This window comes from Granulicatella sp. HMSC30F09, assembly GCF_001806915.1.
GTDB lineage: Bacteria > Bacillota > Bacilli > Lactobacillales > Aerococcaceae > Granulicatella > Granulicatella adiacens.
The window spans coordinates 1-80,794 of the sequence record NZ_KV786415.1 but is presented as its reverse complement, the minus strand read 5'-3'; the positions used below and the strand labels follow the sequence as shown (position 1 = coordinate 80,794).

70 protein-coding genes, 1 riboswitch and 1 other annotated feature are annotated in these 80,794 nt (G+C 36.2%); of the genes, 10 read left to right on the top strand and 60 right to left on the bottom strand.

All coding sequences use genetic code 11. The features are described 5' to 3' along the window. Nucleotides 1-112 precede the first annotated feature (112 nt). The 11 genes from HMPREF3103_RS02885 to HMPREF3103_RS02830 form a co-directional block, all read right to left on the bottom strand. Nucleotides 113-1,267, bottom strand: a complete 1,155-nt coding sequence (locus HMPREF3103_RS02885) for a DUF819 family protein (protein ID WP_049555493.1) — start codon at nucleotides 1,265-1,267, stop codon at nucleotides 113-115. Between the two features lie 113 nt (nucleotides 1,268-1,380). Next, entirely contained in the window at nucleotides 1,381-1,740 is a 360-nt protein-coding gene (gene rbfA, locus HMPREF3103_RS02880) for a 30S ribosome-binding factor RbfA (RefSeq protein WP_005605552.1), read from the bottom strand. A gap of 470 nt (nucleotides 1,741-2,210) precedes the next feature. Beyond that, nucleotides 2,211-4,664, bottom strand: a complete 2,454-nt coding sequence (infB, locus tag HMPREF3103_RS02870) for a translation initiation factor IF-2 (protein WP_070437147.1) — start codon at nucleotides 4,662-4,664, stop codon at nucleotides 2,211-2,213. 12 nt (nucleotides 4,665-4,676) lie between these two features. Next, a complete protein-coding gene (locus HMPREF3103_RS02865) occupies nucleotides 4,677-5,003 on the bottom strand; it encodes a L7Ae/L30e/S12e/Gadd45 family ribosomal protein (protein ID WP_005605555.1) in 327 nt (108 codons plus the stop codon). Then, nucleotides 4,987-5,292, bottom strand: a complete 306-nt coding sequence (rnpM, locus tag HMPREF3103_RS02860) for an RNase P modulator RnpM (protein WP_005605557.1) — start codon at nucleotides 5,290-5,292, stop codon at nucleotides 4,987-4,989. The genes HMPREF3103_RS02865 and rnpM overlap by 17 nt, the downstream gene beginning before the upstream one ends. A 17-nt stretch (nucleotides 5,293-5,309) precedes the next feature. Next, complete coding sequence (gene nusA / locus HMPREF3103_RS02855) at nucleotides 5,310-6,410, bottom strand: transcription termination factor NusA (RefSeq protein WP_005605559.1); 1,101 nt, start codon at nucleotides 6,408-6,410, stop codon at nucleotides 5,310-5,312. A gap of 19 nt (nucleotides 6,411-6,429) precedes the next feature. Continuing rightward, nucleotides 6,430-6,903 (bottom strand): ribosome maturation factor RimP, encoded by a 474-nt coding sequence (gene rimP / locus HMPREF3103_RS02850; RefSeq protein WP_039848786.1) that lies wholly within the window; start codon nucleotides 6,901-6,903, stop codon nucleotides 6,430-6,432. A gap of 131 nt (nucleotides 6,904-7,034) precedes the next feature. Next, nucleotides 7,035-11,369 (bottom strand): PolC-type DNA polymerase III, encoded by a 4,335-nt coding sequence (locus tag HMPREF3103_RS02845; RefSeq protein ID WP_070437146.1) that lies wholly within the window; start codon nucleotides 11,367-11,369, stop codon nucleotides 7,035-7,037. Nucleotides 11,370-11,429: 60 nt separating this feature from the next. Further along, nucleotides 11,430-12,695 (bottom strand): RIP metalloprotease RseP, encoded by a 1,266-nt coding sequence (gene rseP, locus HMPREF3103_RS02840; protein ID WP_070437145.1) that lies wholly within the window; start codon nucleotides 12,693-12,695, stop codon nucleotides 11,430-11,432. Nucleotides 12,696-12,709: 14 nt separating this feature from the next. Continuing rightward, nucleotides 12,710-13,510, bottom strand: a complete 801-nt coding sequence (locus HMPREF3103_RS02835; protein ID WP_070437144.1) for a phosphatidate cytidylyltransferase — start codon at nucleotides 13,508-13,510, stop codon at nucleotides 12,710-12,712. Continuing rightward, complete coding sequence (locus tag HMPREF3103_RS02830) at nucleotides 13,511-14,293, bottom strand: isoprenyl transferase (RefSeq protein WP_070437143.1); 783 nt, start codon at nucleotides 14,291-14,293, stop codon at nucleotides 13,511-13,513. It lies immediately after the preceding gene. 164 nt (nucleotides 14,294-14,457) lie between these two features. On the opposite strand from HMPREF3103_RS02830, the gene def reads away from it, so the two are divergent. The 4 genes from def (at nucleotide 14,458) to rnjA (ending at nucleotide 17,703) form a co-directional block, all read left to right on the top strand. Beyond that, nucleotides 14,458-15,018, top strand: coding sequence for a peptide deformylase (gene def / locus HMPREF3103_RS02825; RefSeq protein WP_070437142.1), 561 nt, complete (start codon nucleotides 14,458-14,460; stop codon nucleotides 15,016-15,018). Further along, complete coding sequence (locus tag HMPREF3103_RS02820) at nucleotides 15,008-15,715, top strand: HAD family hydrolase (protein ID WP_070437141.1); 708 nt, start codon at nucleotides 15,008-15,010, stop codon at nucleotides 15,713-15,715. Before def ends, HMPREF3103_RS02820 begins: the two co-directional genes overlap by 11 nt. A gap of 73 nt (nucleotides 15,716-15,788) precedes the next feature. Further along, nucleotides 15,789-16,004: a DNA-directed RNA polymerase subunit epsilon gene (locus tag HMPREF3103_RS02815; RefSeq protein ID WP_005605573.1), complete on the top strand. Its 216-nt coding sequence runs from the start codon at nucleotides 15,789-15,791 to the stop codon at nucleotides 16,002-16,004. A gap of 1 nt (nucleotide 16,005) precedes the next feature. Next, the gene (gene rnjA / locus HMPREF3103_RS02810) at nucleotides 16,006-17,703 is read left to right on the top strand and encodes a ribonuclease J1 (RefSeq protein WP_070437140.1); all 1,698 of its coding nucleotides are present in this window, start codon (nucleotides 16,006-16,008) and stop codon (nucleotides 17,701-17,703) included. Nucleotides 17,704-17,781: 78 nt separating this feature from the next. On the opposite strand, the gene HMPREF3103_RS02805 is transcribed toward rnjA, so the two are convergent. From HMPREF3103_RS02805 to tig, 10 genes are all read right to left on the bottom strand, one after another. After that, on the bottom strand, nucleotides 17,782-18,747 hold the full coding sequence (locus HMPREF3103_RS02805; protein ID WP_070437139.1) for a siderophore ABC transporter substrate-binding protein: 966 nt from the start codon (nucleotides 18,745-18,747) through the stop codon (nucleotides 17,782-17,784). Then, the gene (locus HMPREF3103_RS02800; RefSeq protein WP_070437138.1) at nucleotides 18,744-19,511 is read right to left on the bottom strand and encodes an ATP-binding cassette domain-containing protein; all 768 of its coding nucleotides are present in this window, start codon (nucleotides 19,509-19,511) and stop codon (nucleotides 18,744-18,746) included. The genes HMPREF3103_RS02805 and HMPREF3103_RS02800 overlap by 4 nt, the downstream gene beginning before the upstream one ends. Next, nucleotides 19,498-20,475, bottom strand: a complete 978-nt coding sequence (locus tag HMPREF3103_RS02795; protein ID WP_070437137.1) for an iron chelate uptake ABC transporter family permease subunit — start codon at nucleotides 20,473-20,475, stop codon at nucleotides 19,498-19,500. The genes HMPREF3103_RS02800 and HMPREF3103_RS02795 overlap by 14 nt, the downstream gene beginning before the upstream one ends. Next, nucleotides 20,472-21,434 (bottom strand): ABC transporter permease, encoded by a 963-nt coding sequence (locus HMPREF3103_RS02790; RefSeq protein WP_070437136.1) that lies wholly within the window; start codon nucleotides 21,432-21,434, stop codon nucleotides 20,472-20,474. The genes HMPREF3103_RS02795 and HMPREF3103_RS02790 overlap by 4 nt, the downstream gene beginning before the upstream one ends. Nucleotides 21,435-21,597: 163 nt before the next feature. Beyond that, the gene (gene rpoD, locus HMPREF3103_RS02785) at nucleotides 21,598-22,671 is read right to left on the bottom strand and encodes an RNA polymerase sigma factor RpoD (protein ID WP_049555508.1); all 1,074 of its coding nucleotides are present in this window, start codon (nucleotides 22,669-22,671) and stop codon (nucleotides 21,598-21,600) included. A 31-nt stretch (nucleotides 22,672-22,702) separates the two neighbouring features. Next, nucleotides 22,703-24,568, bottom strand: a complete 1,866-nt coding sequence (gene dnaG, locus HMPREF3103_RS02780; RefSeq protein ID WP_070437135.1) for a DNA primase — start codon at nucleotides 24,566-24,568, stop codon at nucleotides 22,703-22,705. A 187-nt stretch (nucleotides 24,569-24,755) separates the two neighbouring features. Beyond that, nucleotides 24,756-25,355, bottom strand: coding sequence for a ribosome biogenesis GTP-binding protein YihA/YsxC (gene yihA, locus HMPREF3103_RS02775; protein ID WP_005605589.1), 600 nt, complete (start codon nucleotides 25,353-25,355; stop codon nucleotides 24,756-24,758). Next, nucleotides 25,345-26,622, bottom strand: coding sequence for an MFS transporter (locus tag HMPREF3103_RS02770; RefSeq protein ID WP_005605590.1), 1,278 nt, complete (start codon nucleotides 26,620-26,622; stop codon nucleotides 25,345-25,347). The genes yihA and HMPREF3103_RS02770 overlap by 11 nt, the downstream gene beginning before the upstream one ends. A gap of 100 nt (nucleotides 26,623-26,722) precedes the next feature. Continuing rightward, on the bottom strand, nucleotides 26,723-27,964 hold the full coding sequence (clpX, locus tag HMPREF3103_RS02765; protein WP_070437134.1) for an ATP-dependent Clp protease ATP-binding subunit ClpX: 1,242 nt from the start codon (nucleotides 27,962-27,964) through the stop codon (nucleotides 26,723-26,725). 130 nt (nucleotides 27,965-28,094) lie between these two features. Then, on the bottom strand, nucleotides 28,095-29,375 hold the full coding sequence (gene tig / locus HMPREF3103_RS02760) for a trigger factor (RefSeq protein ID WP_070437133.1): 1,281 nt from the start codon (nucleotides 29,373-29,375) through the stop codon (nucleotides 28,095-28,097). Between the two features lie 219 nt (nucleotides 29,376-29,594). Here tig and recU point away from each other — a divergent pair, with 219 nt between their 5' ends. Both recU and HMPREF3103_RS02750 read left to right on the top strand, forming a co-directional pair. Beyond that, nucleotides 29,595-30,179, top strand: a complete 585-nt coding sequence (recU, locus tag HMPREF3103_RS02755) for a Holliday junction resolvase RecU (RefSeq protein WP_070437132.1) — start codon at nucleotides 29,595-29,597, stop codon at nucleotides 30,177-30,179. 12 nt (nucleotides 30,180-30,191) lie between these two features. After that, complete coding sequence (locus tag HMPREF3103_RS02750) at nucleotides 30,192-32,675, top strand: transglycosylase domain-containing protein (protein WP_070437131.1); 2,484 nt, start codon at nucleotides 30,192-30,194, stop codon at nucleotides 32,673-32,675. Between the two features lie 125 nt (nucleotides 32,676-32,800). Here the strand turns inward: HMPREF3103_RS02750 and rny are convergent, their stop codons facing one another. From rny to HMPREF3103_RS02680, 14 genes are all read right to left on the bottom strand, one after another. Beyond that, the gene (gene rny / locus HMPREF3103_RS02745; protein ID WP_005605598.1) at nucleotides 32,801-34,363 is read right to left on the bottom strand and encodes a ribonuclease Y; all 1,563 of its coding nucleotides are present in this window, start codon (nucleotides 34,361-34,363) and stop codon (nucleotides 32,801-32,803) included. 186 nt (nucleotides 34,364-34,549) lie between these two features. Continuing rightward, a complete protein-coding gene (locus HMPREF3103_RS02740) occupies nucleotides 34,550-35,512 on the bottom strand; it encodes a DHH family phosphoesterase (RefSeq protein WP_070437130.1) in 963 nt (320 codons plus the stop codon). 84 nt (nucleotides 35,513-35,596) lie between these two features. Next, nucleotides 35,597-36,562 carry a DHH family phosphoesterase gene (locus tag HMPREF3103_RS02735; protein WP_083278706.1) on the bottom strand — a complete coding sequence of 322 codons (966 nt, stop codon included), beginning with the start codon at nucleotides 36,560-36,562 and terminating at the stop codon, nucleotides 35,597-35,599. After that, on the bottom strand, nucleotides 36,562-37,878 hold the full coding sequence (locus HMPREF3103_RS02730; protein WP_070437129.1) for a DRTGG domain-containing protein: 1,317 nt from the start codon (nucleotides 37,876-37,878) through the stop codon (nucleotides 36,562-36,564). Before HMPREF3103_RS02730 ends, HMPREF3103_RS02735 begins: the two co-directional genes overlap by 1 nt. A gap of 128 nt (nucleotides 37,879-38,006) precedes the next feature. Beyond that, the gene (locus HMPREF3103_RS02725) at nucleotides 38,007-38,411 is read right to left on the bottom strand and encodes a metal-dependent transcriptional regulator (RefSeq protein ID WP_005605605.1); all 405 of its coding nucleotides are present in this window, start codon (nucleotides 38,409-38,411) and stop codon (nucleotides 38,007-38,009) included. Between the two features lie 108 nt (nucleotides 38,412-38,519). After that, nucleotides 38,520-41,150: a bifunctional acetaldehyde-CoA/alcohol dehydrogenase gene (adhE, locus tag HMPREF3103_RS02720; RefSeq protein ID WP_070437128.1), complete on the bottom strand. Its 2,631-nt coding sequence runs from the start codon at nucleotides 41,148-41,150 to the stop codon at nucleotides 38,520-38,522. Nucleotides 41,151-41,413: 263 nt separating this feature from the next. Then, nucleotides 41,414-41,689 (bottom strand): post-transcriptional regulator, encoded by a 276-nt coding sequence (locus HMPREF3103_RS02715; protein WP_070437127.1) that lies wholly within the window; start codon nucleotides 41,687-41,689, stop codon nucleotides 41,414-41,416. Between the two features lie 3 nt (nucleotides 41,690-41,692). Beyond that, complete coding sequence (gene yajC, locus HMPREF3103_RS02710) at nucleotides 41,693-42,010, bottom strand: preprotein translocase subunit YajC (RefSeq protein WP_005605610.1); 318 nt, start codon at nucleotides 42,008-42,010, stop codon at nucleotides 41,693-41,695. 68 nt (nucleotides 42,011-42,078) lie between these two features. Further along, entirely contained in the window at nucleotides 42,079-43,224 is a 1,146-nt protein-coding gene (gene tgt, locus HMPREF3103_RS02705) for a tRNA guanosine(34) transglycosylase Tgt (RefSeq protein WP_070437126.1), read from the bottom strand. Nucleotides 43,225-43,335: 111 nt separating this feature from the next. After that, complete coding sequence (locus HMPREF3103_RS02700; RefSeq protein WP_070437125.1) at nucleotides 43,336-43,635, bottom strand: HesB/YadR/YfhF family protein; 300 nt, start codon at nucleotides 43,633-43,635, stop codon at nucleotides 43,336-43,338. Between the two features lie 70 nt (nucleotides 43,636-43,705). Continuing rightward, nucleotides 43,706-44,122 carry a GNAT family N-acetyltransferase gene (locus HMPREF3103_RS02695; protein WP_070437124.1) on the bottom strand — a complete coding sequence of 139 codons (417 nt, stop codon included), beginning with the start codon at nucleotides 44,120-44,122 and terminating at the stop codon, nucleotides 43,706-43,708. Between the two features lie 111 nt (nucleotides 44,123-44,233). Beyond that, complete coding sequence (rpsD, locus tag HMPREF3103_RS02690; protein ID WP_005605618.1) at nucleotides 44,234-44,845, bottom strand: 30S ribosomal protein S4; 612 nt, start codon at nucleotides 44,843-44,845, stop codon at nucleotides 44,234-44,236. 206 nt (nucleotides 44,846-45,051) lie between these two features. After that, nucleotides 45,052-45,795: an acyl-[acyl-carrier-protein] thioesterase gene (locus HMPREF3103_RS02685; protein ID WP_246826945.1), complete on the bottom strand. Its 744-nt coding sequence runs from the start codon at nucleotides 45,793-45,795 to the stop codon at nucleotides 45,052-45,054. Nucleotides 45,796-45,816: 21 nt separating this feature from the next. Next, complete coding sequence (locus HMPREF3103_RS02680; protein ID WP_246826944.1) at nucleotides 45,817-46,407, bottom strand: immunity protein Imm33 domain-containing protein; 591 nt, start codon at nucleotides 46,405-46,407, stop codon at nucleotides 45,817-45,819. Between the two features lie 116 nt (nucleotides 46,408-46,523). Here HMPREF3103_RS02680 and HMPREF3103_RS02675 point away from each other — a divergent pair, with 116 nt between their 5' ends. Then, nucleotides 46,524-47,804 carry a hydroxymethylglutaryl-CoA reductase, degradative gene (locus tag HMPREF3103_RS02675; protein ID WP_005605624.1) on the top strand — a complete coding sequence of 427 codons (1,281 nt, stop codon included), beginning with the start codon at nucleotides 46,524-46,526 and terminating at the stop codon, nucleotides 47,802-47,804. Nucleotides 47,805-47,852: 48 nt separating this feature from the next. On the opposite strand, the gene HMPREF3103_RS02670 is transcribed toward HMPREF3103_RS02675, so the two are convergent. The 19 genes from HMPREF3103_RS02670 to HMPREF3103_RS02580 all read right to left on the bottom strand — a co-directional run bounded on the left by HMPREF3103_RS02670 (nucleotide 47,853) and on the right by HMPREF3103_RS02580 (nucleotide 67,350). Further along, a complete protein-coding gene (locus HMPREF3103_RS02670) occupies nucleotides 47,853-48,380 on the bottom strand; it encodes an adenine phosphoribosyltransferase (RefSeq protein ID WP_049555465.1) in 528 nt (175 codons plus the stop codon). 24 nt (nucleotides 48,381-48,404) lie between these two features. Further along, nucleotides 48,405-50,720: a single-stranded-DNA-specific exonuclease RecJ gene (gene recJ / locus HMPREF3103_RS02665; protein ID WP_070437122.1), complete on the bottom strand. Its 2,316-nt coding sequence runs from the start codon at nucleotides 50,718-50,720 to the stop codon at nucleotides 48,405-48,407. Between the two features lie 12 nt (nucleotides 50,721-50,732). After that, entirely contained in the window at nucleotides 50,733-51,530 is a 798-nt protein-coding gene (locus HMPREF3103_RS02660) for an SDR family NAD(P)-dependent oxidoreductase (RefSeq protein WP_070437121.1), read from the bottom strand. Then, nucleotides 51,517-52,461 (bottom strand): ribonuclease Z, encoded by a 945-nt coding sequence (gene rnz / locus HMPREF3103_RS02655; RefSeq protein ID WP_070437120.1) that lies wholly within the window; start codon nucleotides 52,459-52,461, stop codon nucleotides 51,517-51,519. Before rnz ends, HMPREF3103_RS02660 begins: the two co-directional genes overlap by 14 nt. A gap of 1 nt (nucleotide 52,462) precedes the next feature. Continuing rightward, the gene (locus HMPREF3103_RS02650; RefSeq protein ID WP_070437119.1) at nucleotides 52,463-54,286 is read right to left on the bottom strand and encodes an acyltransferase family protein; all 1,824 of its coding nucleotides are present in this window, start codon (nucleotides 54,284-54,286) and stop codon (nucleotides 52,463-52,465) included. Nucleotides 54,287-54,298: 12 nt separating this feature from the next. After that, entirely contained in the window at nucleotides 54,299-55,606 is a 1,308-nt protein-coding gene (gene obgE / locus HMPREF3103_RS02645; protein ID WP_039848793.1) for a GTPase ObgE, read from the bottom strand. 31 nt (nucleotides 55,607-55,637) lie between these two features. After that, nucleotides 55,638-57,707 (bottom strand): glycine--tRNA ligase subunit beta, encoded by a 2,070-nt coding sequence (glyS, locus tag HMPREF3103_RS02640; RefSeq protein WP_070437118.1) that lies wholly within the window; start codon nucleotides 57,705-57,707, stop codon nucleotides 55,638-55,640. 20 nt (nucleotides 57,708-57,727) lie between these two features. Then, a complete protein-coding gene (gene glyQ / locus HMPREF3103_RS02635; protein ID WP_070437117.1) occupies nucleotides 57,728-58,612 on the bottom strand; it encodes a glycine--tRNA ligase subunit alpha in 885 nt (294 codons plus the stop codon). Nucleotides 58,613-58,626: 14 nt separating this feature from the next. Then, complete coding sequence (locus HMPREF3103_RS02630; RefSeq protein ID WP_070437116.1) at nucleotides 58,627-58,869, bottom strand: hypothetical protein; 243 nt, start codon at nucleotides 58,867-58,869, stop codon at nucleotides 58,627-58,629. A gap of 285 nt (nucleotides 58,870-59,154) precedes the next feature. Continuing rightward, nucleotides 59,155-59,937, bottom strand: coding sequence for a DNA repair protein RecO (gene recO / locus HMPREF3103_RS02625; RefSeq protein ID WP_070437115.1), 783 nt, complete (start codon nucleotides 59,935-59,937; stop codon nucleotides 59,155-59,157). Between the two features lie 11 nt (nucleotides 59,938-59,948). Next, a complete protein-coding gene (gene era / locus HMPREF3103_RS02620; protein ID WP_070437114.1) occupies nucleotides 59,949-60,857 on the bottom strand; it encodes a GTPase Era in 909 nt (302 codons plus the stop codon). Nucleotides 60,858-60,866: 9 nt separating this feature from the next. Next, nucleotides 60,867-61,247, bottom strand: a complete 381-nt coding sequence (locus HMPREF3103_RS02615; RefSeq protein ID WP_070437113.1) for a diacylglycerol kinase family protein — start codon at nucleotides 61,245-61,247, stop codon at nucleotides 60,867-60,869. After that, nucleotides 61,237-61,725 carry an rRNA maturation RNase YbeY gene (gene ybeY / locus HMPREF3103_RS02610; protein ID WP_039848795.1) on the bottom strand — a complete coding sequence of 163 codons (489 nt, stop codon included), beginning with the start codon at nucleotides 61,723-61,725 and terminating at the stop codon, nucleotides 61,237-61,239. The genes HMPREF3103_RS02615 and ybeY overlap by 11 nt, the downstream gene beginning before the upstream one ends. A gap of 151 nt (nucleotides 61,726-61,876) precedes the next feature. Then, a complete protein-coding gene (locus tag HMPREF3103_RS02605) occupies nucleotides 61,877-64,069 on the bottom strand; it encodes an HD family phosphohydrolase (protein ID WP_239652321.1) in 2,193 nt (730 codons plus the stop codon). Next, nucleotides 64,050-65,057, bottom strand: a complete 1,008-nt coding sequence (locus HMPREF3103_RS02600; RefSeq protein WP_070437112.1) for a PhoH family protein — start codon at nucleotides 65,055-65,057, stop codon at nucleotides 64,050-64,052. Before HMPREF3103_RS02600 ends, HMPREF3103_RS02605 begins: the two co-directional genes overlap by 20 nt. A 22-nt stretch (nucleotides 65,058-65,079) precedes the next feature. Then, on the bottom strand, nucleotides 65,080-65,526 hold the full coding sequence (locus tag HMPREF3103_RS02595) for a GatB/YqeY domain-containing protein (RefSeq protein WP_070437111.1): 447 nt from the start codon (nucleotides 65,524-65,526) through the stop codon (nucleotides 65,080-65,082). A gap of 95 nt (nucleotides 65,527-65,621) precedes the next feature. Next, nucleotides 65,622-65,795 (bottom strand): 30S ribosomal protein S21, encoded by a 174-nt coding sequence (rpsU, locus tag HMPREF3103_RS02590; protein WP_005605651.1) that lies wholly within the window; start codon nucleotides 65,793-65,795, stop codon nucleotides 65,622-65,624. Between the two features lie 156 nt (nucleotides 65,796-65,951). Beyond that, the gene (locus HMPREF3103_RS02585; RefSeq protein ID WP_070437152.1) at nucleotides 65,952-66,365 is read right to left on the bottom strand and encodes a Fur family transcriptional regulator; all 414 of its coding nucleotides are present in this window, start codon (nucleotides 66,363-66,365) and stop codon (nucleotides 65,952-65,954) included. A gap of 82 nt (nucleotides 66,366-66,447) precedes the next feature. After that, entirely contained in the window at nucleotides 66,448-67,350 is a 903-nt protein-coding gene (locus tag HMPREF3103_RS02580) for a deoxyribonuclease IV (protein WP_070437110.1), read from the bottom strand. Nucleotides 67,351-67,492: 142 nt separating this feature from the next. Here HMPREF3103_RS02580 and HMPREF3103_RS02575 point away from each other — a divergent pair, with 142 nt between their 5' ends. Beyond that, nucleotides 67,493-68,911 (top strand): N-acetylmuramoyl-L-alanine amidase, encoded by a 1,419-nt coding sequence (locus HMPREF3103_RS02575; protein ID WP_049555450.1) that lies wholly within the window; start codon nucleotides 67,493-67,495, stop codon nucleotides 68,909-68,911. A gap of 51 nt (nucleotides 68,912-68,962) precedes the next feature. Here HMPREF3103_RS02575 and thiI read toward each other — a convergent pair whose 3' ends face one another. The 4 genes from thiI to HMPREF3103_RS02555 form a co-directional block, all read right to left on the bottom strand. Beyond that, nucleotides 68,963-70,180: a tRNA uracil 4-sulfurtransferase ThiI gene (thiI, locus tag HMPREF3103_RS02570; protein WP_070437109.1), complete on the bottom strand. Its 1,218-nt coding sequence runs from the start codon at nucleotides 70,178-70,180 to the stop codon at nucleotides 68,963-68,965. 13 nt (nucleotides 70,181-70,193) lie between these two features. Beyond that, nucleotides 70,194-71,318 carry a cysteine desulfurase family protein gene (locus HMPREF3103_RS02565; RefSeq protein ID WP_070437108.1) on the bottom strand — a complete coding sequence of 375 codons (1,125 nt, stop codon included), beginning with the start codon at nucleotides 71,316-71,318 and terminating at the stop codon, nucleotides 70,194-70,196. A gap of 22 nt (nucleotides 71,319-71,340) precedes the next feature. Then, nucleotides 71,341-73,755, bottom strand: a complete 2,415-nt coding sequence (gene leuS / locus HMPREF3103_RS02560; RefSeq protein WP_070437151.1) for a leucine--tRNA ligase — start codon at nucleotides 73,753-73,755, stop codon at nucleotides 71,341-71,343. Nucleotides 73,756-73,801: 46 nt separating this feature from the next. Continuing rightward, nucleotides 73,802-73,997 (bottom strand) — a binding site (T-box leader). 18 nt (nucleotides 73,998-74,015) lie between these two features. Further along, complete coding sequence (locus HMPREF3103_RS02555; protein WP_246826943.1) at nucleotides 74,016-75,872, bottom strand: LysM peptidoglycan-binding domain-containing protein; 1,857 nt, start codon at nucleotides 75,870-75,872, stop codon at nucleotides 74,016-74,018. Nucleotides 75,873-76,023: 151 nt separating this feature from the next. Between HMPREF3103_RS02555 and HMPREF3103_RS02550 the strand changes: the two genes are divergently transcribed. Continuing rightward, a complete protein-coding gene (locus tag HMPREF3103_RS02550; RefSeq protein WP_083278705.1) occupies nucleotides 76,024-76,593 on the top strand; it encodes a tRNA 5-(aminomethyl)-2-thiouridylate-methyltransferase MnmM in 570 nt (189 codons plus the stop codon). Between the two features lie 76 nt (nucleotides 76,594-76,669). On the opposite strand, the gene metK is transcribed toward HMPREF3103_RS02550, so the two are convergent. Together metK and HMPREF3103_RS02540 are read right to left on the bottom strand one after the other, a co-directional pair. After that, entirely contained in the window at nucleotides 76,670-77,842 is a 1,173-nt protein-coding gene (metK, locus tag HMPREF3103_RS02545; RefSeq protein WP_070437149.1) for a methionine adenosyltransferase, read from the bottom strand. Then, a riboswitch (SMK box riboswitch) is annotated at nucleotides 77,840-77,921 on the bottom strand. (Overlaps the previous gene by 3 nt.) A gap of 146 nt (nucleotides 77,922-78,067) precedes the next feature. Further along, complete coding sequence (locus HMPREF3103_RS02540) at nucleotides 78,068-79,639, bottom strand: LPXTG cell wall anchor domain-containing protein (RefSeq protein ID WP_070437106.1); 1,572 nt, start codon at nucleotides 79,637-79,639, stop codon at nucleotides 78,068-78,070. A 285-nt stretch (nucleotides 79,640-79,924) separates the two neighbouring features. Here HMPREF3103_RS02540 and HMPREF3103_RS02535 point away from each other — a divergent pair, with 285 nt between their 5' ends. Then, complete coding sequence (locus HMPREF3103_RS02535; protein ID WP_005605672.1) at nucleotides 79,925-80,746, top strand: hypothetical protein; 822 nt, start codon at nucleotides 79,925-79,927, stop codon at nucleotides 80,744-80,746. Nucleotides 80,747-80,794 lie beyond the last annotated feature (48 nt).

The following is an 80,794-nucleotide window of genomic DNA, read 5'->3' as shown; positions in this document are numbered from 1 at the left end:
AGCAACAATTAGTTGCTTAATCCCTTCCTAAATTTCTTCATCAACACTATTTGACAAAGAGCCTAAAAAATAAAGCAACTAACTCTGGCTTTCAGAATTAGTTGCTTTTTTGTTAGTTCAATAATTGTCCGATAAAGATACCTACATAAGTACCGATGATGTAACCTAATGTTCCTACAAGCATTGTAGGGGCTACGAATCGATGCCATCCTTTAGAAATAGCCATCGCTGCAGCTGTTGTTGGTCCACCAATATTCGCATTTGAAGCAAGAATCGCTTCTTCTACTGTGAAACCGAAGATTTTTGCACCAGCAAAAGTCACTGCCATGTTCACAAAAACCATGATTGCACAGAACACAAGTAATAATGGAGATTTTTCAATGATTGCTCCGATTGAAGCTGGAATTCCGATGACTACAAAGAATAAGTAAATCAAGAATGTTCCAATTTCGTTTGCCCCACTAATCTTCTTGAAGTATTTTGCAAAAATCGTTGAGCAAGCTACTGTTAATGTTGTTAGAATTAAATATTTATTCGAAACTAATTGAATAAGACTGTTATCACCTAGACCTGAAATAATTTCAGATAATGTAAAGCTAATAGTTACGATAATAACAGAAATTGCAAAAACAAAAGCTACATCTTGAACCGTAATCACAGTATCTTTTCCATAAGCTTTTTCTTCTTCCTCTTTCACACCTTCAGTATACGCAAATTTGAAATGTTTCTTGAAGAATCCAATAGAAGGAATCATCAGTAAAATTAAGAAGTAGAATACCATTAACAAGTTATCCGCCACTGTTGCAGCTGAAATGAGTTCTTTTGGAATTTCAAAAGCGGATGAAACAGCTACAAAGTTAACTCCTCCACCAATATAACTTCCGACCATCATTCCAGCGATATGGTTTAGTACAGGGATAGCTTTAGACAAGGCTAAATAACCTAATACTGCCCCAAGTACAGTCCCAACAGAACTGATTAAGAAGATAGCTAATAATCTTCCGCTTTCTTTCCAAATCTGTTTTAAATCACATTGGAATAAAAGCATCGGAATTGCTAATGGAACAACGACTCCCCAAACTTGATCATATACAGGTGAATCTGTAGGAATAACGCCTAAATTACTTAATGTTGCTGCCATTAATAGACCGATAATCGCTCCGCTGATTTTTGCAGCCCATTTATATCGATTTTCTAAAAAGATACTAATAGTCGCAATCCCAACGATAATAGACCACAATACCCATGTATTATTTGCATCAATCATAAAACACCTCTTCTGGCTTTTTTAATACACACGAAAATTACCATATATGGTAATTTTTTACTAAAAAGGCAAAAGAGTTGTTTCTGTTTAATGTTCTTTTGCCTTCAAAAATATTATCTTTGTTCGTCTTGTTCTTGAATAGATTTTAAAAGCTCATCAATATGATTTCCGTAATCAACTGATTCATCGCGTTTAAAAATTAATTCTGGAGTTTTGTACAATGATAGACGTTTACCTAATTCACGACGGATTAGGCCTTTTGATTTTTCTAAGCCACGTTCTGTCGCTTGACGCTCACTTGCTAATTTATGAAGTGTTGTGTAGTAAATGGTAGCAATTTGAAGGTCACCAGTTACTTCAACTTCAGTAATTGTAATTTCTTGTACACGTGGATCACGAACCTTTTTAGATAAGATATCATTTACTTCACGTAAAATTTCTTGTGACACACGTCCAACTCTAAAGTTTGCCATTTTGTCTCCTTTCCAACGAAAGAGGCACTGCAATCAGTCCCTCTTCGTTCTACTTAAATCATAATATTAATTTAGTATTTGCAGTCAATTCATATCGAATTTTCTCGCACTATTTTTTATAACGGCTTGACCTCCTAGCTTTGTCGTCCACTTCGTTAAGCTTCGTAAAATATTCTCGATTTTCCTCTCCTTAACTCCAGTGTTCCAAAGCTGAGCAGTCGGTCTCGCACTATTTGAATAACGGCTTGACCTCCTAGCTTTGGCGTCCACTTCGGTAAGCTTCGTAAAATCTTCTCGATTTTCCTCTCCTTAACTCCAGTGTTCCAAAGCTGAGCAGTCGGTCTCGCACTATTTGAATAACGGCTTGAAAATTCTGAATCGACGTGCGTTTCCCGAAACATCCGCTCGACTATCCTAGTCGCTTACGGTGTTCCGGTCCAACGGTTCGATTCATAACGAATTTTCTCGCACTATTTTCTTTTAATCTCGACCATTTCGTACGCTTCAATGATATCATCTACCTTGATGTCGTTGTAGCCGTCAATCATGATACCGCACTCGAATCCAAGTTTAACTTCTTTAGCGTCATCTTTGAATCGTTTTAAGCTTGCTAATTCTCCTTCGTAAATAACAATGTTATCACGGATTAAACGAACTGAGCTTGAGCGTTTAACAACACCTTCTAATACATATGAACCAGCAATTGTTCCAAGTTTTGAAACAGTGTATGTTTCACGAACGATTGCTTGACCAGTAATTTTTTCTTCAAACTCTGGATCTAACATACCTTTCATCGCTGTTTCAATTTCATCTATTACATTATAAATGATGCGGTGTAAGCGAATATCTACTTGATCAGATTCCGCTTGTATTTTCGCTTGTGGCGTAGGTCTCACGTTAAATCCGATGATAATCGCGTTACTTGCTGTTGCAAGAGTAATATCGCTCTCGTTAATTGCCCCTACAGCAGTATGGATAATCTTCACACGAACGCCTTCAACTTCAATCTTTTGTAAGCTTGACGCTAATGCTTCAACTGAACCTTGTACGTCAGCTTTGATAATAACGTTAACTTCTTTCAATTCTCCTTCTTTTAATGTGGAGAATAAGTTGTCTAAAGTAATACGGCTTGAAGCGTTACGTTGCTCGATTAAGGCACGTTTAGCACGTTCTTCGCCGGCTGCACGAGCAGTCTTTTCATCTTCAAATACAACGAAGCGATCACCAGCTTGAGGTGAAGCGTTAAGACCAGTAATCTCAACTGGAGTCGCAGGCAAAGCAGTTTTCACACGACGGCCTTGGTCATTCACCATTACACGGACACGTCCGAATGTGTTCCCTACAACGATTGGATCTCCAACTTTAAGAGTTCCTTCTTGAACTAATAATGTTGCGATAGGTCCTTTTGTTTTATCTAAACGAGCTTCGATAACTGTACCTAATGCTAAACGGTTAGGATTTGCTTTCAATTCTTGAACTTCAGCAACTAATAGAATCATTTCTAGTAATTCTTCGATGTTTTGGTTGAATTTCGCTGAAATTTCAACGAAAATTGTGTCCCCACCCCATGCTTCAGGAACAAGTCCTAAATCTGAAAGTTCTTGCATGACGCGTCCAGGGTTTGCAGCAGGTTTATCGATTTTATTCACTGCCACGATGATTGGAACATCAGCAGCTTTTGCATGGTTAATTGCTTCGATTGTTTGTGGCATTACACCGTCATCGGCTGCTACTACGATAACTGTAATATCCGTGATGTCCGCACCACGCGCACGCATTGTTGTGAAAGCCGCGTGACCTGGAGTATCTAAGAACGTAATCGGTTTTCCATCAATTTTGATTTGGTACGCACCGATATGTTGCGTGATACCACCTGCTTCACCTTCAACAACTGAAGAGTTACGTAGTTGGTCAAGCAATGTTGTTTTACCGTGGTCAACGTGTCCCATGATTGTTACAACAGGAGGACGTACTGTGCTTTCTGCGTTCTCCGCAGCTGCTTCTTCAAAGTATACATCTAAATCAGAAATATCTTTTTCGATTTTTTCTTCAGCATCCATACCGTAGTCTGCCGCTAATAATTCAATCGCGTCTTTAGAAAGACCTTGGTTTAATGTTGCCATTACGCCTAATAAGAATAACTTTTTGATAATTTCTGCTGGTTCACGTTTGATTTTCTTCGCTAATTCAGCAACTGTCATACCGTCTGTATACACTAACACATCTGGTAATTCATGGAATTTACGTGCTGGAACAGCTGGTTTAGCTTTTTGTTCTTCACGACGGTTTCCTTTTTTACCTTTTTGGTTACGGTTTTTCTTACTGAAACCATCATTGTTAAAATCGTTATAACGTTGTTGGTTTCTTCTATCGTTATTACGATTGTTTCTTGGTGATTCAAAACGATCGTTGTTATTGTTTTGTTTTTGGTTGTTACGTGGACGTTCTACTTGTCCTTGTTGGTTTGAACGAGCTTCAGTACGTGCTGGTTCTTTCTTAAATGAAGGACGGTTTCCATTCGCATTTTGTTGCTTTTGATTTGGACGTTCCTGATTTCTCTTATCATTTTGGTCATGACGTCTTTGGTTATGAGAATGGTTTCGTTCTTGATTTTGTTTGTGATGTCCTTGTTTTGGAGCGCGATCTTCTCTCTTCGTGAATTCTTGCTTAGGAGCTTCTTTTTTAGGCTCAGCTTTTTTCACTTCTTGTTTTGGAGCAGAATTTACTTCTTGCTTTGGAGCCTTTGCTGCTGGTTTAGTAGCCGGCTTAGAATTCCAAGCTCCTTTAATTTTTGAGATTTCAGATTCTTCCATTGTAGACATATGGCTATTATATGAAATACCTACTTCTTTTGCTTTTTCAATAATTTCTTTACTAGCCACATTCAATTCTTTCGCTAATTCATATACGCGAGTTTTCGACATAGTCTCACCTTCCTATTCGTTCATATCGTTAAATCCCTTCATCTTCAGTAGACTCTTTGTAAACCCTCGATCATCAATTAAAACGATAGAACGTCTTTTGCCAATCGCTAGAGACAATTCATCCGTTTCAAATTGCTGAACAAAAGGAATTTCATAATATTCACATTTGTTTTTGATTTTTTTAACCGTGTTTGCACTACAATCTTTGGTACAAATCACTAAATTACCTTTTTGTCTTTGAATACTTTGGATGACTTGCTCTTCACCACTAATGAGTTTACGAGCAGCTGTTGCCATTCCAAGTAAATTCAAAGCTCTTTGTTTAACGAGCTCTTCCATCACTAAACAACTCTTTTCTTGCTTTTTGATGTTCTACATAAGCGAGAAGTTCTTCATAAAAAGCATCTGGAATTTCAATTTCTAATTGTTTTTCAAATAGACGGTTTTTCCAAGCTTTCTCTACTAATGTAGGTTCAAGAGTAATATAAGCGCCACGGCCGTTTACTTTACCAGTTGGGTCGATTTGTGCAACAGCTTCAGCGTTACGAACAATACGTACCAACTCTTTCTTCGGCATCATTTCACCAGAAGCGATACAACGGCGCATCGGAATCTTTTTCTTTTTCATCGTGCACCTCCTGTATTTTATTCTTCTTCAGAAGAAGCTTCTTCTGTTTCTTCAACGACTGGATTTGCTAAGTTTTCTAAATACTCTTCATAAGCAGTTTCAGATTTAATATCAATACGGTATCCTGTTAATTTTGCTGCTAGGCGCGCATTTTGCCCGCGTTTTCCGATTGCTAAAGAAAGTTGGTGGTCTGGAACCACGACGATACAACCGTTATTATCCGAATTAAATTCAACTTTCAGCACTTGAGCTGGATTTAAAGCATTTTTAATATAGATTGCTGGATCTTCATTCCATTCAACAATATCCATATTTTCACCATTTAATTCTTCAACAATGTTATGAACTCGTTGCCCACGTGGCCCTACGCATGTGCCGACTGGATCTAAGTTAGCATCGTTAGTACGGACTGCAACTTTAGCACGATCTCCTGCTTCACGTGCAATAGATACAATTTCTACTACACCATCATAAATTTCAGGAACTTCTTGTTCAAATAGACGTTTTAATAAATCTGGATGCGTACGACTTACAAAAATTTGTGGCCCTTTAGTAGTGTTATCTACCTTAGAAACTAATACTTTGATTCGTTGATCTGGTAAGTACTCTTCTGTTGGGATTTGGTCTTGTTTGGCCATTCCAGCAACGATACGTCCAAGGTTTACATAGACATAACGGAAATCTTGACGATCTACAACACCCGTCATGATTTCATTTTCGTATTGAATAAATTCATTGTAAATGTTTGTACGTTCAGCATCACGAAGACGTTGCATAATGACTTGCTTCGCTGTTTGAGCAGCAATACGTCCGAAGTCTTTTGGAGTTACTTCAAAACGAATCTTATCTCCAACTTCATAGGCTTTATGCTTTTCGTGCGCTTCCTCAAGACTAACTTCTAGTGTTGAATCGAATACATATTCAACTACTTCTTTTACAGCATAAACGTGCATATTTCCTTTCTTTTGATCAAACTCAACTTCTACATTTTGTGCTTGTCCATAATTTTTCTTGTATGCAGATACTAATGCTGCTTCTAAAGCTGTAATCACGACATCTTTAGAAATTCCTTTTTCTTCTTCGAGAACTGTTAATGCTCTAAGCATTTCTTTACTCATTTGTTTACTCCTTTACTTCTTAGAATTTGATTGCAAGACGAGCTTTCGCAATGTTTTTTCGTTCAATGGTAAATTCTTTTGTTCTTGTTTTGATTTGTACGTTCAATGTAACGGTTTCTTCGTCAACGGAAAGAAGTGTTCCTTCAAGGAATTTCTCACCTTCAATATTTTGATAAAACGATAAATGTACGTATGAACCAATGGCTGCTTTTAATTCTTCCTCGTTTCTTAATGGGCGTTCTGCACCAGGTGAAGAAACTTCTAGGAAGTACGCCTGTGGAATTGGATCTGGATTTTGAGCGTCAAGAATCTCACTAAATTTTTCACTCATAAATGCACAATCGTCTAAATCGATTCCACCTGGTTTATCCAAGTAAAAACGTAGAAACCAATTTTTTCCTTCTTTAACAAATTCTAAGTCGAATAACTCAAAGCCTTCTTTTTGGATCACATCTCTAGTAAGCTCTGTTACCGTCTCAGTTACTTTACTCATAGCCTCAACCTCCTTATTAATCGAGTCCATGTCGATAAAAAGAGTGAGCGTTTCCGCTCACTCTCCTCTCAACTACTATTCTACTGTTTCAGTATATCATATTATTTGCGAATGTCGCAACTATTCTGATATTAGAACAAATCATCAAATAAGGATAATTGGTTTTCATCCGGCAGATGGTCTAAGACTTTATTTTCTGTCATATAATCAATTAAAGTCTTAGAAACTTTACCTCGAGTAGCTAAATCTTTCTTAGATAAGAAAGGTTGTTCTTGTCTAGCCTCAACGATTTTATTCGCAACGTTCAGTCCTAATCCTTGAATTGCTCTAAATGGAGCAATCAAAGAGTCGCCTTCTATCACAAAATTACTTGCCTCAGACTTATCAACATCCACCATCTTAAAGTGGAATCCACGTTCTACCATCTCGTTAGCAAGTTCAAGAACCGTTAACAAGTTTTGTTCCTTCGCACTAGCTTCCATTCCTTTTTCCCTAATTTCTTTAATTCGTTTCTTAATCATCTCTTTTCCTTGAGACATTGCAACGATATCAAAATCTTGTGCACGCACTGAGAAATAAGCGCAATAGTATAACAATGGTTTATGAACCTTAAACCAAGCTACACGTAATGCCATTAAAACGTAGGCCGCGGCATGGGCTTTCGGGAACATATACTTAATTTTTAAACAAGATTGAATATACCATTCAGGTACATTATTTTCTCTCATGATAGCCTGGAAGTCATCAGGAATCCCTTTTCCTTTACGAACACCTTCCATAATTTTGAAAGCTACACCTTCTTCAACGCCTTTATGGATTAAGTACACCATAATATCGTCACGACATCCAATAACTTCAGAAAGTGGAATATTATGAAGTCGAATTAATTCTTCGGCATTTCCAAGATACACGTCCGTACCATGGGATAGACCAGAGATTTGAAGGAGCTCCGTAAAAGTGTTTGGTTTTGTCTGTTCAAGCATCCCTCGAACGAATTTTGTACCAAATTCTGGAATCCCAAGAGTTCCTGTATTCGAGTCAATTTGTTCGGGTGTAACACCTAAAACTTCAGTACCACCGAAAATTTTCATTACTTCTGGATCATCTGGTGGAATTGATTTTGGATCCATTCCTGATAAGTCTTGCAACATACGAATCACGGTTGGATCATCGTGTCCAAGAATATCTAGTTTTAATACATTATCGTGAATCGAGTGGAAGTCAAAGTGTGTTGTTCTCCATTCAGCACTTAAATCATCAGCTGGATATTGAATTGGTGTAAAGTCGTACACATCCATGTAATCCGGAATAACAATAATCCCTCCAGGATGTTGGCCTGTACTTCTTTTCACGCCAGTACAACCATTAGCAAGTCTTTCAATTTCAGCTTGTCTGAACTCTAATCCTAAATCTCTTTCGTATCCTTTCACATACCCAAATGCGGTCTTATCAGCAACGGTACTAATAGTTCCTGCACGATATACGTAATCTTCCCCGAATAATACTTTTGTATAGTTATGGGCTTGTGGCTGATATTCCCCACTAAAGTTTAAATCAATATCGGGAACTTTATCTCCGTAGAATCCTAGGAAGGTTTCAAACGGAATGTCGTGTCCATCTTTCACCATCCTCGTATTACATCTTGGACAGTTTTTTTCAGGTAAGTCAAAACCAGACCCAACTGATCCATCATCAAAGAATTCTGATAATTGGCACTGTGGACATCTATAGTGAGGTGCTAACGGATTCACTTCGGTAATTCCAGTTAAAGTAGCTACTAAGGATGAACCTACCGATCCACGTGAACCGACTAAATAACCGTCTTGATTACTCTTTAATACAAGTTTTTGAGCAATTAAATAAATTACCGAAAAACCATTTCCAATAATACTCTTTAGCTCTTTTTTAATACGATCATCCACAATTTTAGGAAGAGGGTTTCCATACCATTCATGGGCTTTATCATAACTTAGTTTAGTTATCTCATCCTCTGCTCCTTCAATTTTTGGAGTATATAAATCATCCTTTACAGGTGTAATTTCCTCTAATTGTTCGCTAACCCAATTAGAATTTGTAACGACTACCTCATAAGCTTTTTCTTCTCCAAGAAATGCGAATTCTTTCAACATTTCATCTGTTGTTCTTAAATGAGCATCAGGATACTCTTGTGGAACTCCATTGTTGACTGAAGTTAACAGTATTTCTCTATAAATCTTATCTTCAGGATTTAAATAATGAACATTCCCAGTTGCCACAACTGGTTTTCCAAGTTCATCCCCTAATCTCACTAAGTTTTGGATAATTTCTTCTAAGTGGTGTTCATTTCGAATTAATTCTTTTTTTATAAGAGGACGATAAATAGCTTTTGGCATAATCTCGATGTAATCATAAAACTTCGCTTTTTCTTTCGCTTCGTTATACCCTTTTTGCATCATCGCTTCAAAAACTTCACCTTCAGCACATCCCGAACCTAGCAAAAATGAATCTCTTCGACTAGAAAGCATGCTTCTTAAAATACGAGGAACTCGGTAATAATACTGAATATTGGATTGAGAAACTACCTTGAATAATTCTTTTAATCCAGCTTGATCTTTTGCAAAAATTGTTGCATGGAAAGGACGGCCATTCTTAAATACTTCTTCTGGATGAATATTTGTATTTAATTCATCATGATATAAAAGTTGATGGTCGTTTGCTGCCTCTTTCAGGAAAATATGACATAAATAACCCGTTGTTTCAGAATCATATACGGCACGGTGGTGTTGTTCCAATGCAACATTATAGCGTTTTGCAAGTGTATTTAAACGGTGCGATTTCAATTGTGGATGAAGCATACGAGATAATTCTAAAGTATCGATAACTGGTTGTTCAGTTCGCTCAATTCCAACATTCTCATAGCCTGTATTTAAAAATCCCATATCAAAGCTAGCATTATGCGCAACTAAGATACAATCTTTAGAAAATTCATGGAATTCTTTTAACACTTGTTCAACTGATTTAGAACCTCTGACCATATCATCGGTAATCCCCGTTAGTTGAATCGTCGTTGCGGATAGTGGATGACCAGGATCAATAAATTCTTCGAACTTATCAATCACTACTCCATTCTTCATTTTGACGGCTGCTAATTCGATAATACTATCATAAATTGCAGAAAGTCCCGTTGTTTCAACGTCAAAGACTACATAAGTCGCATCTTCTAATAAAATATGCTGAGGATTGTATGCTACATTCACACGGTCATCAACAATATTTCCTTCTAAACCATAAAGAATCTTAATTCCGTTCTTCTTTCCAGCACCGTGAGCTTCAGGATAAGCTTGTAAATTCGCATGATCCGTAATCGCAATCGCCTTATGCCCCCATTTAGCAGCTTGGGTTATTAAATCACTTGGAGAATTCGTTGCATCCATTACAGACATATTCGTATGCATATGCAATTCAACCCGTTTTTCTCCTTCAAAAGTATCCTTTCTTCCTTCGTGCTTAACTAAATTCATATCACGAATAATCATACCGAGTTCTTGAGAATATTTATTAACTTCTATACTACCAAATGCCTTTACCCAGGTACCTTTTTTTAATCCTTCTAATGCTGCTTCATCTTCAGGTGTCGAAGGGAATAAGGTTGCGCTGATTGATGAAGTGTAATCTGTTAGTTTAATATTTCCGAAGAGCTTTCCTTTTGCTTTCCCTCTGCGAAGTTCAATATCAAAAATTTTACCTTCAATAACTACATTTCGTTCTTCTTCAAAAATATCAGCAATGGCTCTTGTTTCAGAATTAGATTTGATGATTTTTCCATAAATGACTCCCTCTTGCTTGGAGTTAGTAGACATAGGTTTGTTCTTTTGAGTGGAACTTGACATCATTTGAGCGTTCTTTTGAGCTTCATTAAAATCATCCTGTATTTGTTGTTCCTTTTGCTCAAAAAGCTCCGTCATTTTTTCATGCATTTCATCATCTAATTGGATGTGAATTCCTAATTTTGGAAACCCAACTTCTATATACGCTTGCTGAATCTTTGGAATACAATTTTTTACTAAGTGCGTTTTCGTTAATTCATTCGGACAATGAATTTGAATTTGATTATTTACGAACTTCGGTGTTTGTCCTAACAATATTTGATGAGAAACGGATGATTCATCCTTAATAGCATCAAGTATATAAGCCCAGTAATCCTGAATTAAAGTTTCATTTACAATCACGTTTTCTTCAGTTGTTATGATTGTTTTTGCCCCACCAAAGCGCTCGTAATTTCTGCTCAATAATTCAGTAAACAATTGAAATTTTTCAAAGAGAAATATATTTGGATTTTGAATATGAAAAATCCAATTTTGATTTGATTTTGAAATGTCAATTCGTAATAACTTAGCGTCATCAAAATCCGGTGAGAAAACATTAACATCAACAATATCAAATTGTTCAATTACTTTTTTCATTAAATCCTTATGTGATTGACTCATTGTTTCCTCCTCTTTTATTACATAAGAAGAGTGTTCTACGGATGTAGAAACACTCTTAGGTTAGTTAAATAATTTCATAATATCATTCCAAGTTACAAGAAGCATTAATGCAAAAAGGAAGATAGCTCCAGCAATCGTTAAATAGCCCTCTTTTTCAGGGTCTAATGGTTTCTTTCTTATTCCTTCGATAAAGTTTAAAACAAGTTTTCCTCCATCTAATGCAGGAATTGGTAAAAGATTCATTACTCCAAGATTCGCACTAATCATTCCCATGAATGAAAGTAAATCTATTAAACCATTCTTAGCAACCTGTGAGGTCAAACTGTAAATAGCCACTGGTCCACCAAGTTGATTTAAATTAAAACCTTTAGTAAAAATTGATCCTAATGCAGACAACACCAACACAATTACACTGATTGTTTGTGAAAATCCATATCCAAGAATCGATAAAATACTATTATCTAAAGTTCTAGACACACCTAGTTGACCTATTTTACTTCCGTTTTGCCCTTCAACTGATTTTGGAGTGATACTAACATTTTTTGTATCACCATTTCTTTGAATCGTCACTGAAAGAGTCTTATCTGCGCTTGAACGAACAATTGAAGTCATATCGTCCCATGAGTGAATATCTACTCCGTCAATCGAAATAATTTTATCCGATGTTTGAAGTCCCGCTTCTTGAGCAGCTGATTGATCACTAACTTGGCCTACTACTGGATCATTTGAAGGCACTCCACCTTGCATAAATCCTACGATAATAAAAATGATGATGGATAAAATAAAATTATTCATTGGCCCAGCAGCATTTGTTTTAATTCGATTCCACAAACTGGCAGAGTTAAATTGACGTTCAATCGGAGCGACAACAACCTCCGTACCATCACTCTCAATGATTGTCGCTTGCTTAGAAACCATTAAATTTACTTTTTCTTCTGAATTGACAAAGTAGCCACTTAAGGTCATTGAACGATGCAAATCAGCTTCTTCTATTTGGAAAGGGACTGAATTTTCTATGATTAAATGTTCATCAAAGTTTAATTTTTGAACAATATTTTCTTTATCCAATTCAATAGTAATCATCATTCCAGGTTTAATTTCTTGTTCATCCTCATCATGGCCTGCCATTCTAACATAACCACCAATTGGCAATAATCTTAATGTATAAACCGTTTCACCTTTACGTACCTGAAAAATTTTTGGCCCCATTCCGATTGCAAATTCTCTAACTAAAATACCAGCTTTCTTAGCAAAATAATAGTGACCAAATTCATGAATTATAACAATGACACTAAAAACAAATAAGAATGCAATAATTGCTTGCAAATCTTTCACCTCTCTTAATTATTCCCAAGGAATTTATAAATAATTTGGAACATAAACATTGCAAAAAATGTAGAATCAAATCGATCTAAAACTCCACCATGTCCAGGAAATAGTTTCCCAGAATCCTTAACATTAAACTGTCTCTTATATGCAGATTCTACTAAATCTCCTAATTGTCCAAAAACTGATAAGCTAACCATTAAAAAAACAAATTCTAAAACGGAGAAATTAACAGGATTATAAAATGGTACAACTAGTAATCCTAATCCTAGAGACCCAATCACCCCTCCAATAGAACCTTCAATTGTTTTATTTGGACTGATCTCGGGTGCCAATTTATGTTTTCCAAATCTTCGACCAAAAATATAAGCAAAGGAGTCTGTCCCCCAAATAATTAGGAATACAAATATTGCCATCCCGAAACTAATGCTTCTGACAAATAAAATTCCTGAAAAACCTCCACCAACGTAAAGAGAAATGAGTGAACAAAAAGCAGCATCTTCAAATGAGAATCGATCACTTTTATATACTGTTAATGTCATTAATAGCATGACTATAAGGAAATAAATGAAGAAATAATCTATTCCTCTAGGTAAAGCTACCAATGGTCTTTGTGAAAATAAAAATGACAATGTGGCTAATATTGTTAATACACCTTCAACAGAAAATATGTTCATTTTTTTCATTTGGAAAAATTCATAAATCCCAACGGTAGATAATAAAAGAAATAGTGTTCGAAGGCCTATTCCACCTTCATATAATAACGGAAGAAAGATTCCCAAAGCGATTAAAGCAGTAATAACTCTTTTCCCCATCTAAGCAAGTCCTCCATAACGTCGATGTCTACTCTGATATGTTTGAATAGCTTTATGCAAATCTTCTTCAGAGAAATCAGGCCAAAAGATATCCGTAAAATAGTATTCACTATAAGCTAATTGCCATAGTAAAAAATTACTCAATCTAACTTCTCCGCTCGTACGTATCATTAAGTCAGGGTTTTGTAATTCTCCTAAAAATTGAGTTTGTAAATGCGATTCAAAAATAGCCTCATCAATATTTTCGATTTCCAATTCGCCTTGTTTTACAAGCGTAGATATTGCCTTCGTTGCCTCAATAATTTCAGCACGCGAACCATAATTCAAAGCAAATGTTAAAACCATTCCAGTATTATTTTTGGTGTCTTCTACAGCTTTTAAAACAATGCTTTTTGTTGCTTCAGGTAATTCATCAATAAACCCAATTAATTGAATCTTCATATTTCTCTCTTGGAGCTCTGGCATGAATGTTCCAAAAAAATCACCCGGTAATTTCATTAAAAAACTGACTTCTTCAGTTGGTCTTTTCCAATTCTCAGTACTAAAAGCATATAAAGTCATTGCTTTCACGCCCAATTCATCAGCAGCAATAGCAATTCTCTTAACAGTGCTCATTCCCTCTTTATGTCCTGCTATTCTAGGAAGATTACGTTTTTTCGCCCAACGCCCATTTCCATCCATAATAACGGCAATGTGTTTTGGGATATTATTAGAATCTAAAGAAATTATTTCCGTTGCATCTTCTTTCTTTGATTGTTTCTTCCAAAAAACCATGGCATCCATTCCTTTTCATGTATTTCCTTTCTATTGTAACAGATGTTGCAGTTCTTTTATAGTATTCTATTTTCAAGATTAAAAAAAATATAACCTACTGAATACATTGGTTTATAAAGGGAAAAATGTTATACTTATAGACAGATTTATGAAACAAATAAAGGAGTCATGCCATGATTACTATGAAGGATATCGTGCTAGAGGGACATCCTGCTCTAAGAAAACGTGCAGAAAAACTTACCTTTCCTCTTTCACCTGAGCATCAAGAATTAGCTAAAGAGATGCTTGAATTTTTACATAACAGCCAAAACCCAGAGATTGCTGAAAAATACGCATTACGCGCAGGAGTTGGTTTAGCAGCTCCTCAACTCGGGAAAACCATTCAAATGATTGCCTTACTCGTTCCTGGATTTGAGGAAGAAGAAGCGATTTTAGATGAAGTCTGGATTAATCCTCGAATAATGAGAGAATCCGTTAAAAAAGCTTGTTTAAAAGACGGAGAAGGATGCTTATCTGTTAATCGTGAAGTTCCAGGTATAGTACTTCGCCCAGAACGGATTACGGTTAAATATCAAGATATCAACGGTGATGAATTTGTTCGTACTTTAACTGATTATGAAGCCATCGTAGTTCAACATGAAATTGATCATTTAAATGGTGTTATGTTCTATGACCATATCAACCAATCACAGCCAATGTATATTCCTAAAGGAGCCGTTGTCATTGGAGAATAAGAAACCCATTTTGGTGTTTGATTTAGATGATACTTTATATTCTAAAAAGAAAGTTTTTTTGGATACCTTAAAAGAAATCTACCCTAACCATTCATTTGACGAAAGTTCATATAAAGTTTATCAAGAGAAAAGTGATGAAGCTTTTGAATTATTCTCAAAGGGAAAAATTTCATTAGAAGAAAACCATTTCTCACGTGTTCAAAATACATTAACAGCTTTAGGGTTGCCCTCTTCCTTACAAGAAACGATGACGTTTAAGAAACAATACCAGTTTATGATGGATCATATCCAATTAGATAAAGATTGGTTTTCATTTTTTGATTACCTATCATCAAGAGCCAGTTTAGTACTTCTAACCAATGGACCAACAGACCACCAATTAAAGAAAATTCATTCACTAAACTTATATAAATGGTTTACCTCAACAAATATTTTCATTTCTGAAGATACTGGGGTTAAAAAACCAGAACCAGAAGCTTTTATAAATGTTGAAAGATTATTTCCTAATATTTCTCCATCAAAATTTTGGATGATTGGCGATGATTTGAAAAACGATATTTTTGGTGCTAAACAAAGAAATTGGAATACAATTTATTTCAAGTATGAAGAAACCATACAATCTCTAACGAGCACTCCTCTTTCAACTCCCAATCAATTGTTAGAAAAATTGCTAGACGAATGTTCTTTCGACTTATAAAACTATGAAAATAGAAGCATTCTATGCTAAAATATGATAGAAACATTATGAAAAAAATTAAAGGAGTACATACATGATTTTTAAAATTACTTACCAACCAACAAAAACAGAGGCTCCACGTCGTGAAAACACAGAAGCTTTGTATATCGAAGCAAGTGACAAGGTAGAAGCCCGTCGCCTTGTTGATGAAAATACTGAATACAACGTAGAGTTCATCCAAGAGCTAGATGAGAAACACCTAGCTTACGAAAAACAAAACCCAGAATTTAAATTAACGGTGTTCAAATAAAATGAAACCAAATATTAAAAACAACGAAACGGGCGTATTTGCTTTTGGCGGTTTAGGCGAAATCGGTAAAAACACTTATGGCGTTCAATTCCAAGATGAACTCATCATTTTGGATGCCGGTATTAAATTCCCTGAAGATGATTTACTCGGAATCGACTACGTGATACCCGATTATAGTTATATCGTTCAAAATATTAATAAAGTAAAAGGGCTATTTATTTCACATGGACACGAAGACCATATTGGTGGGATTCCTTTCTTAATTAAGCAAGCGAACATCCCTATTTATGCAACGAAACTTGCGATGTCTTTAATTCGAAATAAATTAGAAGAACACGGACTTTTAAGAGATGCGATTCTTCACGAAATTGATGAAGACAGCGTGATTAAATTCCGAAAAACACAAGTGAGTTTCTATCGCACGACCCACTCTATTCCAGATGCATTTGGGATTGTGATTAAGACTCCTCCAGGAAATATCGTATTTACAGGTGACTATAAGTTTGACTTTACTCCAGTTGGAGAACCCGCAAACCTTCACCGTATGGCACAAATTGGTTCAGAAGGCGTTCTTGTTCTTTTAGGAGACAGTACGAACTCTGAAGTCCCTGGATTTACTCAATCAGAACAAGTTGTTGGAAAATCGATTAAAGAAATTATACAACGCGTGGATGGACGTATCATTTTTGCGACATTCGCATCAAACGTTTCTCGTCTAAAACAAGTAACGGATGTGGCTGTAGCAACTGGACGTAAATTAGCTGTATTCGGACGTAGTATGGAAGCTAGTTTCCGAACAGCTAGAGAATTAGGCTATATTCAAGCGCCAGATGATACTTTTATTGATGGACGAGAAATCAATCAATACCCTTCTGAGAAAGTCATTATTCTATGTACAGGTTCTCAAGGGGAACCAATGGCTGCTCTTAGCCGTATCGCTAACGGGACTCACCGTCAAATCTCTATTCAACCTGGAGATACAGTCATCTTCTCTAGTTCACCAATCCCTGGAAACACTTCAAGCGTTAACCGCGTCATCAACCTTCTTTCAGAAGCTGGTGCTGAAGTCATCCACGGTAAAGTTAACAATATTCACACATCTGGTCACGGTTCTCAAGAAGAACAAAAATTAATGCTTCGCTTAATGAAGCCTAAATACTTCGTTCCAGTTCATGGTGAATATCGTATGCAGAAGATTCAAGCGAACCTTGCAACTCAAGTGGGAATTCCAAAAGAAAACTCATTTATCTTAAGCAATGGTGATGTTCTTGCAGTCACAGCAGACTCAGCACGTAGGGCTGGCCACTTCTTTGCCGGAGATGTCTATGTTGATGGTAACGGAATTGGTGATATCGGAAACATTGTTCTTCGAGATCGTAAGACTCTCTCTCAAGATGGTTTAGTTATCTGCGTAGCTACTGTTGACTACGAAAACCGTGAACTAGTGGCTGGTCCAGATATGCTCTCTCGTGGGTTTATCTACATGAAAGAGTCTGGACAACTTCTAAATGAAGCACAAGCTATCCTTCGTGATGAAATTGAAGAATTGCTTTCTGACACCGAAGAAGTACTAAATGAACGATCTCTCAGAAATAAAATCACAGACGTTTTAGGTCCTTTCTTATTTAAGAAAACGGAACGTCATCCAATGATTCTTCCAGTAATTCTAGGAGTTACTGAGGCAGATACTTTAGAATAAATAAATTAAGAGGTGTACCGCAGTTGCGGTACACCTCTTTTCTATTGAACTTAAACTAGCTGTTATAGTTTACTTTCATTATTGGAGTACTTTTTTAACATCTTCAATCATTAATTTAGTAGATTGTAATCCACCACCGCTGAGATACCATAAGTCAGAAGTTAATTGGATGACACGGTTATTCTTCACAGCGTTTGTTTCTTTGAATAATGCATTGTTTAAAATTGTATCAGCATTTGAATTATCTCCACCAATTGCTAGAGTTCTATTTAATAAAATAATAGTATCAGGATTAATTTCTTTAACTCCTTCAAAGCTCATTTCTTGGCCATGTCTGCTATCTTCAATTTTTGCATCAGTCGCTTTGAATTTGAGTGATTGATAAAGAAATGCAAAACGTGAATCTGCGCCAAATGCGGACATTTTTCCTTCATTAAGCATTAAAGTTAATGTTTTATTAGTTGATTTTTCATTCACATCAGCCACTTTCTTAATCGAAGCTTCTAGTGATTTAATTTCTTCCTCTGCTTTCGTCTCAGCCTCTTTACCAAATAGTGATGCTACCAAGCGGATGTTTTTAGACACTGAATTCCAGTAGTCCTTTTGGTCCACTGAGAAAATAACGGTTGGTGCGATTTCTTTTAATTGGTCTAAATATTTAATCGTACGACCTGAAGCGATGATTAAATCGGGTTCTAATGCAGCAATGGCCTCAATATCTGGCTCCACCATTGATCCTGTTGGTTGAATACTTGATGGTAAATCTTTTAAGTACGCAGGCAAAGTTTTTAAAGGCATCCCTACAATATTATCGACAAAACCAAGTTCGCGAATTGTATCGGCAACCCCTAAATCAAATACAACAATTTTCTTTGGTTTTGTTTTAACCGTTACGTCTTCTTTCCCGTTAGTAAGAGTCACTTCACTCTTTTCTTCTGCAGCAGCTTGAGTTTGAGTCGTAGCTCCATCTGTTTTTGTTGTTTGTCCGCAAGCTGCAAGGATAAATACAGCCACTAAACTAATTAAAGCTAAAATTTTTTTCATTCTAATTCTCCATTCTTAATAATACATATTTTTTTGCCATTCATTTCAACCACTTCTAGCGGAATTTCATATAAAGCTGATAACACATCATCTTTCATAACTTTATCGACTTTATCATGGATGATACAGTTTCCATTTTTAAAACAACCAATATCATCTGAAAAATTACTTGCTATATTTAAATCATGCATCACAATCACAATCGATTTTTCTTTTTCGTCGACTAAGAATCGCAATAAATTCATTACTTCATACGCTTGCTTTAAATCGAGATGATTTAATGGTTCGTCCAATAAAATCCATTCTGTATCCTGAGCTAAAACCATCGCAATTAACGCTCGTTGGTACTGCCCTCCAGATAAAGTTCCAATGTCCTGTGTTCTAAAAGAGTTAAGATTTGTATTCACTAGCGCCTCTTCTACAATACGCTCGTCCTCTTTGGTAATTTTTCCTTTCGTATAAGGAAAACGACCGAAACGAACAAATTCTTCTACTGTCATACTGACATGTACCTGCTGATTTTGTTTTAAAACGGCAAGTTCTTTTGCTAATTCTGTTGAATTCCACGCCTCAACTTCTTGTCCGTTAATATATATAAACCCTTCATCTTTCGTCAGAAGTCGACTCATCATCCCAAGAAGTGTTGATTTCCCGGCGCCGTTTGGTCCAATAAAAGAAGTCAGTCGATGTTTTGAGACTTCTAAATCCACATGATCAACAACAGGATGACGATATTTTTTTGTAACACCTTTAAGCTGCACCAGGATTCTCTCCTTTCACTAATAAGATTAAATACAATACTCCTCCAATCCCTTCGATAAACACGCTAATCGGGATTGTAAGAAGGAATATGCGTTCAACGATTAACTGTGCCGCGAGCACTATCACAAGCCCTAAAAAGGCTGAAAAAAGCCATAAAATGCTATGCTTAAATTCTTTCGTCAACTGGTAGGTTAAGTTAGCAATCATAAAACCTAAAAACTGAAGCGGCCCTACTAGAATCGTTGATAAACTTGTCATAATAATGACAATGACAATCACTACATTACTAAGTCGTTTTGTATTGATCCCCAACATCTTTGCACCGTCAACACCTAAATGAAGCGCATCTAGCTGATGTCGTATTCTATAGAACACCATCATTAAAAGAACGAAAAGACCAATTGCTACACCAATCATCATTGGTTGTGCATTCATCTTTTGGAAAGATGGATAGAGCGAACTTTGCAATTTATCAAACTCATTTGGATCCATTAACACTTGTAAAAATGTGCTTGCATTTCTAAGTAACATCGAAAATGCCATTGTTAGTAACAGTAGCACTTTGAAATTCGATAGCATCATCCCTTTAGACGCATTCATTAATAACAGTAGTAAACCGATTTGAATAGCAATCGTGACAGAATAAATAATTACTGACTGTTCTACTTTTACCCCTACTAAACTTTCAAAGTAATACAGTCCACTTTGAATAAAGACAAATAGGCTCTCAATTCCTAAAACACCCGGCGTTAAAAAACGATTTTGCACAACGGTTTGAAAGCTAATCGTCGAGATTGGGATTGCACAAGATACAATCACCATAACCAGCAATTTCAATAATCGTCGTTGTAAAATAAAATTTGAAACTGTTGTACTATTTTTCGATGGTATCAGTAGATACGCTGCTACTAGTAACACAACAATAATAGAAAGGATGCCTAAAAAGATTCTTGTTTTCTTTTTCATAGGTCTCCTCCTTTCTTTTCCAGGCGAATCACTTGGAAAATAAAGAGTGTGGCCCCGAGAATACTTAAGATGATACTTACGGAAATCTCATAAGGAGCAATGACCATTCGTGCGATAATGTCACAAGCTAAAACAAGACAGGCACCAATAAGCATTGTCAGTGGCACTAATACTTTCATTTGAGACCCAAATCGCATACGGACGATATTTGGAACAATCACCCCAATAAACGGTAAGCTTCCCACTGTAATCATCGTTACACTCGTTGTTAGCGCAATAAGCACTAATGTTAATGACTCCATCCGTTTCACCGGAACGCCAAGATTTCGACTAATATCTTCCCCCATGCTGACTACTGTATAATAATGGGCAAATACAATACTAAGGACCAGAACAAATAAACATAAGAAAAGCCATTCATACTGATTTGTTTGAATCATCGAAAACGACCCTTGCATCCATGACGATAGACTTTGGACTAATTGAAATTGATACGCAATAAACTGTGTACATGCTCCAATGACTCCGCCAAAGATTAGACCAATTAAAGGAATCATCCATTTTTGTTTTATAGACAGATGATGCTGTAAGGCGACAAAAAGGGCCGAGAAGCCAATCGCAAACACAAATGACGTTGCCATTTTTTCTAACAGACCAGGCGATGGGAATAATAATAAACTCATCATCAATCCCAGTTTTGCGGCGTCAACTGTACCAATCGTACTTGGCGAAGCAAACTCATTTTGCGTAATCGTCTGCATCAATAAACCCGATACACTCATTGCAGAAGCTGACAATAAAATACTCAACAGTCTAGGAAATCTTGATTGCCAAAATAGTTGTGTTGCGCTCTCTCCTCCATTAAAAAATTCCATCCAAGAGAAGCTGGATGCTCCAACAGAGAGTGAGATAATGCTTAATATAAGTAATAATAAAATTAAATAACTAACTCTTTTCATGTTCTCTCTTTTCTAATTGATAATCATTCTCAATTACCACATTTGTTAGTTTACCAAATTATTCACTAGTTTTAAACCCTTTTTCATGAAAATAATAGAGATTTCATAAAAATTGCAAACAAAAAAGAAGCAATCCTTAAAGACTGCTTCTCATACTCAATTCTTAATCTAAGAAATCTTTTAATTGTTTTGAACGACTTGGGTGGCGTAATTTACGTAATGCTTTCGCTTCAATTTGACGAATACGTTCACGTGTTACCCCGAATACTTGCCCTACTTGTTCTAATGTACGAATTTCACCGTTTTTATCAAGACCAAAACGTAGGCGAAGTACGTTTTCTTCACGGTCCGTTAATTGTTCAAGAACTTCATCGAGTTGCTCTTTCAACAATGCGTATGCTGTATGATCAGCTGGGCTTGTTGCGTTATCGTCTTCGATGAAATCCCCTAAATGTGAATCGTCCTCTTCCCCGATAGGCGTTTCAAGAGAGACTGGTTCTTGAGCAATTTTTAGAATTTCACGAACTTTTTCAGTTGGTAAATCCATTTCTGCACCGATTTCCTCCGGTGTAGGTTCGCGTCCTAAATCTTGTAATAGTTGTCTTTGAACACGTACTAATTTATTGATTGTTTCAACCATATGTACTGGAATACGAATTGTACGTGCTTGGTCTGCAATCGCACGTGTGATCGCTTGACGAATCCACCAAGTTGCGTAAGTTGAGAACTTGAATCCTTTCGTATGGTCGAATTTCTCAACAGCTTTCATTAAGCCCATATTTCCTTCTTGGATTAAATCCAAGAACTGCATTCCACGCCCTACATAACGTTTTGCAATGGATACTACTAAACGAAGGTTGGCTTCCGCTAGTTCTTGTTTGGCTTCTGTATCTCCTTCTTGAATTCGAAGAGCTAATGCAACCTCTTCGTCCGCACTAAGAAGTGGAACTCGTCCGATTTCTTTTAAATACATACGAACGGAGTCATTAATTTTTGTATTGGATGATAAAGCAGTATCATCTTCAACAGTTCCAACTTCAGCTTCTCGTTGACTCTCAACGGACAACTGATGACTTGTTGGTTCACCATTTGCATCAACAACACTAACCCCTGCATCCTCAAATTTTTGAATTAACTTATCCATTCCTTCCGCATCCAATTCAAATGGGATTGCGATTTGTGCAGATAAATCATCGTATAAAATTTGACCGAATAATTTTCGTTCTGCAAGAAGCATTGAAGTTGCTTCATTCAGTGTTTGACCTTTTTCATTTTTTTGAACTGTCATTCACCATTCCTCCATTCATTTTATTTCTTAATTGTCGTTGAATCTCCATTATTTCACGCATCAATTTCTGACGTAAAATATCATCTTTCATAAGAGCAGCACGATTCAACTCTTCTTTTTTATTAGCAAGCTGCTCTTTTAGCGAATTTTTTTTCGATAAAACATAAACTAAATCTTGAATTTCTTGTTCTGTACATTCCGGTGGAAAGTTAGACAGTTCAATTTCTGAAACAAGATTTCGGTTCAAAACATCTTTATCATCTAAAAAGAGGAAAAATTGTTGAACATCAACTTCATTCTCTTCATTCTTAAAAGATTGTAACAATAAATATAACTGTTCATAATGCGAATCAGGAAAAACGAATTCAGAATCAATTCTATTTAAATAAATCCAAGCCTGTTCATTATGAAGCAATCGATACATCAATTGTTTTTGGATATGCTCATTCTTCGTTGCAGGTTTAATCTCAACCTGGCGATTATAAGAAACTGACTCAGCGTTAGACTGCCTTTTTTGTTTTCCTAATCGTAACCGTAATTGTTTTACCTGGTTTAAAACGGTTGAGAAATCTAAATCGAATTCATCAGCGAGATATTTCATCGCCAAGTTCAGCTCAACTTCATTATTAATTTTTGAAAGCTCTACAATCATTTCTTCGATATACTGAATTTTTTGGCTTTCTATTTGTAAAGAATATTTTTTAGAAAGAAATCTCTTCTTAAATTGGTATACCGTCTCTTGAGAATATTCTACTAAATCTTTAAATGCTTGAGTCCCTCGTTCTTTTATGAATTCATCAGGATCCAAGCCGTTATCAAAAGGGATTATCCCTATTTTGAAAGCGTTAGTGTCTTGAATCATTTCTATCGCACGATTCGTGGCTTCTAACCCCGCCTTATCCCCATCATAAGCAATCAGAATGGTATCTGTGACCTTCTGTAAAGTTTGTATTTGATCAGGAGTCAATGAGGTCCCCATCGAAGCAACCCCAATTTGAACATCTGCTTGCCAAGCAGAAATAACATCCATATACCCTTCAAACAAAATCACTTTATTCTGTTTTCTAATATTTTTCTTTGCCAAGTCGAAGTTGAAAAGAAAATTTCTTTTTGAAAAAAGGATTGTCTCTGGACTATTTAAATATTTTGCTTGAGATGCGAAATCATCAGAATAACCTGGTAAGACTCTTCCGGAAAAAGCAATAATTTGGCCATGTTCATTTCTAAGCGGAATCATTATTCGTTGATTAAAACGATCAAAGAAACCATTTTGTTTTTCAGAAAATAGACCTGAAGCTTCTTTTTCCTCATCCGTTAATTGTAATTCTTGAAGGACTTGTTCTAATTGTGTTCTGTCTTTTAAAGAAAAACCAAATCCGAATTCTTTTAAGGTTTCGACGGTATATCCACGATTTTCTAAATAATCAAGCGCTTCTTTCCCGCCTTTAGTGTTTAAAAGAACGTGAGAATAAAACTCAGCCGCTTTTTCATGAGCCTCATATAATTTCTTCTCTTTTCTCGGAATAATCGTTTGCGTTGTTGGTAGCTCTACGTCTATATCGATGTTAGAGAGTTCAGCAACTCGAACTACGGATTCTGGAAAAGACAAGTTTTCAAGCTCTTGCATGAAATTAAAAACATTGCCACCTCTCCCGCAGCTAAAACAATGGAATAATTGTTTTTCTTCCGTCACTGTGAAAGATGGTGTCCTTTCATCGTGAAATGGACAACGACCAAATAGACTTTTTCCTTGCTTTCGTAATTGGACGAACTGACCCACAATATCAAGAATGTTCACTTGCGATTGTATGCTTTGAACCGTTTCTTTTGAAATTCTTTGACTCATAAAAAAACACCCTCCATACAATACGCCTAATGATACAGCATATAATATAACATAATTCTAAAATGAATGCAATGTAATCAATTCTATTTTTCGCTCAAAACATTGTTATTATCATCTTTATACTATATCCGTTTAACTTTCAATATACCTTATAAAGTATATTGATAAAAAGAAGAGAGCAAAGCCATTAAGCAATGCTCTCTTTTGAAATAAATTGTTCAATGAATTTCCAAGCTTTCTCTACACCTTCTCCAGTTTCTGAAGAAAAAGTTAGGAATAAATCTTCTGGAGGTTTTCCAAATGCTTTACGGATTACACTTACATGTTTATTCCATTTCCCTCTAGGAATCTTATCACATTTTGTCATCACAATACGATAAGGAATATTGTAGTATTCAAGAAACTCTCTCATTTGAACATCTTCTTGACTCGGCTCATGTCTAAAGTCTACCAATATTAGAACTAGTCTTAATGATTGACGAGTAGTAATATATTCCTCAATCATTTTTCCCCATTTTTCACGTTCTTTCTTTGAAACCTTTGCATAACCATATCCTGGTACATCCACAAAGTAAAACAGCTCATTGATATGATAAAAATTTAACGTTTGTGTTTTACCAGGTTTACTTGAAGTTCTAGCAAGACTCTTTCTTTGAATCAACTTGTTGATAAAGGAAGATTTTCCAACATTCGAACGACCAGACAAAGCAATTTCAGGAAGGTCTCCTGCAGGATATTGTGCTGGAGAAACCGCGCTAATTGTAAACTCCGCTTTATTAACCTTCATTTTCTAGCCCTTTCTTTTCTGGTATTTTAACAAAGAATAACAATACTGAACCGATAAGGAATAAAATAACTAATGAGAATACTCCATCTAATGATTTCCCTGTCAATTGAGCAGTAATTCCTAACAATGTAGTCCCAAGAATAGACGAGAATTTACCAAAAATGTTATAAAATCCGAAAAATTCATTAGACTGATTGGCTGGAATAAGTTGGCCAAATAATGATCGACTTAAAGACTGTACCCCACCTTGAGCAGTACCAATTAAGATAGCAAGAAATAGGAAATCATTATACGTTTTAAGACCTAAAGCTAAAATACAGATAGCTACATATGTACCAATTCCAATGAATAAAGTCATTTTGTTGCCAATTTTTTTGGATAAAAATCCATAGAACAAACTAAACGGAAAGGCCACAATTTGAACAATTAACAGAATTACAATTAAACTATTCCCATCAAGTCCCATATCTGCACCAATTGCAGTAGCCATTTTAATAATTGTTCCTACTCCATCAATGTAGAAGAAATAAGCTAATAAGAAAAGAAATACTTGTTTGTGTTCTCCAATATGTTTAATGGTCTTCCACAAACGGATAAAACTATCTTTTACAGGATTTTTTGGTTTCTCAATAAATGATTTTTGTTTTACATATCTCCAATAAGGGATTGTAAACACAAACCACCAAGCCGCTGTAATAAAGAACCCTACCATTACGACTGCAGTGGAATTTAATCCACTAAACTGCATGACCATCATAAATAAGATAAATGGAAAAACACTACCTATATATCCGTAGCCATAACCTGCAGCAGAAATACTGTCCATTCTATCGTAGGAAGTTACATCCATGATAGAACTATCGTAGAAAATATTTGAAGCAGAATATCCGATTGCAGACAATGTATATAGAACAAGTAAAATCATCCATTGATCGCTTTCTACAAACATCATACCAACTACCGAAAATACTCCTATCAATGTACTCCATGTAAACATTGGATTTCTATATCCTTTATAATCAGCCAAAGCACCTAGTACAGGTGCCATGATAGAAACAATGAATGTGGCAATCGAGTTTGCATATCCCAAATAAGCAGTAGAATCCGCTGCCGAAACACCGGCGTTAGAAGTTACTGTTTTGAAAAATAAAGGAAATATCGCTGTTGTAATCATTAACGAATAAACAGAATTAGCCCAGTCTTGCATAATCCAAGCAAATTCTTCTTTAGAATATCTTTTTTTAATAAAGGATTTTAACCCTCTCATATATCTCTCCCTCAATTCATATAGTCAATAATAAAATAGAATGAAATACCGCTTATAATACCGCATCTCATTCTATCCTACCATATATTTGTGAAATTCCCTAGGATATCAGGCGATTATCTTCATCGTACAAATCAGGTTGCCCTGTCCCTGTAACAATTGATTCAGTTACTACAACTTTAGTAATATCATTTCGACTTGGAATATCGAACATTAAATCCATCATAACAGATTCGATAATACTTCTTAAACCACGAGCTCCAGTTCGTCTTTCAATTGCTTTTGAGGCAATAGCATCAAGTGCTTTAGGTTCAAATTCCAATTCAACATCATCCATTGCAAAGAGTTTTTGATACTGTTTCACTAAAGCATTTCTTGGTTTCGTTAAAATATTAACCAAATCCTCTTTAGATAATGGTTCTAATGCAGCGGTAATCGGAAGACGACCGATAAATTCAGGAATCAACCCAAATTTCTGCAAATCTTCTGGAATGATTAATTGCATTAGGCTTTCGTGGCTTGATAAATTTTTATTAGAAGATCCAAATCCAATAACTTTAGCACCTAATCGTTCTTTTACAATGGTTTCTATACCATCAAAAGCTCCACCCACAATGAATAAAATGTTAGATGTATCAATTTGAATCAACTCTTGATGAGGATGTTTTCTTCCTCCTTGAGGTGGGACTGAGGCAATAGTTCCTTCAAGAATTTTTAATAAAGCTTGTTGAACCCCTTCCCCGCTCACATCACGGGTAATAGAAACATTCTCACTTTTTTTAGCAATTTTATCAATCTCATCAATATAAATGATTCCTTTTTCGGCACGATCGATATCGTAATCAGTTGCTTGCAGTAATTTTAGAAGAATGTTTTCCACATCTTCCCCTACATAACCCGCTTCTGTTAAAGTAGTCGCATCTGCAATGGCAAATGGTACATTTAGAATCCGCGCAAGAGACTGAGCTAAGTATGTTTTTCCAGAACCGGTTGGTCCAATTAAACAAATATTACTTTTTTGTAACTCTACTTCATCCTCGTCTTCATTTAACAAATGATTAATCCGTTTATAGTGATTATACACTGCTACCGCTAATGATTTCTTTGCATGCTCTTGACCAACAACATATTCATCTAACACTTTACGAATTTCTTGCGGTTTCAAGACATCAATCATTTCATCCATTGTTATAGATGAAAATTCTTCATCAATGATTTCTTTACATAAATCAACACATTCATTACAAATAAATACATCAGGACCAGCGATAATTTTTTTTACTTGTTCTTGCGATTTTCCACAAAAAGAACATCTTACTTGTTTTGTTTCATCTTTATACAATCTGAAACCCCCATTCTATTTCCTGATTTCTTCTATTAAGAGTACCATAAGTCTTAATTTTCAACAAGAAAAGTTGTTTCAAAAAAAGCGCTGATTTCATATTGAAACCAGCGCGGTAAACTTTCTTCTATTAAGCTTCTTTTGCAGACTCTGTAATTACCGCTAATGCTTTTTTCATTGCGATATCGTTTTTCAACATATCTACTGAAACAGCTGCACGAACTGCATCTTCTTCCATACCGTATTGAGCAGCTAATTCTTTCACTTCGTTAGCTACATCTTCATCAGTTGCTTCAATGCCTTCTTCTTTAACGATTTGTTCTAATACTAAGTTAGTCTTCGTACGAACATCAGCGTCTTTTTCCATCATTTTGTGTAAATCTGCTTCTGTTGTACCAGTGATTTGATAGTACATTTCTGGAGAGATTCCGTTACGGCGCATATCGTTTAAGTAATGTTCCATTTGACGGTGAACTTCGTCATGAACCATTTCGTGTGGTAATTCAACGATTTCAGCATTTTCTACTGCTTTACGTAAAGCTTCATCTGCTACTGCTTCGTCAGCAGCTGCTGCTTTAGCTTCTTCTAATTCTTTACGGAATTTTTCTTTTAATTCTGCTAATGTTTCAACAGAATCATCCACATCTTTAGCGAATTCATCTGTTAATTCAGGTAATTCTTTAGTTTTTACTTCGTGAACTTTCACTTTGAATACTGCTTCTTGACCTTTTAAGTTTTCTGCATGGTATTCTTCAGGGAATGTCACTTTCACTTCAACTTCATCGCCTTCTTTAGTGCCAACTAATTGGTCCTCAAAACCTGGGATGAATGAACCTGAACCTAATTCTAATGAGTGGTTTTCACCTTTTCCGCCTTCAAAAGCTTCGTCCCCTAAGAAACCTTCGAAGTCGATAACTACTGTGTCACCTAATTCAGCTGCTTCTTCTTTAACAACTAATTCAGCTGCACGAGCTTGTTCTTGTAATAGGCGATCTTCAACATCTTGTTCAGACACTGTACGATCTTGTTTTTCAACCGTTAAGCCTTTGTATTCACCTAATTTAACTTCAGGTTTAACAATTACTTCTGCTTTGATCACCCATGGTTTACCTTTTTCGATAGATTCGATATCGATTTTTGGTTGAGTTACTGGGAAGATTCCAGTTTCTTCAACTGCGTTATCATATGCATCAGGTAAAAGAATGTTTAATGCATCTTGGTATAAAGCTTCTTCACCGTACATTTTTTCAAATACTTGACGGCTTACCTTACCTTTACGGAAACCAGGAACGTTCACGTTCTTTTTAACGCGGTTAAACGCTTGGTCCAAACCTTTTTTAATATCTTCTTGAGAGATTTCAAATGTTAAAACAACTTTATTAGTTTCAACTTTTTCGAATTTTGCTGTCATATTATTCCTCCATAAATTCATTATTCATCTAAAAAGACGAATGGATTTACATACTCATTCATTTTACAATACTCTTCATCTTTTGTAAAACATAATTGACCTGAATAGAATGTTTATTTTATAGGTATTTTTCTACAATGTTAAAAAAAGGTAACAAAAGTAATTGTTTTTTTCATTTTACAATTAAAATGTTATAATAGTCGCCAAAGGAGGGATAAAATGATTCAATATCCAAAAGGGCAAAATCACTTAATACGAACTGCTAAAAAAGCTGAAAAGCAAACTAACTATAGTAGTCGTGGAATGGGTTTAGAAAATATATTGAATCAAACCAATGAACTCTATCGTATTCAAAAAAGAGCCGTCATTCATAAGAAACCTACTCCAATTCAAGTCGTTAAAGTAGACTATCCTGTCAGAAGTGCTGCCAAAATAACTGAAGCATATTACCGTCATGCTTCTACTACTGACTATAACGGAGTATATAAAGGAAGATATATCGATTTTGAAGCGAAAGAAACTAAAAATAAAACTTCATTTCCTTTAAAGAATATCCATGAGCATCAGTTAACACATATGAAAGAATGCACCGAGCAAGGTGGAATTTCCTTTGTAATTTTTTACTTTTCAACTTTAAAACAATACTATTTGCTCGAATACCCAAAAATTGATGAGTATATAAAGGATATTCATTCTAAAAGACAATCAATCCCTTTATCCTATATTCAAGAAAATGGATATCAAATTCAACTTTCACTACAAATGACTCTTAATTATTTGGATGTAGTGGATGATTTATTATAAGGAGGTCAATAAATGACTGAAAACAATACCGGCCAGTCGCGTTCATCGCAGCACCGCCAACCAAAAAAGAAAGCTTTATCTCCTTCTAATAAGAAAAAAATATTAAAAAAAGTTCTTATTGGTTTAGGAGCATTTATAGGAGTTGCACTGATAGCAATCATTGCAATTTTTGCATATTATGGTTCCACTGCTCCTGAAATTAAAGCAAGTGACCTTCAAGGGGCGACTGAAACAAAAATATATGATAAAGATGGCGAACTAATCTCTTCTCTTGGGGGAGAAAAAAGAGATGTCATTACTAGTGATCAAGTTCCTCAATTACTTAAAGATGCTGTAACTTCAATTGAAGATAAACGATTTTACTCTCATATGGGAATTGACCCCATTCGTATTCTAGGTTCCTTCTTTAGAAATGCCAAAGCTGGTCAAATAACTCAAGGTGGTAGTACGATTACTCAACAATTGATTAAGCTTTCTGTCTTTTCTACAAAGAAAGAAGATCAAACGTATCAACGTAAAATTCAAGAAGCGATTCTAGCACTTAAACTCGAACGTGAGTTTTCCAAAGAGCAAATCCTTACTTTCTATTTAAATAAAGTATATATGGCGAATAGTGTCTACGGATTTGGTACAGCTTCACACTATTATTTTAACAAAGAATTATCGGAGTTATCTCTTCCTCAAGTAGCTTTACTTGCCGGAATGCCTCAAGCACCTAATTCCTATGATCCATATGCTCATCCTGAAGAGGCAAAAGAACGCCGAGATACAGTTTTATATACAATGAAAACAAATGGAAAAATTACTAATGAGCAATACGAGCAAGCTTTAGCGACTCCAATTAATGATGGACTAATTGCTCATGACAATAATGTTGATAGTTCAGATAAAGCTTTAGTCTACGATTCTTTCGTAACGATGGTCTTAAAAGAAGTTCAAGATAAAACAGGTCTTGATCCTTACAATGACGGTCTAGTGATCGAAACCACCATTGATTCTAAAGCACAACAAAAACTGAATGATATTGTTAACACAAATGACTATATCAATTATGTTAACGATAAAATTCAAAGTGCTTCTGTAATGTTAGATTCTAAAACAGGTGCCGTTCGAGCTGTCAGCGGTGGTCGTAAACAAACAACTCTATTCGCTTACAACCGGGCAACTGATAATCAAAGAAGTACAGGATCTACTATCAAACCAATTATCGACTACGGCCCTGCTATTGAATATTTAAACTATTCAACTGGTCAAACGCTATTGGATCAAAAGACAACATATTCAAATGGTGTTGAACTAAATAACTGGGACTTTAGACATAATGGACCAATGACATTACGTAGAGCTCTTGTGTATTCAAGAAATACAACGGCATTAGAAGCGTTTAAGGCTGTTGGTGAAACCAATATTAAATCATTCCTGAATAATTTAGATATTCAAATTAAAAATGATGGACAAGACTATTTAGTAGAAAGTAACGCTATTGGTGCAGAAATTTCTCCAATTAAAATGGCTGCTGCTTACGCAACTTTCTCTAACGCCGGAACTTACTCAAAACCATATACGGTGACTAAAATCACTACTCGTGATGGTCAAGTTTATGAGTTTAAACCAGAACAAAAACAAGCAATGAAAGATTCTACTGCATACATGATTACGAATGTCTTAAAAGATTCGTTCACATATGGTTTTGCCACTGAAGTAGCAATTCCTGGACTTTCAACTGCTGCTAAAACCGGGTCATCAAACTACACTATTGAACAAAAACGTGCAATGGGAGCTTCTGATTATGAAGACATTATCCCAGATTCATGGTTTATCGGATATTCACCTGATTATACAATCTCAGTATGGACTGGTTATGATAATCCATACGAAAAAGGTGGTGGTGTAGATACCACTGAACAAGGATATGCTAAGCTAATTTATTATCACTTAATGAAATATATGGCTCAATACTCTAGTGGAGAAGATTGGGTTCAACCAGATAGTGTTGTTCAACAACAAATTGAAGTAGGATCAATCCCACTAAGTCTGCCTGGACCTAGAACACCAGCAAATATGATTGCTACAGAGCTATTTGTTAAAGGAAGTACTCCAACTCAACAATCTTCAAATTACGGTGTTACAATAGAAGGCCCAACAGGGTTAAAAGCAACATACAATAAGGAAAAGAAAGAGTTAACGGTGACATGGGATCGTTATAATAATACAGGACAAGGAACTCCACAATTCAAAGTGACTGCAAATGGTCAATCACAGACTGTAACTGGAAATTCCGTTAAATTCCAGAATATTACAGGACCAAGTGTTTCTGTCTCCATTGTAGTAACCGTAGGACGTAATAGTTCAGACCCTATTACTAACGAATTCCAAATCGAACAACCTACAACGACTCAAGAACAAACAACTCGTCAATCTGAAACCACGACAGAAAATAACCGTCGTAATGATTCAAATAATGAACAAACAACTCAAGAACGACGAAACCGTTAGAATTAAGACGTAAAAAATAAAGACGTTATCCATGAAATGGATAACGTCTTTATTTATAAAAAGCTCCCTATAAATAATCATAGGGAGCCTTCTTCTAATGTCCTTTTAAAATTAAAGTACACCAATTATTTAGCAAACTCAACTGCTCTTGTCTCACGAATAACTGTAACTTTAATATGTCCTGGATATTGGAGTTCTTCTTCAATTTGATTTTTGATGTCATGAGCTAAAATTATTGCCTTTTCATCACTAATTTTGTCTGGTTGTACCATTACACGTACTTCACGACCTGCTTGAATTGCAAAGCTTCTTTCTACACCTTCGTGTTCTGTTGCAATCGCCTCAAGTCTTTCTAGACGACGAATATAATTTTCAACTGATTCACGTCTTGCTCCTGGGCGAGCTGCTGATAAAGCATCGGCTGCTGCCACAAGAACGGCAATCGTTGAAGTCGCTTCAACATCTCCATGGTGTGAAGCAATGGCATTTACAACTACTTTGTTTTCTTTATATTTTTGAGCGATTTCAGCGCCAATCTCAACGTGCGAACCTTCAATTTCATGATCCAGTGCTTTTCCTAAATCATGAAGTAAACCTGCTCGTTTAGCAAGATTTACATCTTCCCCTAGTTCACCGGCCATCACACCAGCTAACTTAGCAACTTCGATACTATGGTTTAATACGTTTTGACCGTAACTAGCTCTAAAGTATAAACGACCTAAAATCTTAATCAAATCTGGATGTAATGAGTGAATTCCGACTTCAAATGTCGCTTGTTCACCAATCGAACGAATACGCTCATCCATCTCTTTACGAGATTTTTCTACCATTTCTTCAATACGAGCGGGATGAATTCGACCATCAGAAATTAATTTCTCTAAGGTCATCTTAGCGATTTCTCGACGAATTGGATCGAAACCACTTAAAACTACCGCTTCTGGTGTTTCATCAATAATAACATCAATCCCCGTTAATGATTCAAGAGTACGAATATTACGACCTTCTCGTCCAATAATTCGCCCTTTCATTTCATCACTTGGTAAAGTCATAACTGTTACTGTATTTTCTGAAACTAAATCTGCTGCAGATCTTTGAATCGCTTGAAGAATGATATTCTTAGCATTTTTATCTGCTTCATCTTTTGCAAGTTGCTCAGACTCTTTAATCATGATGGCACGTTCCTTACTTAACTGTTCGGTCATGTCTTTCATAATTATTTCTTGTGCTTCTTCTTTACTAATTGTAGAAATACGTTCCAATTCTTCTTGTTGTTTTGCAACTAGAGCTTCTGCTTCTTGCTCTTTTTCTGTCACTCTTTCAAGTTTCTCTTGGATTTTAGTTTCCTTTGATTCAATGGATTGTTCACGTTTCTCTAAAATTTCATCCTTACGATCCAAATTCTTTTCACGTTGAATCATTCTCTTTTCTTGAAGAAGTACTTCATTTCGTCTTTCTTTTAACTCATTTTCAACTTCAGCACGATACTTATGATTTTCCTCTTTTGCTTCTAAAAGAACTTCCTTCTTTAATCGATCCGCATCTTTTTCAGCATCTTTGATAATCATATCAGCCGATTCGCGAGCTGCTATTAACTTTTTCTCATAATTTGATTTGAAACCAACATATCCAGCAACAATTCCAATTATTAAAGCTAAGATCGCGAGGCCACCTATTACTACTGAGTCCATTGAGTCACCTCCGTCTCTATTTAATTTTAATCAAAATAAATTGCATTGATATAATTTATGGTTAAATGTGATTTAACACATAACATCATTGTATTCTTGAAATCGTTATAAGTCAATTCATTTAAGAAGAATTTTAAAACAAAAAAGTCTTTTAGTACTTAAAATACTAAAAGACTAAAGCAATTGCTATTTATTCAAAAATTCTTTTGCTGAATCATTCAGTTCAGAGACAATTTGTTGCACTTCATCTAATGTACTCACTACAGCTCCTGAAGCTAACGGGTGTCCACCGCCTCCATGATTTTGAGCAATTGTATTCACGATTGGACCTTTAGAACGAAGATTTACTCTATACGTTCCATCTGGTTGTTCCACAAAAAGCCCCCAACAATGAATGCCCTCTACTGTACTTGGTAATGAGATTACTCCGTGCGTTTGGTCTTCTTGAATGCCATAAGTTTTTAAATGTTCCTGAGTCAATACGGTTGCCGCAACTCCATTGTCAGAAATTTCCATATTTTGATAAATATATCCTGCTAAACGACTAACTGAAACAGGATTTGTAATCATTTGGTACGCAATTCCTGAAATATCTACATCGAATTCTAATAATTTAGAAACCATTGAAAATGTAATGGTAGTGGTCGAAGGATACAAGAAACGTCCTGTATCACCAACAATACCAGCATAAATTGCATTAGCTGCTTCTTTTGACATTGTCCAAGTACTTTCAGCATCAAAAGCAAAACGACACAACATCTCACTTGTACTGCTTGAATCAGTATCAACAAACGAAATAGCACCATACACATCTCTATCTGGATGGTGGTCAATTTTTATCACTTTCGATGGATCCACTTCAAATGGGCAGTCAATACGTGGTGTATTCGCACAGTCCAATACAATAACAAGTGAAGCGTCAAATTGCTCTTGTGTGATCTCGTCCATTTCTCCAATATAATTTAATGAGCTAGGCATTTCACCAAGTAAATACACTGTTTTCTCTGGATAAGTCGCGCGAATAATTTCTCTTAACCCTACTTGTGACCCAATTGCGTCTGGGTCTGGTGATTCATGACGTAAGATTACAATCGAATCCGCTTTTTTAATTTCTGCATCAATCTTTTTAAAAAACTCAGTATAATTCATTATTTTATAATTCCTTTCATCCAATCATAGGACTAATTTTATTGTAAACACAACACTTTATAATACTCTTATTTGAGTGTTATTTCAATTTTTCTTAAAGTTTCTTACTGCCTCTTTCAACTTAGCATCCACTTCTAAAATTTGGGATTTCGTAACAGAAGGAATACCGCACGCGAGCGTATGTCCTCCGCCGCCGAACTCTTGCGCAATATGATTTACTAATGGGCCTTTTGAACGTAAATGAACTCTAAAGGTACCATCTTCTTGTTCCACATACAAACTCCAATCCAAAATTCCTTCAACAGTACCAGGAACTGAAACTACAAGAGAAGCTAACTGGTCAGTGGCTTGGAAACGTTCAAGCACTTCTTTTGTTAAAACGACACTCGCCATCCCTTCAGGAGATACTTCTAAATGCTCATAAATATATCCTGTCATTCGATTTACATTCAGTGGCTTTGTAATCATCCTATCGGCAATCCCAGCCAAATCTACATCGTGTTGTATCAATTTTGATACAAGCGCAAAAGTTTTCGAAGTAGTCGACGGATATAAGAATCGTCCTGTATCTCCGATAATTCCAGCATAAATAACATTAGCGGTTTCTCTGTTCATTTGAAATGGTGTCGTTGCATCAAAAGCAAATTCTGCCATAATTTCACTAGCACTTGCGGCTGTTGTATCCACATAGCAGATTTTTCCGTAAGGTGTCATATTTGGATGGTGATCAATCTTAATCACCTCATCTACCTTCACTTCAAACGGACAATTAATGAGTCGAGGTGTGGAACAGTCCACAATAATAACCAGCGAATTGTCGAATACCTTTTGAGTGATTTCATCCATATCACCGATATACTTCAAGTTTTCGGGCATATCTCCAATAACATAAACAGACTTTTCAGGATATGCCCCTTTTATAAGCTTACTAAGACCTATTTGTGAACCAATTGCGTCTGGGTCTGGTTTTCTATGCCTTAAGATCACGATTGAATTGGCTTTTTCAATCTCCGTGATCATTTCTTTTAATAATTCTCTGTAATTCATCATTAGTTTCTTTCCATTAATTGATTTGACATAATTGCTTTTGCAACCACCGAGTTTTCAAGCAGTACAGAAATATCAATTTTAGATACTTTTCTGCCTATATCTAAAGTCTGAATTTGAATCGCAATTTTACTTTCAATTGGAATCATCCTCAAATAATGCATTTCCAATTGTTCAATAACCGTATTGCGACGTTGGCTGCGATGAATAAATTCTTTCGAAGCAACTGAAACCACCTCACAAAGAACCCCAAAAGATAGCATTCCTAAATTATTGGTCATCTGAGGAGTGACTGTAAAACTAAATCTCGCATTTGTTGGGTTAACTTCTATCACTTCTAGATTTTCACTCACATCATCTTCGAAAGTATTTCCTACTTGTGGTTGTCTTTGTGTTAACTGCATAGCTTTCATAACGTCACGTCTTGAGATGATTCCAATGAGTTCCATGTTATCTTGAACAACAGGTAGCATCTCCAACCCATTCCATATCATCGAATGCGCAACGCTTGCCACACTCGCATGTAACTTAGATACAGAAGGATTTTTAGTCATGATTCTTTCAATAATTAAACTATCAGATTTTCCTAATATATCTTTAGCAGAAACAACCCCTACTAAACGATTCGAATGGTTTACAACTGGAAAACGTGAATTCCCTGTCTTTTCACTCAACTCGCGATACTCTTTAACGGTTTGATCCATTTTTAAATAATTCGTATTTTCGATATCATTATAAATATCGGCAACAATCATGATTTTTTTCTTAATCAGTTGATCGGTCATTGCTCGGTTGATGAGGCTGGCAACCGTAAATGTATCGTACGTTGTTCCCATCAGCGGAATTTTAAGCTCATCCGCTTTTTGAATTAATTGAGGTGTTGCTTGGAATCCACCAGTGATTAAAACTGCTGCTCCTTGATTTAAGGCAAGTAATTGTGCATCTTCACGGTTCCCGATAATCACAAGAGATTCAGGTTGAATATAACGTGTCATAGCGTCTAGTGTCATCGCACCTATAACGAAACGGTTTAAGATTTTATCTAATCCTTCACGTCCACCGAATACTTCCCCTTCAATGATCTTAATAATTTCTCCAAAAGAAAGTTTTTCTAGATTATCCTTTGTTTTACGTTCAATACGAATTGTTCCAACTCGTTCAATGGTCGAAACAATCCCGATATTTTCTGCTTCCTTAATGGCACGGTAAGCAGTGCCTTCGCTCATTTCCATATTCTTTGCAATCGAACGTACTGAAATTTTTTCTCCAACTGGCAGTGATTCAATATAACGAATGATTTGTTGATGTTTTGATGTCATAATATCTCCTCTGTATTAAAAAAATGAAACACCTAACTTAAACTGTACTATTATTGTACTAAATTTTCTTCTTTAATACTAGAGACAAAATAAAAAAACTGGTCAAAAAGACCAGTTTTATAACAATTTCATTCTGAATATGGAGGTATTTCTTCTCCATGAGGACAATGCGTTGGATTTCCTAAAAACTCCGCTAATCGTTCTGTCATTTCAACACTTGAAGCATGTTCAAGAATTTCTGCTTGATCATGAACAGACTCTCCACTAAATCCAAGAGAATTTACAAGAAAGACTTCCCAGATTTTATGCGAACGAATCAAACGTTCTGCAACTTTAATCCCTTTTTGAGTTAATTTTGCACCTTTATAACGAATGTATTCGACCGTACCATCATGTACTAGCTTGTTTAACATTTCTGTTGTGGAAGCTGCTGAAAGGTCCAACATTTGATTGATGGCTTTATTCGTTACAAATTCATCTTTACCACCTAATTTATAGATTGTTTTAATGTAATCTTCCTTATTTGGTGTCATAAGCCATCTCCTTTCATTTCCCTTTCAGTATAGCATATTTTGCGGTTGAAAAACAGAGCAAAGAAAGAGCCTTAGGAAACTCCTAAGACTCTTTAGATTTAAAATCAATTATTTGATACGACCTGGACGTTCTTTGTATCCAAAGTATGCATCCGCAAGAATTTCTTCCATATCAGCTACCATTGGTAAACGAGGGTTAGCAGGTGAGCATTGATCTTCATAAGCAAGCATTGCAATCTCATGGATTGTAGCTAACCATTCTTTGTGGTTAACACCTTGTGCTTTGAAGTTCATTTCGATACCTACAGCTTCCCCTAATTCGTATACAGCTTTAGCAAGTGCATCTACTGCTTCCTCAGGAGTTGAAGATGGTAATCCTAACATACGAGCGATGTCTTGGAATTTTTCATCTGCACGGTAGTAGTTGTATTTTGGCCATGTAGCTGCTTTAGCAGGACGAGTACCATTGTAACGGATTACGTATGGTAATAGGATTGCATTTGTACGTCCGTGAACAGTGTGGAAGAATCCACCAACCTTATGCGCCATTGAATGGCTCATTCCAAGGAACGCATTAGCAAATGCCATACCAGCCATTGTAGAAGCGTTATGCATTTTTTCGCGTGATACAAAGTCAGCATTTTTCACACTGCTTACTAAGTTTTCAAATACTAATTTGATTGCTTGTAGTGCCAATCCATCAGTATAGTCATTTGCAAGTGTTGAAGTGTACGCTTCAATTGCGTGAGTTAATACGTCCATACCAGTATCAGCTGTTACAAAGTCTGGAACTGTCATCACTAATGCAGGATCAACAATCGCAATTGTTGGTGTTAGTGAGTAGTCAGCTAATGGATATTTACGGTTGTTTGCTTTATCTGAAATTACCGCGAATGGTGTTACTTCAGAACCTGTACCAGAAGTTGTTGGGATACCAACGTATTTAGCACGTTCCCCTAATTCTGGGAATTTGAATGCACGTTTACGGATATCCATAAATTTTTGTACTAAGTCACGGAAGTCCACTTGTGGTTGTTCGTAGAACATCCACATTACTTTCGCAGCATCCATTACAGAACCACCACCAAGAGCGATGATTGTATCTGGCTCGAAGCTTTTCATGATTTCAGCACCACGGTTTACTGTTGTGATGTCTGGATCTGGTTCTACGTCTGAGAATACTTCATAAATTACTTTGTTTGGACGTAATTCTAATTGTTCAATAACACGTTGTAAGAATCCTAATTTAACCATTGCTTGGTCAGTAACGATCATTACACGGCTTACATTTTTCATTTTTTGTAAGTATTGAATTGAATCGCGTTCGAAATAGATTTTTGATGGAACTTTAAACCATTGCATGTTATTTCTACGTCTCCCTACTTTTTTGATATTTAATAGATTTACAACACTTACGTTATCCCCAACTGAATTACGTCCATAAGAACCGCAACCAAGTGTTAATGATGGGATAAATGCGTTATAAACATCCCCGATACCACCAAAAGTAGAAGGAGCATTCCAAATGACACGAATTGCACGAACAACGCGACCAAATTCTTTAGCTAATTCAGCATCTTCAGTATGAATTGCTGCTGAGTGTCCTAAACCATGGAATTCAACCATTTGACGTGCTTTTTCAACACCGTCTTCACGTGATTCTGATTTAAGTACTGCAATGACAGGAGAAAGTTTTTCACGAGTTAAAGGTTCTTTTTCGCCAACTTCTTTACATTCTGCAGCAAGAATGTTTGTTCCTTCTGGAACTGAGAAACCTGCTTGTTCAGCAATCCATGCAGCTGGTTTACCAACGATGTTCGCATTTAGTTTAGCACCAGCACAGTTTTTGCTGTTTGCTTTCACGCCGAAGCAGAATTCTTCTAACAATGCTTTTTCTTTTTTGTTTACGAAGTAAGTATGGTAGCTCTTTAATTCTTCAACAAAGTCATCGTAAATTTCTTTATCAATGATTGCTGCTTGTTCAGAAGCACACACCATACCATTATCGAATGATTTACTCATTACGATATCGTGAGCCGCTTGACGAATGTTAGCAGATTTTTCAACATAGGCTGGAACGTTACCTGCACCAACCCCTAGTGCTGGTTTTCCGCAAGAGTATGCAGCTTTAACCATCGCATTACCACCTGTTGCAAGGATAGTAGCAATTCCATCGTGGTTCATTAAAGCGTTTGTTGCTTCAATTGATGGATGTTCAATCCATTGGACACAGTTTTCAGGAGCTCCTGCTGCAACTGCTGCATCGCGAACGATTTGAGCCGCATGTGCTGAACTTTGTTGAGCTGATGGATGGAATGCAAACACGATTGGGTTACGTGTTTTTAATGCGATTAACGCTTTGAAAATTGCAGTTGAAGTTGGGTTTGTTGTAGGTGTAATCCCACAAATAACCCCTACAGGTTCAGCGATTAAAGTTAATCCAGTTACGTCATCATCTGAAATAACTCCAACTGTTTTGGTATGACGCATGTTATGTACTACATGTTCACAGGCAAATAAGTTTTTCGTAGCTTTATCTTCGAAAACCCCACGCCCTGTTTCTTCGATTGCATGTTGTGCTAATACGCCGTGTTGGTCTAACGCAGCTACTGATGCTTTAGCTACAATGTAGTCCACTTGTTCTTGATTTAACAAGCGAAATTCATCTAGAGCTTTTAATCCTTTCTCAACTAATAAGTTGATTTCTTGTTGTACTTGGTTGTTTTTTTCTTCACTCACTTGTGATTTCCCCCAGTGCTTGTTATTTTTATCACATTTATATCGTACACTATTTCACATTGTTTGTAAATAGTTTTCATAGAAAAATTTTTCTACTGAAAACATATTCATTTGTTTTCATCTCCCTTTCAATTTAATGTCCTAACCTATACTTTTATTCTATCTATAATTCCGAAAATATCAATACTATTTCTAAAACATTTTGCAAACCTTTACATATAATTATAAAAGAAAGAAGCTGACATTTTTGCCAGCTTCTCTCTTTAAAACAATTCACTAAGATTGATATCTTCTAATGTTATTTCTTTGTTTGTCTGTGCCTCTAGTGACTCAAAATCAAAATACTCATTAATACTTAACTGATTGATTTGAAATATTTGTTCAAAAAGATTTTCAGGAATTATTTTCTTCCATTTATAGTCCACAAAATAATGGGAAAGATCTTCCTTTGAAATGGTCTTATATCCAAGTTCATTAAATTCCATTACCTTATAATGGAACCATGTTTTATGTCTATCTTTTAAACTTTCCTTGTTCATAGACTACTCTTCTTCAGTTGCTACTTCTTCCGTACGAACTTCAATATTTGTTGGAGCTGCTGTAGGAATAACATGATGAATAGCGCGTTTTTCGAATACTAAAATAACGTCTTCACAGTTTAATTCAACCGTTTGATCTTCACTATTCACTTTTTCAATGACACCATGTAAACCTCCGATGGTAACAACGCTATCACCTGGTTTAATGGCATCCATTCTTTCCTGCATCTCTTTAACTCTTTGACGTTGTTTACGTCCAAAGAACCAGAATGCTCCACCCGCTACTACTACGTATAAAATTAATAATGTTGTTTGATCCATAATCTTTCCTCATTTCTTTAAATCTATAGTCTTACTTTAACAAAAATGACCGGATTTTTCTATAAGAATTAGAAATTTCTAGCATTTTCTTTGTTGAAGCCATATTCTTCAAAGAACGCTTCTCTAAACTCTAATAAGTTATCATCCATAATTGCTTGGCGTACTTGCTTCATTAAGTTTAATAAGAAGTACAAGTTATGATAACTGGTTAAGCGCAATCCGAATGTTTCATCTGTTTTAAATAAATGACGGATATACGAACGTGTATAGTTACGACATGTGTAACAATTACATTTCTCATCCAATGGACGGAAATCACGTTCGTATTTCGCATTTTTGACTACTAGACGTCCGCTACTAGTCATACATGTACCGTTACGCGCAATACGTGTTGGTAGTACACAGTCAAACATGTCTACTCCGCGAATAACACCATCGATTAATGAGTCGGGTGAACCTACTCCCATTAAATAGCGAGGTTTATTAGAAGGAATCAGTGGGGTTAAGTAATCCAACACTTCATTCATTTCTTGCTTTGTTTCGCCAACAGATAATCCACCAATAGAATACCCTGGGAAATCAAGAGAAATCATGTCTTTAGCATGAGCAATACGTAAATCTTTATACCCCGCTCCTTGTAAGATACCAAATAATGCTTGAGTATCCGGTGATTTATGAGCTTTTAATCCACGCTCTGCCCAACGAGTGGTACGAGCAATCGAATCTTTCACATAATCATGTGTATGATGAAAATCAGGGCATTCGTCGAAACTCATAATAATATCCGCGCCTAATTTGTTTTGAACATCAATTGATATTTCAGGCGATAAGAACAATTTAGATCCATTCAAATGATTTCTAAAATGAACCCCTTCTTCTTCAATTCGACGCATATCACTTAACGAAAATACTTGGAAACCACCTGAATCGGTTAGAATTCCTTTCTTCCAATTCATGAAGTTATGGAGTTTACCGGCTTCATCCACAATATCTGCACCTGGACGTAACCATAAGTGGTATGTGTTACTTAAAATGATATTAGCGCCCATTTCATCTAATTCCTCTGGAGACATTGATTTTACGGTAGCTAGGGTTCCAACCGGCATAAACATCGGTGTTGGAAAAGTACCATGAGGTGTAATGATTTCTCCAAGACGAGCGCCTGTATGTTTTTCTGTTTTAATCAATCTATATTTTACTGCAGGTTCTGTCATTACATAAATCCTTTCTTCATTTCATAACTATCTAACTGTACTCTACATAGGCAAAAATGTCCAATAAAAACGGGAGTCACGCACTCAATGACTCCCTTCTTTTTATCAACCTTAGTCAGCAATTTTTGTATAATTGTAGCTTGGCTCTTTCAACTTCTCATCAAAGCTTACTTCTAAATTATGCCCTTGGAAAAACCATTCATCCCCAGTTTCCACAAAATATGTAATGCCGTTTTCTACTATACTTACATAAGGATTACTTGGAGCATCTACTTCAACAGCTAAAGAGAAGCCTTCATGAATCGGGCTGCATCCGTATACCTTTCCTAAGAAACGAACACCACGTTCTTTAGATACACCCATCTCTTCTTCAAACCACGCTTGCGCTTTCTTATCGATTGTTAATTGCATTGTATCCACTCTTTCCTTTAATTTACTCTCTCATTCTAACATAAAATCATAAAAAGTCAGTAAAGTTTGCTCACTTATCTCCTCTATATATGAATGAAACGCAATTTAGAGAAGTTAAACTTGTGAATCCATTAGACTCATAAAAAGAAACTGTTTTCGTTGAATCATCAGTTGCTAGTTGAATTTGATACACATTCTTGTACTTTTCTAGAGTCTGTTGTAACAATTTTGTTCCGATTCCTTGATGTTGGTATTCAGGGTACACTAAAATATCTTGAATAAATAGAATAGACGCCCCGTCTCCAACCGCGCGCAATACACCAACAAGTTTTCCTTCTTCATTAAGCGCTGCTAATATATGAAGAGAATTTTTGTAAGCAACTTTAAGCATTTCTGGATTCTGTGTGTAATTTGTCCATCCTACCGCTTCATATAAAGGCAAAACATCTTCTAAAGTTAAAACTGCATTTTCAACATAACGGATCATATTCTTCCACCTCTTTATCTCCTAATCATTTAATGTACTTTCATATAAATTATAAATAAAAAAACCGGAATCCACAATAGTGAATTCCAGTTCTGAAATTGTCTAATAAGATTAGCCAAGTTTGTTATAGTATTCAACGACTAGTGATTCGTCAACTTCAGAAGTTAACTCGTCACGTAATGGTAGACGGTTTAATGAACCTTCTAATTTTTCTTCGTCGAAAGTAACGAACTCTGGACGACCATATAAAGCTTCTAAAGCTTCTTTAATGATTGTTAAGTTACGTGATTTTTCACGAACACCCACAACATCGCCAACTTGTACTTGGAATGAAGGGATATCTACGCGTTTACCGTTCACAGTGATGTGACCGTGGTTTACTAATTGACGTGCTTGACGACGAGTAGTTGCTAAACCTAAACGGTATACTACGTTATCTAAACGTTGTTCAAGAAGAACCATGAAGTTTTCACCATGTTTACCTTCTTTAATTTTGCCAGCTTTTTTGAATAAAGTAGCAAATTGACGTTCGTTCATACCATACATATGACGTAATTTTTGTTTTTCTTGTAATTGTTGACCATACTCAGATAATTTTTTACGGCTGTTTGGTCCGTGTTGACCTGGTGCGTATGGACGACGAGCGATTTCTTTTCCTGTTCCTGAAAGTGAAATGCCTAAACGACGAGATAACTTCCAGCTTGGTCCAGTGTAACGTGACATTGAACATTCCTCCAATAATTGTTTATTTTTTTGGAGTAAAATAATCGCGAAATCTTCGATTCGTGCAGTCACTACAAGGGTTCACCTTTGCAGCCGTGGTTACTACCTTACCCTAAAGGCTAGGACTGTTGACGAGCTTCTATATTTCTGCTGCATATTTTACACAAAAAGTATTGTACCCTATTTCCTATGAAAATACAAGGATTTTACTTCACTTCCCATTCAAGAGATAGGTGGCAACATTTTTGATTATCGGATTCCAATTGATGGAAAGTTCGAACTCCATTTTCACTTTCGCGTATTTCATAAAAACTCCTAACTGTAGCTTCGGGTAAAATTTCCTTATCATATTTTACAAGAACTGATTTTAAAGAATGAGTCTTAATAAATTCCATGCCAAGGCTATCCATCACCCAATCGAAATACTTTGCGTTATTCACATGGTGATTATAATCGATATCATTCAAGCGAACGCGGTACGTTTGAACATTTGCTTTCTCCAAGTCGATTTTTGGAACTCTTGGATTCCGACGATTATCCTTTTTATTCTCAATTGGATATTCGTTAAGCACTTCTTCATCTAGTGAGATGAGTTTTCGCTCTTCAATATTAATCATTGAGAAAGTGGTTAATGCGTCTACTAGTACTTCTTCTTCTAAAGACAAAATTGTATAACGACGGAACGTAAAGAACTTGTTATATCCAACAGGCTCCGTTTCGACAATAATTTCTTCTTCTAATTTAGGAAGACGATTAACCGTTAATTGGTTTTGAATCACAATCCATGAAAGACCTTTTTGATAAATCAAGTCAGGATGCGCAAGACCTCGTTCTTGTTTACGCGAAGCTAGCATCATAATCCCGACAACATGACTTAGAGATAACTCTCCTTTCCAATTACACTCATACGCCTTCACAACATGATTCATACGACAAATTGATTCTACCATAGTACATCCTTTCGTTATTGACTAGTTCCATACATCTTCGCTATCTGTATTCAATACTGAAACAATGTCATGCCCCTTGAATAAGATAATATAGTCGGTTGGTAAATGCATTACTTCATATAATTCTGGGTAATCTGGAAAGATTTCATACGCTTGATTTCCTTCTAGCGGTTGCGGATCCATCGTTTGGTCGATTGGAGCAATATACCAAGTTTCATCATCAAAACGGTGTGCATACCACTCATCCACTTCAAAAGTATGGTTAGCAATCACTAATGGTCCATCGAAACGAAATGGAATCAGACGGCCTAAAGTTTTCGTACGTTTTCCTGTTTGAATCGTTTTTCGAATAATGTCTAGGAAATAAGAGAAATCTTCCACCCATTCATCTAATAGTTTATGTTCGTAATTTTGAACGACCACTTGGAAATCTTCCCCTTTTGGAATCACTTTCACTTGCCCATAATGAATTGGAATTAAAGTGTCGACCTCGTCCCAATTCTCCTCAAAATATTCTTCTACGAAAGTAAGCATATCTTCTGCTTCCTTTTGATAGTCTTCATCCGCCACTAAAGTCAGACGTCGACCATTCACTTCACGAATAAATTCCATAAAATCTCTCCTTCCACGTTTACTAGTGTACCTCATTTTTAAAAATTTTACCTGTATCATACCCGCAAACTCTAAAAATTTGTTATACTGAATGAAAGCATGAAAGGAGCACATCAATGCAAAATAACCCTTTTTACAAGTTTTATCAAAAATCTCTTGACGAAAGAAAAGAAATATTATTCAATCATCCTACTTTGACTAGTAAAGCTAAAAAGCAACTAAACAAAGGTCTAGCGCTACCTGAATCCATCGCAAACCAAATGGTCGAAAACCAAATTGAAATATACGGCCTACCCTATGGAATTGTTCCTGAATTAATCGTAAACGGAAAAAGTTATATCGTTCCAATGGTAACGGAAGAGCCTTCTGTTATTGCTGCAGCGAGCTATGCTTCAAAACTACTTAATTTAGCTGGCGGGACAACGACTATTCAAGAAAAACGTGAAATGATTGGAGAAATTGCCATTGTAAACTCTCCTCTTACACTAGAAGAAGTAAAAGCCAAACTTGAGGAGCAAAAAGAATCATTATTTACAATTGCTAATAACGCGCACCCTTCCATTGTAAAGCGTGGCGGTGGAATTCGAGAAATATGGGTCGAAGAAAAATCTACTGAGAAAGAACAATTCTACATTTTCTACATTTCTTTGGATACAAAGGAAGCGATGGGAGCAAATATGCTAAATACCATCCTAGAAGCGCTCGTATCACCAATTGAAGCCTTGACTGAGGGCGAAAGCATTATGGCCATTCTATCAAACCTTGCAACAAACTCCGTTGTCACTGCTAAATGCGTGATCTCTCCAAGAATCTTGGATACGAGAACTACTAAAGGTGAAGATGTGATAGATCGAATCGTTTTAGCAAGTGAATTTTCTAAAGCGGACCCTTACCGTGCAACTACTCATAACAAAGGAATTATGAACGGTATTGACTCTGTTGTCATCGCTACTGGAAATGACTGGCGAGCAATCGAAGCTGGTGCTCACGCTTATGCAAGTTTAAGTGGACAATATCAACCACTGACAAATTGGACAAAAGATGAGGTAGGGAACTTAGTGGGGACTATCACTCTTCCTCTTCCTGTTGGAACGGTCGGAGGTTCAATTGCAATTCATCCAGGTGCACAATTTGCACACGAGTTACTCGGTCATCCAAGTGCTGTTGAACTAGCGGAAATCATCGCATCGATTGGTTTAGCGCAAAACCTTGCTGCTGTAAGAGCTCTTGTAACAGATGGCATTCAAAAAGGACATATGAGACTACAAGCGAAATCCTTAGGACTAGCAGTTGGAGCAACAGAAGATGAACTTCCGCTTCTTATGAATTTACTCGCTAAAGCACCTCACTTAAATCAAGAAACTGCAAAAGCTCTATTAGAAGAATTGAGAGAATAAAAAATAGACTTCCCTAGCTTAATGCTAAGGAAGTCTTCTTTATTTTCATTATCTTTCGTCTTCAGTATATTCCATTAACGTGAAGATGTCATATTCGCTAATTTTTTCGCGACCTTTTAAGTCTGTTAACTCTACTAAGAAAGCTAAACCAACTACTTCACCGCCAAGTTTTTCAACTAATTTTGCTGCGGCAGCCATTGTTCCACCTGTTGCTAATAAGTCATCACAGATAAGAACTTTTTGACCAGGTTTTACAGCATCTTTGTGTAAGTGTAATTCTGCTGATCCGTATTCTAAATCATATTCAACAGCTACTGTTTCACGAGGTAATTTTCCCTTTTTACGCGCTGGTGCAAATCCGATTCCTAATTCATACGCTACAGGACATCCAACGATAAATCCACGCGCTTCAGGACCAACAATCATATCAGCACCAATTTTACGTGCATAGTCAACAATTTGTTGAGTTGCGTATTGGTAAGCTTTTCCGTTTGCCATTAATGGAGAAATATCACGAAAAATAATACCCTCTTTAGGATAATTTGGAACGCTAGCAATATATTCTTTCAAGTTCATCAAGAACTCCTCCTTTTATTTATCCTATTGCGATTCAATCCAATTTTTCAATTCTTGAAACTGACTATAATTGAATTTTTTTTCAAGCAATAATTGTTCTTTTAACTTCTTTAATAAAACTGACTCTTCCAAGTCATTCGTTTTAGGATTTGTATGAATAAACAAATATCCGTTTTCTATTTTAACAAATTCTAACTCAAAAAACACTTTTAATATCACTCGGAATTGTTCAACGGGAATTTTCAGAAAATTTGCGACTGAGACTAATTTTTCATTGTAAGGAAGTTGTCCATGGGATTGGATATATTTATACACACTACCAAACTTGGACTTATCTGGAATTCCTGTGGTCACAACTGAGTTCTTCGTATACGCGATGATATATAGCTTTTGAGGAAATTCCATTTTAAAGAAAGTTTCCACTTCCTCCACTTTTTCAGGTAAATCAAATAACACGATCGCATTTGCGGTTGGAATCTCATTTGAGGAAACAAAAGATGAAAAATCCATCACGCTTGAATTACTTGGAATTCTTGTTTGTAGTTCTTTTAAATACACTTCATTTGAAGCTAAATAAAGGGCATTTTCAACATCAAGATGATTTTTAGTAATCTTCGAAGTCCGCCAGTCAATAACGATTCTACCTTTCACAGCGATATCTTTCACCATTAATTGAGGAAGGCGATTATTCTGCCATTCATTAATCTCTAATGTCCCAGCAATACTAATCTTCGTATCTGGTTGAAGAGAAGCTACCCATTCCCCTTTACTAAAAGCCATTGCTTGTAGCGTATATGTAGAATTATCTTCTTTCAAATGAAGCTTCAAATGTTTTTTATCCGCTCCTAGCAATTGAGTAGACGCCACTTGGATTCCATCTAGAGAAACAACTGGTTCTGGATTATCCGTACCAAATGGTTTCAGACTTGCTAATGACTCAATCCATTCAACCGTAATATCTTTTAATGGAAGAACTTCATCAATCGTTAACGTAGCCTTCGCATCTAATAAGTCTTGATGGTCTTTAGCATATTGTTCTAGCCCATCAATAATCGTTGGAAGCATAATTGTTTCAACTGTCAAACCAGCAGCCATATGATGTCCACCGAATTTTAGGAGATGATTTTTCACACTAGTTAACGCATCATAGAGATTGAACTCTCCAAATGAACGTCCACTACCTTTAGCAATTAATCCGTCATCACTAATGCCTAACACAAGAGTTGGTTTACCAGTCTGTTCAACAATTCGACTCGCTACAATTCCAAGTACGCCTTCATGCCAACCTGGTTGAGCTAACACAAGTATAGGTTGATTCATTTGTTCTTGAATAAGTGGGGTGGCCTCTTCGACAATTTGATTGACGATTGACTGACGTCTTTCATTCTCCGATTGCATGAAATCAACAATACTCTGTGCTTCTTCATCGTCAAATGTTGTCAACAACTGAACACCTGGAGTAGCATCTCCAAGGCGACCTAGCGCATTTAAGCGCGGTCCAATTTGGAAACCAATCGTCTTTTCATCTAAATTATCCATTTTAACTGATAGTTTTTCTAATAATGAAACAAGTCCAATTCGTTGCGTTTGTTTCATTTGAGCGATTCCTAGTTTAGCAATCGTTCTATTTTCATCTGTAAGACTGACTAAGTCCGCAATTGTTCCAATCGCTGCTAATTCTACCATTTCTTCTGGAAACTCTCCTAGAAGCGCGTGAGCAAGCTTAAAAGCCACACCAGCACCCGATAAATCTTTGCATGGATAATTAGCCTCTGGATGACGTGGATGGACAACTGCATAAGCTTCTGGAATTTCACTTGGAATTTCATGGTGGTCCGTTAAAATCACATCACAACCATTTTCCATCGCATAACGAATTGGTTCATGCGCTGCAATTCCACAGTCTACCGTAATAATGAGCGTATGGCCTTCTTGAATCACGCGCTCGAACGCTGGAATATTTGGACCATAACCATCTATAAAGCGATTTGGTAAATAGTACGATACTTGAGCTCCTAGCATTTCAAGCGTTTCGTAGAGAATCGTTGTACTCGTAATCCCGTCTGCATCGTAGTCGCCATAAATATGAATCAATTCTCCATTTTCAATAGCTTCTTGAATACGCCCTACCGCTTTATCCATATCGTGTAAAAGGAATGGATCGTGGATTAGATGTGGTGTTGGCGAAAGAAACTCTTGCATCTCTTCTACTGTTTGAATCCCACGCTCCACACATAAGCGGACGAGATTTTTGGATACCCCACTTTCACTCGAAAGAGATGTTACGAGTTCTTCATCCACATTCTCTTTTAACTTCCATGCATAATTTGCAAAACTCATCGTACACCTCCTCTACTTTTTATTGAAAATACTCCCTAATAGTTTGTCTCCTATTTTCGGGAATAACACATTTAATTTACTTGCAAAGTTCATTGCTTTTGGCAAATTCACTTCACGTTTTTCTTTTGCAATTCCTTTAACAACTTCTCCTGCTACCTTCGCTGGATCTAATACTACAGCGCCTAATTGCTCTAAGTATTTTCCAGTTGGCTCGGCTTTATCAAAGAAGTCTGTCGCAATCGGTCCAGGATTCACAGTCATCACATGAATACCATATGGTTTTAATTCTAAACGCAGTGCATTCGAATACCCTAACACTCCAAATTTGGTTGCTGAATACACGGATGATTTTACTGTTGCCGATTTTCCAGCTTGAGAAGCGATATTCACAATTACTCCGCTCTTATCTTCAATAAACCTAGGTACAAAATGCTGAGTGATTTTAATTAATGTATTCAAGTTTAACTGAAGCATTTGATTAATCTCAGATTCACTTAAGTCTTTAGCATATTTAAGGTAGCCAAGGCCAGCATTGTTGATGACCATCGTAATTTTGTATTTTTCATCAAGAGTTGATAATAAGTCTTGAACAGACGCATCATCGGTTAAATCACACGAATAAATATCGACAGGTTTAGACGTGTTCAATCTGCATTCCGAGGCTACTTGCTCTAGTTTAGCAGTGTTTCGAGCCACAAGTATGAGTTGTACATTTCTTTTAGCTAATTCCAACGCGATTTGTGCGCCAAGCCCACCGCTTGCCCCAGTGACAAGAGCCACTTGATTTGTAAACCATTTAGCGTCCTTCATAATGTTTAATCCTTTCAACAGTCACAATGTCGAAGTCTTTGACAACTTGAACATTATCAAAGATTGTTTTTGCTTCGTCTTCTAACTCTTGGGATTGTTTTCCAAGATAGCGAGCACTAATATGCGTTAACAATAGTCGTTTAACCTCAGCGTTTTTAGCCACTTCAGCTGCTTGAAGACTTGTTGAATGGAAATGACGATAAGCTTGTTGGCCTTTATCGCCTTCATACGTTGCCTCATGGACAAGTACATCCGAACGATATGCTAAGATTTCACTAGCTTCACATTTACGAGTATCCCCGCAAATGGTCACCACGCGTCCTTTAATATCTGGAGAAATATAATCTTGTCCATTCACGATTGTTCCGTCTTCTAGAGTAATGGTTTCCCCTTTTTTCAACTTACCAAAGAGTGGCCCAAAAGGAATTCCTAACTCTTTTAAACGATCTGCTTGCAGTTCGCCTGGTTGATCCTTTTCAGTCACACGGAAACCATATGAAGGAATCCCATGTTCGAGTCGCTTCATTTCTACTTTAAAATGTTTATCTTCGAAAAGAAGACCTTCTTTTTCAAATTCAACCACTTTTAAAGGATATCCCAATTTAGAACAAGAAGCCTGAATCGTTGTGTCGATAAAGTTCTTAATTCCTTTAGGACCAAAGAGGGTTAAATCATCTTCTCCCCCTTGGAAAGAACGACTAGTGAGTAGTCCAGGTAAGCCAAAGATATGATCTCCATGCATATGTGTAATGAAAATCTTCTTGATTTTCCCTGGACGAATATTAGTATTTAAAATTTGTTGCTGTGTAGCTTCTCCGCAATCGAATAACCACACTTCATTAATCTCATCGAGAAGCTTTAATGCAATTGAAGTGACGTTTCTCATTTTAGAAGGTACGCCAGCACCTGTTCCTAGAAATTGCAATTCCATTTTAATTTCCTCTCAATGTTTCATATATTTTTTTCGCAAAGAATAGCGCTTCTTCATGAGCACCTACTTCCGTTACATACGATTTGTGTGAATAGAACCAATCTTGGTCTTTGGAATACTCATTCCAGTCAAGAACATGGACATTCGAATACTTCTCACTTACAGAAGCGTACACGTTATTGACATCCTCTCTCCAGGTTTTAGACGTTGTTGTCGTAACAAGGAAGATTTGTTTTTCCATACCGATCCGTTTCAATTCACTTTCCAATTGTCCTTTTGTAAAAGCACTATTAGCACCAAACATTAATACAACGATGTCATTTAGTTGATTCTTCGATTTTAATTCGTTAATCGTTGAAGATAAGTCTGTTACTTGTGCAATCGTTGTTGCATGCATCACGGCATTAGGGTAAATGGTCGTGAGTTCATTGGCAATTGCAAGAAGGGATTGGTCTCCGATAAAGGTAATTGAACTATTACTACTAAAGACGGTTTCTTCACGAGTTAAACCAACCACGTTATTAATGGTTTTCAGTAATTTTTTATCCGTTTGTTGTGTATTATCCACAATTGTTTGGTTTGTATGGATTAATTCTGTAAGAGTGGCCTCTTGTTCAGACAGTTTACTTGTAGACTGTACTAAACCAACTGCTAAAATGATGAGTGGCACTACACAGATTCCAAAGAAAATTTGTTTTCCAAAAGCTGTTTTTTCATTCAACAGCCCCATTATTTTACGGGCCATTTGAAGATAACGTCTTTTCTCAAACACTTGATACCAAACTTCTCCAAAGAAGAGAATCAGTACTAATTGGATGATGCCGTGAATTAAACTACTTGAACCAATAATGCCCATTTTTGCTTGGTATAAGACAATAATCGGTAAGAACCATAAATAATACGATAAACTCCTACGACCAATCACTGTTAATGGTTTGAAACGGAATAAAATCCCTGTTCCTACTTTTGGATGCAAGCTCATCAAAATCACAGCTGCAACTGTTAAATCAAAAAGCAACATTCCACCACGATAAGTAATATCTTCGTTACGTCCGAGCGTAAATAATAAAATGAACATTAACACAATTGGGATTAAGCGTAAATATTGCTCATACGGCAACCTAGATTTATGTTCCTTTTGGAAACGATTTAAAGGATATAACAATGCCGTACATGAACCAATAAGCATTGAAAACAATCGGGTCCAAGTGCTCATCGTGACATACGTTAATGAGTCTGCTCCCTTATAACTAAAGAGCATTAATCCAAATGAAGCTGTAGCTAACACAACGATAGCCACAAACAATGTATTATGCTTCTTAACGAATAAACTTAAGAATGCAAACACAATCGGCCACAATAAGTAAAATTGAAAGGCCAATGAGATATACCATAAGTGTTCAAATGGATTTTCCGTTAATAAGTTTGGAATAAACGTTTGAGCTCTAAGAATCTGCCACCAGTTATTTAAAAACACTAAACTGGAAGTAAATGATCCTCTTAAGTTCACCAACATCTCATTTTGAAACAATGTAATATAAATGAACACTAGAACAAGCATTGCAATTAAAGGCAGTGCAATACGCGCTAATCGTTTTAGTAAAAACTGCTTCAAAGGAATCTTTCCATCGTTCATCAAACTTGTCATTAAGCGGTTTGTCATAAAGTATCCCGCTAAAATGAGGAAGATGTCCAATCCAAGAAATCCACCCGGTAAGCGATAAGAATACAAGTGATAAATAATAATACTAAGAATTCCTATCGCTCTTAGGCCGTCAAAGGAAGATACGTAAAAACGTTTTTCCATCTCACTTCTATCAATCATATTCAAAACTCCTTAATCAACGAACTCGAATGAGAAGTTTAGAATGCGTACTAAATCGCCATTTTCAGCGCCTTTTTCACGTAAAGTGCTATCTACACCCATTCCACGTAATTGACGTGAGAATCGCATAACAGACTCATCATGTTCCATATTAGTCATTTTGAATAGTTTTTCAATCTTGTCACCATAGAGTACCCAAGTTCCATCTGGATCTCTTGTAACTTTGAATGGTGCTTCCTCTTCTTCCAATCCATAAACGATATGTGTTTCCACTACTTCTTCGTTTAATGGGAAGAATTCTGTTTCTTCTAACACTTCAGCAGTTCTAGCAAGCAATGCTTGAAGGCCTTCACGACGATAGGCAGAAATTGGGAAAATCTCTGGCATTTCTTCGCCTTCAGCCAAGCTATCCGCTAAATCTTTCTTGAACTTCTCTAAGTTTTCTTCCGCTTGTGGTTGGTCCATTTTGTTAGCTACGATTAGCATTGGACGTTCCAATAAGCGTAGGTGATAACTTCCTAATTCCTCTTGAATAATCTTGTAATCTTCAAAAGGATCACGGCCTTCCATTGCGGCCATATCGATCACATGAAGTAATACTTTTGTACGTTCGATATGTTTTAAGAAATGAATTCCAAGCCCTACACCTGTATGAGCTCCTTCAATTAATCCAGGTAAGTCTGCAACAACGAATTGCTCGCCATTTGGAGACTGCGCCATTCCTAATTGAGGATTCAATGTTGTAAAGTGATAGTCCGCAATTTTTGGTTTTGCGCTTGAAATAACGGATAGTAAAGTGGACTTCCCTACAGATGGGAATCCAACTAACCCAACATCTGCTAAAACTTTTAATTCTAAATCGAGTTCAAACTCTTCCCCAGGTTCACCATTCTCCGCAATATCTGGAGCAGGGTTTTTATGCGTTGCAAAACGGATATTTCCTCGACCACCACGGCCTCCTTTAGCAACTACTACTTCTTGCCCATCTTCTACTAAGTCAGCAATCAACGCTTTTGTTTCAGCATTTCTAACGATTGTTCCTGGTGGAACTTTAACGATTAAGTCTTCTGCTCCACGGCCATACATACTCTTACTCATGCCGTTTTCACCAGGTTTTGCTTTGAAATGACGTTTGTGACGGAAATCTAATAAGGTTCTAAGTCCTGAATCGACTTTAAAAATGACACTTCCGCCTTTACCGCCGTCTCCACCAGCTGGGCCTCCGTCTGGTACGTATTTTTCACGACGAAACGCAACCATTCCGTCTCCACCTTTTCCGGCTTTGACTTGAATCGTGGCACGATCATAAAATACTGCCATTTCATTCACTCTCCTTTCTGTATGAGGGGTCTTATTTAACAATTAATGATGTGAAATCTGCTAAATCTAAAATGATTTCAGATAGCAATCCTAAGAATCTTAGACGGTTACGACGAGTCGCTTCATCGTCCACCATTACCATATTTTCATTGAAGAAATCATTGATTTTTGGTGCCATTGCTTCTAAATGACTGTACAACTCTTCTGGAGTTAATGAACCTACTTTTGCATTCAATTCTTGAATAGCTTTTACTAAGTTACGTTCACTTTCTGTTTCAAGACGATCTTCTAAAATTTCGCCACTCGCATCATCTTGAGCTTTCGCACTAATATTGATAACACGGTTTAATGCCTCTGTAATTCCTTTAAATTCTTCTGATTCAGAAACAGCTGAAAGAACTTTTGCTGATTTTAATTGTTCAGGAACTGATGAAGTATGACTGTTTACAATCGCATCGATAATATCATGACGTTTTGTAATTGTTGCAATACGTTGTGCCACACGTTCACGAATAAAGCTTAAGATAAACTCTTCAACTTCTTCCTCTTTACCTGATAGGAATTCAGCATAGTCAAGACCTAACAATAGTTTTGTAAAGTCTTCAATTTCAATGTTCCAGTCAAAGGCTGCAAGAATTTGTACTAGCCCCATTACTTGACGACGAAGCGCATATGGGTCATTTGATCCTGTTGGAAGCATTCCAGCAGCTGTAAAGCTTAAGAAGGTATCCAATTTATCAGCAACTGCAAGTAAAGCGCCTGGTACTGAAGAAGGCAATTCACCATCTGCACTTGTTGGCATATAGTGTTCACGGATTGCCTGTGCTACTTCAGGAGTTTCTCCTTGTTTTAAGGCATAAATTTCACCCATGATTCCTTGTAATTCAGGGAATTCACCAACCATGTTCGTTACTAAGTCGAATTTGTAAATAGAAGCAGCACGTTGCGCTGTGACAACGACATCACTTGGTAAGTTCAATTCTTTTGCAAGACGTCCCACAAGTAATTGCACACGATCCATCTTCTCTGTCATAGAACCAATCTTGGCATGGAAGTTTAATGTTTCTAATTTCTTCAAGAAAGTTGTCATCGGAATCTTTAAGTCTTCTTCATAGAAGAATAAAGCATCTTCAAGACGCGCTGTTAATACTTTTTGATTTCCTTTTGCGACATTTTCAATCATGTAATCATTACCGTTACGTACTGAAACAAAGAATGGTAATAATTGTTTTTCTTGGTTATACACAACGAAATAGCGTTGGTGTTCTTTCATTGATGTGACTAATACTAGTTCTGGAACAACTAAGTATTTTTCATCAAAAGTACCCGCAAATGCTGTTGGGTATTCTAAGATTGAGCTTACTTCTTCTAATAAGTCTTCATCGATTGGAATAATCCAGTTGTTCTTAGCAGCTAATTCTTCAATTTGCTTGCGAACTAATGCTTTACGTTCATCTTGGTTCACGATAACGAATTGTTCAGCCAATGCTTTTTCATAGCTTTCTGGTTTTTCAATCGTTGCTTCTTTTCCAAGGAATCGATGTCCTCTTGAAACGCGTCCAGCTTTTACGTCTAATACGCCGATTTCTTCGATCACTTCATTGCCGTATAAAGCAACAATCCAGTGAATTGGACGTAAATATTCAAATGTATGAGCTGCCCAACGCATGGTCACTGGGAATTTCATATCTGTAATCACAGAAGATAAGTTTTTAACCACTTCTTTTGTTGATTTACCAGCGATATGTTGTTTTACATGAATGTATTCAACACCATTCACTTCTTCCACATAAATGTCATCTGTTGTTAAACCTTTACCACGAACAAATCCTTCAGCCGCTTTTGTCCATGCTCCATCTTTTTGAGCGATTGCAAGTGATGGTCCTTTGAAAATTTCTTCGCGGTCAGCTTGTTCTTCGACTAAGCCATTTACACGAACCGCTAATCTTCTAGGTGTTGCAAATGCTTCTACGGATTCAAATTCTAAGTTTTCATCTTTGAAGAAGTCTTCTACACGTTTTGCTAATTGTTCTGAACTTGAACGAACATATTGAGCAGGTAATTCTTCTAAACCGATTTCTAATAATAATGATTGTGTCATTCTTTCTCCTCCAAACTCTCTTATTTCTCTTTCAATAATGGGAATCCCAATGCTTCACGTTCAGCCACGAATGTTTTCGCGATGGTACGAGCCATCTTACGAATACGGCCAAGGAATCCAGCACGGTCAGTTGCAGAAATAATTCCGCGAGCATCCATTAAGTTAAATGCATGAGAGCATTTCAATACATAATCATATGCTGGGTGCACTAAACCTTTTTCCATTAATACAGTGGCTTCTTTTTCAAAGTCTGTAAATAATTGCATTAATAATTCTGCATTGCTTTCTTCAAAAGCGTATTTAGAATGTTCATATTCTGGTTGAGTGAAGATATCCCCATATTTAACATCTCCAGTCCATACTAAATCATATACACTCTCTACTTCTTGAATGTATGAAGCAAGACGTTCTAAACCATACGTGATTTCACTCGTTACTGGATAACACTCTAATCCACCAACTTGTTGGAAGTATGTAAATTGAGTGACCTCCATTCCGTCAAGCCATACTTCCCATCCTAAACCAGCACAGCCAAGAGATGGGTTTTCCCAGTTATCTTCTACGAAACGAATATCGTGTTCTAATGGGTTAATTCCTAGAGCTTCTAAACTTCCTAAATATAATTCTTGAATATTTTCAGGAGATGGTTTCATCACCACTTGGAATTGGTGGTGTTGGAATAAACGGTTTGGGTTTTCCCCGTAACGTCCATCTGCCGGACGACGAGAAGGTTCCACGTACGCGGCATTCCAAGGTTCTGGTCCAATCGCGCGAAGGAATGTATAAGGACTCATTGTCCCTGCCCCTTTTTCAGTATCGTATGCTTGAAGAAGCAAGCACCCTTGGTTAGACCAATAATTTTGTAATGTTAAAATAATTTCTTGAACACTTAATTTTTTTGCCATAATTGTTCCCCTTTCTATTGTGCATTCACAACTGGATAGAATTCATAAATCACACCAGGAATCACTTCACATTTAACTTCTTTAATCGCTTCATTTTTTGTTTTAAAACCGTACATTGAATGGTTAACACTTGTTTGGAATTGCTCCAACACTTCATCTTCATGACCGATTACACTCACTTTAATCGGCGCTAAAGACACCACCTTCAATTGAAAATCTCTGAATTCTGAAGCTGGGATGACCATTGTAAAATCCATACTATTTCCTCCTTTGACTAAATAAAAAAGTCCCTATGTACACAAAAAGCATACATAGGGACGACTAATCGCGGTTCCACCCTAATTTCTTGGTTTAAAACCAAGCTTCATTGTTGATAGACTCAAGTGCGCCATTTTTAATGAACCATGATATGGATTCCACCAGCCCATACTCTCTTTGACATTTTATCATTAAAAATCTCACTGTCAACGTCCTATTAATCTTTCACTATAGTACCGATAATTGCTTAAAAAGTCAAGTAAAGACAGCGTTTTGCGCTACTCTTAATCTTGTTCTCTTTTCTGCATTAACGTTTCCCACTCGACCATCTGATCTAAGAATTTTTTGCTCTTCAATCGAATGCCCACATACTCATCCATAATGGTGTCAAACAACCGTCTTAACTCACTTGTAGTCTCACTCGATAACTGAATAGACCCTATTTGTTTTGGAGAAGATACAAGCGCTAACTGCCTTGCGACATACAATGCCTTTCTAGAAAGCTGCATGCGATACTCGTCTTCGTCTAAGTGATTCTTGCACAGGCATCCATGCTTCTGAATTGAAAAATCGACTAAGTCTGTATCTCTATTACAAATGACGCAATGTTGCCATTCCACCTCGACTCCATAGTAACGTAGAATCTTGATTTCAAAGAAACGCAAAATTACTTCTGCATCGACTCCATTATTAATGGCTTCAATAGCGTCCCAAAGCAGTTGGAACACTGTCTTATTCACAATATGGTCATCCATCACCGCATCTGTTAATTGTGTTAAATACGCTAAAACCGCTTGAGCTTTTACATCATTTAACACAATCGTTGCAGGCTTAATATCGTGACTATCCTTTAGGAAACTAAACCCATTTTGATGAATATGCCCAAGAAAAGTCGCTCTTGTAAACACCTGTGTTGCAGCCGTTAATGGATGATTGCTTTGTTGTGCATTTCGTAAAAAGAACATCAACTTTCCGTGGTCTCTCGTCAAAATTTTTACGAGCATATCTTTTTCTCGGTACGTCTGTCTCATTATGACAATTCCATCAAAATAGTGGTAATAATCCATTTGATTTCATCCTAATCTCTATAATCTGTCTCTTTATATCCGTATTCTTGTAGATTACTTTTACGTTTACGCCAATCTTTTTCGACTTTTACCCACAATTCAAGATAAACCTTATTTCCGAGTAATTGTTGAATATCTCGTCTAGCTCTCGTCCCAATTTCTTTCAAGAGACGTCCACCTTTACCGATAATAATACCTTTTTGTGATTTTCGCTCCACGATAATATTTGCATAGACATGAACCTTATCAAATTCATCTTTTTGCATTTTATCCACTGTTACAGCCACTGAGTGAGGGATTTCTTCCTGTGTTAACTGTAAAATTTTCTCACGAATTAATTCTGAAACCACAAAGTATTCAGGGTGATCGGTTATTTGGTCTGCTGGATAATATTGTGGACCTTCAGGAAGAGCTGCTATAAGGGCTTCCATTAATTCGTTCACATTATTTCCTTGTAATACTGAAATTGGGAATACTCCCGCAAAATCAAGTGCATCTTTATAACTTTCAACACGCTCTAATAACACTTCTGGTGTAACAAGGTCAATCTTATTTAACACTAAAAAAATCGGTGTCTTAATTCCTTTTAGCTTTTCAATAATGAAGTCGTCTCCTGGCCCACGTTTTTCACTGACATTGACCATAAATAAGACTGCATCCACTTCTTTTAAAGCAGAATAGGCACTCTTCACCATGAATTCACCAAGCTCATGTTTTGGTTTATGAATTCCAGGCGTATCTAAAAAGACAATTTGAGCGTTATCTTTAGTATAGACTCCTTGAATTTTATTTCTTGTGGTTTGTGCTTTATCAGACATAATGGCAATCTTCTGACCTAACACATAGTTCATAAATGTTGATTTGCCGACGTTAGGTCGCCCCACAATCGCTACAAATCCTGATTTAAATGATTTTGTCATACTCTCTCCTTAAAAATGAATCCATTTTGGCAAAATTATAATCATCGCAATAACGACTGTAAAACCTGCGCTTAACAATACTCCACCTGCTGCAATATCTTTTGCCTTTTTAGCTTCAATATGATATTCCTTTTTCACTAATAAATCTACCAAATTTTCAACAACTGTGTTTAATATCTCCGTGACTAATACTAAAAATATACAAAGTAATATAAAACACCATTCGAGTGCAGTTAGTCCAGAAATGAAACTTATCAATATGGCCAACGCTGCCATGGACAAATGAGCTTTCATATTCCGTTCTTCATGAATAACTGTTTTGATTCCGTGTAGTGCATGTTTCATTGAAGTCAAAAAGGTTGAATTTTTTCCCGTTTGTCTATCCGTCATTTCTAGTTAACCCATAAGCTTCTAAGATTTCTTGTTGCAATCCTGTCATTTCAGCTTCCTCTTCTTCAGTTTGATGGTCATAGCCATTTAAATGTAAAAATCCGTGAAGTGCTAAAAATCCAAGTTCTCTTTCAAGCGAATGACCATAATCTTCTGCTTGTTCTTTTGCTCGGTCTAAAGAGATGACAATATCTCCAATTGAAGTCACGAAACTATCATCTTCCTCCATAATTGACTGCATGCTTGCCAAATCATCATCGTCATCATCCAATGCAAAACTGATAACATCCGTTACTTTATCGATATTTCTAAAATCACGATTGATTTCTCGAATCCGTTCACTAGATACGAAAGAAATACTACATTCTTTTGTTTGAGGTATTTTTAGAAAATCTGCTGCAAAAGATACCACCTTATGAACCAGTTCTTGATGACTTTCTGGAACTACTTCTGTTTCATCAATAATTTCAATAATCATTTTAAAATCTCCTTTATACATGTCACTATTATTTTAACAAACTCCCTACATTATTGGAACTTTGACGAATGTTGAACTAAACATTAAATAAAAATGATCCTTTCCCCAAAAATTGTTCATTAAACAATCTTAAAGGAAAGGATACTAACTCTTAACTAGGTTTTTTTACAATTTTTGGATACTCTATTCGCGAATGGAATGTTCCGTTTAGAGAAGCCACAATATTTTTTTCTATAATGGACAACTCTTTCATCGTAATATCACATTCTACAAACTGGCCATCTTCCAAGCGATTCATAATGATAGAATGAACCAAATTCTGAACTTTTTCTAAAGTAGGCTCTTTCATCGCTCGAGTTGCAGCTTCTGCACTATCTACAATATTAATGACCGCCGACTCTTTGGTCTGAGGTTTTGGACCAGGATATCTGAAATCCTCTTCGATTGCATCCGGATTTTCTTTTAGGGCTTCTGCATAAAAATATTTCATCAAAGTAGTTCCATGATGTTCTGCACAAATATCAATTACTGATTTTGGTAATTGATGTTCTTTTAAGATTTCTACTCCTTTACGAACATGATCAAAAATGATTTCTTTTGATTCATAAGGCCCAATCATTTTATGCGGACTTTCCATATGCGCAGGCAAGTTTTCAATAAAGAAGAACGGGTGCTCTGTCTTTCCAATATCATGATAATAGCTTGCTACTCGCGCTAATTGAGAATCTCCCCCAATTGCCTCAACACAGTTTGCTGAAATATTAGCCACCATTAGACTGTGGTGATAAGTCCCTGGTGCTTTTGTAATTAAATCTTTTAACAGAGGTTGATTTGGATTAGATAACTCTGCCCATAAAAGAACTGAACTATCCTCAAAAAGATAAGTTAAATATGGCATTAAAATGACTGGGATTACATATGATAAAAATCCACTAATCGCTGCAAATGCAAATAACCAACCAGATTGAGTAGAAACTAGTTCATAATTACTAAAAAATACAAACGGAATCATTAACGAAACAGGAATTACAATTTGTAGAAGTAATTGTTTAAACCAAGATAAGTTTTTCCAATAAACTTCTTGAACAACTCCTAACCAAGCCGCAAGAGAAAAATAAACAGTTGTTAATGCTATTTCAGTATTGATATTGTCACTACCAAACATAAACCAGACTAAAATCGGATAAACTAACATCGCAATAATTGTAAAGAAAAATTTTGAGGTTAATTTATAAATAAGATAGATTAATCCAGCAATTGGAAAAGCAACACCAATATAATCAATCCCTCTATTTTGCAAGAACGATAAAATTTTCAACAGAACAGCCCCCATTGAAAAAACAAAAGTAAACACTGTTAATTCATTTAACCGGGTATCCCAGTCTTTACTTGAAACTCCCACTTTATATCGAAGCGAGAATACTAGAAGACTAACGATAAAGATTCCAAGGAAAATCAAGTAACTATAGAGTTGATGATAATTGTTTGTTGTTCCATTGATACCGAGTAATTCAAGAATACGTAAATCTTCTTGAGTTATAATATGTCCTTCTTGGATGAGAACTTGACCTTGAAGAATTCTAACGGTTGAGACGCTTTGCTTTGCATTCTCTTTTGCACTGTTGGTTGCATCTTTATCCACTACATTATTAGCAACAATGCTATTGGTTAACAATTGTCCTAATAATTCACGTTCTGAATCAGAGAATCCACCATTAAACAAAGATCTTTTTGCAACTTCTTGCGCTTGCAACAGATTAGAATCTGTAATAGAAGAAGCCATTTGTTCCTTCGTTGCGTCTTCTACAGCCTTCTCATAGCTCTCTAATTTTTCAGAACTAGCCGATAAAAGCTGAACAATAACACTATCTTTAATATACAAAGCAAAATCTCGAATGGCTTTATTTTCCCTATCTAAACTTTTCTTAAAATAGCTTAATCTATCTTGAATTGTAGCTACTTTTGTAGATGTTTCTCCAGTCGTTGTGGTAGTTGAATCTCCCCCAAATATTTCGCTTGATGATTTGGCCGCAACAGTTTTAATCGCTTGGAAAAACTGCTTTACTTTATCAATTTGTTGTTGTTGTTTGGTTTGGTCAAAAACATAAATATCTCCAATACCATCCATCGCCATTTGTTGATTTTTTGCGGTTTGCTCTTTATCCTCAATTGTTCTTGGAGAACGAATTGTTTCTTTAGCAACTTGATTTAACTCTAAAGAATAAGAAGTTGGCTGTACATTACTCCACCCTAAAATGAGTAACACTAAAAATGTCATCCCTAATAAAGCAGGTAGATAGAGCATTCCTAAAGTTTCTTGAAACTTACGGAGCTTTTGTCTCACTTTCTTCACCTCGTTCCTTTTCAGTTTCCGTTGGTGCTGAATATGCATTAATAATTTCAGATACGATTGGATGACGTACAACGTCTCCTGCATCAAATTCTACAAACACAATTCCATTGATTCCTTTTAGCTTGCGTTCAGCATCTAAAAGACCACTGGCTTGATGTCCTTTTGGCAAGTCAATTTGAGACTTATCTCCATTGACAATCATTTTTGAACCAAAACCTAAACGAGTTAAGAACATTTTCATTTGCGCTCTAGTTGTATTTTGAGCTTCATCTAAAATGATAAATGAATCTTCTAGAGTACGCCCACGCATATACGCTAACGGCGCCACTTCAATGACTCCTCGTTCTAAGAGTCGATTCGTATGTTCCATACCGTATACGGTATAAAGAGCATCGTATAACGGACGTAAATATGGATCTACTTTTTCTTTTAAGTCTCCTGGTAGGAAACCTAAATTTTCACCAGCTTCAACGGCTGGACGAGTCAAGATTATTTTCTTCACTTCGCCTTTTTTTAATGCTTGAACAGCCATCACAACGGCAACGAACGTTTTACCCGTTCCGGCAGGTCCAATCCCAAAGACCACATCAGTCTTCTTAATGGCATGAATGTACTGTTGTTGCCCATATGTTTTGGCACGAATCGCTTTTCCTGCAAATGTACGGCCAATTTCTTCGTTATATAAATTAACAAAGTAATCCAAAGTACCACGTTTAGCCATCTTCACCGCAGTGATGATATCTGTTTTAGAAATACTAATCCCACGTGCAATCAAGTCTTGAAGCTGGTTTAGTAGTTCTTTAACTTGAGTAACATTCTCTTCTTCACCAGTAATAAAGAGTTGCTCCCCACGATGAGTGATTTGTACTTGGAATGAATCTTCAATAAAACGAATATTCTGATCTTGAGAACCAAATAATTGAATTAGTTGAGGATTATCGCTTAATTCAACACTTGCTTTTACGGTTTCTTTTTCCAATCAGTTATCCTCCAATCCACACTTATTTATTTAAGTGTGCTTTTACTTGTTCTTTAATGACATTACCGTCTGCTTGTCCTTTAAGTGCTTGCATTACTGCACCCATTAATTTACCGAATTCTTTTTGTGTTGTCGCTCCTACTTGTTCAGCAATTTCAGCAATTTTTGCTTGTACTTCTTCTAAAGAAAGTTGTGCTGGTAAGTACTTTTCAACAATTACTAATTCACCTTGTGTTTTTTCAACTAGTTCTGGGCGATTTGCTTTTTCAAATTCAACAATCGAATCACGGCGTTGTTTGGCTTCACGAGATAGAATAGTTAATTCTTCTTCAGCTGTTAGCTCTGATTTTTTGTCAATTTCAGCCGCTTGAATTGCTGTTTTAATCATACGCAAAACTGCTAACGTTTCTTTATCTTTTGCTTTCATCGCTGTTTTAATATCGTTGTTAATCGTTTCTTTTAATGACATTATTCTCTCTCCATTCTTGTATTTCGTTTGATTGATAAAAAAAGACTGGGACCTATAGCCCCAGCCTGACATAGTCATATGATACACAGAGTTGACTAGAACTTGCGTTTACGAGCTGCCTCTGATTTTTTCTTACGTCTTACACTTGGTTTTTCATAAAACTCACGTTTGCGAGCCTCTTGTAAAGTTCCGGTTTTAGAAACAGTACGTTTGAAGCGACGAAGAGCATCATCAAGTGATTCGTTTTTACGAACAACTGTTTTTGACATATCCTATTCCCTCCCTCCGAGCATTTAAAAGTAACTGTTTTCTTTTGAATAGAATAACCAAACAAACGAAATGTCCTTTTTTTATTATAAGAAAGGTTCGCTAAAATGTCAATCAACTTCTATACTGCCTATGAACTTTTTTAGGAAAACCTTAATTTATGCTTTAGTTGCGCATTTTTCGCAAAGTCCAAAAATCTCGAATCGATGAGAGTGAATTTCACAACCTTCTAATTGATCTTGGAAGAAGTCCATTGGGCACATATCTATTTCTTTTGTACTACCACACTTTTCACAAATGAAATGATGATGATGTCCATGTGTTTGGCACCGGAATCTAAATAATTTCTCACCATTTAGTTCTGTTTCTTCTAAAATATTCAATTGTACAAAGGTATATAAATTACGATAAATTGTATCATAACTTAATTGTGGAAACTCTGAAGCAACTAACTCTTGTACTTGCTTTGCTGACAAGTAACGATTCGCATCATTTAAAATTTCAACCAATCGTTGGCGTTTATTCGTGTGCTTGTAGCCCGCTTCTTTTAGAATCTCTAATGCTTCTTCCACATGATTATGTGAGTGGCTATGATGATGTTCATGATGGTGCTCACAATGTTCGTGACCACAACAATGATCCTGTGAATGCATATTATTTCCTTCTTTCCTGATTTAATAACTCTTCAATCCAATGTGAATCAAATTTTCCAGAACGAATCATTTCAATCTCTTTCTTGTATGGCGCAATCTGAACTTTATCTTCCACTTTAATCCATGGAGTTTCAAGAATTTTAGGGAGATTTTTAAATTCTGGGACTTGAATAACATTCATTAACGCATCAAATCCAATTTCTCCAAACCCAAAATTTTCGTGTCTATCTTTATGAGCACCCACAGGATTTTTAGAATCGTTGATATGAAGAACTTTAATACGATCAAGTCCTACCGTTTTATCGAACTGTGTCAATACTCCCGATAAATCGTTTTTAATATCGTATCCAGCATCATGAACATGACAAGTATCAAATGTAACCGATAAGTGTTCATTGTACGTCACGCCATCAATAATACGAGCTAGTTCTTCAAACGTACGAGCTAACTCCGTTCCTTTTCCAGCCATTGTTTCCAAAGCGATTTGAACTGTTTGGTCTTTTGTTATTACTTGGTTTAGACCATAAATTATTTGATTCAATCCAACGTCAACACCAGCACCTACATGAGAGCCTGGATGTAAAACAACTTGTGTAGCTCCGACTGCTTCAGCACGTCTCAATTCTTCTTTCAAAAAATCAATTGCAAAATCAATATATCCTTCTTTTGTTGTATTAGCTAAGTTAATAATATAGGGAGCGTGAACGACAACTTCCTTGATTCCATTTTCAGCCATAAATTTCTTGCCTATTTCAGCATTTAATTCTTCTATTGGTTTTCTTCTGGTATTTTGCGGAGCTCCCGTATACACCATCATAACATTTGCCCCGTAACTAAAGGCTTCCTTAGCAGATCCTAATAGCATATCTTTACCGCTCATTGAAACATGAGATCCAATTAACATGTCAAACCTCCAATTTGCTCTTATTCTTTTTTATTGTACCTAATAAATTCGACTACAATCAAGTTCAAAGCAACTTTTTATACACAAATAAGGGTTTTATTGTTATAATGAAATAGAAATACTTAATTTTAAAGGAGTCTCTATGGATTCATTATTGCATTTATTTAAAAAGAAAAATACACAACAATTCATAGCTTTCATTTTTATATTATTAACACTTTGGTTAATTGCCTATCCATTAGTCAGTGAAAAAACTGCTTCTACAAATGAAAACAATTCGCGTCAAACGGTCGTAGAGAATTCAAATACAAACTCTACCACACAGACAACTTCAAGAGTAAAAAATAAAATTGTTCAGTTTGCTGTAAATACTGGTTCTTCGAACGTGCAGGTTTATCAAAAGATGGATTCAAAGTCAATCCCAATAGGTGAAATCTCTCAAGGACAGTATTTATTGTCTCTACATAAACTAGACAACGGGTGGATACAAGTTCAGTATAATGAACAAATTGGATATGTGGAAGAAAATGACACCATCTTACTAACAACCTTAATGAAAGGTTATGCAAATGGAGGTTTGAAGATTTATCAAACTGCCGAAAAAAACACTAAAGAAATTGGGACGATTCCCGATGGTGAGATTTTCTATCTTCTTGAAGACGTTTCTGATAAAACTTTAAAAATCCGCTATAAAGAGACTGAAGGATATGTAGATAGCGATTCTTCGAACTATACAATTGAATTAATACAAGAAATATTGAATAAACAAGCTGGGCTTCCAACGACTATTGATTCCAATAAAATGTTTGTAACGAAGCTAAAAGAAACTCCAATCTACTCTCAATCATCTATCACTTCAGATTTAATTGGAACGGTAGATAAAGGAACGCAATTTGTATATGAAGATAGAGAGGGAGATTTCTACAAAGTTTCTGTAGGCAATGGAAAATATGGATATATACCATATTGGTTAGTCACCGCAAACTTCGCAGGGATAGAAACAGATGACGCCCTCCCACAAGGAATTAAAAATGCAACTATTGTCATTGACCCTGGTCACGGTGGAGATGATCCTGGTGCTGTAGTAAACTTTAGTGAAAAGCATGAAGCTGATCACACACTTTCAACTGCTTTCTTAGTTAAGAAAGAATTAGAAGCGTTAGGTGCAAAAGTTATTTTAACTAGAACTGACGATAGTTCCGTTTCCTTAGCAGATCGTGCTGAAATTAGTAATAAAAATAATGCAAATGCATTTATTAGTATTCACTTTGATTCTGCGGAAGTCGATAGCGCTAGTGGAACTACAACCTATTATTATAGCGATAAAAGTGAAAATCTCAGTCAAACCATTAATAAGTATTTATCACGTAACTTACCTCTTAAAAACCAAGGAAGCAGATTCCAAAACTTCATGGTATTAAGAGATAATGCTCGTCCGTCTATTCTTCTAGAACTTGGATACTTAAACAATCAAGGTGATAATAAAGTGATTTCTTCTCAAGAATATCAAGAAAATATCGCAAAAAGTATAGCAAACGCCCTAAAAGAATACTTCCAATAAACCAAAGAAGCGATGCTACTCCATCAGGAATAGCCATCGCTTCTTTTTATTTTAAAATAAATCGTCAATCTCTTGTTGAGTCGTTTCAACGGCGGTTGTGTAATTGGCAGTAATTTCCTCAATCACTGTTCCTTCAACGGCTTCTTTAATTAACCCTTCTACATCAAGACGCGCTTCGTACTGACGCGCTTTTTCAAGTTTCGGTTTTGTCTTAGGACTTGGCGGTGCAAATACCGTACAACAATCCTCAAACGGTTGAATCGATAACTCGAATGTATCAATTTCTTCTGCAACTTTAATAATATCAAGTTTATCCATTGTAGCTACTGGACGAATAATTGGTGTATTTGTAACATCATTAATCGCCACCATGCTCTCTAATGTTTGAGAAGCCACTTGCCCCACCGATTCCCCATTAGCAATCGCAAGAGCTTTCGCATTTTTACGAAGCTCATCAGTAATTCGAAGCATAAAACGACGCATAATCGTCATTAAATACGCTTCCGGTACACTTTTCTTGATTTCCTCTTGAATTCTTGAAAAAGGTACCGTTAGAAATTGGATACTTCCTCCAAAACGAGCAATTTTTGCAGCTAAAAGTTTTGTTTTCTCAAGCGCTTGAGGACTTGTATATGGTGGACTTGCAAAGTGTACGCATTGAATTTCCATCCCACGTTTCATCGCAAGATACCCAGCTACTGGAGAATCAATCCCCCCAGATAACATGAGCATCACTCGACCACTTGTTCCAACAGGAAGTCCGCCTGCCCCTGGGATGGTCTTAAGACTCACCATTAAGTGTTCACGGCGCACATCGATACGAACTGTAATATCTGGTTGTTTTAATTGAACTTTGATATCTGGAAATGCTTCAAGAACAGCATCTCCTAAGAATAGATTGATTTGATTCGTATCCATCTCGAATGTGTGATCCGAGCGTTTTGTCATAATTTTAAACGTCTTACCTTCAAGATTTTCTTGACTCAATAAGTCAAGAACCACTTTTTTAGCCACTTCCATATCTTTTTCAATAATATAGACTGGTGAAATTGATTGAATCCCAAAAATTGGTTTTACCTTTTCGATGACTGCTTCTTCAGGTGCTTCATGTAAATCTAAATACATAAAGTCATAATCAGGAATCACCTTTACCTGAGGAAAGTCTACTAAGGCTTTTTTAATATTTGACGCTAATTTTTGAGTGAACATTTTCTTGTTTCTACCCTTTGTAGAAAGTTCACCATAGCGAATCAAAATTCTAGTTTTCAACGATTTCCTCCTTTTATTTTAAAAACGAAAATTGTTTCATTAACTGATGCAGAACATTGATAAACTGTTCAACTTCTTCTTTCGTGTTGTCGTTTGAGAAGCTTACTCGAACGGCTCCTGTTGCCCATTCAGTTGGCACATTCATCGCATAAAGTGTGCTTGATGAATCTGCTTTTTTACTTGAACAAGCAGAAGTCGTAGAAATATAAATACCATGATTTTCAAAAGCATGAACAACGACTTCTCCACGAACACCTTTAATAGCAAAGCATAATACATGACTTGCTCCATCTTCAGGTGAGAAGATGCGAATCTCTGGTTTTGTAACAAGCTCTTTCCATAATTGGCTGCGAAGTTCACTTGTAACGGATTTTTCTTCTAAAGACATGCGTAACGCCTTTGTAGTCGCTACAATACCTGGAAGGTTTTCCGTTGTACTACGTTCTCCTTTTTCTTGTCCGCCACCTGTTAAGAGCGCTTGAATCTTACGTCCAAATTTCTTATACATAATCCCAACGCCTCTTGGTCCATGGAATTTATGCGCAGAAAGGCTCAACAAATCAATACGTCCAATGGCTAGCAGCTGACTTGCGCATTCTACTGCTTGAACAGCGTCGACATGAAAATGAATCGATGGGTATTCCTCTAGTACTTTAGCAATTTCAGCAATCGGTTGAACTGCTCCGACTTCATTATTGACAGCCATCACACTTACTAAAATCGTATCTTTACGAAGGTTCTCTTTTAATTGGTCAACACTAACAATCCCTTTAGAATCGACATCTAAATAAGTCACTTCAAACCCGAAGCGCTCTAATTGCTTACACGTTTGAAGGACAGACGGATGTTCAATCTTTGTCGTGATGATATGCTTCCCAAATACGGATTTTTCTAAAGCTGTTCCTTTTATAGCCCAGTTATTCGATTCAGTTCCGCCTGAGGTGAAGAAAATCTCCTCAGGTAGAACGGATAATAAACTAGCCACTTGTGCTCTAGCTTTTATCAACACTTGATAGGCATCGACTCCTAATTGGTGTAAGCTTGATGGATTTCCAAAGAACTTTTGGCTAACTTGAACATAGCTCGTTAATGCATCATCATAAATTTTCGTTGTTGCTGCATTATCAAAATAAATCATTCTACTATCCTTTCAGAATCTATTAGTTCGCAACGATGTTTACTAAACGCCCTGGAACAGCGATCACTTTGCGGATTGTTTTTCCTTCGATGGCAGATTTCACCGCATCATGCTCTTTAGCTAATGCTTCAAGAGCAGCCGCATCTGCGTCTGTTGGAACCATTACGCGTGCTTTAATTTTTCCATTCACTTGGAAAATCACTTCAACTTCGTCTTCCACTAATTTAGATTCATCGTAAGTTGGCCATGGTTCGTAGCTAATTGATTCTGTGAATCCGAATTTACTCCAGATTTCTTCAGCCATATGTGGTGCTAATGGCGCAATCAATTGTACTAGACCTTTCATATAGTCAAATGGTAATGCATCTGCTTTATATGCTTCGTTGACGAAGATCATCATTTGAGAAATTGCAGTGTTGAAATGCAACTCTTCGAAGTCTTCTGTTACTTTCTTCACTGTTTGATGGTACACTTTATCCAATTTACCATCATTTAGTTTTGTAATACGGTCGCGCATTTTACCGTTGTCGTCGATCATCAATCTCCAGAAGCGATCTAAGAACTTACGGCTACCCTCAAGTCCTTTTTCACTCCATGCAATCGATGCATCCAGTGGTCCCATGAACATTTCATAGACACGTAATGTATCCGCACCATATTCGCGAACAACATCATCAGGGTTTACAACATTCCCTTTAGATTTAGACATTTTCTCATTACCTTCACCTAGAATCATTCCTTGGTTAAATAATTTTTGGAATGGTTCTTTGTTAGGAACAACGCCTAAATCGTATAACACTTTATACCAGAAACGAGCATATAGTAAGTGAAGAACGGCATGCTCTGCACCACCAATATATAAATCAACTGGTAACCATTGTTTTACTTTTTCCGGATCCGCAATTCTTTCTTTGTTATGTGGGTCAACATAACGTACAAAGTACCATGAACTACCTGCCCATTGTGGCATTGTATTTGTTTCACGGCGACCTTTTTTACCTGTTACAGGGTCTGTGACATACAGCCAGTCTTCAATTGCAGCCAGTGGAGATTCACCAGTACCACTAGGACGAATTTTATCCGTTTTTGGCAATACTAATGGTAATTCAGATTCAGGAACTGTTGTCATTGTGCCATCTTCCCAGTGGATAACTGGAATTGGTTCTCCCCAATAACGTTGGCGAGAGAACAACCAGTCACGTAGACGATAGCTTACTTTTGCTGCTCCTACGCCATTTTCTTCAAGCCATGCATTCATTTTTGCGATGGCGTCCGCTTTATTCAATCCATCCAGGAAATCTGAATGAATATGTACACCATCACCAGTGTATGCTTCTTCTTCAACATTTCCGCCTTCAATTACTGGAATAATGTCTAATCCAAATACTTTTGCAAATTCATAGTCACGCTCATCATGAGCTGGAACGGCCATAATGGCACCTGTACCATAAGTACTTAATACATAGTCTGCAATCCAGATTGGAATTTCTTTTCCGTTTACTGGGTTAATCGCATACGCTCCAGTGAATACCCCTGTTTTTTCTTTAGAAAGTTCTGTACGTTCTAAGTCAGATTTTGTAGAAACAGCAGCAATATAAGCATCCACTGCTTCTTTTTGTTCAGGAGTGACAATCTTTTGAACCAATTCGTGTTCTGGCGCTAATACATTGTAAGTCGCTCCAAATAATGTGTCCGGACGTGTCGTGAACACTTCAAAACTTTCGTCTGTTCCTTTTACGTTGAAACGAACTTGAGCCCCTTCTGAACGGCCAATCCAGTTACGTTGCATATCTTTAATGCTTTCTGGCCAATCCAACTCATCCAAATCTTCTAATAGACGATCCGCATAAGCAGTAATTTTAAGCATCCATTGTTTCATTGGTTTACGGTAAACAGGATGTCCTCCACGTTCACTCTTACCATCGATTACTTCTTCGTTAGCAAGTACCGTTCCAAGTGCTGGGCACCAGTTAACGGGGATTTCAGCTTCATATGCTAATCCCATTTCAACCAACTTTGTAAAAATCCATTGTGTCCATTTATAGTACTCTGGATCCGTTGTGTTAATTTCACGGTCCCAATCATAACTAAATCCTAATTCATTAATTTGACGTTTGAAGTTTGCAACGTTTACTTTCGTGAATTCTGCCGGGTCATTCCCTGTATCAAGAGCGTATTGCTCTGCAGGAAGTCCAAACGCATCCCATCCCATTGGATGAAGAACATTGTACCCTTGTGCACGTTTCATACGGGAAACAGCATCAGTGGCTGTATAACCTTCTGGGTGACCTACGTGAAGTCCTTGTCCTGATGGATATGGAAACATATCTAATGCGTAGAAGTTTTTCTTAGAAGGATCTTCTGTTGTTTTGAATGTATGATGTTCTTTCCAATATTTTTGCCATTTGGGCTCGATTTCTAGATGATTAAATGTCATCTGATTCACTCCTTTCATAATTAAAAACGCCCCACCTGTCATTGACAGATAGGACGCAATACGTGTTACCACCTAATTATTTTACTCTTCTTACCTGTAACGCTGGCGAGGCGGAAACTCTTACTAATCTTTCAGAGTTCGGCTAAAAAGGCGAGTTCAGTTTATCGAATTGATGCATTTTCACCAACCATGCACTCTCTACAACTTTCAAAGAAACTTACTATTCCTCTATCTGCTTTTGTGAGTATTATTCTAGCAGATTATTTTGAAACTTTCAACACTTGACCAACTCGGATAACGTTTGAAGTTAAGCCGTTTAAAGCTTTTAATTGTTCTAATGAAAGTCCGTAAGTTCTGGCAATACGCCATAACCCTTCTCCTGCTTTAACTGTATGAGTTTTAGCCCCAGAAGAAACGGCTTGTGTTGATGAGTATGAGGCAGTTGTTTGTGCTGAACCTGACACTACTAATTGTTGACCTGGACGGATTGTACTAGTTTCTGATAATCCATTCACTGAAAGTAATGTTCTTAATGAAATTCCATGATTATGAGCAATACGATATAAAGTATCTCCTGCTTTTACAGTATAGGTCCCTGAAGTTGAAGTTGCTTGACTAGCGGTACTTACTGGAGTAGCAACTGTTGCATTTGAAGCTCCTGAAACGTTTAGTGTTTGACCAGGACGAATCACTGAAGATTGAGATAGTCCATTTAATGATAATAACGAATTCAAGCTCACACCTGAACGACGAGCAATACTATATAATGTATCCCCTGCTTTTACAGTATACGTTCCAGAAGTTGATACCACTGAAGATGCGCTAATTGATTTAGTACTTACTGGAGTTGCTAAGTTTCCTTCTGATTGACTCACTGTTAAACTTTGACCAGGATAAATGATAGATGATTGAGATAAACCATTTAATGTTAATAATGAATTTAAACTCATTCCTGAACGACGAGCGATACTGTATAAAGTGTCTCCCGCTTGGACAACATAGTTTCCACCGCCTGTACGAGCTGTAGAAGTAGATGTTCTAACTACTGTAGCAGAAGCTTCACCACCAACTACACGTAATGTTTGTCCTGGGCGAATGATACTTGATGTAGAAATTCCATTGGATGAAATTAATTGCGATAAGCTCATCCCAAATTTACGGCTGATACCATATAGGGTATCACCAGCTTTTACGGTATAAGTACCATTTGCTTTTGAAACAGATGTAGTACTTACAGGAGTTGATACTACTGTATTAGTAGTTTGTTTTGTATTATTTCCTAATGATAAAGATTGTCCTGGACGAATCACTGAATTTAATGATAATCCATTTAAAGACAATAATTGATTTACACTAACACCCGATTTACGGCTGATAGCATATAATGTATCCCCTGCTTGAACAGTATATTGCCCTCCAATTGAAGATTTCTCTTCAATTGACGCTGCGATAGCCGTTGCAGTTCCATTATCATATTTTGTCAATCCAAATTGTTCAATGATACGATTTAATTTAGCATAATACGCAGTATCCGTTGCATAACGGCCAGTTAAATAACGTGTAGCATCTTGATAGCTATTTGTACGGCTCTTCCATGCACCAGAATAGAACATTGGAGCTCCTTTAATCCCATTAACAATTTTGTCTACATAATCATCCATTGATTCTTTGTATGATGGATATTTTCTAAAATTATCATGAATACCGTAGTAGTTTTGCGCTCCAGCATCTTCTAAAGTATACATATTGACAGATTGACCATTATAGTTCCCTTTTACACCAAATAAGTTATGGTTTGGTTCAGAAGCTAACGCACTTGTTCCCCATGCAGATTCTAGAGCTGCCTGTGCGATCATTACTGAAGTATAGACATCTTTACCTTCAGTAGCTTGTTGAGCTGCAGGAATAATCTTATTTAAGAATCGTTGTGCAGGAGTTTGTACTTGATTGGTAGGTACAGTATATGCATGAGATTTTGGCGCTAATGCTAAACCTGCTACCGTAGTTGCTCCAACAACTGCAACTGTCTTTTGTAAATTTTTATTTGCAGCTTTTAAAGCCTTCATTTGTTTTTCTTTTTTTAAACGTAAATATCTTTCGTGTTTTGTTTCTGTCATCCTTTTATCCTCCATCTAAAAACTAATTCGTAATCCATTATAGTAGGATAAAATTGAATGTGTAGGGGAACGTTGCGCGAACACGCAAAACGTCGTATACTCTTAATATCCGTAAAAATTATGTAACAAATTGTAAAATTTTACTTAAGAGGTGTTTGTTTTGAAGAACGCTCAACAATTTAGCCACGAAATGATACTTTCCGCAAATTTAGAAAATGGACTATTTATCGACGCAACCGCAGGAAATGGACATGACACACTTTTTTTGGCACAACATATAGATTCGACTTCAAAAATTTTATCTTTTGATATTCAAGAAACAGCTATTTTACAAACAAGACAATTATTACAAAAATATGACTTAGCCCCAAAAGTGACTTGTATTCTAGACTCTCACGCGAATATTTCAAACTATTTAGAACAAGACGAGTATGTTAGATTAGCAATTTTTAATCTTGGTTATTTACCTGGAAGTGATAAAAAAATCATCACAATTCCCTCTTCTACTCTGGAAGCCATCCAAATTTTGCTGGAGCGATTAGAAAAATATGGAAAAATAATCATCGTTTCCTACTATGGTCATGACGGTGGGTTAGAAGAAAAGGATGCTGTTGAAGAACTCATTTCAGCTCTTTCTCAAAAGGAATGGTCCGTTTTAAAATATCAATTTATCAATCAAATCAACTGCCCACCAATTTGTTATGTCATAGAAAAAAAGTAGAAAATTATCATATATGATAATTTTCTACTTTAAATGAAAAGCCAACCTCATTGAGGTTGGCTTTCTTCATGATCGTTTAAGCAAAATAAGCTTTTAATTCCTCAACTTTATCTAGTTGTTCCCATGGAAGCTCAATATCTGTTCTACCAAAATGACCATAAGCTGCTGTTTGTTGATAGATAGGTCTACGTAAGTTTAGTGTTTCAATAATTCCTTTTGGAGTTAAGCGGAACTCTTTACGAATGACTTCAATGATTTTATCTTCTGGTACGTGGTTAGTTCCAAAAGTATCTACAGCAATCGAAACTGGTTGTGCTACTCCAATCGCATACGCTAATTGAATTTCACATTTTTCAGCAAGACCTGCTGCAACAACATTTTTTGCAATATAACGAGCTGCATAACTTGCAGAACGGTCTACCTTTGTAGAATCCTTACCAGAGAAAGCTCCACCACCATGACGTGCATAACCACCGTAAGTATCTACGATAATTTTACGTCCAGTTAATCCTGAGTCTCCAACAGGTCCACCGATAACGAATTTACCAGTCGGATTAATGAAGTAACGTGTGTCATCGTCAAGTAATTCAGAAGGTACGACTGGTTTTACAACATACTCAAGTACGTCCTTTCTGATTTGCTCTTGAGAAATCTCTTCATCATGTTGTGTACTTACAACAATTGTATCAATACGTTTTACTTTATGTTCAGGAGTATATTCAATTGTTACTTGAACTTTTCCATCTGGACCTAAGTAATCTAATTGTTTCTCTTTACGAACTTTCGCTAGTTGATAAGCTAACTTATGACTTAAATCAATTGGCAGTGGCATATAAGACTTCGTTTCATTTGTAGCGTAACCAAACATTAAACCTTGGTCTCCTGCTCCAAACTCTTCAGATTGTCCACGAGTTTCTAATGCATCGTCAACCCCCATTGCAATATCTGGTGATTGCTTGTCTAAAGAAACCATAACCGCAACTGCATCAGCATCGTATCCATACTTGCGGTCAGTGTATCCTATTTTACGAATCGTATCACGAGCAACTTGTTGGTAATCAACTACCGCACTCGTTGTGATTTCTCCTACTAAAACGACTAAACCAGTATTTACTACTGTCTCACAGGCTACACGAGCCGTTGGATCTTGAGCAAGAATGGCATCTAAAATACCATCACTAATTTGGTCTGCAACTTTATCGGGATGTCCTTCTGTTACGGATTCCGATGTAAATAAAATTTTTTCCATTTCTTTTTCCCCCATTCAATTCCGGTTACAAGGCATCTACACATGGTGCATCCTTTCGGGAATATCATTTTTAACTTTTCCTATTATAGCACTTTTATAAAAAAATGATAGTAAAATCAATTATCATTAAGTACTCAATGGAAATTTATAATCGACTTAAATACAAATTTTAAACTTAATAAAAAAGCCTAAGTATAAACCTAGGCTTTACATATTAAATCATCATTAATTTTGTTCTTTACGAATAACTACAAATGAAGTCACTAAGAATAAACCGGCTATTAAAACTAGAATATTATAATTCGAAGTACCAGTATTAGGCAATTCTGGTTTTTCTTCAGTAGTTGTAGTGTTCTCTGTCGTTTCAACAGTACTTGGGACTTCTGTTGTCGTTGAAGGAGATTCTGTTGTAGTCGTTACTGTTGTAGCCTCTTCAGTTGTTGATGTTGTAGTTGTAGAAGTCGTAGTCGTAGTAGATGTTGTAGTTGTAGTTGTTGTGGTTGTTGTTTGTTGTTTTGGATTTACAATTGTTTTTGTAACTGTTCTATCAGCTGCAAAATCAGCAATATTTACAACTGTTTCAGGTGTTTCAATTTTATATCCTGGAAGTGTTTCAACTTCTGTAAGTGTATATTTATCTTTTAATAATGAAGGTACCGTGATGTTTCCATTAGAATCTGTGATATATTCTCCAATTACTTGATTATTTCTTAATCGAGTCAATTTAAATTTCACTCCAGCTAATGGTTTATTTTCATCATCTACTTTATGAACATTAATGGTGAATACATAACCAATTCCAGAGCCTCCAGCTACTTGCACAGCAGAAGCATTTGTAACTTCATTCTGAACAATTCCCTTAGCTTTTAATTTCGCATCATTTTTCAACAGTTCTCCGTCTAAAGGAGAATAGTTTAATCTGACATCATATGATATACGATATTGATCTGTTTCACTAATATCTCCTAGTTCAACAACAAAAGACTTTCCATCTGCACCAAAAGTAATTTTATGTTGACTTGTGACATCTGTTCTGTCTGTGAATTGCCATTCACCATTTACGTAATTAAATTTTCCTTTATAAATTCGAATACTATCTTTCACATAAGAAGCATTATGGTATTGTAATTGATCTTCTATTGTAACTTCTTTTAAATTCTGCTTTGTTCGGTTAATAGAAATATTGTAGGAAACAGTTTTATAGTCTGTATTGTTTACCCAACTAGTTTTTGTGAAAAGTGTTGGATTTCCATCTCCAATGCCTTTGAATTTGATTTTTCCAGCGACTTTTGTTTCTTTATTTACGGTTAGATCAATCGAAATCTCTCCAGCTTGTGGGTGTTTTTTGAAATCTACTCTAGCATAGAAGAAGAATTTACCATTTGTATCTGAATGCTTTTCCACATAATCCGTATACTCTAAGGTTAAAGTTTTATTATTGGCATCCACTGTTGCATGTGCAATCACTTCTTTTGTATTGACATCTCGAATTTCAAAGCTAGTCGAAGTAATAATCAATGCATCAGGAACTGTTAAAATCGTCTTGTCTCCTGCTTTAACATCCTTATCGCTTAAATCAAATGTAGCATTAATTCTAAAAGTAGCCCATTGTGCTAAATCCCAGTCCAACTTTCCGCCTTCATTATTAGAAATACTTAAACTAGTTATGGCATCAGCTAAATTACCAGTAACTGTCGGAGAGGTATCCGCAGAAGCATTTCGTGAAGTTAAGGAGAAGAGTGCTGCTAAAAATACTAATAAGAACGATAAAAAGGTAATTTTTCTGGTTTTTTTCATATTTAATCCTCTTTTCTTGATTTGCTGGTAATAAATCAATGATTTATATGTTCATATTATCACATTAACACAACAATTAACATATTATAATTGTTAAATATTCGATATATTCACATTTTCATCAAATGAAAGGTTGAACATATATAGAAAAAGTTTTCATCGATTTCATTTTAAAGAAATAGTTTTCTTTTTGAAGAATCTAAAAAATACCTTTAAATCCCCTCATCTTGACAAGAACAGCATTATTCCATATCATTAAACTATAATTAAGAATGAGGTATTTTTATGAACAACGAACCACAGTCTATGTCCGTTTCGAACATCTTACATCAACTAACCTCTCCTTGGCTGAATTTTATTTTAGCTCCTTTAGGATATTGTTTAATCGGACTTCTTCTTGCTGTAAGACAACAACAATTTCACTTTACTCATTTTTCAGTATTGTTTTTGTTCTTTGTCATTATTTATTTGCAAGAAAATTCATTTAGAAAATTTGCCAATCATCCAGAATTGAAAAGATGGATTTTTATAGCCATTACAGATATACTGCTACTTTCTCTTCTAGTCTATTTTTATCAAAATGTAGCTTTAAGAATCGTTCTTCTTTTACTTTTAATAGTGATACTGAACCACGGTCACTTGTTTGAATTGAAGACAAATGATATGTTTTATATTTATCATTCATTTTTAAATAGTATTTCAAAATATTATTTGGGAAATTTCATCACTTTGTTTATTTTAAGTGGTGCGGTTTCTAAAGAAATTGGCATTCAATTATTCCAATATATTTTATTTGGATTATATGTTTCTCATGTCAAATCACGTTTGATAGAGATTAGAGAAGGAAAAAGACACTATGGTCCAGTAGTAGCAATTTGTACTGTTTTATTTAGTCTTTCTTGGCTAATTGGAACAATAATCTACTTTGTCTGGTATCTAGGCTCCTTCAGTATTTTGGGAACCATTTTATTCTCATTATCTTTATTGATTCCAATTTTATATCAAATATACTATCGAAAAGAATTTTCTGTTAATCGACAATTTACATACTTACATTGGTATTTAATTGTAATGTCATTTTTATATGGATTTTTCTTTATCATTTAAAAAACCGTTGGACAATGTGTACTGACCCCAAAAAGTTAGACAATTAAT

Excerpts from the sequence above, each read along its gene's own strand:
- HMPREF3103_RS02595 (WP_070437111.1), bottom strand. The coding sequence starts at position 65,526 with ATGTCATTAAAAGAAACGATTAACAACGATATTAAAACAGCGATGAAA.
- HMPREF3103_RS02535 (WP_005605672.1), top strand. The coding sequence starts at position 79,925 with ATGAACAACGAACCACAGTCTATGTCCGTTTCGAACATCTTACATCAA.
- HMPREF3103_RS02700 (WP_070437125.1), bottom strand. The coding sequence starts at position 43,635 with ATGCAATTAACAATCGATAAGAAAGCGCAAGCGTGGTTTGAAGAAGAG.
- HMPREF3103_RS02670 (WP_049555465.1), bottom strand. The coding sequence starts at position 48,380 with ATGAACTTGAAAGAATATATTGCTAGCGTTCCAAATTATCCTAAAGAG.
- yajC (WP_005605610.1), bottom strand. The coding sequence starts at position 42,010 with ATGGATCAAACAACATTATTAATTTTATACGTAGTAGTAGCGGGTGGA.
- HMPREF3103_RS02725 (WP_005605605.1), bottom strand. The coding sequence starts at position 38,411 with ATGACACCAAATAAGGAAGATTACATTAAAACAATCTATAAATTAGGT.
- dnaG (WP_070437135.1), bottom strand. The coding sequence starts at position 24,568 with ATGAGTCAAAGAATTTCAAAAGAAACGGTTCAAAGCATACAATCGCAA.
- HMPREF3103_RS02660 (WP_070437121.1), bottom strand. The coding sequence starts at position 51,530 with ATGAAGGACGCTAAATGGTTTACAAATCAAGTGGCTCTTGTCACTGGG.
- rnpM (WP_005605557.1), bottom strand. The coding sequence starts at position 5,292 with ATGAAAAAGAAAAAGATTCCGATGCGCCGTTGTATCGCTTCTGGTGAA.
- HMPREF3103_RS02680 (WP_246826944.1), bottom strand. The coding sequence starts at position 46,407 with ATGGAATTTATTCGTGAAGTGAATGGTCGACGTCTGACTTTAGTGGCG.
- metK (WP_070437149.1), bottom strand. The coding sequence starts at position 77,842 with ATGGAAAAAATTTTATTTACATCGGAATCCGTAACAGAAGGACATCCC.
- HMPREF3103_RS02790 (WP_070437136.1), bottom strand. The coding sequence starts at position 21,434 with ATGAAAAGAGTTAGTTATTTAATTTTATTATTACTTATATTAAGCATT.
- nusA (WP_005605559.1), bottom strand. The coding sequence starts at position 6,410 with ATGAGTAAAGAAATGCTTAGAGCATTAACAGTTCTCGAAGAAGAAAAA.
- rimP (WP_039848786.1), bottom strand. The coding sequence starts at position 6,903 with ATGAGTAAAGTAACTGAGACGGTAACAGAGCTTACTAGAGATGTGATC.
- HMPREF3103_RS02770 (WP_005605590.1), bottom strand. The coding sequence starts at position 26,622 with ATGAGAGGGTTAAAATCCTTTATTAAAAAAAGATATTCTAAAGAAGAA.
- HMPREF3103_RS02735 (WP_083278706.1), bottom strand. The coding sequence starts at position 36,562 with ATGATGAATTACAGAGAATTATTAAAAGAAATGATCACGGAGATTGAA.
- HMPREF3103_RS02740 (WP_070437130.1), bottom strand. The coding sequence starts at position 35,512 with ATGAATTATACTGAGTTTTTTAAAAAGATTGATGCAGAAATTAAAAAA.
- HMPREF3103_RS02565 (WP_070437108.1), bottom strand. The coding sequence starts at position 71,318 with ATGATTTATTTTGATAATGCAGCAACAACGAAAATTTATGATGATGCA.
- HMPREF3103_RS02815 (WP_005605573.1), top strand. The coding sequence starts at position 15,789 with ATGATTTTTAAAATTACTTACCAACCAACAAAAACAGAGGCTCCACGT.
- HMPREF3103_RS02580 (WP_070437110.1), bottom strand. The coding sequence starts at position 67,350 with ATGTTAATTGGATCTCATGTTTCAATGAGCGGTAAAGATATGCTATTA.
- HMPREF3103_RS02540 (WP_070437106.1), bottom strand. The coding sequence starts at position 79,639 with ATGAAAAAAACCAGAAAAATTACCTTTTTATCGTTCTTATTAGTATTT.
- rnjA (WP_070437140.1), top strand. The coding sequence starts at position 16,006 with ATGAAACCAAATATTAAAAACAACGAAACGGGCGTATTTGCTTTTGGC.
- HMPREF3103_RS02650 (WP_070437119.1), bottom strand. The coding sequence starts at position 54,286 with ATGATTGATAGAAGTGAGATGGAAAAACGTTTTTACGTATCTTCCTTT.
- HMPREF3103_RS02865 (WP_005605555.1), bottom strand. The coding sequence starts at position 5,003 with ATGGAAGAGCTCGTTAAACAAAGAGCTTTGAATTTACTTGGAATGGCA.
- tgt (WP_070437126.1), bottom strand. The coding sequence starts at position 43,224 with ATGACAGAACCTGCAGTAAAATATAGATTGATTAAAACAGAAAAACAT.
- obgE (WP_039848793.1), bottom strand. The coding sequence starts at position 55,606 with ATGGCAGTATTTTATGATCGTGCCACGATTCAAGTCAAAGCCGGAAAA.
- HMPREF3103_RS02555 (WP_246826943.1), bottom strand. The coding sequence starts at position 75,872 with ATGACAGAAACAAAACACGAAAGATATTTACGTTTAAAAAAAGAAAAA.
- rpoD (WP_049555508.1), bottom strand. The coding sequence starts at position 22,671 with ATGCTTCTTGCAGAACGAAAATTATTCGGTCAAATTTTATACGATGAT.
- glyS (WP_070437118.1), bottom strand. The coding sequence starts at position 57,707 with ATGACACAATCATTATTATTAGAAATCGGTTTAGAAGAATTACCTGCT.
- HMPREF3103_RS02715 (WP_070437127.1), bottom strand. The coding sequence starts at position 41,689 with ATGAACAAGGAAAGTTTAAAAGATAGACATAAAACATGGTTCCATTAT.
- HMPREF3103_RS02885 (WP_049555493.1), bottom strand. The coding sequence starts at position 1,267 with ATGATTGATGCAAATAATACATGGGTATTGTGGTCTATTATCGTTGGG.
- ybeY (WP_039848795.1), bottom strand. The coding sequence starts at position 61,725 with ATGATTATTGAAATTATTGATGAAACAGAAGTAGTTCCAGAAAGTCAT.
- HMPREF3103_RS02695 (WP_070437124.1), bottom strand. The coding sequence starts at position 44,122 with ATGATCCGTTATGTTGAAAATGCAGTTTTAACTTTAGAAGATGTTTTG.
- HMPREF3103_RS02615 (WP_070437113.1), bottom strand. The coding sequence starts at position 61,247 with ATGACGGATAGACAAACGGGAAAAAATTCAACCTTTTTGACTTCAATG.
- HMPREF3103_RS02750 (WP_070437131.1), top strand. The coding sequence starts at position 30,192 with ATGACTGAAAACAATACCGGCCAGTCGCGTTCATCGCAGCACCGCCAA.
- rbfA (WP_005605552.1), bottom strand. The coding sequence starts at position 1,740 with ATGGCAAACTTTAGAGTTGGACGTGTGTCACAAGAAATTTTACGTGAA.
- recO (WP_070437115.1), bottom strand. The coding sequence starts at position 59,937 with ATGGATTATTACCACTATTTTGATGGAATTGTCATAATGAGACAGACG.
- recU (WP_070437132.1), top strand. The coding sequence starts at position 29,595 with ATGATTCAATATCCAAAAGGGCAAAATCACTTAATACGAACTGCTAAA.
- tig (WP_070437133.1), bottom strand. The coding sequence starts at position 29,375 with ATGACAGCAAAATTCGAAAAAGTTGAAACTAATAAAGTTGTTTTAACA.
- rny (WP_005605598.1), bottom strand. The coding sequence starts at position 34,363 with ATGGACTCAGTAGTAATAGGTGGCCTCGCGATCTTAGCTTTAATAATT.
- HMPREF3103_RS02835 (WP_070437144.1), bottom strand. The coding sequence starts at position 13,510 with ATGGGGAAAAGAGTTATTACTGCTTTAATCGCTTTGGGAATCTTTCTT.
- rnz (WP_070437120.1), bottom strand. The coding sequence starts at position 52,461 with ATGGAATTGCAATTTCTAGGAACAGGTGCTGGCGTACCTTCTAAAATG.
- HMPREF3103_RS02830 (WP_070437143.1), bottom strand. The coding sequence starts at position 14,293 with ATGGATGCCATGGTTTTTTGGAAGAAACAATCAAAGAAAGAAGATGCA.
- HMPREF3103_RS02630 (WP_070437116.1), bottom strand. The coding sequence starts at position 58,869 with ATGGATTTTACAATGGTCATCCCAGCTTCAGAATTCAGAGATTTTCAA.
- recJ (WP_070437122.1), bottom strand. The coding sequence starts at position 50,720 with ATGAGTTTTGCAAATTATGCATGGAAGTTAAAAGAGAATGTGGATGAA.
- yihA (WP_005605589.1), bottom strand. The coding sequence starts at position 25,355 with ATGAAGGTTAATAAAGCGGAGTTTACAATTAGCGCGGTTTCTCCAGCA.
- infB (WP_070437147.1), bottom strand. The coding sequence starts at position 4,664 with ATGTCGAAAACTCGCGTATATGAATTAGCGAAAGAATTGAATGTGGCT.
- leuS (WP_070437151.1), bottom strand. The coding sequence starts at position 73,755 with ATGACATTTAATCATCTAGAAATCGAGCCCAAATGGCAAAAATATTGG.
- HMPREF3103_RS02675 (WP_005605624.1), top strand. The coding sequence starts at position 46,524 with ATGCAAAATAACCCTTTTTACAAGTTTTATCAAAAATCTCTTGACGAA.
- HMPREF3103_RS02805 (WP_070437139.1), bottom strand. The coding sequence starts at position 18,747 with ATGAAAAAAATTTTAGCTTTAATTAGTTTAGTGGCTGTATTTATCCTT.
- rpsD (WP_005605618.1), bottom strand. The coding sequence starts at position 44,845 with ATGTCACGTTACACTGGACCAAGCTGGAAGTTATCTCGTCGTTTAGGC.
- def (WP_070437142.1), top strand. The coding sequence starts at position 14,458 with ATGATTACTATGAAGGATATCGTGCTAGAGGGACATCCTGCTCTAAGA.
- HMPREF3103_RS02575 (WP_049555450.1), top strand. The coding sequence starts at position 67,493 with ATGGATTCATTATTGCATTTATTTAAAAAGAAAAATACACAACAATTC.
- HMPREF3103_RS02685 (WP_246826945.1), bottom strand. The coding sequence starts at position 45,795 with ATGGTAGAATCAATTTGTCGTATGAATCATGTTGTGAAGGCGTATGAG.
- glyQ (WP_070437117.1), bottom strand. The coding sequence starts at position 58,612 with ATGGCAAAAAAATTAAGTGTTCAAGAAATTATTTTAACATTACAAAAT.
- era (WP_070437114.1), bottom strand. The coding sequence starts at position 60,857 with ATGACAAAATCATTTAAATCAGGATTTGTAGCGATTGTGGGGCGACCT.
- HMPREF3103_RS02795 (WP_070437137.1), bottom strand. The coding sequence starts at position 20,475 with ATGAAAAAGAAAACAAGAATCTTTTTAGGCATCCTTTCTATTATTGTT.
- HMPREF3103_RS02845 (WP_070437146.1), bottom strand. The coding sequence starts at position 11,369 with ATGAGTCAATCACATAAGGATTTAATGAAAAAAGTAATTGAACAATTT.
- rpsU (WP_005605651.1), bottom strand. The coding sequence starts at position 65,795 with ATGTCAAAAACAGTTGTTCGTAAAAACGAATCACTTGATGATGCTCTT.
- HMPREF3103_RS02730 (WP_070437129.1), bottom strand. The coding sequence starts at position 37,878 with ATGACATCAAAACATCAACAAATCATTCGTTATATTGAATCACTGCCA.